Origin of the sequence: Pantoea sp. OXWO6B1 (assembly GCF_001641135.1) — a bacterium.
GTDB classification, from domain to species: domain Bacteria; phylum Pseudomonadota; class Gammaproteobacteria; order Enterobacterales; family Enterobacteriaceae; genus Pantoea; species Pantoea allii.
This window is the reverse complement of sequence record NZ_LWLR01000001.1, coordinates 3,819,049-3,934,391: the sequence shown is the minus strand read 5'-3', so window position 1 is coordinate 3,934,391 and position 115,343 is coordinate 3,819,049. Positions and strand designations below refer to the sequence as shown.

Here is a 115,343-nt window from a genome sequence, read left to right as displayed (position 1 = left end):
AGTCACCGGCGGTTATGAAGTGGCGGAGGTGTTTGCGCAGGGCGTGGTCATCACGGCGATGCACAGCCAGGCGCGGCGGGATGAAGACTTTCGCGTGCATTTTGAGGGCATCCCGGACAGCACGGATTTTTGCTTCCGCCCGGAGCCGGGCTCACGCCCGGTGATGGCCGGCACCGTACCGGCGCGCGTCACCAGCACCACCGAAAACGACACCTATGGCCACATCGATAAAGACGGCCGCTACCGGGTGAACATGCTGTTCGACCGCGATAACTGGGAAACCGGGTTCGAGAGCCTGTGGGTACGCCAGTCCCGCCCGTATGCCGGGGATACTTACGGCCTGCACCTGCCGCTGCTGGCGGGCACGGAGGTGGCGATTGGCTTTGAGGACGGCAACCCGGACCGGCCGTACATCGCGGGCGTGCTGCACGACTCGGCCCACGGTGACCACGTGACCATCCGCAACTACAAACGTAACGTGCTGCGCACCCCGGCGAACAACAAAATCCGCCTCGATGACGAGCGCGGTAAAGAGCACATCAAGATTTCCACCGAATACGGCGGCAAGAGCCAGCTGAATCTCGGACATTTAGTGGATGCTGAGAAGCAGAAGCGCGGTGAGGGTTTTGAGCTGCGGACGGATAAGTGGGGAGCCATCCGGGCACACAAAGGGATGTTCATCAGCGCTGATGGCCAGACGAAAGCACAGGGCCAGGTGCTGGAGATGGAGGCGGCGGTCAGCAATCTGGGTGATGCCCGGGAGCAGATGACGTCCATCTCCGGTGACGCGCAGAAGGCGACCGCGAACCCGGCCGATCTCCAGGCGCAAATCACACTGCTGGAACAGCAGGTTACGGACCTCAAAAAATCAGTGCTGCTGCTCAGCGCGCCGGATGGAATGGCACTGGCCAGCGGACAACATCTGCAGGTTTCTGCCGGGCAGAACCTGATAGCTACGGCCGGTAGAAGTGCCGACGTCAGCGTGGTGAAAAATCTGTTCATCGGGGTGGGTAATGCCCTGAGCGTGTTTGTTCGTAAGCTGGGGATCAAGCTCATCGCGAACCAGGGGCCGGTGCAGGTACAGGCGCAGAATGACCTGATGGCACTGCTTGCTCGTAAGGAAATTAGTATCGTCAGTACTGAAGATGAAATCAAAATCATCGCGAAGAAGAAGCTGACGGTAAACGGCGGCGGGAGCTATATCACTCTGGATGTTAATGCCATTGAGTCGGCGACGGCTGGTGAGTACAGAACAAGGGCCGGGTATTACGTCAGGCGGGAAAAAGCGCAGCATAAGCCTGATATTTCGCCTTTATCCAATGCTATCGACGACGGCAGCCACAATATTCGCTATTTGTGTGCTGATGATAATGGAGTTCCAATGTTGAATACGCCTTACAGGGCATTTTTGGCTGATGGCTCAGTGCTGGAGGGGGTCAGTGATGGTGAGGGGTATACGAAGCTGTTTACTTCTGCGCAGACTCAGGATGTTTTTTTGCATATGATGCCGGGAGTTATCAATGCCTAAGTATAAGATATATACAAAAATTGAATCAAATGTACCAGTATCCGATCTTTTTTATGACCTTGATGTCTATAAAACTGATGGCAATAATAAAAAACATGTTCTGCTGTCAGTAGCACAACAACCGATAGACCCTGGTTATTATACTCAGCCTCATGATACAAATGAGACTGATGATGATTTGTCAGTGATCTACATTATAGAAATTAATTTGTACCGCAAGCACGGTGGTAAGCTGATTTCGGTGCTTTCATCCCCGGCGAAGAAAATGTATACACTGGGTGAAATAGCTTCAGGGGCAGCATATTCAAAAAATAAGCGAGAAAATATCTGCTATTTTGAGACTAAAGCGCAGACAAAACCCTTAAATGATAACGGTGATGAAAATATTCATAGAGTCCAGATAACCTGCCTCGGAAGGGCATTTATAGCAAAAGAATATCCTGTCGGTAGTACTGATGATCCTTTCGATAGAAAGAAGATAGAAAATCAGATTGTATCGAGAATGAACCGCAGTAATTATCCTAATCAAGGTTGGACGAGTTTGTGTGGACCCGCAGCATTTTTTTATTGTTTGCAGATGGACAGGCCGGATGTTTATAAACAAGCAGCTATCGAACTTTGGTTGCATGGGAAAACTAAAATAGGCACTTTGGAGATCTCACCTGGAGACGGGTGTAGGCATCCTAAAGGAATTTTTTATGATGACTACGGTAGAGAAGCAGTATCAGGTCTGGATTGGATCACATTGGCTAGCCTGAGGGATTCTGAAAATTCAATTATGAGTTACGATGAAGTGGATGATCAGGTTGCTGGTATTACAATGTGGGGGAAGTTAACGGAATGGTTCGAAAAGGCCGGTTATGAGAAAGTATTCGATAATATAAGTCTCTCGCATGCAAATGTGAACGATATTATAAGTCTGAATAACTATATTAGTAGCGGGCACAAAGTTGTAAGCTTAATCTCTGCTGGAATGTTATCAGATTTTCCTGGGGACAGTTCATCGAAGAATCATTGGATAGTCTGGGATAGTCAAGTTAGGTGTAATGGTGGCAGAATAATATCTGCAAGCACATCCGTTTTAGACAAGGTGGATTTAACCTTGTTTTCGTGGGGAAAAGTTAAAAATCAGTTAAAGAATAATGCAAGTCTGAGTGTTTTCATGAAACATACATTTGGAGGGTTGGTTTTTAGGCCAATAAAGTAATTTATGTGCCGTAGATTAATACTTCTTTCATTTATTTTATTGATTGTATCATGTTCCTCACCTCAAATTGGCTTCACTCCATTTTGGGAAATATTACCTGATGCAAGGGTAGGTGTGCCTTATAATCAAGAGATTATTATAGGAACTAACTTGGAGGATAACCCAGAGTTCCTAACGGCAGAGAATACTAAAGTAGATATTTACCCTGCTGATATAGGACTGCAGGTGCTTTCTAATAAAAAAAGAAGGGATGGGTTACCTGTATACAATTTTCTTTCCATTTCAGGTGTGCCATCAGAATCAGGAACTGTTAAAGTTTCAATTTCTGGTTTTACATATGGTTCTATGTATACCAAAAGCGGTAAATTTAATAAAACCTATTCACTGAAGGTTAAATAGCCTTGGATAAATATATACAACATTATTTCAAAACTCGTTGATACGAATGGTGACTCATCGTCAAAGAATCACTGGATTGTTTGGGATGACCCGGAATACAAGAAGAAAAATGCAGCCGGCATGAAGAAAAAACCACCAAAAATTGAGAACCCTCAGAAAGTGACAGAGAGTGCATATAACTGTATTGATACGGGTGGTTTTTTTATAGCCTGTTTCAAATCTAAAGTTCTCAAAATTATGGATGAGGACAAGTTTGGGAAATCTGATGATGACAGCATTGTTTTGAAAGTAACTAAAGGTATAAATGGTGCAGATAAAGGGATTGCAGAAAGAAAAATAGCCACTAAAAAAGCAAAAGAGATTATTGATGATGAAGTTTAAAAAAATTTATTTTTGTTCATGATGTTTGGTGCTACTGCTTTTAGTTCTTGGGCGGGATATTACAACACAATTAATACTGATGGCGTAATTATTCATTTTGATAAGGATAAAGCTGGATATGTAAGTGTCCACGATGAGAAATTAAATACGGATTACTCATGCAAAATTGAAAATTGGAATGATTCATTACTCTCTGGTGCTGGAGGTATTTCTCTAACTAGTGATCATGTAGGCGTGCTTATAGCATCAGGAAATAAATATCTTGATCTTAAGGAGCTTATAGGTTGTAAAGGACAGTCAATCCGCATTCATTCTATTCCATATTTTAACAATGCAATTTCTTCTATTATAGATGTGAATTTTGAGAAAGAATTAGTTCTGGCATTGGTTGTGATTGATGCTCACTTTAGATCATGTCAGGCGATAGTCTCTAGGTTTAATGGAAATAGAAACCTTTTGTCTGGCAAGGGTTTTTGGAGTGATTACCCATCTAGGTCAGATGAAAATAGCTTGTTTTATCTTAGTGGTTCAATATATCTAGGGGGAATATCTTTCAATGGAGAATATGTTGCACCAAACGATTTGGATTGTGCTGCTGATTCATTTCCAGGTGTGTGGGATATAGCTAAGAAAATGAAGGTTGTATTCCCAGAAGATAAAGATGATACTGTGATTGACAGTAAATGCAAAAAGCTTTTTTCAGGTGATAAAACCTTGGATGAGTTAGGAGGGAAGCTTATCAAGCCGAATTGATGATTTTTTGATTATAGTTTATTTGTCCTTTCCCCTGCTGACAAAAAGTTCAAAGAGATAAAGCCTGCATGCGGCGATGACTTTGTTAACGTACGGATTGAAGGTCATGATTTGATTAATATGATTTATGACAATAAAACTTCAAAGTCATGTTTCATCCCCCTCTAAAGTCTTAAATAATTGCTTTCGATATGTAAGCGTGCGATATAGAGTTGAAAACATTTAATTGAAAAAGCATATCAATGGTCGAAGCCTGAAGGAAAATAAAATTTCATAGTCATTAAAACATCCCTGAAAGGATTTACGCACAGGACGTAATGTTAGTAAAAAGTTTACATGTCATTCATTATCGGTTTCAGTTCTTTCTCTATGGCTTCTGTTCTTGCTGTTAACGCAGGATTTGTATCTGCAACGTGAACCCTGTCATCTGGTTCAAGTGCCAACATTTTTTCTTCATCCAGTTTTGATGCATGCAATATGCATTTTAGTGATTTTAAATACCCGGCATTGTCTGATGATGAGTACTTAGAAAAAGAATAACCAATATCGGAGTGGACTTGTCTGTATTCTGATGAAGCATTTTAATCGATGTGTGATGTACAGCAAGTGAACAGTAAGAGGGACAGTGTTAGTGGCGTCGATAATAAGATTGTGTATGATTAAAAAGATAATATACGGAAATCCATTCCGGATGCTACATATGTGAAAAATGGGAAAGTAAATCATCTATCTTTATTACAGGTTAAAAGAAAAGATGTATCTGTTTTTATGGCTATTGATATTATGGCGAAACTTAAAGATGGAATGTTAGGTTAGGGTGTTTTTTTGATACATAAAAATAATGCCCTATGTGGTTCTGGTATTAATTCTTTGGATGGTAAATGTGAAGATCTACCTAAAGAAGAATTTTAATTATTTGAGAGCATTTCATTTGATGGTGACTAGCCTTAGTTGAAATTTGGAAATTTTAAAGCATGAGAGTGTGAATGTCGTATTCCCTGAAAGATCTTCCGAAATGTTATCCTCGGCAAGTACCACCTAAAATATCCCGTTGGCTTGCCGTATTGGTGGCGATGCTGGTCATCAGCGTGATCCCTATGAGGATATTCGAACGATACATCAATAACAGCCACTTCTGGATGTTGGCTATTGGCGCACCAATAGTTATGTGGATTGTGAGTTTCACTATTCGCATGTGGGCATGGTCATTACAGGACAGTAAAGCGAATGGTTTTGACCGGCGTCGGGAGCAATGGATCTTGTGTGAGACCCGTAGGGCTCGTCGTGCGCTTCAGGTGTTGAATACGACATTTATTACCGCCCATCAGGAAGATGAACAATCTTCTGTTGCAATTGAAATGCTCAATAATCACAGCATTATCATTTCGCAGTCAGACTGGAAAGGCGAAGAAAGCAGGAGGCTGAGTCGTATCCTGACAGAACCAGAGGATACCCCTGGATTGGTCATCTCACGTCTGTTTTCAGAGCTGATTGCTGATCTTCCAGTTCATCAGTTTCCGGAGAACGCTTCGATTGTTGCCATCCTTGATGTCTCGTCATCTCTGTCATTCCCAGCTGTCAGAGATATCTGGCAGGAAGCCTGGCAGGAGAGTGGCATAACCTGCGTTCTTGAGTACACAGACAGCAATGGTCCAAGGGTAGTCAACCACTGGCTGGATCACCGCATTAAAGATGATGCGATGTTATTGATTGTTGGTCTCCAGATTGATCCGGTTGTTTCAAACAATACTGCTGAAGCAGCCGTTGCTCTGCTTCTTGGCAACCGCCTGACCCAGGAGGCACTCGAACCTCTCGCGTTGCTTCACCGGCCAGATTCTGCTCCAACAGGTGAACTAAGGGAGGGGATGAACATGGCCGCCTATAACGTCCCGCTCAAAGAAAATATAGTGAAAAATTTATGGCTTGCTGGGCTGACAGGTGAGCAGCGCGCAGAAGTTATTGCGTGCCAGAATGCGCACCCTGCGCAGTCTGTCGAGGACGAAGCCGTCATTTCGCTCGATACATCCATGGGGCATGCCGGAGCCGTAGCTCCCTGGTTGGCTATCGCTGCCGCCACTGAAATTGCCCGACTAACTCAATCGCCACAGATGATTATCTGCGGTGATACCACACAGAATGTGCTGTGGAGCACGCTCATTACCCCGATTGCTTCCCGACAGGAGATGGATCCGTGAAGCTACCTTTAGCACCGAAGACTACGGAAGGCCGCTATCTTGCTGTCGCATTGATTTTCTTTTTGCTGTTAGCCGTTATGACGTTAATGGTCTGGAAGCATCCGGATATAGCCGGGATTGAAGACGGAAGTCAGCAGCAAATTTACTGGCTTATCGCCGGCGGATGTATTTCAGGCAGCGCCCTTATCGTATCCGTGGTGCTTTTGGCGGCAGTACGTGGTGTCGGTAAGCAGGAGTTTAATGCGCTTGTCGACAACACCAACGGTGATGATGAGAAAAAGAAACGGGAAAATGATAAAGCGCCAGTTCACCCTGCGGTGGCCATGTGTAACAAGATTCGGAGACATCTCCGCTCCCGTATTGGCCTTTACTGGCGTCGTAAAACCCGTCTGTTGTTAATTACTGGTGATGAAGTGGCAATCGAACAGCTGGTTCCCGGCCTGCAGCAGCAGCAGTGGCTGGAAGGCAACCGTACCGTGCTGATTTACGGCGGCAGCCTCACGGCTGAACCCGATAAGGAAAAATACACCGCGCTGCGCAGGCTGCGTCGCGGACGCCCGCTGGACGGGATTGTCCGCGTCATGCCTGCGTCGCTTAACCTGACGCCACACATCAGCGACAACGACCTTCGCGGGCTGGAGAAAATCAGCGAACGGCTGCGCTACTCCGCCCCGGTCTGGCTGTGGCAGTTGTGCAGCAGCGACTGGCCGCAGGCCACGCGCCCTGAGCAGGCGGTCGGGGCAACGTTCCCACTGCGCGCCAGCGAAGATGATATCGTCCGCCAGCTTGAGCGGATGCTGCCGGCCCTGCGGGCGCAGGGGATAAGCCAGGTCGCGGAGAACCACAGCCACGACTTCCTGCTGCGCCTGGGCCGGCACCTCAGAGAGGGCGGTATCGCCCGCCGGGCTCAGCAACTGGTGCCATGGCTGGCTGCCTCTCAGCAGCGCGTGCCGCTGCGCGGCCTGATGTTCAGCCTGCCGCGGGATACCCCCGTTGATGTGTCCGGGGCAGTTAAATCTCCTGACGCTGCCATGACAGAAAAATACCGCCCTGAATCACAACGCCATGCCCTGACCCTGCCGGTGACCTGGCAGGGCATTGTGGACGACTGTGCCCGCGTACGCGGCCGGCGTGTCGCTGTGCCGTGGGAACAGGCGACCGGCGGGACGCTGATGGCCATCATGGGTGCCTGGGGAGCGGGGCTGCTGCTGTCGTTTGCCGTCAACCGCCAGCAGATTATCTCCGTTGCGCAGCAGGCGCATGCCCTGGTGGAGCATCCTTCCGTATCGGATGACCAGCTGACGGCCCTGCACACGCTGCGTAACGCGGCCGGCCGCCTGCAGCACCGCATCCAGGAGGGCGCCCCCTGGTATCAGCGCTTCGGTCTGGACCACAACACGCAGCTGCTCAGCGCGATGCTGCCCTGGTACGGCGTGGCGAACAACCGCCTGATACGCGACCCGGCAAACGCCGCCCTGATGCAGAAGCTCAGCGCGCTGGTGAACGCCGCCCCCGACAGTGACCAGCGGGCAGCGCTGGCGAAGCCGGGCTATGACCAGCTGAAAGCCTGGCTGATGATGGCCCGTCCGGATAAAGCCGACGGCGCGTCCTACGCCCGGACCATGAAGGCCGTGCAGCCGGCGCGGCAGGGCATTTCAGCCGCCCTGTGGCAGAGCCTGTCGCCGGACCTGTGGGCCTTCCACATCAGCGGACTGCCTGAACAGCCACAGTGGAAAATCACGCCGGATGCGCAGCTGGTCAGCCAGAGCCGCCAGGTACTGTTACAGCAAATCGGACGGCGTAACGCCGAAAGCACCCTGTATGAAAACATGCTCAAATCCGTGCGTCGTCACTTCGCCGATGTCTCTCTGGAAGACATGACCGGCGGTACCGATGCGCGGCGACTGTTCACCACCGGGGAAGTGGTGCCGGGCATGTTCACCCGCCAGGCCTGGGAAGGCGGCATTCAGCAGGCTGTCGAAAATGCCGCACGTTCGCGCCGGGATGAAATCGACTGGGTGCTGAGCGACAGCCGCAGTGCCGTCTCCGCAGACCTGTCGCCGGAAGCCCTGAAGGCGCGTCTGACGCAGCGTTACTTCAGCGACTTTGCCGGCAGCTGGCTGAGCTTCCTCAACAGCCTGCACTGGAATCCGGCCAGCAACATTGCGGACGTTACCGACCAGCTGACGCTGATGAGTGATGTCCGTCAGTCGCCGCTGATTGCCCTGATGAATACCCTCGCCTGGCAGGGGCAGACCGGCCAGCAAAGCGAAGGCATCCCGGACGCCCTCATCAAATCGGCTAAAGACCTCGTAGGCGGGAAAGACAACCCCGCGACTGACCCGTCCGCTTCCGGCCCACAGGGGCCGCTCGGTGAAACCTTTGGCCCGCTGCTTCAGCTTCTGGGGAAAAACAAAGGCAGCCATGTGATGTCGGCTGACAATTCACTGAGCCTGCAGACGTATCTGACCCGCATCACCCGCGTGCGTCTGCGCCTGCAGCAGGTGGCCGGTGCTTCTGACCCGCAGGCGATGATGCAGACCCTGGCGCAGACCGTATTCCGGGGCAAAAGCGTCGACCTCACCGACACCCGGCAGTACGGCAGCCTGATGTCGGCAAGGCCTGGGCGAGGCGTGGAGCGGCTTCGGCAACACGATGTTTGTGCAGCCGCTGACCCGGGCCTGGGAAACCGTACTTCAGCCGTCGGCAGCCAGCCTGAATGACAAGTGGCGCCGCTCCGTGGTGGCGAACTGGCACACCGCCTTCGGACGGACGTTTCCCGTTTGTCGCCAGCAAAAGTGACGCCTCTCTGCCGATGCTGGCGGAGTTTGTGCGCAGGGACAGCGGGCGCATTGAGCGCTTCCTGAACACGGAACTCAGTGGCGTGCTGCACAAAGAGGGCAGTCAGTGGATAACTGACAGGGTCAACAGCCAGGGGCTGAGCGTTAACCCGGCCTTCCTGCGGGCGATTAATCAGCTGAGCCAGCTGTCGGACATTCTGTTCACCGATGGCAGCCAGGGCATCAGCTTTGAGCTGCAGGCGCGTCCTGTGCCGCAGGTGGTGGAAACTCAGCTGACCATTGACGGACAAAAGCTGCACTACTTTAACCAGATGGCCGACTGGCAGCGCTTTCGCTGGCCGGGCGACACCTACAGGCCGGGGACGATGCTGACCTGGAGCACGGTCAATGCCGGAGCGCGCCTGTTCGGGGACTACAGCGGAACCTGGGGGCTGATTCGCTGGCTGGAGAAGGGGAAACGCGAGCAGCTTGACCGAAGCCAGTGGATGATGAGCTTCAGCGCGCCGGATGGCCGAACCCTGCAGTGGGTGCTGCGCTCACAACTCGGAAAAGGTCCGCTGGCGCTGCTGGAACTGCGGGGGTTCACGCTGCCGGATCAGATATTCAGTGTCGACAGTGCGGTGATGGCTAACACGGGAAGCCGTGACAGGGAGGGTGAAGAATAATGAGCACACTGCAGAATCTGGTTGCCGCCTGTCAGGCTGACGAAACGCAACTGCGGCAACAGGCGCAGGCACGTACTGAAAACTGGCAGCCCTGGCTTACTCCGGTCAGCGATGCCAGCGCAACGGGAGAAGATCCCGGCTATGACGATGATTTTCAGCGCATCCGGGAGGAAGTCAACAAACTTTCCGGCATTGATACCGGGCTGATTTGCACGCTTGGCGAAAAACTACTGACCACTATCGCCAAAGATATCCGGATTGCCACCTATTACTGCTGGGCACGTCTGCACCAGGACGGAGAAACCGGCTTTGCCGAAGGGCTTGAACTGCTGGCGGGATTGCTGCAGCGCTATGGCACGCAGCTTCATCCACAGCGCGAGCGGAGCCGTAAACCGGCACTAGAGTGGCTCGCAGGCTCCCGTGTGCTTGACAGCCTGTCACTCTGGCCGGAAGTGATGAGGGAAGATGCTCAGCGTACTGCCGGTGCACTGCTGCTTATCAGTGACTGTCTGGAGACTGAGCCAGAAGTCTCACGCCCCGGTCTGAATGCCCTGTACAACGCGCTGGAATCCCGACTGATCAAAGCCGGTGGCGTGGATGCCGTGGTGCCGCAAAACGTCGGTCATAAGGCACAGGCATCATACACGACAGAGGCTGAAGCGCCGGTTCTGAGCCGCATTACCTCCGGTCAGGATTTGCTGGCCCAGGCCCGCACCCTGACCGGATATCTGCGTGAGCAACCCGATGGATGGCTTGCCGCACACCGGCTGATGAAAAGCCTGCGTCATGACACGCTGAGTGCTATTCCGGCCCCGGATGCCGAAGGAAAAACGCGCATCGAACCGCCGCGCGCTGACCAGCGGGCCATGCTCAAACGCCTGTACCTGCAGCAGAGCTGGCTGGAGATACTGGAGCAGGCGGACAGCACTTTCTCGCGTGGCGCTAATCACCTCTGGCTGGATTTGCAGTGGTATGTCCACCAGGCCCTGATGAAATCGGGACAGGATGTACTGGCTGATATCATCGCCGCCGACCTGAAAGGACTGCTGCGCCGCCTTACCGGGCTTGAAACCCTGGCCTTTAATGACGGTACGCCCTTTGCCGATGAGGTCACGCTGAACTGGATAAATCAGAACGTGCTGGACGATATGGCTGGCTGGCGGGATGAGCCGGTCAGTGCCGACAGTGGGGATAATAACGATATTCTGGCTCTTGAGCCGGAAGCGCTGGAGAAAGCGGATACTGATGGTCTGGATGCCACACTTCACTGGCTGCAGACCCGCCCGGGCACAGACGCCACAAAAGACAAATGGTTACTGCGTCTGCTGATGGCCCGCGTGGCCGAGCAGAAAGGCAAAAATGAACTGGCCCTGCATCTGCTGGGTGAGCTCGACAGTGCCGCACAGTCAATCACCCTCACGCAGTGGACACCGGCACTACTGTTTGAAGTGAAATCGCGTCGCCTCAGACTGCTGCGCATCAAAGCCACACGCAGTGAAACCGATAAATCACGGCTTCAGCCCGAGATGGACTTGCTTCTGTCCGGTCTGATTGCGCTCGACCCGGCAAGCAGTGCGGTGCTTTGCGGATAATCTGGACGGAATTTAGCGATAAGGGAAGAATATGGCAGCAGAAGGCTTTTACCTGGTGCAGGGGGACAAGACGACCTGCGGCGGGAAAATCACCACGGGCGCAGATGATCACACTCTGTTTGATAAACCTGTTGCCCGGGAGCAGGACAGGGTGACCTGCGGGAAGCATGCCGGGCTTTTCAGGATAGCCGGTGGCATTGACAACGATACCATTCATGACCGGCGAATGGCCGGAACCCTCGACAGCTATAGTACCTGCCCCTGTAAGGCGAAGTTCATTCCGTCGATGATGAATGATACGTACGAGAAGAACAGTGGAGCTTCCGCTGGAAAATTGGCAGCCGGCTTTACAGCGGCTCCTACGCAGGCATCTCCTGAGCTGCCAGGTTATCTGACCGGCGAGCAAAAGCCGACAGGATTTGTGCCTGATTATCCTGTTCTGATAAATACTCACTATCTGCCCGATGATAAACTTCGGGCTATGCTGGAAGTTAACAGACAGGATTGCATGATCCTTACTTTGCCAGAATGTCTCGAAATTATAACGTCATGGGATTTTGTAAAGCATACATGGACTTCTATTACGACGAGCACTCCCGGCAGTATCGTAAAGACCTACTGGACAAATATTAATGATGTGGTTAGTGCCTCAAAAATTGTAAGCCAGTTGGGTACAATGGGGATTAAAGGCACCGTATTTATTAACCATAGAGGAACTGAGCTCATAAAGCTTACTGGCTATCCGGGAATCAGAAAAGCACTCAATGCTCCAGTTTTCTCTTTGAAGCACCCAAAAATTATTGAAATGGCAATTGGTAAATATGGGCTTGCAAAGACTGTTATAGACGGAACTATTGTCGGGTTAATTTATGTATCCGCTGTTGATACAGTCGATTTCATTCTTAATGATGAAACCTCCCTCGCGGAGTTTATGGGGACACTTGCTACTGATGTCGTAAAAGTTGGTCTTTCGTCAGCCGTAGTTTGGGGCGTTGGCTATGCTGCGAATGCATTCTTACCTTTTGTTCTTGGACCTTTAGCGGTTGTCGTATTTGCTGGCGTTGGTACAGCAATAATACTAAATGCTATTGATAAAGAATACGGCATTACAGATAAACTGGTAGCTTATATAGAGTCAGCACAGCAGGAGTTTGTTGACAGAGCCAGAGGTATCGAGCGCGGAGTATGGGATTTGGGGGCTATGTATGTTGATGGGATGCTTGAAAAGGGACGAAGGGTTATCGAGGCAGAAGTTAAACGCTATATCCGAAATGCTATCCGTGATGTTGGTTTAAGGAGCTTGGAATAAATGTTTTCGTTGAAAGAACGAGTGGTTCTTTTCTTTTTAAATATGCTTATTGCATTTTTGATAATTGTATTTACTTATGTCGGTGTAATTTCTATTGTTAAGTACTTGTCTTTTCCAGATGCGTTTGAGTACTCTACTGGATGCGTTATTTTATCTTTTTCAGCTATTATTCTTGGGCCTGTGTTTATTAGTGGGTTTCCGGTGATTTTTCTTGGCAGACGCTTTGAGCATAAGATAGCGACTATTTTAAGTAAGATAATAATCTGGGGCTTTGTTTTAGCTGTTTTTTCTGGTGTTCTGTTTCGTACTTATTACATTTATGAAATTAAGAGTCGAGGGTATGTTGAATGTCATAATAAAAATCTCGGGGCCTTTTCTGCGCTATCGACAAAATATGCTTTAAATTTGGCTGATTGTAGGCGGTAAAAAAATAAAGTAATGCAGCGTAAGAGTTGTGATGTTACCTACTGATTTTTAGGGAGATATCTATAAGTCAGAAATGACATAATGAGTATCCAGCGGAGGTTGTATTGATGTTTGAAACAAAGGTTCGGCCTGTTTTAGCCATATTACTCATGCTGGGGTTGTGGAGTCTTTGTGTTTACCTTGGGAACGATACGTTTAATGAGTATTTTTCGTTTGGTGACAACATCGTTTTTTCGTGGTTGACGGTTTCTTTTATCGCTTTACCTGTGGTAATGATCTTTCCATTTATATATTTCATTTAGCTTTTATTAAAAGGTAAAGAATATGCATTCAAAACGATGGATGCGTATGTGGTATATTTAAAATGGGGCTGTATTGCTTTAGTAATTATTGGGGTTATGTATTCAGTTTTTTACCCAACAGTTCTGGTAAAAAAAGGATATCTTCGTTGTAGTGGCATCCCGTCAGGATGGATGCCTGGAACGGCAACTCGTTATGTCCGTGATTCGTCTTTGTGCAATGTAAGTAACAAGTAAATACAATGTATCCTTTTAAATAACGAGTCATCGCATTTTGTGAGGTGATATTTTTCCTGGTGGTTTCCATCGGGATTTCATATCTCGGTATTTTTAAGTTGCGTGAATACCTTTCTTACCCCGATGTCGTTAACTTCTCTTATTAGGTAACTTTTGCTGCCGCATTTTTCTTTTTTTTCTCACCGTTATTGGCGGTTTTTTTTCTGTTATTTTTGCGGGGGTATAATCGTTACATTAGGTAAAAGATTACTCAGTACCTCGTTTATTATCTTGGAGCTAACAGTCCTGTGAATATTCATCTTTTCAGAAAGACATACGACATTTTTAATGCATGAAGGATACACAGAATGCCAGGGGCTCCCTTCGGATTGGATGCCTGGTATGGCAAAAAAATATGTCATAGAACCGCCCCTTTGTACTCAGCATTGATGGTTCTCTTTTCTGTATGAATACCCGAGCCAGACTCCCGGAGTCTGCTTAAGTGTTTAACACGCAGCAATTTACTAAGCAGAATAAATATGGATGACTTAACCCTGCGTTACTATGACGCTGAAATGCGCTACCTGCTGGAAGCCGGTGAAGAGTTTGCCCGCGCTCACCCCGAGCAGGCGGCAATGCTCAATCTCGATAAAGCGGGGGCGCGCGACCCGTACGTGGAACGCCTGTTCGAAGGCTTTGCCTTCCTGATGGGCCGGCTGCGTGAGAAGCTTGATGACGACCTGCCTGAACTGACCGAAGGGCTGGTCAGCCTGTTGTGGCCGCATTATCTGCGCACCATTCCGTCGATGTCGGTGGTGGAGTTCACCCCTGACTGGCGTGAAATGAAAGAGCAGATGCGTATTGCCAAAGGTTTCGAAGTGAACTCACGACCAATTGGTGTGAAGGGCACGCGCTGCCGGTACACCACCACCAAACAAATAACCCTTCAGCCGTTGTCGCTGGAGCACGTCCACCTGTCGACTGATCCTGACGGGCGTTCGGTCATCAACCTGCGTTTCAACTGTAGCCATCTTGCCGACTGGAGCCGTGTCGATCTCAGTCAGATTCCGTTCTACTTCAACGCTGACGCACCGCTGGCCAGCGCCATGCATGAAGCCTTTACCATGAACACGGCGTGTCTGTGGCTGCGGATGCCGGGTGATAGGGACAGAAGACCGCTCGACGGTTATTTCACCGCACTGGGGTTTGGTGATGATGACGGGCTATGGCCGAAGGGTGACAGCAGTTTCAGTGGTTACCAGTTGCTACTCGAGTATTTCACCTTCCGTGAGAAATTCATGTTCACTGCCCTGTGCGGCCTGGATAGCGTGCTCTTTCCGGCTGAACTTCCCTGGTTTGAGATCGACGTGGTGCTGACAGAACGCTGGGAGCATGATTTCAGCTTTACCGAAAAGCATCTGCGCCTGAATTGCGTACCGGTGATTAACCTGTTCCCGCTGGAATCTGATCCGCTGACGCTCAACTCCCTGCAGACCGAATACATGTTGCGCCCGATGCGCGTGCAGGATGGACATACGGAGATTTACGCAGTGGATTCGGTAATCTCATCGAGCCAGCATACCTACGTACCGTTTTCGAGCTTCCGCCACAAAGGCGGGATGATGCGTCACGAAGCGCCGGAATATTATTACCACACCCGCGTGCGTCGCGGTCCGTCCGGGTTACATAACACCTGGCTTATCCTCGGTGGAGAAGCCTTTGATAACCATACGGTGCCGGAAGATGAAAGCCTGTCGTTGACGCTCACCGGCACCAACGGCCAACTGCCGCGACGTGCGCTGCAAAGCACCGTGCTTGATACGGTGATGAAAACCACTTCGGCCAGCATCGCCGTACGTAACCTGTGTGCGCCGACGCTACCCTGTTATCCCCCGGCAAGGGACCGTTTTCACTGGCGCGTACTGAGCCATCTCGGCAGCGGGTTCCTGTCGATGATGGATAATGCCGATGTGTTGCGCGGTACCCTGGCGCTGTATGAATGGACGGACAGCGAGATGAACCGTCGTCGCCTGGAAGCCATCCTCAACGTGAAACACAGTGAAACAGAGCGTTTCGAGCAGGGCTACCTGGTTCGTGGTGTGCAGATTGACGTGACGCTGGACAGCCACGGCTTTGCCGGGCGCGGCGATATCTGCCTGTTTGGCGAGATGCTGAGCCGCTTCTTTGCACTCTATACCGACATCTATCTCTTTAACCGCCTGATTATCATTTTGCAACCGACCGGAGAACGCCTGGAATGGGAAGAGAAGCACAACCGCCGCATTCCCGGCTGACCCCAAGGCTGGAGGCCGACCTTCACCGCATTAACTTTTACCGTTTATGTCAGCTTTTGGAGAAACGTAATCCGGACAGGCCATTAATGGGCGCGACCAGCCACCCCGGGGATGACCCGGTACGTTTTGCGCCGCATCCGGGCATGGGGTTTCCGGCCAGTGAGCTGAAAACCGTTGAATATGATGAGGACGATGACAGCAAGCCACCGGTTATCCGTGCCACGTTTATGGGGATGTATGGGGTTGACTCACCATTGCCGACGGCCTATCTCGATGACATCTCTCAGCGCAGTGAAGGGCACGAAGCGCTGCAGGGATTTCTGGATATCTTCAGCCATCGCATTCTGACGCAGTTTTACCGCATCTGGCGTAAGTACTCTTACCCGGCCACCTTTGAGCCCGGCGGTACCGACAGCATCTCGCAGTCACTGCTGGGCCTTGTGGGGTTGGGTATTCCCGGCACAGCAAACCACATTGCCACGCCGGTATCGCGCTTTCTGGCGCTGCTGGGTGTACTGCGACAGCCGGGCAAAACTCAAGAGGGGATGCAGGCGCTGGTCACTCTACTGGCCCCGGATACCACCGTGAAGGTCAGCCCGTACTGCCTTCGACCCGAGGAGGTCACTCGGCCACTGGGCTTCTATGGTGATGCCGATTTTCTGCTGGACGGCAATACGCCACTGGGTGACGAAGCGATGGATGCGGGCAGCCAACTGCTGGTTGCGCTCGCGACGAATAATGAACAGGAGGCGCAGGGCTGGAAACCGGATGGTCTGCTGTATCAGGATTTTCTGGTCATGCTGCGGGTGTACCTGGGATGGCGCTTCAAAGCACGCATTACCCTGACCACGTCTGTCCGGTTGCTGGCCGTGCCACTGCTGGGCGAAGACCCTTTCTGGCTCGGCATGAACGGTGTGCTGGGCGCAGAGGGCGATGAGCTTCCGGCGGATATCCCTGCGACCTTTACGACCGAACTGGGTTACTACACCGGGCTGGAGCCTGCGAAACCACAACAAGGAAACCGACGTGTTACGTACAAGTTTGACTAAAACGCTCTGGTTGATGCCTCTGATGGCATTCAGTCTGGCGGGCTGCGGAATAACCCAGGGGGTTGCCGATAGTACCCAATCGGCGTTTAACGCTGTTTTTTACAAAAAGATCAAGGTGCTGCACCTTGATTTCACAGCACGTGAGGCGCTGAATACCGACGCCCGCGAGAGCAACTCGTTGTCTGTACCTGTTGTGATACGGATTTACCAGTTGAAAGACCGCAAAACCTTCGACAAAACGCTCTACCAGCAATTGCTCCAGGAAGGTGACACCATTCTGAAAGCCGACCTGCTTGCCCGCCGGGATGTGGTGGTGAAGCCGGGCGGAGATGCGAGCCTTAACATGCCAATGGAAGCCGGTGCGCAGTTTGTGGCGGTGGCGGGACTGTTCCGTCATCCGGACAGGGTTAAGAATACCTGGAAGCTGGTGATTCAGCGCGAAGACCTCGATCCGGATAAGCCGCGTATTCTGGAAGCCGGTAATAACTATCTGATGCTGCAACCGCTCAAGGATGACTAATGCCACGGGAACATCACACGCCTTCGCTGTATGAAATGCTCACCGGCCATTTTACCGGTGGCCTTGCTCTCAATCAGGTCAGTGAAGAAAATCAGGTCATCCTCTCTGTACTGGATAACATGCAGCGTATCCTTAACTGCCGTGCGGGAACCCTGGCACACCTGCCGGATTATGGTCTGCCGGATATGACCAGAATCCTGCAAGGCATGCCGGGAACGGCCCATGAGCTGATGGGGGCATTGTCCGCCGTCCTGCTCAAATATGAGCCCCGACTGAAAAGGATAGCGGTAATCCTGCTGGAGCAGAACGTCCCCGGTGAGTTGCGCTATGCCATTGACGCAGAACTCAAAGGCGTTGGCCTGGTCCGCTATGGCACTGAGTTTATGCCTGAAGGTCGGGTTCTGTTACGCCATCTTAAGCAACAGCAGTATCTCGACACGAGAACCCTTCTCTAAGGCGAGATCACATCCTGCCAGTTTCATCTGGCGAGCTGGCGTTATTTCGCTGCGCTGACGCCGCCGTTAGTGTTGATTTTTAATTTTTTTTCAGTCGATTGCGTGTTGATGATGAGACTCTTTTTACTGACTCATTACTACTGCTTGCGTCTGTGGCGGGATGAACGATTTTTTCAGCTCATTGAGAGTGAAAACGACCTCATTGAGTTTGATAACAGGATTGCGCTTTGGTGGACAATAAAAGGGAGCACTCGCTCTCTGGTTGGACGCTGGTGCGGGTCTAAGGTTTTATGGTGACGCTATGATTTTTTTCATTGTGTATGGTCTTTTACAGGGCCCTTGGTTGATAAGGCAGGTCTTAAATGACGATGAATCCCGGTATGCATTGGACGTTAAATTTTAAGGTTTCACATCACGAAGAGAGCCTGTTAAGCATCGCTTTCGCCCCGGAACCGGGTAGAAACTTTTTCAGCTATATGTTGATTTAATACATCGCTGACCCGGTGGCACTTCAGTATCTACAGCGTCTCGAATATGCAGAAAGCAAAGCCGCATAAGCAATAACCCTCCACAGCTCCTTTTACGTCAAATGGACAACTGGTCATGCATGACATCCCCCCTCGTAAAATCAAAACCGGTGGCGACCCGCGCACGTTAGCGGATTACGCCGCTCTGCGCGATGAACTGAGTAAGCTCATACATCCCGCGCGCCCGGATGTGAACTGGCGATATGTTGAAAAACGCTGCCTCTCACTGTTTGAGCAGAACGGTGTGGAACTGCAGACGGCAGCCTGGTACACGCTGGCCCGAACGCAACTGGCCGGACTGGTCGGCCTTAATGAAGGACTTGCGATACTCGACGCCCTGATAAGCCATCAATGGGGGACGCTGTGGCCGCAGCCCGTCCATGCCCGCATGGAAATCCTCAGCAGTCTGAGTCAGCGTTTGCAGCAACGGATGCGTTCGCTCCCGATCAATTACAGCGACCTCAGCCAGTTGTACCGGGCTGAGCAACGGCTTACCGGTATCGGGGAAGTGCTCAAGCGCCTGGAGCTTAAACATCTCAGCCAGCTCGATACCTTGCGTACCTTAATGCACAATTGCGCTGTCCGGCTGGAAAACAGCGATGGGACAACCAGTACAACGGCGACGGTTCAGTCCGGTATAGTGTTGCCGGCCACCGTGATGCATGATGCCGAAGCCTCCATGAGGGACCTTGCGGGTAGCTCGCCTGAGAATACGCCAGAAAGCGCAGTGAAGTGGGTGTACGTGGCGCAGGCGGAACATCAGGCGAATGTGGACGTTTTGGCGGCAATACCTGCTCCGGTAAAAAAACGAACATCCTTCGCTGCCGGGATGTTCACCATGCTGGTGATAAGCACCGTCGCAGTGTGGAGCTGGCAGTATTTTCACCGGCCTGACCCGCTTCAGGCTCAGCTTGCAGCATCCCTGGCGCCTTTACCTGCAACGCTCACGCCTGAACAACTGGATATGTTGCGTCAGCAAACACTTTCATCACAAACAGTGATAACACAAACACAGCAGCAACTTGCCCGACTGGATAAATTGCCTCCTGACTGGAATATCGCCTTGAGTCGACAGCTTTTGGAACAGGCCAGGGCACTGTGGCCGGAGCAGACAAAACCCCTGATAAAGCAATGGCAGCAACAACTCAATGCTGCCGCATTGCCGACAGAACGCCTGAATGGCTGGCATCAGGGAATGATGACGCTACAGAAACTAAGTGACAGGTTGAACGGACTGGATGAGCAAAAGGGAAAATACATGACGATCAGTGAGCTGAAATCAGTGGTTTTTTCCACGATGCAATTTTTTAATCAATCCATACCGGCTGAAGAACAACTGCGGGCACTGTCACAACATCCTGCGGGAAAACCATTACCTGCTGCTGCCCGGTCTCAACTGGAAATGCATCTGAAACAACTGACAGCCCATTATGCTGAACTGAAACAGCAGACAGAAAAATAAACACAGCGCTAAAAGCCGGGGTTGATTCAGTCATCGTATCGTCCAGCAAAAATAAGGCGGTCGTTTCCGGTTAGTTCTTCCGGTTTCCAAAGGGCGATCAAGGATTGGATCGATCCTGGTACAGCATGAGGACACTTCATTTTTATTCTGGCAAGCCTTTTCCTTCATGGTTTTCTATACGAATGGAGGTTCGATTTGCTGCGGCGTGTTCTAACAAATCTGCAGGCAGTTTTTGCTCTACATATCGTTCTAGACTGTGAGACATAGTGTGCTCAAGTGAGTAAGATAACTGGGTAAACATTAAAGGTATATTTCCTGTCCGCATTTTAATCAATGAATTCCGTTTGATAATTATTTTTTGGTGCGGGATTGCTCAGAATTAGTGTTGCGTTTTCGTGTCAGTATGGTGACTAAAATGATTGATGAGAATAATTTTAAATCATTTTTTAAACTGACTTATTGGGCGTGATGGTCAGGTTATATTGGTGCTATTGGTGAAAGTTAATGGGGGGGTAACTATTGGCTTTGGTAATAGCGATACACTATCTTAATTACGATGGCAGTGGAGTGGTTTTTTAAGATTTAATGGCGAGAAAAATAATTAGGAGGCTGATGTAAGTTAAAATACTAATATTAAGTTGCCTAAATTAGGGAAAGGAGGATGGTTTACATTAGAATGATTCTGTTATTCCCAGGCAAAGAGTTGAATCTCAAAAGTGAAAATGACTAGATGGCAGGGTATAAGAAGGGTTATTCTAAAGTGATTTAGAACTGGCCGAGGATGAAGCATGGACGTTATCCCTAGCGATATACAGACAAGGCTACAATTAGTCATCTCGAAAGCGGCAGCTCTTTTACCGGCTGACGTAGGTCAATAGCTTCTTGCTATGGTCACCCCCTCAGCATTAGCCACTATGGCGGGGGTAATCGTGGTTTGGGCTGGTGCGCACTTTTTTGGGATTGGTGAAATCGCTGATTTAGTGCTTCTCATTGTAGGTTGGGTGGCTGTAGGAGGCGTAGCGCTTGAAGCGGCTAAGAAGTTGTTTGATTTTGCGACGAAGACTAACTCAGCTAGTAGCGAAGGAGATCTTGACGCTGCCGCTAAGGACTTAGCCGATGCTATCACTCTGATAGGGGTTAATACTGTCCTTGCGCTTCTTTTAAAGAAGAAGCCTGGTGACACATTTAAAACTCCTTTCAGGGGAGTAAAAATGCCTAGGTACAGCAGCGACATCGGTAGGAAAATGAACCTGCCTCGCACTGGAGGATGGCGTTATACCCCCAAGATAAAAATCACAAAGAATAGTGACGTCGTTCAGGGACGCACAAAACCTTGGGGGGACGTAGAAGTTGGACGTAACTACTATCCTGGTGCAATGTCGAAAGATGACGCTTATTTGCAGATGCTATCAACTCTTTACCACGAGCAGGTACATATGGCGATTGCCCCTAAGTTCTATTTATTAAGAGAACTTAGAGTTTTCATGAGACAAAGCGCATACAATAAATCATATATACTGCGATACCTGGAAGAGGCACTTGCTGAAACAATTGGCTTATTAAGAGCCAGGGGGATGAGTAGGGAATATATCATTGAAGGGTTTAAATTTCCTCTTGGAAATACGTATGAAATCACTTATACATTATTACGGCATGAGGCTGCAGGCATTCTTTTAGGTCCGGTGGTAGTTGGTGGGTTAATGTATAATGTATGGTATGGAGTTCAGAAATGATAACTGAAAGCAAAGCTATTGAAATTGCTAAAGAATATGCAAAGGAAACTGGTTATGGTTGGGACGAGCGTTTTCATGAGGCTGAGAGATCATCTTTAGATGGTAAATCTGTTTGGGTAGTTTCAACCTCAGACTTGAAATTCTCTGAAGAGCTTCCGTGGATGATGGAAAACATGCCTAATCCAATAAAATATTACATAGATTTATCCTGCGGTGAATGTATTGCAATTGGGGGGAGAGGTGATCGGATTTTGCGATTGGAAAAATAATCTGCTTTACAAAGCACTGGCCCGTCTTTTTAGTGAGATTTAAAAGTAGATAATTTATTACGTTAAGCTTTAATTGGAAGGTGGTTAAGTTAAGTAAGTAACAGTTTTTAAATTTATTTTAGAAAAAATATAAAAAATTTTCATTTTAAAATTGAATTTTTATCTTGCTTGTTAAATTCATATAATCTGCTTTAGCTATCTATAAGTAGAGCTTTTTACCATTTCAGAGATGTAAGAGTGCATATATGAGAAGGGAGCAGTCAAGGTGTAAGCATCACTTTAATTTCGACCTTATCGGCTTTACGTTTTTCGCCTGGAACGACACGGTTTACAACGAGTTGTCTGCCTTCTGGATTCCGATAACGTGACTTCAGGATACACACCCAGTGCAAGAATCTTTTGTTTGCTACCAAAGCGATACTGAAAACGCCAGTATTTGGAACCGTTTGGGGTAATCAAAAGTTGCATACCATTACCGTCTGTTATTTTGACGGGCTTCGCAGCAGCCTTCCCATTCCCATTCCCATTCCCATTCCCATTCCTTACCTTTAACTCAGTGAGCGGCATAGTAAAAATCCTCGGCTGAGGGTATTTGCATTATCGAACCAAACATACCAACAATTGTACCAACATGGCGCTGTGGATTTTGCGAGACTAATGAAGACGTAGGTAGCTTACGAAAATGAGTTAACTTATTGATTATAAGGGAGTGAGTAGGCGTTAAGGTACGTTATGAGGCTAACATCTGGTGTCCCCTGCAGACTTCGAATTTATTTTTTTAATTTATTGATAATAATGAAGTTTGTTTCATTCGATTCATTAATGAGCCCCCATTAAGGCCCCCTTTATGCATGACATCAAAATTTAACGGTTGAACGGGAATTTTTACGTCCATCTGGATGCTTTTTGATGAGACGATGCTCTGGCTTTTTTTACGGAATCGTAGTGAGCACCATCCGTGTTTGAAAATGATACCATAATTTGGCTCCTTACTGTTTAGTGGGCAACGCCCCTGGATAATGTCTGGCGATGATGTCATTCATCTTTTCAACCAAATCGGGACGCTTGAAAATGATGTGCCCGGTTCCCTTCTGGAAGTAGCGTATCTCAACATACGTGTCTTCGAAAACGGATGCGTGCTGTCTACTGATATGCGCATCCAGCCTGACGGCCAGATCGTTGCGATTCTCAGGGACGGGCTTACCGTCCAGCAAATTCAGCATGCGGTCTAAATCTGACAGTTGCTCCCGCCGTCGGCCATGTCGAAAATGAAATCCCCAGCGGTCATACTGAACCAGCCCGTCAACGATTACCTTCTCCCCAAACTTACACGGGCTGTTGCTCTTATAGTTCCAGCTCAGCCCTTTAAACACGTTAATGATCCCACGCTCAAAAACCTCTGCTTTGCGCTGATTCAGGTACAGAAAGCACAGTAAGGTATTGCTGGTCACGATATTGAACAGCAATACCCAATTGACTTTTTGTTAAAGTGTTTGTGGTGCCGATTCAAATGACTTCGACGAGTTTTGTTTTGAAACAGGCCATAAATCCTCGTAATGATATCCGGTTAAATCCTCAACCACTTCACGAGTTTCCTGCGTAACGGCAGTTCTGTCACCACCGCTTTTTAAACGCTCAACCTCAGCAACCAAGATACCGTGATTGCGTTTATCCAGTTTCAGGGTCTGAGCAATAGCCAGTGCCAGCAGCAGTAATCCCCCTGTCCCCACAAACAACATGACGGCAATAGTCAGTACTGCATGCGCGGACTGGGTGGTGGCACCTTTTTCAAATCCGCCCCATTGCAAACCTAAGCCGATAAATAAGGTCGCTATTGCCACCGTCGTTTTACGCGAAAACGTCATCACTGCGGCGAACAGCCCTTCGCGGCGTTTGCGACAAATCAGTTCGTCCACATCAGGAATAAACGGGAACACATTCCAGGGAGTAAATTCAAGCAGGCAACGGCCCACCTGATATAAGGCAGCAATGCCATATAGCCATGCTATTTTAGAAGCAGGATCGATAAGATAAATAACCAGCAGTGCTGCTAAGCATACCAGCATGGTGAGATATGACGTGCTGAAGAGTACGCGTGGCCCAAAGCGTACAAACGCAAACCCAGCAATGAGCGTGACGGGTAAACCGATAATACTGAGCGAAAGTAAGCCCGCTGCCAGCGAAGCCGGAACCATTAAACAATAGACGCAGAAGAAAACAAGAACGGTGTTGAAAACATCTTTGCCGGTAAATGACAGCAGATAAATAGCCAGATGTTTGCGGAAAGCTCTTACTTTCAGGGTCGAGATATAATCATGGCTGACGTTTACAAGAACACGCCAGATGGACTGCCGCTGCTGTGGTTTACGCTTATTTTCCAGCTCCTGGATCATTTCCGGTGTCAAAGGTCGTTCCCAACTGGCAGCCCAGGATGCCAGGACACATAACACGAACACGGCAGCAAAAAACAATCCGTTATAGAAATAGGCCTGTGGATTATCTTCACCGAAATGACGTATCAGAATGCCTGGAATAAACGTTGCCAGGAATGTCCCTAAGGCTGACAGGAACATACGGCAGGTCGAAAGGCGGGTACGCTCTTTATAATCCGTGCTCATCTCAGAGGGCAGTGTTTCCCAGGGGATCATCACGACGGCAACGACAATTTCGAATGCCAGATAAACCATTAAATAGAAGAAATAGTTCATGCCTGTTACCCACAACAGGCTGTAGCTGAGCATCAGTGGTGCGCCAATTAATAAGAAAAATCGCCGACGGCCAAAGCGTGCTCCCAGGCGATTCTTATAGAAGTTGTCGGTAATACTGCCCATAAACAGGCTGATCACTGCATCAATAATACGGGCAATCGCCATAATTGACGCCGCTTCCAGGGGCGAAAGCCCAACGAAAGTGGTATAAAAATAGAGCAGCCAGGCACCAATAATAGTAAATGCCCCGCCGCCAATAATATCAGTCAAACCAAAACCAAATGCTACCGGTAGGGTGACTTTTCTGTTTTTCACTGTCATACCTTCACCTTGCAGTCTGCTTTTTAGATAAAAGAGTTCCTTGCACCTTTGTTAACAAAGGTGCATCTCAGTTGCTGAATAAAATCCGGGGCGCAGGCACCGTCCATCAGGAAAAATAAAGTTTTAGTGTTTTGATCTCATAAGGTAAAAAAGACAATGAAACAGGCTCTGAACCTGCGTGAACGTGTTCAGGTTGTTCCATCAAATCACACTCAACCCATCGGCTGAGCGGGTAGTCACTGTGTAATGTCACTTGTTGACGTCCACCGGTGAACTCATGCAGCCTGACGAGCAATGCAGGTTCATCTTCAGCCTGTTTTATGGCGTCCAGCTGTATACATGGATGGCTGAACCTGACTGGATAAACCAGCGGCTGCGCTAATATGCCTGACATCACCGACGGTGTTTCATTCAGGAACCAGGCCTGATGGGCAACACAAGCCTGTCGCCAGTCACCTGCATGAGGGAGCAGCGCATAGGTAAAATGGTGTTTCCCCTGGTCCGCCTGTGGGTCCGGACTTATCGCCGATTTAATCAGCGTCAATTGCATGGCGTTATCTTTGATAGCCTGGCCGTATTTGCTGTCATTCAGGAAGCTGACACCATAATTTGACTCTGACAAATCCGCCCACTGGTGAACCACACTTTCAAAGCGGGCGTAGTCCCAGCTGGTGTTCCAGGTTGTGGAACGACGCACATTTCCGAACTGAATGTCATAGGTCGCTTCGGTAGCTCTTATCGCCACCGGGAAGCGGACTTTCAGCAGTTGATTTGTCGCAAACCAGTCAACATCGGTGACGAAATCAATGCGAGGAGAGTTCCGGTATACCCTCATGCACTGACGGATCTGACTCTCTCCATCCTGCCACTGGAATGACACTTCCGCTAAAAGTGGTCCGGAAGTCGTGAGCGATACGGCTGTCAACTCGGTGATCATGCGTGATTTTTGGACGTGGAATATTTCAATATCCCAGGCGTCGTACTTCAGAGGTTTATCTTCATAAACGGTAAAAATGTTACCCGGCTCAGCCAGTACGTCGCGCTGTTGTTGGCGATCCCATATTCGGGTCAGTTGTCCGCTTGTGTTCCAGCTAATGCGGTACAGAGGGGTATCCAGTTGTCCTTCCTGATAATGGAAAGGATTATCACTCTCTACCGCCGCATGGCCAGTTGCTTGAAAACTGACCGCCTCAAGAGGATGCAACACTGATGGGGCCAGCCAGCATCCTCCATCGGTAAGCTGACTGGGTACAGGTTGACCTTCAGTATCCAGCCATCCACTTTCAGTCTGCCCCGCCAAAAATACAGGTTCTGCATAGCGTGGCCATGCACTGCTGTTGAACAGGGTGACTCCGGCGGCCGCTGTATTCAACAAAGGTGCAGCAGCCCTGGCTGTTAACAGCGTAATGGTGTCGTCCAGCTGTTGATATTCTTCAGCGGCATCCTGATAAACTTCAGCAATCGACGATCCGGGAATAATGTCGTGGAATTGATTTCGCAGCAGCAATGTCCAGGCATCGCGCAATGGCTGCTCAGGATAATCCTGCCAGCCTTTTTGGTGCAGAGCAGAAACAACGCTGAGCCACTCCAGATGGCGGAGCGATAATTCCCCACGCCGATTGGCTCGTTTGACCTGGGCCTGACTGGTGTAAGTCCCTCGGTGACTTTCGAAATAAAGCTCACCATCCCAGACATGTTGCCATGCACCGCTCTCCTTCTGACATTGAGCTAAACCATCAAAGAAAGAAAGCGCACCGCCGTGTTTAACTTTAGGCAATCCAGGTAGCGCGCTGAAGCGCTCCAGAAGCTCCAGCATCTCTTCATTCGGCCCACCGCCGCCGTCACCATAACCGTAAGGCAGCATCAGTGTCTGATTAAGTGTTTTATCCCGATAATTGTTCCATAGCCCCTGCACAGATTTAGCATTCACAATGCCGTTATAAGTATATCGGGGGAAGCCTTCCTCTGGCGTCGTGACAAAGTGTGCCAGCACTTCGCTACCATCAATACCTCGCCAGGTGAACGTATCGTGAGGGAGCTGATTGAATTCATTCCAGCTGATTTTGGTTGTCATGAAGTAACTGATGCCAGATTTTTTGAGGATCTGCGGTAAGGCCCAGGAATAACCAAATACGTCCGGGAGCCACAGGCAGCGAGGCGTGACGCCAAACTCCTGTTGCATAAAACGCCGTCCGTAGAGAACCTGCCGCACCAGCGACTCCCCTGACGGGATGTTGCAGTCAGCCTCCAGCCACATTGCTCCGTCGATTTCCCAACGTCCTTCAGCAATACGTTCCCGGATTTGGTTGTAGAGCACGGGATAGTCAGATTTCAGCCAGGCGTAAAGCTGGGGCTGCGACTGGAAAAAGCAGTATTGCGGATAACGTTCCATCAGGCGTAATGCAGTGGAAAACGATCGGGCGCATTTTTCACGTGTGTGCTTTAACTGCCACAAGAATGCGACATCAATGTGGGTATGTCCCACGGCATGCACGGTTACAGGATGATGTTTCTCTGAAGACAGTATTGCCGTCCGTAGCTGGTCAGCAGCCCGGTGAACGCTTTCGTAGAAAGCCTCATCTCCGGGTTTACGCCAGTCAATAATATTAAATGCGAGGTCAGTTTGATGCAGCAAGTGGGCGCGGTCGGCCGAGTTTTCGTCCAGCGCCATCACGCTTTGCCACGCGGACAGAGCGGTGTAGTAAAGATCGTCACACGCCTCATCCCGCCAGCCGAATCGAACGTTCTGGATGGAATTGCCCACGTGAAATGCTTCAAAATGCTGACGGATTTTACCTTCGAGAATGCCGGACCAAATCCGACAGTACATGCGAACAGTGCTGCCTGCGCGTTCTTTGGGCAAAACTACCCAAGGGTGATTTTGATCCACGCCTGACCAGGGCTGCTCGTCAATGAACAGCAGCGCTTCAAATTCACGGCGATCGCGACCTAAACTAAAGTCAAAATGTCCGATGACCTGACGATCCTGCCAGCTATCAGGCATGTGCCAGTCAATACGCAGCCATGCATAAATATCTTTTTCACGCCACTGAGTCTCCGGACCACAGGCCTGCCAATCGGCATTGTCCCCCGGCGGTAACGCACCGTTGACTCCCTCACGATCGTAACAGAGCGACAGCGCGGCAGGGGACTGCCAGTCCCGGCCCCGGTACTGAGAGAGTTCATCAATACGTTGCTGAAGTTTCTTTTCAGTAAAAAACATCCTGACTCCCGATAATATACAAAACAATGTTTAGTAAACTACACATAAAAAAAGAGTCAGTCCGTGACCGCAATCACTAATAACCATGCCATGAATGATTTATTTTTGCGTAAAATCGGCTACGGAAAGAAAATACCGGTACTCAGGCAGCATGAATGATGCCATTTTGTTTACTAATCAATTTATACTGGTTAGAGTTACTCTTACGAGATTCTGCCGGAGAGAAGATGAAGATAATGTTTCATTTGGGAATGGATATTGGCGGTACCAAAATTGAAGTACAGGTATTAGACAAGAGCGGCACCAGCATTTATCGCCATCGAACCGCGACTCACACGCAGTCAACAGAGGCTCTGGTAGAACAAGTGGTTTTGCTGATAAGGGATGCAGAGGCGGAAGTCGGACAACCTTGTACGTTGGGCGTTGGTTTACCGGGGAGTCTGGACCCGCAAAGTGGCTTACTGAAGAATTCAAACATCCTCAGTCTTAATCAGCACCCCGTGCAACAACTGCTTGTTCAGCGTTTACAGCGGCCGATCACGCTCACCAATGATGCCAACTGCTTTGCGTTGTCCGAAGCCATGGACGGAGCCGGAGCCGGACACCATTGCGTCGCGGGCGTCATTCTTGGCACTGGATGCGGCGGCGGCATTGTGATTGGACAGCAGTTACAGCAAGGAAAAAATGGCAACAGTGGCGAATGGGGCCATGTGGCACTGCCGGGCTATCAGCAGGAACGAGATGGCGCGCCACACCGCTGCTATTGTGGACAATGGAATTGTCTGGAATCTTTCGTCTCCGGCACGGGGATAACCCGGCAGCTCCGCAGTGAATTTGGTGAATCTATGAACGGTGAGCAGTTTTTCCACGATTATTCCTTGCATCCAACACCTCATAGCATTCAATGGGTTGAACGCTTTCGCGATCAGCTTTCGCGCGTACTGGCAATGATTGTGAATATCCTTGACCCTGATATCATCGTGCTGGGCGGAGGTTTGTCCAATGTCAGCCCGCTGCATTCCAATTTAGCCGATTGTATGAGTCAGTATACGTTCGGACGCTATGCTAACACGCCCGTTGTCACTGCCCGACACGGCGACAGCAGTGGCGTCAGAGGGGCCGCGTGGCTGGGGGGAAATGCATTATGAAATTGAGTAACAATCATTAAGGAGCATGCCGCTATGAGTAAATCCGTCAGGATCCGGGACATTGCCAGTGCATCTGGATTTTCGGTCGGGGCTGTGTCGCGCGCGTTAAAAGGCCAGCCGGGTATCGGTGATAAACCGCGGCAACATGTCATTCAGACCGCCCGCGATCTGGGCTATGATTTTACTCGCCTGCAAGGCAATAAAATTCAGCGGATCCTGTTTATTCTTCACCAACAGCATAATGTCCCGCTCTCGTTGTTGTTCTATACCCCGCTGTTGATGGAAGTGGAAGCGGTATGCCGTGAGAATGATATTGCGCTGAGCTTTCTGGCACTGGGCCCAATGGATCCCGTAGAAAAACGGGTGCGTCAGCACAATCCCGACGGGCTGCTGGTCGTTGGCTATATGGAGCAGGAGCTTTTGGCCTCTCTACAAAAATTACAGTTGCCTGTGGCACTTGTGGATTTATTTTCGCCGGATTTGAACTCAGTCAATCCAGATAACCAGCGAGGCGGCTATCTGGCCACTCATCATCTCATCGACCTGGGTCGCCAGCGCATTGCTTTTTTGGCCAGCAGCCTGGCACATTACAGCATCCAGCAGAGGGAACGGGGTTACAGACATGCCCTTTATGAAGCGGGTTTACTGATGCCTCCTGATTATGAAGCTATTGCACCGGGCCACTTACCACCGGAACAAAGTCTGGAAGCGGCCATGCAAAGCCTGCTGACGTTACCAAAGCCGCCCGATGCGCTGTTTGCCTATAACGATGCCGCAGCGCTCATCGCTCTGCGGGTGAGCCAGCGAATGGGCTTGCGTGTGCCTGAGGATATCGCCATCATCGGCTTTGACGGTATTGATGGGGCCGGTCTGAATGAGCCGTCGCTAAGCACGATTCGGGTTGATCGTAAAGCGCTGGGTCGGGAAGGCGTGGCGCTACTTTCGGAACACAATGCACCACAGCAGCGGTTAGTTGATGTGCGTCTGTGTATTCGCGCCAGTACTGACTCTTCAGCTGAGAAACACAATGAAAACTGAAGCTTTGACGACCGAATTAAACAGCCCAGATGGCCTGCTCCACATGCTCCTGACTCTGCAGGGAGGAGCATGTCAGCAGCTCTTTATGACAAGAGGCAATGGCTCCCGACAACCGATCTTTTATCGTGCTCACTGGCTGGATAATCTGGACAGTTGTGCCGGACAGCCTCCGTTGATGCGGCAGCTGGGGGGAGAATGGGTAGGTGTTCCATTCGGGCACGGTGACGATGGAAAGTATTTTCAACCAGAATACCCACATGGAATGCCTGCCAACAGTTTATGGCACTGGCGATCGCTGAGGAAAAGCCAGGCAACTATGGGCTACAGCTACCCGGAGTCGTATCCGCTGCGCGAGCTGGAAAGAACTATTGTCCTGGGTGATGACGGACAGGTATCTTTTTCCTTGCGAATTGAAGCTCGTGAAGACTGTGCGTTACCCGTTGGATTACATCCCATTTTCCCGTTCGGGGGGGACTGGGGGCCGCTGCATCTGCTGGACCTGGATGGTATTCCTGCGCTTAGTTATCCCCACCCTCCCGAAGCGGGAGTGAGCCAACTGATGCCATTGCAGCCATTCTCCTCTATAAAGGCGGCACCGCTCAGTAACGGTGAGTCATGGGATTTAACGCGTTTACCCTTGCCTGCTAAGACCGAAGAAATTGTGCAGCTATTACCCCCTGTCCATCAGGTGGGAATGGAATGGCCCCGACTCGGTTTGCAGGTGACGTTAAAATGGGATACCGAGTGGTTACCCTATTGTCTGCTATGGTTCAGCAACGGCGGCCGTGAATACGCCCCCTGGGATGGTCGTAATTATTGCCTGGGCATCGAGCCTGTTCATTCAGCCTGGGATTCAGGGCCGGGAGCCATCCAGGATAATCCCCTTAGTGAGCAGGGGTTTTCAACCGCGCTTTCGCTGAAAGCAAACAAGGCCATCACAATCCAGTATCAATTAACATGCACATTACTTTAGGCTTCGGTCAGGGCCGTTTGCAGAACAGTTATTAGTATAACGAGCATGCCATACGCACAATGTTTAGTAACACTGCCGCCTCTTTTACTCATAAGCTGATAGCTCAATAAGATTTAAATCTGGGTCGCGGATATAAACAGACACAATGTTACCTGTCGCCCCCGTTCTGCTCACTGGTCCTTCTGTCACAACAACCTGTTGTTCCTGTAGTTGTAAAAGGACTTCGGCGATGGGTTTGTTAACAATAAAGCAAAGATCCAGCGAACGCGCTCTTGATGTCAGACTCCCTGAACAGTTTTCGTTAATCGGGAAACTCAGAGCGCAGTATCCTGTGGTCACTCTCTGCCATGTGTTCGGGGTTCATCGCAGCAGTTACAAATACTGGAAAAACCGTCCTGAAACGCCAGACGGGCTGTATTACGCAGTCAGGTACTTGAGCTGCATGGCATCAGCCACGGTTCGGCCGGGGCAAGAAGCATCGCCACAATGGCAACCCAGAGAGGCTACCAGATGGGGCGCTGGCTCGCTGGCAGGCTCATGAAAGAGCTGGGGCTGGTCAGTTGCCAGCAGCCGACTCACCGGTATAAACGTGGTGGTCATGAGCACATTGCTATCCCGAATCATCTTGAGCGGCAGTTCGCCGTAACAGAATCAAAGCAGGTGTGGTGCGGTGATGTGACCTGTATCTGGACAGGTAAGCGCTGTGCGTACCTCGCTGTTGTTCTCGACCTGTTCGCAAGGAAACCAGTAGGCTGGGCAATGTCGTTCTCACCGGACAGCAGACTCACCATGAAAGCGCTGGAAATGGCATGGGAAACGCGCGGCAAGCCCGTCGGAGTGATGTTCCACAGCGATCAGGGCAGCGATTATACAAGCAGGCAGTTCCAGCAGTTCCAGCAGTTCCAGCAGTTACTGTGGCGATACCGGATCAAACAGAGTATGAGTCGGCGTGGAAACTGCTGGGATAATAGCCCAATGGAGCGCTTCTTCCGGAGTCTGAAGAACGAATGGGTGCCAGTGACGGGTTATGTAAGCTTCAGCGACGCAGCTCACGCAATAACGGACTATATCGTTGGATATTACAGCGCACTCAGGCCGCATGAATATAATGGTGGGTTACCACCAAACGAATCGGAAAATCGATACTGGAAAAACTCTAACGCGGTGGCCAGTTTTTGTTGACCACTACACTTCGTAAAAGCTGCCTGTGGCCACCTGGTGCCACCTAGAAGAGTTGGTTAGCGCCACTACAAAGGTGTTTCGACAGACCTCGTTGCGAGGACATAAATTGTCTACTGGCGTAAGATCAGTCCATCATGATCGTTGATATGGTTGAGCAAATTATACGAAATTTTGATTAATTTATTAAAAAAAACAAACGCGCTGAGGCTCAGCCCTGTTACGGGCTGAGCTTTTATACTGCTGTATTTGTACCTTCTGGTTCATCAATAAAATCAGCGTACCACTGCATCATCTCGCGACGATTTTCCAAATACTGTGCATGGTTGTATGTGCCACGAATACTGTTCTTATCCACATGAGCGAGTTGCGTCTCGATCCATGCAGTATTAAAACCCTGTTCATGCAAAATGGTACTTATTGTGTGGCGAAAACCGTGGCCGGTTGCTCTCTTATCATAACCAATCCTTTTAAGAACCATATTAATGCTAGCCTCACTCATCGGTTTGTTCACATCATTTCGCCCCGCAAAAATGAGCTGATAGTTTCCTGTTAACTCTCCCAATTGACGAAGAGCGCTCAAGGATTGAGCCGATAATGGGACAATGTGAGGACGTTTCATTTTCATTCTAGTTTTGGGGATTTCCCAGATACGATTATCGAAGTCTATTTCATGCCATTCAGCCAGACGTAATTCTACAGTTCTCAATCCTGTCAGCAAGAGCAATCGGGTTGCGAGAAGGGTAATAAGACTTCCAGAGTAACTTTATAGCTTTTGCAAAAACTCAGGCAGCTCTGCGGCGGTAAGAAAGGGATAGTGCTGTTTCTCATGGCCTTGTAAAGCGCTACCAAGATCAGCTGCTGGGTTGTATTCGGCACGACCTGTCACAATCGCGTAGCGAAAAACCTCACTACAACGCTGGCGTACTTTGCTTGTGAGCTCAGACGCTCCCCGCTTTTCTATTCGTTGCAACACAGACAAAAGCTCTAGCGGCTTTATTTCATTTACCGGCTGGGAGCCAAGATAGGGAAAGACATTATTTTTAAAAGCTCGATTGACGTAATCAGCATAACTCTTCGACCAGCCAGATACTTTTGCGTTGTACCATTCGAGAGCAATTGCTTCAAATGTGTTGGTAACCGAGAGCTTTTTGGCTAACTGCGCGGCTTTTTTGACCTCTCCGGGATCCTTATCATTCGCCAATACCTTTCTTGCCTCATCTCGTTTAGCGCGAGCTTCCGCAAGTGAAATATCCGGGTAGGTTCCGAATGAGAGCTTTTTCTCTCTCCCGGCAAATCGATACTTCATGCGCCAGTACTTTGAACCGTTAGTATTGACCATGAGATATAGCCCTCCACCATCAGTGAGCTTATAGGCTTTGTCACTGGGTTTTGCAGTCTCGACCTGACGCGCATTTAAGGGCATTTTGGGGGCCTCGATTTTCATTGAACAGGATAAGCCCCCACTAAGGCCCCCAAGCGTTTATTGATTCGCGTTGAAATGGGTAGACATCTGTTGACGTCGCATAGCCAGAATAGAGGGTTTGTCGCTGATTATAAATGGGTTTTATTGAATTCGGTAGATGTCAGGAGAAGTGTATATGGTGTCCCCTGCAGGAATCGAACCTTCGGTTAAGTGACTTAATTTAAGAGAAAAATGAAATTTGAAATCATTTGTACCAACAAAGATACCAACAAAAAACTTTATTCTTCAAAATAGCTTTATGACGTTGATTGAACAGTGTTGATTATACTCTTTTCATGGAGAAATCGTGAAGGAATAAGCTTTGAAAAACTGGTCAACAGAAGATACTAAAGCAGTCAAATCCTGGCTGAACATTTCAAGCTATAGAAAGTTCGAAGAGACCACGCTTAACTGTCTCTATCATGAGCTGTGGGCAAGGGCATTGCTCTTTAAACCTTGGTCCACAGAAGAAGAAAAGATCGGCCTCGGTGGGTATATGAGACAGATCTTCAATGGGAAGCCTTTCCTCTTCGAGCCCGAACAGCTTAACTACATGCAAGATGATCAAACTCTTCAAAGCCCACCGCATATCTTCATCACAGACATAAGCCGCCTTGCTCAACTTAGTGTAACGGGTCTCCGGGTCAATCTGTTCTCCTGGGAGCAAGGTAGTGACGAGTACTGCGTAAACCTTCCCCATCATGAAGCCCATGTATCTACGGTTATGTCAGCGATATGTGAGAGCACCGTCCTTTTAGAAATCGACCTTGCCAGTGGTACAGACGATGAAATTGCAGAGTCTATCAAGTCAGCACTTCCGCAATGGAGACGCGTGAAGGGGATTGAAGCTGACGAGTCAGGGGCTGTGCGCTTCGGCTACGGCACAATCAAGAAGGTTATCTCTTATCGTCTCATAGCAATGCTCGATGTTCTTTTATGGGCAAAGATGTATGACCTGCGTGTTTCAGACGAGCGGCTTTCCAGACTGCTGTACACAGACGAAGACGATGAGACAGTAATCCGTCTTAACTACCAAATCAAAGACGCTGATAGACCACTGGCTATGAAAGCAGCAACTATTGATTTCATTCGGCAATTCAACTTCTTCATAAATCGAAACCCCCACCTTAAAAATATGAGAGTTTCAGACGTCATGAAACTCTCGGATTCCAACTGACCCCGCCTCCAGTGGCTCCGTTGTCACGAGCCACACTCACTCACCCGATCTTCCTCCTGTAATGTAGCTCTCATCGAAACAGAAGAGAGAGCGTCAGTATGAACATTTCAAATAAAAAGCTCATTCGCTTAAGTGCGGTAATAAATAAAACAGGTTATAGCAAGTCATGGATTTATAAACTTATTAGTAAAAAGCAATTTCCTCAACCTATCAAAATTGGCTCTCGTGCGGTGGCATTTATTGAGGGTGAGATTGATGAGTGGATAGAGGTATTAATTTCTAAATCACGAAACGAAACCATTTAAGAGGGCTTTAATGTGAAGTTGAACGATTTTATTAGTACTAATGAATATTTTAGGTCTATGGAAAAACAATCATTTAATGAAAGATTCGATCATGTTGCAGTTACAGCCATGTGTAATGATGAATTTTCCAAAAGTATTGCTTTCTGGTTAGGAGAATATCTCTCAGGAAATATAAAGGGTGCAATATCAACTGTTTTTGAATTTGAGTTTAAATTACAGTACGCAGTCTTTTCAATATGGATGTCTTTATTTAAGCAGAAAGCAGATGTTGAGAATCTGGCCAAAATAATCCTTTTGTTTAAATCTGAACATGAATTCAAGAATTTCAAGTTGTAAGGTTATTTTAAACAAATCGTATTTTTATAGCGTTAATATGGCAGTAATAGTAATGGGGTCATGTAACATATGCATGGCCCTTTATATATATGAATTACAATCTGCCTTGCTTTTTTATGGTTTCTGATAGTAGTTCAATCTTCGAATGCAACACTTCCTGTTCATTTTTAATTCTTTGAGTTAAATGTTCGTTTCTAAGATCGGCAACACGTGATTGAATAGACTGAAAGTTTTCGAATTGTGATTCTCCGTCGAGAGTAGATTTCTGACCAAAGCCATAGCTAATGAGTTGAGATATTGAATGTTGATCATCAAGGTCATTGTCGATTTTGAAGTCAGATAAATATTGGAAGAAATCAAGGAACTCACTTGCTGATAACTCTAATAGGTAGCGTTCGTAGAAATCGAAGGCGGAGGATTCATTTAATTCTTGCAAGATTTCATGTTCATTTTCAGGAAAATATATCCACATAATTTCCAGGTTGTTTTTAATGTCAATCATAGGCTCTCCCCAAGTTTTTATTCATGTATAACCAATTATGAAATAAAAGCAACTATTGACTAGTTAAAAAGTTATGTTATTTAAAGTTAATGCCGTGGAAGTTGTCGATAAAAATGGAAAGAATTAAAAGCCAAAATAGCTTAAATTTTGCAAAATTCTTTACAGAGATAATGCGAAGTCAGTTATATCAAGCTACGCAGAGTGTTTTTAAGGTATCAGGTAAATAGAAAATACCTTTATTAATGAAATATTTTGCATACTGATAACCACCTATAAATAAAAGATTATAGCCTTCATGATTAACCTGATTAATATTTAAGCCATGTTCAAAGAAGTAATCAATAATCTGAAAACATTCTTCATTTTCTTCAAGAATAGGAAGTAGTGTCATAAGTGCATTATTGCCGAATGAGTCAATATGATTAATGTTAATTCCTGCTTTGACAAGAATATCGATTGATTCCAAATCATTAACGAAAAACAAAGCATTCTGGTTATAAGAATTAGTATGGTTAACGTTTAACCCAGCATTAAGTAAAATTTTCAAAGCTTCTTTCTCGGAATGGAAAATTGCCGTTTCACCTTGCCTGTTTTTATGGGTAAAATTAATGCCTTGCTCAATTAAGTAAGATGTCGTTTCAGCATCTGAAAAAAATAATGCATTATCACCAAGACTGGTTTCGGTATTTATATCTGCACCTAATATATACCTTATTAACATTTGGAAAGAATATTTAGGACCATCCTTTATTGACAGTTATTAAGCGGTATATTAATAAAATATTCTTGCAAAATTATTGTAGGTCATTGTTTTTGAATATTTAACCTATACCTGTTTTGCAAAGAATTTAACTGAAAAAAAAGGAGAGTTTATGGAAAGATTTGGTGTTAAAACGTTTAAAATGAAAAATGGTGAGCGCTACTGCATTATAAAAAACAAGAAAACAGGTATCCCGGTATTTTATCCATGTTTATTTATTACTACACAACTGAGAAACAGTAGTGAATCGATAAAGACAATTGAGACTCAGGCAGGGTGTATCGCACTTTTTTATCGGTTTCTTTTTATACGCAATATAGACATTGAAGAGCGAATTCAAACAGCAAGATTCCTGGATAACAACGAAATTGATCTTCTGCGGGATTTTGTCGGAAAGAGGATGAGAACTGCGAAAGTGATTAATATCAAAGATCATCATCCTGGAGTATGCAGTGCGACAAAGTACATACGGCTTACGACAATAGCGAAATATCTCGAATGGTTGTGTCAGCTAACTATCAAGAATATAGATGATGGCTATAGGAAAATCTCCTGCTTTGTGAAAAAAATAAAAGCCAGAAGGCCGAAGATAAAATACAGGAATTCAGAAGGCAATGTCTATAAAACAATTGAAGAAGAAGACCTGGATATGCTTCATTCTGTTATTAATCCTCAATGTGAATTTAATCCATTCGACAAAAAAGTTCGCCAGAGAAATCAGCTTATAGTCACGATATTACATTCGCTAGGGATAAGGTGTGGAGAGTTATTGAACCTGAGAGTAGAAGATATTGATTTTGCAGCGCAAATGCTTTTCATAAGACGAAGGGCTGACAGTATTGAGGACACAAGAGTCAATCAGCCCCTCGTAAAAACGCTTGAAAGAAATTTACCCATGTCTGACGAACTTACCAGACTTCTCCATTCATATATTACAGGCGAAAGAAAAGCCAATATCAGAAAGAAAAAGCACGGATACCTTTTTATTACGCACAAAGAAGGTGAGACACGTGGCGATCCTCTGTCCGTTCCTTCTTACCATAAGATCATTTACAGACTGAGAAGCATTGACTCAGGTTTAAGCCAGTTAACCGGACATAAGTTCAGACACACCTGGAACTATCTGTTTTCGAAACTAATGGATGAAAGCACTGAGTATGTGAGTGAAGAGATGCAAGAGAAAATGCGTTCAGACCATATGGGGTGGGAGCCGGGTTCTGGAACAGCACAAATATACAACAGACGATTTATTGTTAATGAATCAGTAAAAGCAGCATTGCAACTTCAGGATAATATCTTTAAAAAGCGCAGCGAGGTCTCCTATGAATAAATTAAGTTTTAAGAATGCGCATCGAGATATCTTTCAGGCAAAAAATGAAAGTTACACGTTCGGATTGGATGATGAATTCTGGGAGCTGAGCAGAAATATTAAATTGAATGTGGGTGAGGTCACTGAAAGGATGCCAGATAACCTCAGGTACGGTTATCTGAATACACTGAAATATTTCGCAGAAGAAATTAGCCCCGGTTCAGTTAAGCAAATTAACAGAGTTTTCATGAAATTCATTTCGTTTATGAGTTTTGATTCAATTGACGAAGCTGTAATGTTAACAGCAAAATCAAGTAATAATTTCTCTAATCAGGATCTTATTTGTCTCAGGATCCTAATCAAAAAATGGTATGAGCTAGGTTTTGAAGGGATTACCCCAAACGGTGTAGATCTCGTGGATAACTGGACGATAAAAGACAATAAAAAGGGGGAGGTGGTTAAAAGACGAGACCCTTATCAGGGACCTCTGACAGATATGGAGTTTGATAACTTTTACGATGCTGTCTCACGCGCATACCAGAAGGGGACGATATCCTATTCTGATCTGGCAATGGCCTTAATCACCATTCATACGGGAAGAAGAAGTTTACAAATCACACAGATAAAAACTAAAGATATCATAAACGAACGAATCATAAACGAATGCTATATAAATGTTCCCAGAATAAAGCAAGGTGAAAAATACAGAGCCTCATTCAGGCGATTCAGAATTACAAATGAATTATTCAACATATTTAAAGAGCAGGCTCGTATTGTTTCTGAGGCTTTTAGCAAGCAGCTTGGCAGAAAGCTCTCTGAAAGAGAGATATTAGAATTACCATTGTTTGTCTGTCAGGAAAGGCTTGAAGCGATTGTTGATTGTGAGAATCTACATGAGATTCTTTCCTCAGACAGACTTCATGCCTATGCGATAAAGTGTACTCAAACGCTCAAAAGAATAGCTACAACAGAGAACGTAATCTCGGAAAGGACGGGTGAAGTAATAAATATGAATGCCCGGCGGTTTCGCTATACGTTAGGTACACGGCTCGCAAGAGAGGGCTACGGAGAAGTCGTCATAGGCGAATTACTTGATCATTCCACTTTAATGTATACAGGCGTTTATGTTCAGTCAGGTCCAGATAGTTTAAATAGAATCGAAGATGCCGTTTCCACTGAGCTTGGTTACTACGCAAAGATGTTTCAGGGAGTGCTGATTAACAAAAGTGAGGATAAATATCCCGGTGGCAACATCAGAATCAATACTGGTGAAAAGTCAGGGCAATGCGCCAGTTGCAAATCCTGCACAGCATGTGTGCCCATACCCTGTTACACCTGCATGCATTTCAGACCTTTTGTTGAAGGGCCGCATGAAAAATTACTCGAATATTTACTCGATGAGCGTAACAGGATTCAGTGCATAGTGGCTGATCCTATGACTATACAAATACTTGATAGAACAATTATTGCAGTATCAGAGGTGATAAATAAGTGCAAAGAAATCAAAACAAACCCGGAGGTGTTAAATGGATGATATTAAAAATGATAAGTTAAAAGTGCTCGAAACGCGCAGGGAAAAATATTGCGCGCAGAAAATAGATGATTTTGTGAGCTACTCTCGGTTCACTCTCAATAAAAACGACCTTGTGAGCTGGGAGGAGGTTAACTGGTCAAAAGTTTTCCTTTTCACTAAAACCCCTGTCAAAGGCGTCAAAAAAAGCTCTGTTATTGTAAATGAGCCATTAGACAAGAATTTTATTGAGTTCGCTAAAAGCTATGTCCTTTACCACTACATGAATGGAGGCAAGAAAATCAATCAGCGTCTGAATATTGTTTTCAGAACACTTGAGGCAGCCCTCTTGCAGGTCAATGGGCGGGGTCATATTCAGTACGTTAACCTCACTGTTCTGGAGCAGTGCGTTGTCACTTTAAGAAGCGCATACAACAAAGCAGTAGCGCATGCCTGCGGTAAAGTACTGGAAGGACTGCTTTCATTTCTCAGAGAAAAAGAATTCCTGATCATGCAGTCACTGCTCTGGAAGAGTCCACTCAGAGCGCAGGAAGCAAGCAACAGGCTCACTAAAACTGCACAAGAGGCCCGTGAGGCAAAGTTACCTGACGAAGAGTCGTTGAATGCTATCGCTGAAATCTTCGCACTTCCAGACGGTCAGCTTTCAGAAATGGACGTGTTCATAAGCTCCGTCTTTGCGTTGCTTATGTGTGCACCTTCCAGAGTAACAGAAATCCTGACGCTCCCTGCGTATTGTGAAATCCGTGAAGCGGACAGAGAAGGAAAGCTGAGGTATGGGCTGAGATTCTATTCCGAAAAAGGCTTTGGTGGAAATGTGAAATGGATACCTGAAGTCATGGTCCCGGTTGCTGAGATAGCTATCAGGAGGCTGAGGACTCTTTCAGAAAACGCCCGCACATATGCCAGAGAGATTGAGATTTCCGGTAAGGGCCGAGAGCTTTACCCAGACTTCCCCTGGTACGATAAAGAAAAGAACATTCGATACAGCAACGCACTATGTCTTCTGTTCCGATATCAGCTCAGTGCAAGTTTAACGACGCAAAGATCTCTTTTCAGACCAACTGCCACTATGGTTAGCACCAGTCTGGGAAGCACTGAATATCGTCGGAATCATTCAATTACAACGATATTTGACAGGCACGGATACAGAGGGGCAAATGGAAACAGCCTTTCACTCAGAAGTCATCAGGCAAGACACTTACTTAATACAATTGCACAACGTGGTGGCCTTGGCGATTTTGAACTGGCCAAGTGGTCAGGACGAGTGAGGGAAACACAAAACAGAACTTATAACCACGTCAGCCAGGAAGAGAAGGTTCGGGAGTCAGTTAAGCATAATGTGCAGAATATTGGCATTAAACCAGAAAACACCACCCCACGAGCTGTAGCAAAGCCTTCATGGCGTATTGATGTCAAGGATACAGGCCACGCAGCCATTCACGTGACAGAGTTCGGCTACTGCACTCATGACTACGTAATCTCACCGTGTACGAAGTTCAGGGACTGTATCAATTGCAGCGATCATACGTGCGTGAAAGGGGACAAAGACTCGCTAGGCAGGCTGGAAGCTACTGCAGCATACACAGAGCAGCTTATTGAAAAGGCAAAGGTTGACATGGAAGACGAGGAGTACGGGGCTGACAAGTGGGCGGCCTATCACGAAAAAACGCAAGCTAGACTTCTGGATTTGATAGCGTTACTCAAAAGCAAAAAACTTGAGGATGGGGCGTTGGTAAGACTGAATGGTGATGATTTTACACATATGAAAAATCTCACTGGCGTGAGCAGGAATGAACTGATTGGAAATGAAAGGATAAATCATAATTAAAAGGAGAGTCATATGGCTAAACATCTAGATAATAAAGACATCAACATAATTAAAAACACAATAGCAGGTTGGGACAGTGAGAAGTCAGGTAAGCTTTCATGGGAATATCTTTGTGACAGGCTTGAACCTCTGATTGGTAAGCGACCAACCCGTCAGTCACTGGGGCTTCACAAAGATATTGTCATGGCTTTCAATATTAAGAAGAAAAATATTAAGTCTGGTAATGATGAAGAAAAACGGCCAGCTAATTTGAAAGTTGCCTCACAGCGCATCAGGAATCTCGAATTCAAAAATAAAATGCTGGCAGAAGAGCTGAGGAGTCTGGAAGAGCGGTTCGTTGTATGGCAGTTTAATGCTATAAATCACGGAATCAGTTTTGAACAACTTAATAATGGATTACCCAAGATAGACAGGGAAACAAATGCTGATTAAATATTTAGTTGCGCAGGTATTGCGCAATTAAAATTATATGTTATCTTGTATATACAACCAGGGAGTGGTTGATCAATTTTGCAAGGACGCAATCTATGAAAAATACAGACGCTCTTTCAAGGGAAGAAAAGTTACTTTTGCTTTTACAAATGTTCATTGAGAGATTAAAAAAATCAGGTTTTGCTCAGGACAAGATAATTAGATATATGTGGCTATTCTGTGTCGGCTACTACATTAAGTACTACCTTCCACAATTTAAAACAGATGTTGCTGATCGTTTTACGATCATATCTATGCTTTCAAACGCTCTTAAATCGAGTTCTCTAAGAATCAGTCAGCACCTTGGCTATAAACATGAGATCACGTTTTTCTTTCGCTTTATGATTCATTATGCCATTGATAATGAAGAAGAGGCGGAAAATATTTATCGTGAGGAAAGGGTAAAATATGAGAAAGCTGTACTCTTGAATCAGGTCGTTGCGGCTAGGAGTAAGAGAAAGAAAAAAAGAATTTAAACGAAATTCAAAAAAAGAGCCATAGAATACGGCTCTTTTTTTTAATATTTTAAGAAGTTCTCGCTCGATTAGATAAAGCGCATCCCCAACTAAAAAGTAACTCACCAATATTATCCCACTCATCTTTCATATGTGGCGGTAGTAATGGGGGTAACCTTGCTAGATTGAAGCTTGATAAAACTTCTGAGCTTGCGTTTAATAATTTTTCACTAAATCCAGGTACTGCAATACAAGGTTCTTTACACGAACAATTCATATCTCTAACACATTTGTTACGTTTGAAGTTAGGAGCTTTTTCTAGGGGATCATGCCAAAATCTGTCATTGTATGTCTCATCTATCTCGTTGATTGTTTTAACGGACATGCCCAGTTTGTGATCGAAATATTTTTTTAATTCGGATGAGTAAGCAATAAGAGCTTTTAGTTGATCATGTGAATCAAGGTATTTACTGTCTAATTTTTTCAGTTTAATAGCCTCTTCAATTATTTCCATGGGTATTAAAGATTCAACTTCATGGGATTCGATAATGAAAAATTTGCAAAAAGGACTATTGTCAGACTCTTTAAATTTTCTTGCAGTTGAACCCAACTTAGAGCGAGGATGTTTTTTATCCGTATCAAGAAGGCAGAAGCATAGTTTTTGCATATTTTTTATATGGTCGTAATTTGCCTTAGTTCCCCCGCCGCCACCGCTTACTACATCAAAATTAATATTAATACCTAACATCTTTTGGCTGTGTTTGTAATGCTCCCCAATTATTTTGTATAATTTATAATCATTTATATCTTCGCAAAGTAGTTTGGTTTGCTGAGAAACTGAAGAATCATTAAAAAAATTATACCCAACTGTAAAGTAATTGTCTTTTTTATCACATCCAATAACACCATTTGCAGAAGATGACATGTCTACTCTACAAAAATATTTAACTTTATTTTTTATAAGATGCATTTCTTTTGTATGTTGAAGGATATTTTGTGCAGTATTGCAGTTAACTGCACCTAAGTTTTTGTGGAGAGACATCTCTTTCAAAAAACTTTCATCAGAAATTACAATATGTTTCCTTTCACGATGTGCACATAAGATATTTTGAATAGAAGTTTCAATTTTATTATCGTCTAAATCTATTTTTCTGGAGGTGAATAGTTCGATTAACATATTATTCTCCAGAGAAGAAGCCAACAGGCCAGTTGATAAAATATCCCTCATCATCAAAGTTTGCTGTGTAGGTAGAGCTGCCAGAATCTTTGTTTTTTTCAAAAATCATTATATTTACATCATCTTTGCTAATTATATTATTCTGAATACAATCACCAATAGCATCAATCATTGATTGACTATGGGTTTCAAAAATGAATTTAATATTTTTATTGGTGCCGCGTACTGAATTAATAACCTTTGCAAAAAGAGATGCTACTTTATTTTGATATGCAGGATGAAGGTGGAGTTCAGGCTGCTCTATGACAAATATTACCTCCTTTCGACTCTCAGAACGATCTTGAATTTCTAACCATACGGACATAATAATAGGTAAAACCTGAGAGAAACCATAACCCATATCATTAATGTTATGCTCATTTACATCGTTTTCAGTTTTGATTTTTATTGCATAGTGAGAGCCATCAGTAGTCACTAATGCAATAAAACCAAAGTTTTCTTTGGTCCATTCTTGGAACTTGTTTTTTTCAGTGTCTGAAATTGCATTAAGAATCATTGCGACGTTAGATCCCGTATGATCCATTTCATCAACTTGTAGATCCTGAAAACGATAAAATCTCTCACTATTGGCTCGGATCGGACCTAAATATTTTACTGATAAAAAAGATTCTCTCAGTGAGTGGTTTATGACATTAGTGGTTCTCTGATAGTTTTTTAACAAAACAAAGGGGAATAAAACATCTAGTAAATCTTCCATTGCTTCAGAGTCTTTGATTTTACCAAGGAAATATTTTTGTGTTTTAAATATTTCAAGAGTCTGTTTTTTTGTTTCTTCTCTACTGAAGCAATATATTTCTAAAACACCTTTTGCAATCGTAGATATACTTGTAGAGGAATGGAAGAATTTTTTTATTGCTTGTGCAGCTGCTTCTGCAGTTTTTTTATTATGATACCTAACATTGTTCAATTGAGTATTATGGCTGCTGTAATCTAAATAGCGATCATCAGAATTATTTTTTACCCAAAGACTTGTTTCTTTATTTTGTTTTTTTTGTGGCTCTGGTGTCCAGATTAAATCGGGAAAAAATTTAAAATCTCTTTGTAAAGAAGGTTGCGCTTCAATTGAATGTTCGTATGTATTTGATGATGCTATAACAGAAGTTTTTTCACCAGAAAAAGAAGGGGTGATTAATATTTTTGCACCATTTATCTCAAAGCTTATTGACTTGGTGAGAGTTTTTTTATCATGTTCAGTTATATTCAATTCTACCGAAACTTCGGTCAAGTAATCTCCTTTATAATATTGACCTGTGCTGTAAAAATAATCAAAACCAACACCTAAGGGAATACTCAAATCAAACTTTAAAGTGATAATATCTTTATTTTGACCGTTTTTACAAATAGCTTCACTAAAATTTCCATAATCTACAAATCTACCGTACCAAAGTATTGGGCCTGTTGTTGTTTCCTGCACAGATTGACGCAAAAGTGGAAATAAACGTATCAAGGAACTCTTGCCACTACTATTCCTTCCTAAATAAACTGTCAATGGTTTTAATTCGCTATAAGCATAGTTTTCGAAGCTTCTCAGGTTTTTAACGCCAAGACCTTTTAACATAAATTAATCCTATAAATCATGTTTTAACTATAAGTATTAAAGTTTTGATAGATGTAATTTTTTCGATAAGTGAAATTACATTTCTTTATTGCTTTTAATGTCCCATCCTGACTGGCTTTCTGCACCTTTACCGCCGCTTGCAGATTGCTCCCAGTACTGAGTTTTAACTTTTGAAGCCTGGAACTGATATGAGACACCGATCAAATCACGATTTGTAGTGCCATTGAAAATCACATTGGTGATAAGAACGTCTTCAAGCGTAATGCGGCAATACTCGATTTGACTCCCTCCGGCCTTACATACCGATAGCTCTACCTTACCAATATGCTTGCCGTTAGAGACATAGCGCATTATTGCTGGAGTTGCTTTGTCTATCTGGGCTTGAACCGAGAGATCGCGGTACTGAACTTTTCCAGCACCACCTCCGCCTCCAACTGACATGTTCCCTGGCTGGTTCGCGCCCCATGTGAAAGATTCAATAGAAATCCAGCCTTTATGGTTACTGTCCTGTGATTCACCTGTAATTCCATCAATTTTCAAGAAGAGATCTGTACTCATGACTGGTCCTTTTTCTTTCCCTGAGAAGGGTAATCTGATTAAATAAACTTAATGATGCGTATAATGACATAAAGGCACAGTCATGGACTACTGGAAACCAGAACGATTCAAGGATTACTTTCTGACTATGGCTCATGCTGAGGCAAATCAGCTGCTTAGCAATGCTAATCACCTTTCTCACATCTACCTTAAAGACGGATTTAATAGGTTACAGTTTCAGGATAACGTTAAAGCTTTCGTTAACGCTCAGCTTAACGTTATCCGTTCAGACTCCACTGATGATCAATGTCAGGAGTGCATCCAAAATCTCAAAAAGGAAAATGAATACCTTACGATTCAGGACAGAATGCTCAGAGCAGGAACAGCTGCGGTTCATGCTTCGGTACAATTGGTCAAGAATGGAGATTTTTGGGGCTATGTAATCAATGGTGTTGGGGTAGTGCTGAGCGGTATGCAGGTAATAGCCGGTGTATCAGTGATCGGTGCTTCCCTAGCGTCAGGGACAATCATAGGTTCAGCCTTTGGGGGAATGTTGGTTCTGCATGGACTCAACGGTTTTCAGGAGTCTGTTGAGAACCTGGTATATGGCAAAACTGATAGTGTGGGATTACTCAAACAGGGTTATGTAGCAACAGCTGAGTTTTTAGGGTTCGATCAGAGGGTTGGGCAGTTAGCATACAGTTCAATGGATCTGGCACTGTCTCTCTATGGCATCGTGCGTCTGGTACAAAAACCTGAGGCCTGGCGGCTCTACTATTTTCTTAATACCGACTACGTTCGCGGTATTAAGGAAATGAGCAGAAAAGAGCTATTCATAGAAGTCTATAATGACGCTTCAGCCATTAAATCAATCTCTGATACTTACAAAGATTGACCATGCTTTTTCATGAATCTGTAAGCTTTAAATGCAGGTTTCAAAGGTACGAATATATATAAAATAACGAAACCTGCTACAAGCGTGATTGAATACGAAACAAGGTTTTCTTGTGTACCACTGCGAATGGTATAGATGAACCCTGCGAGAAGGATTGCTATTAATATCATTGCAACTATGAATCTTTTCTTTAACTGTGAAAGGAGCCAAGGATAAGGATAACCGTCTTTCTCAGCATGCTGACGTATCACAGAGACTTCTTTTGGTGTAAATCCTTCTTTTACAAGCATTTCTTCGATTTGCATTTTGTTCATAATGAGCGTCATTCATTTGTCTTACGATAGTCTGATTGTAACTCATTACCTAAGCCCTATACAAACCGGACACACATTTGAAAGGCTTCTGGTTTTTTTATTTTTTTGAATGGTTCCCTGGTGCTAACACTTGCGCATAAAATATGTGCTTTGAAATTTCGTTGAAAAATGAGTTTGTTAATTGTTGGATTAAATTAAGGTGATACTTTCCAGTTACCCTCATTTTTAGTGAATTTGAATTCAGCCACAGTCTGTTTTTCTCCGAGGTATGGCAGAGTAATGTCTGTATCAACTTTGCAGAGATAAGTGCCTTTTGCCTCTGACTCTTTGCAGGAAACCTTTTCAGCTTTGTTCAGAGTCGTGAGCATGTCTTTGCTGTTTTCACCGAACCGCTGTCTGGCTTGCTGGTTTGTGTGGTCAATGTTGTCCTGCATAGCTTGCTGGATTTCGGTAGGGGAGGGTTCGCTGTCGCAGCCTGTAAGTAGAGCCGCCAAAGACAGGGCTGCAACTGTTGAAAGTTTATTCATTTCTTAATCCCTTATTTGATATTGATAATTATTGTGTTGCTGTGGTTTTGTTGAGTGTCTGGTCAAAAATCTCACACCACTGCTTTAACTGCATTTCTGTATCCCGGATCCCTCGTTCATGGTGAAACCGGCCTTTACGAGGGTGAAATTTGATCTGCCACTCCGGGCATTCAATGTCTCTAACCTGTATGAAGAACCCTGAGTTCTCGAAGTTTTTAAGGCGAGTAAGGTTGTTGTGACCTTTAGCCCCCGCCATACCGACTAAATCAAGAGCTACGATTTCCCCTCCATTAGCCAGGTGGTATCTCCAGCCTTTAACCTCATTGAACTTGTAAGCTTTTTTACGCTTACCTGCCTCAAGAGTTAGCAACTCACGATTCATATCAATGGTCATTTTGGTGTTCTGGAAGTCATGGCTCCAGATCCCGCTATTGTTGACGTTCAACTGATCAATCGTCGAGGCGTTGGCTCTTTTATGCGTGTATGACACGTATGCTGTGAGTAGTAAAAAGAAAGCGGGTAAAGTCCACATGAACAGGAACCCTGCAGTGTCTTTTGGATTTGAATCAGTCAGTATCCACACAATCACCAGTACAACAATCCAGAATCGAATTGACCGGAAGAATGAAGGTTTACGCACTTTTCTGCCATTCAAAGCCGCTGTATCCATTTTATATACCTTTAACGTCATGTGAGTCATAACTGGCTGATTGGTAACTGCTTTTACGACGCATTTTTGAACGAGTTCAAAACTTAAGCAAATCACTTGTACCGATCGATGATCTTATTTTGATAGCTATTGTCTATCATATGGTGTTTATCGATCTGTAAAAACGATCAATTATTTGCTCAAATAAGGACTTAGGCTTGAAATTTGTGTTGAGGCAGGAGGTTATCGAAAGGGCACTCCTGTGCGTTCAATCAGTATTTCGCCGCTGCCTAATGGCTCAGATAACTCAGGCTCAGCTGAGAGGACTGTATGAATTGTCGAAAATGAGGATTTTTGGTGGAGAAACGTCTTACCTGCCTTTTTAAGCAGGTCTGTGAAAGCAGCCAAGTAAGGAATGCTCAGTAGCCACTTCAATACTCTTGTCATGAAGCAGTCTGCGCTGCTGGTTTGCTCGCATGCCATATGTGTAATCCTGAGCTGAGTTTGCGCTTCGGTTGTCTCAAACGCTCCAGCTCTATGTTCATGCATGGGAGGAGGCGTAAGTTCGGATTCAAAAGCAGCTGGTAATGACGGTGTAATAGCTACCTTAGTAACTTCTATATCTGAATCACTCGTCTCATTACCTCCCATAGCTGAAGCTTTCAAAGCAAAGAGCAGAGGATTGTCACGTTCGGGTTCGTAGCTAAGCTTTTCTTGCAGTGTTGCCCACGAATACCCTTTACCGAGTTGCGAAGCTTTAAAAGCTATACCTGAGTATTCAAAGGAGAAACCATTCATACGACCCGTGGAGGAAATGTTTGGTAAGGGCGTTATGCCGTGCTCGCGAAGTGCTTCAACGAAGCTCTGAATGTCATTGTGAGTACTGAGGAGTGTATCTATTGTGTTCTGCAGGAAAGTCTTGGGGCTTTGCTGGCCTTCGCGCTTCTCTTTCTGTTCCTCACTTCGTGATAGCCTCTTACGCTTACTGGATGGGGAAGGGCTATGTGAAGGCGAGGGACCTTTTGTTTTAGTCAGTTCATGCGCTATCTCAAGCTCCTGAATTACTCGCGTGCTGATTAGGTTTTCATTCCTGCCTAGGTAAAGCTTCCCTCCAATAAGATCCACTCTGCTCGCAATGATATGAATGTGCTGGCCGGCCTCATCGTCATGTATGACATAGCAGCGTAGGTGCGTCTCACTGAACCCCATGCGATTCATGTAGTCGTCAGCAAACATAACCCATTGCTTTGTCGTGAGTGATTCACCGATGGATAGGCGGAGCGAGTTGTGCCACACCGGTTTTGCCACGTCTGTGCGTAATGAAGCCGAAGCAGTGAACTCAGCTATCAACTCAGCTGCTGAGTCTCCCAGCATGTTCCCCCCTATGACCACCGGGTCAGTTTTATGGTGCGTTCCATGCTTTAAAGCGTATAGAACAACTCCTGCGAAGCTCTTACCGCGTTTGATCTTCTGCATGCCCTTCATCAGAGGGGATACTCCATAGATCAGCGGTAAGGAGGCGAGAGCGAAGTTCAGTGATCTGTCGCTTAACGGCGAACAGTTCAGTCTTGGTAAGAGGGTTACATGACTGCTTTGTGTTCAGGTGGTTAACAATGTCATTGAGTCTGTGATTTATCTCGCCAAACATTTTCCATGCCGCTCTGTTGATCTCAGGAACGACAACAGGTTGGTTTTTCATGAAGCACATGCGAAGCCATTCGCCCTTAGCATGTTGCTTACGCTCTTGATCCAAAATATTTAGCTCTGAGTTATTGAGTCTGACGCTGACGCAATGAATACGTAGATTTTCTGCAAGGGGAGGGCGGTATATATCTTTCATAGAATCTCCATTTCTAAAAATAAGCATATTCCTTATGCCTGTTCTATTTATAACCGATAGATGAATTATGTAAACGATGTAGGTTTTGACTTCCCTTTTTCAACCGAAGGGCAGAAAAAGCAAGGCTACTCAGCTTCGCTGAGTTAGCCCTTGCTTATATAATTTTTATTAAGTGTGGGTGTTGACATTATAGTTATCTATGTTATTTGTGAATGTAAAAAAGGAGATGCTATGAATAAGGTTTTTAGAAATAAGTTATCAACGCATAAGCAAGAGATTATATTCTATATAGTGTTCGTAACTATAACAACTTTGATATTTGCTTTTTCCCCCAAAGATAGCCTGGTAAACAATGCATCAATGGGGGGGCTTGTGATATTAGGTATGCTATTTCCTTTTTTAATAGCTATTATTTTTGTTGACGGATAACGTTGAATTCCGCCGCCATTTCTATTATTGCTATAAACGCTTTAACGAAAGCGGCAGTGACTAATAAAAGTTTTATAAAAAGATAAAGTTGTGGGTGCATCAATAAAAAGTAAGTCGTAGAAGCTAAAGGATAAAGCGAAAACTCAGCTGAAAAAGTGGTGAGGCTTAATAGTGCGGCGGAAGAAAATAATAAAGCATCATTCGCTGGTTTCATAACACTAGTAAGATCATTACCTTTGTTTTTTCTTCGAAAAAAAGAAATATAGAGCATTGCAAGTAATATTGAATTAATCACAGGGGTTGCTACTAAGAAACCCTGAGGCGAAAAGAACTGAGCTATTTTATAAATGATAGCAAGTAAAAAAATTAAAATAAAGTATATTAGAAATGCAAGTCCTACTGTTTTCATTTATTACCTCCTTTTGCGGCTAATGGAGTTAGCCGCTTATTTATTAACTTATGCGATATAGAGCATTGCATCTTTGTAAAAAACTTTATTATCGCTTACCATGTCCTGAATAACAGAAGTGATAATCCCTTTTAAAGTACCACTTGTAGCCTTGAAGCCCATGGCCCTTGATAAAGAATTGACCAACTCGTCTTGAGTAGCACCGAAGCTTTTATTGATAATCTCAATAATTCCCGCCTCCATCTCCTTATTAGAGATATTTTCTGACTTTCTTAATCCTGCTGATTTAACATTCGTTCTGTCTCTCAATGTTATGGAAAGATTATCGTTGTATAAAAAGTCATCTTCTAGGGAAAATGAAGAGTTTGAGGTTGTGATTTTTATCGCATCTCTAACAATTGCTTCAATACGGGCCCCTGCACGTTGTAAACCCCATGCTGACCTGACACGAGTGATAACTTCATTCACATGTATTGGGGCTTCCACAAGCACAATTTGCTCAACTATCTTGGCGAGCACGCCAACTGGGGTATCATGAATCTGGAATCTTGTGTCAACGTCAGGAACCGCCTCAACATATGCCACAGCTTCATTGAAACTGCCATCAATTGTCTCAAGACCAATCTCTGTGACAGTCTCTCTTTCAACTGTCACTATCTCGACAGGTACAGCTCTTGACCGAGATAGAGAAGTTTCAGAACGATTTTCGAGCTCTTTCTTAGCCGCCTGAATAGCAAAGAGGGTTTTCTGTAGTTGCTCTTCGGGGCGCTGGAACCAATCTGTGCTCCAAATTCTGTGAATGATCCAACCATGATCCTCAAGCACTGCCTGACGTAAGCGATCTCTTTCTCTCGAAGAACGGGAAGAGTGGTAAGTCATACCATCGCATTCAATCCCGATAAGGTAGCGGCCTGGCATATCAGGGTCGGCAATGGCTAAATCAATAAAGAAACCTGCAATGCCAACTTGAGGGTGGACCTGGAAGCCTTCTTTTTGCAGAGCATTTGCAACCTGTTCTTCGAACACACTGTCCATTGAACGGCCACTTTGTTCTGCAACTGACAAGCGTCCTGTTCTTGCATATTGCAGGAAAAGTTTAAAAGCGAATACACCTCTACCCTTAGCCCTTTCAAGATCGATATCTTCATCAGTGACTGAGGCATAAACTTCGCAACGCCTTTTGGCTCGACTGATAAGAACGTTCAGGCGTCTTTCACCACCCTCTGATCCAAGAGGACCAAATCTCATTGCCATGTAGTTTTGTGAATTTCGGGCATATCCGACAGAAATGATAATGACGTCGCGTTCGTCACCCTGAATGTTTTCAAGGTTTTTTACAAAAAACGGTTCGCTTGGGTGTGCAGAGAAAAAGTCCTCGAACTCAGGGTTCAACCTGCGAAGCACTTCAAGCTCGTCCTGAATACGCTTTCTCTGGGTAACAGAAAAGGTAGCAACACCTAAAGATAAATGAAGATGGCTTCTTGCATGTTCGAGAATTGCTGTTGCTACGCGTTTTGCTTCGTTTGCATTGCTTCCAGATTCGAATACGCCATCTTCAACTTTATGGAAACTTAGGCCCATACCTGCTTCTTGTGTATAGGGGCTGGGAACTATAAAAAGTTTGTTTTCATAAAACTGGCTATTTGACACAGCAATCAATGACTGGTGGCGGCTTCTGTAATGCCAGCGAAGCATTTTTTGAGGCAACCCTCTGGCAACAAAAAGTCCAAGTATGCTCTCAATGTCCGCCACTTGTGCTGACTCGTCATCATCCTGCTCATCTGCGGAACCTGTCATTTTGGCGAAGAAAGAAGTTGGAGGTAACTGACGTTCGTCTCCGACAACGACCATCTGCTTACTTCGTGCAATAGCTCCTAATGCATCTACAGGTTGGATTTGACTGGCTTCATCCATTACCAGTAAATCAAACGACTGCTTACCTGGTACTAAAAACTGGGCAACTGACAGAGGGCTCATCATCATAACTGGCTTTAAGGCCTGAATAGCTGCACCAGCTTTTGTCATGAGCTGTCGAATCGCCATATGGCCACGTTTGCGTGCCATCTCACCCCGCAGTACACCCACAGGGCCTACGCCAACTTTAGAGGGAATTGCTCTGTGGTGAGCTCTTACAACTTCAAAACTCGAAGCTTTTATTCTTCGCAGATCCATTTCAGCGAAGCTTGCTACTCTTCTTGAATGCAAATCACCATCAAAACGAGCCAGTTCTGGCTCATCTTCGACCATTACAGACAGAATTGAGTCGAAATAAGTTCTGTCAAAAGTACCCGCTAAACGTTCAGGGGAAAGAACTCCACTACTCAAATCGGAGATTAATGGATAAATACCAAATGTTCTCGCCAGCTCTACACGGTTTTGCCAGGCAACCCATTTTGAAAGTTGTTCAGAATTATCTATCCAAAGAGTAATCTTGTCATAGACTAGATTAAATAGTATTTCATGAATATTTTCATTTTTGAAAATTGATCGATAGGAAGATCTAAGCGAAGTAATCACTGATGTGAGTTTGGCAAACTGCGCTTGAATAGACTCACTCAAGCTTCGGGATTTATCAACTAAACCCTGTCTGTCATCTATTTTAGACGCTAAGATTCTTAGGTCGTTATTTGATTCAATCCATGAGTGAGTTTGAAGTAACAGTTCCCAGTTACTGTTTTCTTTCAACCATAATGGATACATGGTTGACTGAGCTAAATTATCGAAAGTATGGATAATGTTGAGTTTTTGCTGAGCGCTTGATAACAAATTCAACAATTCAATACGATCAGAAACAGAATAATCATCTTTGATGAAAACATCTTTATACGCGGAGTCCATAGTGCTTAGCACATCAGACTTTACAAGGAATGATTCCAGTGGAATGCTTTTAACGGAATAATAGTTATCAAAATACTCTTCTGGCGTAGCTCCCAATGAATCCCAAAGAATACGGCTTTCATCTAAAACTTCATGGGTGAGTTTTTTAAGCTGACTCACTTGATATGCTAAGGCGTCTTTGTTGGAGAGGCGACTTGCAATTATTCGGGCTTCAGAGTTAATACCACGTAAGGTACGCATCCATTCGACAAGTGATTTCAGCAATTCACTATCGCTATTCTCACCTCGCCAGTCTGAACCAAATGCAGACTGTCCGAAATCATTCAAATCAATGATGGAATTTCTCAACTTTTGTGCTTTTATCAACAGATCGAGGTACTCAACCTGCTGAGGGATCGTCAAACCTTTATCATTTATCAATGAAAGGGTAAGCTTTTTCGACTTTCGCCATTCGCTATTAAGGAATTTAAAAGCGCCAGTGTTGTTTTCAAGGCTATTTCGTGTGCTTTCTGCATCTGTTTCCCACGCCTTTTCAACAAAGATGAGATTGATTTTTTCTTTATAAATACTAAGCTGTTTAATATCTGCAACCAGACTTGCCGCTTTATCAATACCACCTTCCCAGACAGTGGCAATGAATGCTTCTGGACTCACATTTGGAGCTTGAGTAATACTTTCACCCAACTCAATAAGACTTTCAATCTCACTTAAATTCGAGAATCCGATTTTAGAACCCAACTCCTGCTGCAATCTGGAAGACTCTTTTAAGATTCTAGGTGTAAGTGTCTTCAGTTTATAGGCAGTAGTAAAAGCATTAATATTAATATCTACAGGTAATTTACGATAATCTTCTGAAAGGCTGGCGACCTCGGTGTTGAATTTGTCTGCATGTAATTCTTTTTCAAGCTTGCTGTAGAGTTCTTTAAATGAGAATCCAGTTTCAATTAACGTCTTTGTCTCATCTTTAGAAGTGGCCCATAATGGCGAACTTAATGATTCAGGTGATAAATTAGGCGCTGAGTTAATTAATTCAGCTATTAGAATGAATTCCTGTAACTCTTTTAATGAGCCTATATGATAGGCTTCATTGGTAAGTTTAGAAAGATTGATAGACTCTTCAATAGAATCTGAAAGTTCAGACTTCAGGTTCGTTAATGAGGCAGTGAGTCTTTCAACTTCACTAGGAAGTATCTCAGTTCTATCGATACCATTCCATGGGTGCGAATCAGGAATGCCAATATCACTTATCCTCTTAATTAATTCATCAATAAGTGCATGTCTTTTGGCGAAATCGTCGTTACTCCATGATTCATAACCGCTAAGCTTATAATCATTAGGATCAAAACCTGATTGTCTGAGACATACCAGTTGCGCCATAACCTTGTATGGCGTTAAGCCAGATGGCATGTACTTTTTATGAATTCTTGCCGGGTGATTGTTGAGGATATCTCGGCTTTCTGTGAGATTATTGACTAATGTATCTGGAAATTCTCCCCGAGGTGAACCGAGTTCCCAGACTCGCTTCAGTTCTTCAAGGAATGCTCTTTTGTTGGTTTTATTGCTATGTAGCTCTAAACAAGCATCTCCAACACCCGCCTGATCAAGTCTGCGCTTAACTACTTCAAGGGCCGCCATCTTTTCAGCTACAAACAATACTTTTTTACCGTCTGCTACAGCTGAAGCTATGATGTTTGCGATTGTCTGAGATTTACCAGTTCCTGGAGGACCCTGAATAACCAAGCTTTTACCATTACGTACTTCGTGAATGGCAAGAGTCTGTGAGCTATCACTGTCCAAAATATGAAGCATTTCTCGTGGGGGGATGACTGAGTCAATTACAATGTCGTCAGAGATTAACTCTCCACCAGAGAAGCCTGTTTCTAAAAGACACTTTATTGATTCCTGATCTGTGATCTTTGAATCTGAAGGCCAGTTATCAGGATCTAAATCTGTATACATCATAAATTTAGCGTAGGAGAACAGACCTAGATTGACTTCATTTTCTAATACTTCCCAGCTTTCTTTCAATGATACAGCTTGTTTTATCTCTGCGAAGTAATTCGTTAAAGAAAAATCTTCATCGATACTCAGGGGAGGTAGGGTGATTTGGTGAACACGGCTGAGGAATGTCTCAAGCGACAGGTTGCTAATGATGTCCTCATCCCTGACTTTAATTTTAAAGCGTTCTCCTGCTTTAGCTCGCATTAATTCTACTGGCAATAGTAAAAGAGGAGCATAGCGTATGTTTGTTTTCTTATTAGGATCTACCCATTTAAGCGATCCTAACGAAAGAAACAGGATGTTTACGCCTTGCTCTTCTTCAAGGGTTTTTGAATCATAATATAAATCTAATAACTTTTTTTGTAATGTCTTTGGCGTGAGCTTTGTCTGGAGTTTTGTATCATTGTGGTTGGTTTCAAAGTCATCTAAGAAAATAATGTCTTCGGACTCTGTGTCTGTCTCACTGTTCTCATTGCTTTCATCTGTCTTTTTATCTTCTCGACCATGAAGAAAAGTGAACGGCTTGCCTTCTTCAAAAAGCATCTTGAACAAAATGTCAGATCTTTCATTAACTACTTCCAAAAATTTTGTAGTTTTTGATTTTGGTATGTTAAGTAAACGATTTCTAGCTGTCAGATCGAGTAACTCTGCTCGCGACTTTTCAAGTTTCTGGCTGAGTGACAGATTGGAGTTTTTGTAAAGTGAGACTTCAATTTCGTCCATTACGCATAACCTTGAATTGAAAATTTACCAGTAATCAGTGAGTTATGCTATTAGCTTTAAATCACTGCAATTTTTCTGTACATATTAGAATGTTTCAGCGTGAAAATTAAGAATTTTCTAATTAATCTTAATGTTATTTTATTTATCTATATAATTCAGTGTGTTGCAAGAAGGCGTATATTTTTCTTTCCAATTTTTAAGATTAACTATAAGTTAATATGATATTTCTGTATAAAAAATAGACTATTTTGGTTTGGTGCACCCTCAATTATTCTTTCCGTATGAAGTTGTCCGATAGTTTACGGTCGCGTGTAGTTGCGTTACTGAGATTTTGAAAAATTTGGCATGAGGAAACGAATTGAAGCTTTTTGATTATCTGATGATGACATTCCCAGATCTAACACCTGAATCTACGAAAGTCCATTTGGCACAAATGAATGACTATAATGAGGATCCACTGATTAAATTTCGAGAAGAGACATTCGATGATTGGCAGTGCTGGCAGAAGAGACTTGAGTTCAATCGTAAATATGTTGTTTCACTAATCAGGATTGTAGGGTCTGAAACTTGGTTGTTTGCGGGCGCATTTCAACAAGTGGGCAATGCGGGAAAAAATGCCTATGCTAACCGGGAGGATATGTACTATCAGTACTATCTTAAAAAAATATTTGAGACTGAAGAATATGCGGGACGTATGTATGTCACGTTTAAAAATCCTGCGAGAAGTTTTATCCGGGTTGGTGAAAGTATTCAAAACCAATTGTATGTAACTGCTATAACTCCAACGCGACTGAGTTTTGGAGAGTTTCCAGGTTACCGTAACATTATACTTGATTATAGCAGTATAGGTGCAATTCTTAGGCTTAATTTAAAATCTTGGCGAACCGCATTATCAATAGTTAAAGGAATTTATGTTTTAACTGATCAACTTGAAGGGAAGCTTTATGTTGGAAAGGCTGACGGCAGTGAAGGAATATGGGGACGATGGGAACATTATTTTGGTTCCGGGCATGGCGGCAATTTGGGGCTTAAGGAAGCTTTTGGTACAGGCGACGAAAGCCATTTGCAACATATAACTTTTGCGATACTTGAAGTGATTGACAATAATGCCGAGGTGAATGAAATTAACCGCCGTGAAAAGCACTGGAAAACTATACTTCTCTCTAGAAAGTTTGGGTATAACAGAAATTAATCAATTGTTGAAGTTTAAAGATATCGTTTAGGTTGTAATTAAGATGGCAGATTCTGGTTCTAAAATTATTTAACGATAATTTTTAAAACTTTTTAAAATTTAGGCTTCTTAAAATTGTGAATGTCATTTTTAATAAAAATCAGTATATTTTAAGGTTTTTGCATCTATCTGAAAATTGCAGTAAGACCGCTATAGAAAATGCTTTAAGCGGTCTTTATTGCTTGTTTAAGGGGGGGTGTTATTTCTCTAACCCCTTAATATTATGAATTAAATTAGCGACATCACCATGTTTAGTATTTGCTGGTAGATTATCTTTGAGTAGTTTCCTGTTCACGGCTGTTTCTCTGTAGCCATGTTTACTGAGTAGGTCGTTGAGTTCGTATTCTTGAGAGGTATTAACATAGTCCCAATCTGACTTAGGCATTACTCTATCTCCATTTTTTGTCTGCAAATGCACAGTACGCCTTGGCTAAAAAACAAACAAGAGGTATTTTTTTGTTTTGGTTGATTTTTTGATTCCGATCAAAAAGTTTAAGATAGGTATCGGTTCGATAAAAAATATTTTTAAGGTTTTTAGCAAGATAAGTGGCAAGTTACAGTTTAACGATGGAAATCTAAAATGATGTACTCATATACATAATGATCCTTTTTTTAGTATATTATGATTTTTATTAATAGATAGATATATGAATTGCCGGAGATAAAAACCTTGAATGATTTTATAAAATATACTAAATCTTTGGAATTGGCTAAGTATTATGTTTATGCCTTTTATGACATAGATGATGATTCAAAAAAGCCCTTTTACATTGGGAAAGGGAAGTCTGGTCGTTGTCTTGACCACATTAAACGTCCTGATAGCTCTCAAAAATCTGAACGCATTAAAGAGCTTCTTGTAAAAAATAAATTGGGTATTGATATTCTTCGTCATGGCATGGATGAGCCAACGGCGAAACTTGTAGAGGCAACTTGTATTGATCTCTTAGGTGTTGGAGAGTTAACAAACAAAGTACGTGGAAGCAGTTCAATGATGGGGCGTATTACTCTTAATGAGCTTCAACATTTGCTCCTAAATGAAGAGACTGAGGTTTTACCTGAGCATGCGGGACTCGCTTTTCTTCTCAACAGTAAATATAAATCTGGTATGACTTCACTGGAACTATATGAGGCTACACGTGGCATATGGGCTAACATTCCTAAAGATAAACAACTTAGATTTGCCTACGCAACATATGGCGGACTTATTATGGAAGTATACGAAATAGATTGTTGGGTCAAAGCTGGTTCGCAACAGTATTTTACTCGCGTTCTGAATATTGCTGATAATTCCAATCGTTTCGAATTCGTTGGACGTATTGCTTCTAAAGAAGTAAGGGATTTATATGTTGGGAAATTAATAAAAAAGCCGAGAAGCCATGGAAGCCCATTTGTTAGAGTTGGGTTAATATGATTTTTTCTGGGCTCTAACGATATTCGTGAATGATGCCACGAGTGTAAAATTAAAAAATATGAGTTAATAATTTATGATATGCGCTTTTTTATTTCATTTAAAAGTTTTTTTTATACACTTTCCATTTGAAGATGTTCTTGTTAATGCTATCGGTGGCTTTTTAGGTTGGGCTGCGCTTTTCTGGTTGGCAATAAGTAAACGTGGAGTCAGATTATTAAGACAAAAGTTCAATCGTCCAAGTTTAAGGATTGAACTGCGAAAAACTCCAGAAAATATTTTTTCGGGAATAGAATTGGGTGCACCAGCACGATGGATTGAACAACAACTAGGGGCACCTACTAAGATAGGAAAAAAATGGTGGGAATATAGATTTTCTGACTCCATGGTATCGTTATGTTTTGATTCTAATGATTCAGTAGTTACTATCAGCGTAGCATTAATAGATAATAAAACAAATTTCAAATTTCCTGCTGAGCATTTTGATTGTCCTAATCTTGGTAAGTTAAGACTAAGCAATCTCTTAACCGTTCATGAACTCTCCCTTGAGTATAAGAGTTCTTATCGACACAGTGAACTACTAATAACTGGAAGGGAAGGGCCAAAAGGAGCCTGGCACTACATTGCTTTTGGTGCCTTATCGCCTCAAATCCCTGGTCCTCTTTTAGAGGTGGAGTTTACATGGGATAGTGATAAAGATGTTCTCACCAGCCAACCTGTTAATACCAAAATTAATTGGGCTGCAATATCAAATACGTCTGAAATCGATACATTCCCTTGGGATTTCGGAATAATAACTAAGTCATAGATTATGAAATTTTGAGGACCTATTCGATCAATGCCCTGCATGCCATAGTGCAGTGCGAAAAAAGCCAGTTTAAGTGACTGGCTTCTATTGTAAAATAAAATTTACTGGCCTAAATCACGTAGCTTGTTGCCAGACATCAGATTCTTTTCAATACGCTCAAGAGTGACTCCTTTGGTTTCAGGGATTAGCAGAAAAGTTATCACGATAAAGACCAGGTTGAAGCCGGTATACAGCCAGAATGTTCCTGCTGGCCCAATACTACCCAAAAGTGAGAGGAAGGTTGCTCCGATAATCATGTTGGCAACCCAGTTAGTCGTCGTTGAGCATGTAATCCCGAAGTCCCGACATTTCAGAGGCTGTATCTCAGAACACAGTATCCAGACTACCGGAGCGGCGCTCATTGCATAGCCGCCTATGCACAACATTGTCATACCCACTGACACCCATGACAGGCCGGTACTGATATCTCCCTGATCCGCTTTCATGAGGCAGTAGCCCAGAACCATAGTAGCGAATGCCATTACACTGAATCCAATTTTAAGGATTGGCTTCCTTCCCGTTTTATCAACGGTGAAGACCGCAATGAAGTTAGCAAACATGAAGGTCAGGCCAACTACTATGGTTGCAACCATCTGCTCCTGTGTGCTCTGGAAACCAGCCATTTTGAAAATCTGAGGAGCGTAATACATGATGATGTTCATACCCGTGAACTGTTGCATGCCCTGCAGCAACATACCAAGGTAGACGGCGCGTCTCACATTCCTGTTTTGCCTGAACAGAGAAAACCCCCCTTGCTTCATACGAAGGCTTTCCCTTATTTCGTTCAGTTCCTGTCTGGCTTTCTCTGAGGTATCACGAAGCATTCGCAGAACTTCTTCCGCCTCAACATGCAGACCTTTTGAAGCCAGCCAGCGGGGGCTGTTGGGCAGGAAAATAACCATGACGAAAAGTACAACTGCTGGTATAGCGAGAACACCCAGCATTGCCCGCCAGTTGCCACTGTAACTGAATGCTGTATCCGAAAGGAAAGCTACGACAATACCAAAGGTGATCATGAGCTGGTAAAGACTAATCATTTTTCCACGTACATTCTCTGTTGCCATCTCTGACAGGTAGAGAGGGGCGGTATAGGAGGCGATACTGTAAGCACACCCGTTTTAGTTCCACGCACTTTTTGAGGTTTCCGGTTTTACGGCCATCAGCCGGTACTCCTCCGGTGTCAGGTTATTCAGGGATTCATGAGGCCGCTCGCTGTTGTATTCCATCAGCCAGCGACTTGTGATTTCCCGAGCTTCATTCAGCGTTCTGAACAGGTAAAAATCCAGGATTTCTGTTCGGTACGTCCGGTTAAACCGTTCGATAAAGGCGTTCTGCGTTGGTTTTCCCGGCTTGATAAATTCCAGCATCACTCTATGCTCTTCAGCCCACTGTGCCAGCGTCAGTGAGACCAGTTCTGGTCCGTTGTCCATCCGCAGTTTCAGTGGATAACCCCGGTTTGCCACGATTCTGTCCAGCACCCTGACCACCCGCTGTGCCGGGATATTCAGATCGATTTCTATGGCGAGGGCCTCGCGGTTAAAGTCATCAACCACATTAAAGGTCCGGAAGCGTCTGCCGCAGACCAGCGCATCATGCATAAAATCGATGGACCAGCTCTGGTTAAGCGCTTCCGGCGTAGCCAGTGGCGCCGGGTTACGCGCGGGTAAACGCTGTTTTCCCTTGCGACGAAAATTCAGTTTCAGCAGGCAGTAAATCCGGTGAACGCGTTTATGGTTCCAGGTGTTACCCTGCCTGCGCAGCAGCTGGAACAGTTTTTTGAAGCCGTATCGCGGGTAGCGCTCTGCCAGCTCAGTCAGCACCTGGATCACCGGTTCATCACGCCGGGTATCGGGCTGGTAAAAATAGACCGTCCTGCTCAGCGATAACGTCCTGCAGGCCTGGCGAATGCTCATGGTAAATTGCGCAGTCAGGTAACCGACGAGCTCACGCTTTATCGCTGGTTTTAAAGCTTTTTTTCGATGACTTCTTTAAGTGCCCGGCATTCAAGGCTGAGATCAGCAAACATCTGTTTGAGGCGACGGTTTTCATCCTCCAGGTCTTTCATCTTTTTTATATCAGAGGCTTCCATACCGCCAAACTTCGCTTTCCAGTTGTAATAGCTGGCTTCAGAGATACCGGCTTCACGGCAGACATCCTTAACGGTACGTCCGGCTTCGACGGACTTCAGAACGGCAATGATCTGGTGTTCGGTGAATCGGGCTTTACGCATGGTGATCTCCTCACAGGACATAATCAGTATGTCGGAAGATCTCTAAAAGCGAATGGTTCGGTTTACCGGGATGCTTACAATACCAACGGCCAGTCCGAGTAAAACCCTGAATGTAAGCAGAGCTTCAACACTTGTGGCGAAGGCTGATCCAAGGGAACCCATTATGAAGAGTATGGCTCCCGCCATAAGGCTGTACTTTTTTCCCAGTCTATGTGAAACCCAGCCGTTACAGATTGCTCCAATCGCGGCTACCAGAGTGGCAGGGCACTTGAGATAATACCTATATCAAGTCCAAGGAGAAGCCCAGCGAGAGCTGCTGTTATGGATACAAAAAGACATTCATTGTTTTGACTGGACAACACATCTCATATGAGACGGCATGATGTGAATTTTCACTCGCATGTGAGCAATAATCTGGAAACTTCATTCAAATACAGAAACGAAATTCTTGATTACTAAAACATGTATAATTAGCATGATAAATATATTTTTTTGAATTATTAGCAAAATATAGAGGAGTATTAAGATTTTAATAAATGTAACTTATTAATATGGAAAACCTATTTAGCTAATAAATAAAAATGAAATTTGTAGTTGAAAATTCTGTTTAATGGTGGAGTGTCTATACATAAATAGTGATTTTTTTTATAGTCCAGAGCTAATGCAAAGTTTTACACGCAACATAAAATTAACAAAATTACATACTAACTTCCTATTCTGAAACATTTATGATGAATATAACTTCACAAAAGTAGTGTTAGGTTGATTTTAACCTTTCACGTTACTGATGAGTTAGCTTCTTGGAATTCCATGGAGGTGAGTAGTGAGTGAACACATCATTAATAATGATCCAGCATATTGTAAGCAAGCTAAGTATGGGTGTTCTGTAGGGATTTTTTGCACGGTCAGTAGTAATGAGCTATTGCTGGCTTTTAAAACACTATCTTTTGCAGCACGCTCTGAATTTGTTTCTAACATTCTTATTTTGATCACTGATAACGGAAACATAAATCAAAATTTTGCCTCTTTGGAATTATTAGAGCGTTTTTCGCATAAGTTCGAAATTAAATGTGGGAACTATGGTTCTGGTTATGAAACTTCGATCCGAGATGGGGGTTATGATCAGATATCAGCTCGCAATGCTGCCTTAGACATTTTGTACAAAAAAGATGTTGATTGGGTTATGCAACATGATGCGGATGATGTTTATGATCTTTCTTTTTATGAGAGAATCTGCACAGATCATGCTGAACACCAAGCCATAATGACTGAATGCTATACATTGAATTCTAGATCGTCTTATATTGTAAATTCAAAAATGTACAAAGACATGTATGGCAAGAAGCTAATTAATCCACACATAAGAGTCTGGAAGAAAGAGTTAAACCTTAAATTCAGCAAATCCAAATTAGTTTCAGATAAGTATGCGAATGAAACAAGACATTGTGGTGTTGAATTTCCCGATGGAATGAAATTAATCTTAATCAAGAAACCATCTCACTACCACTTGCATCGACTTCTTAATAAAAGGCACTCAAATTTTCTTGATAAAGGAAATACGCAAGAAATAAAGTTAGAAGAAGAACTTAAAGAGAAATTAAAAACTATATTACTTTAGATAGAGTGAGGTGAGTTATGAGTTCATCAGAGCATAAAGTATTGAATACACCCATGTATCACTTTGAAGGAGATGATGGGCTTATATACTCTCATCTGCCTTTAAGAGGTATAGCTTTTAAAAGTAGTAAGGCTTCTTTACCATTAATTGAAAAGCTTGCAAATCATGTTAATCTGGATGCTGAAGAAATAAATCATCCGATAATAAAAAAACTGTCCAAGTGGAATGTTATTGGAGAACACATTAAGCAATTACCTGTAATAGAAGATCTTGAGGAATTTAAACCGTTTGAGGCCACTTTGCTACTCACTGAAACATGTAATCTGGCTTGTAGCTATTGTTATGCCAGGGCCACAGGTGAGAAGAGTGAAGCAATGAGCAAAGAAATAGCTAAAAAGGCTGTAGACATTGCTATTGAGAATGCAAAATCAATCCATAGTCACACCGCAGAGTTCAGGTACCTTGGAGGTGGAGAACCTACTACGGAATGGGAATTGATTGTATGGATAAATAATTACATAAAGTATAAAGCTGACGAGGCTGGTGTTAATACTTATATCAGGTTAATAACTAATGGAGTCTTAATCAATGACGAAAAGGCAAAGTGGCTCAAAAAAAATATCGACTTTGTAACTTTATCATTTGATGTATTACCCGATCTTCAACTGAACCGTCCTTTCCCTAATGGAAAAAGTTCACAAAAAGCGCTACTTAGAACAAGCGAATTATTAACTAAGCATGGTGTTCCTTATCATTTCAGGACGACTCTATCTAGCGAATCAACAGGACGGTTAGTCGAAATGGTCGAATATATTAGGGACTATACATCTGCCAAGGAAGTTCGCATGGAACCAATGGCTGAGATTGGCCGAGCGACTGATAGTGAACTTTCAAAGCCCAAACAACAAGAGTTCATAGATCAATTTAAAAAAGCATATTTTTTAGCTAAAGAAAATGGCATCAATGTCACAAACAAGCTAATGGGTAACGTTGATCGCAGGGGGGGCCGTTTTTGTAATGTAGAGTTCGCTGTTACTCCCAAAGGTGAAGTCGCAGGTTGTCATAGATATAGTCGAAGCGAAAATGAAGGTTATGACCTGTTCCATGTTGGGACATTCAAAGACAATGACTTTAAGTTTGATGTGAAAAAAGTTAATTCTTTAAGGCAAATTAATAATACTTCATTTAGTGATTGTTCTAAATGTTTTGCCAGATGGAGTTGTGCCTCAGGATGCTTGTCTGCACGTTACGATAAGAATGGCATAGCCGAGCATGGCCCGATATGTCATATCACCAGGGAATTGCTAAAATTTGGAGTACAGCAGTCTCTGGCGGAATGATGTGTGAGTAGTGTTTTTTCCAATCAAAGGAGAGTAAAATGAGTCTTGATTCGAAATTGCATCAAAGTGAGAAAAATATTAATCTAGAGGATGAAGATGTTGAAATTACTTTTATTTCAAAACATCCTGAAGATGAAGAAGGTAATTTTGAGTTCCTTTGCTGTGCCGTAGGCGCTGGTGGTGGCGGACCGGGTGTCGGTGGACACTTCTAAATGAAATCTTAATTATCAATAGGGATAAGCAACAGCGCTTTTGCGCTGTTGCTTAAATAAGGATAGAAAATGCTAACTTCTATTTTAAAAAAATTTGAGAGCTTTATTAAGCCATTTGAAGAGGATAATGCTTTTCTAAAAGAAAAAAATTCTTTAAGAGTGTTAGTTAAACTTGCATTAGATCATAAGCTTTTAGCTTCTTCACTTTTCATGCTTGGTTTATTATGTTCTGGTTGTGAGGTTTTTATTATTCACTCTTCAGGAAAGCTTGTTGATCTGATTAGTGAGGTTAGTCGGGATCGCGATACTATTATTAAAGCATTACGCGATAACCAAATTTTTATTATTCTTTTCTTGGCAATGCTTTTGTTTATTAGGCCTCTATTAAGGTGCTTGAATTTACTAACAATAAATCAAGCAGTTTATTCGAAATTAAGTGCATTAGTTCGAGTTCAGCTCTACAAAGAAACCTTGAAAAACAAGATGGTTTTTTTTGACAGTAATAATCCTGGTAAAATAACATCTTCTATTTGGCAGGCTGGTCAGGCTGTCAATGAAATGTCCTCTCTGTTCTTCCAGAATATTTGGGTTACAATCGCTTTTTTTATATTCTCCTTCTCTGTTATGGCGTCGATTAACCTGTATTTGCTTGCTCCAATTTTCACGTGGATGCTCGCGATTTTCTTTATTGCTAAATTTTATGTTCCTAAAACAAAACAACTAGCTCGTGAGTCGGCAAATCAATCCGTGAACGTCAATGGAGTAATTAGTGATAATTTCAATAACGTTTTAACACTGAAATTATTTACTAAATATAATGATGTAAATGAATCTAACAGGATAGTGGTTTCACTAAAGGATTTTATAAATAAATCTGCTTTGTATTTAAGGTCAATTACGAGATCAGAGACGATAATGATTATTACAAGTTCACTCATAATGGCTATCATAACACTGATGATCTTGTTTCTATGGATTTCAAAAGGTATTTCTTCAGGTGAAGTGGCTGTTGTGTACGCATTGGTATTTAAGCTGGAGGGACTTTTTTCGACATTAATGGACCAATTCACTGCTTTGTTTCGTGCATATGCTTTATTCAATACAAGCTTAAACACACTGATAAAGAATGAAAAAGAAAAAGAAGGTTATCACTGTTTAAATAATATCGAATTGATTGAGTTTAAAAACGTCTCAATGAAACACGGCGAAAAGCTGGTCTTGAAAGAAATTAACTTCAAAATCAAAAAAGGAGAAAAGGTAGGTTTAGTCGGTGCTACAGGGTGTGGCAAATCAACGATTTTAAAGTTGTTGTTAGGATTATATGATTATGAAAGTGATGGCTCTATATTGATTAATACATCTGAATTGGATGATTTCAATACCTCAAGTCTAAGAGAGAACATTTCATATGTATCTCAGGACGCAAATTTCTTTGATGATACGGTTTTATATAATATTTGCACTTCTAAGGAAAACTTATCTATCAATGAAATTGAGCATGTTATGAGTTCGGTTTGTTTGCAAGACCTTATGAATGAAAAAGAAAGTTTCACCTCTCTTTTAAATGCAAAAATTGGGAATAAAGGTTCTACTTTGTCGGGTGGGCAATTACAGAGGTTAAATATAGCTCGTGGCTTAATTAAAAAACATAATGTTCTCTTACTTGATGAAGTAACTTCAGCATTAGATCCAAATACCAAATCGAAAGTTTTGGAAAATCTCAAAAACTTTTTTTCGAATAAAACAGTAATATGTATATCTCATAGTGTTGATATCATTAATGATATGGATAAGGTTATTTTCATAAAAAATGGTAGTGTATTCGCGGAAGGAAAGCACCATGAACTTTTGATAAGTTGTAAAGAATATAAACAGCATTGGGAAAATGAAACTGTATCTCTGGAGGATGCTCAATGAAATCATTTGATGCCCTTAATTCTCTTTTAAAAGATAATTTTCTTTATGATCACCAATGGCACTTGCATGGTAAGCATCCCTCTTTTACTTCAGGCTCTTTATGTTCAGTTAATGCTGAAAATTATTGGAATTCAAATCAGTCTTTTGGTGATAGTGACATAGTTGTTGCAGTAGCTGATGATGGGTGTTTGATTGACAATTTTAGTAATGATTACTCAGATAATATTGAAGCATTTACTTACATTGAAAACGGTAAGCTTAATATTACTAAAGACAAATCGAAAGCTGATAGAGTTTTCTCTGATAAATTCAAGCACGGAACGGCAATTTGTGGTCTGATCGCTGGGCCATTGAGCAATAGCCTTCCTATAGGTATTGCCCCTATGGTAAAGATTTTACCGATCCGATGGCCTTACGATAACAGATTTATCATAAACCAATCTGGGTTTCAGCAGTTTGTTAAGGCTCTCTCGGATAAAGTTGATATATTCGTTAATACATGGTCAAAGCTTCCTGACTTTATTCTTAATAATGAAAGTATTGATTTGATTTCTTCTTTATCCTCTCAAGGAGGAAGAAGAGGTAAAGGTGTGCTTTTTTTGTGGTCAGCTGGTAATAGTAATTGCCCTATTAACTATGACGGGGATAAAACGATAGTATACTCACAAAATATTAATGGTGAACCGAAGTTTTCATCTCATTTTAGCAATAATCTAAGTACCCTCAGCAATGTATTAGTTGTATCAGCTATTAGCCCTTTTTATGAGAAAGCATCTTATTCTTGTTTTGGACCTGGTATCGATCTTTGTGCTCCATCACATGATGCCTATTCTTCAAATGGAGAAATTAAAAACTTAGGTCTTACCACGCTCTCCGCAGACCTGAAGAAATATACGCATAATTTTAAAGGCACAAGCGGAGCTTGCGCGGTAGCGGCTGGTGTTGCAGCACTAAATTTATCGCTCTCAATGAACCAAACAGCAATTGAACTAGCTAACAATTTAAAAAATAAGGCTTCTAGAGATTTAAATAAAAACTATTCAAGCTTTGAATCTATGGTTATAAATCTGCACGAGCAGGTAAGGCATGATTTTATTTTTGGAAAAGAAGAAAAATATCCTGACCTCTTTGATGCATTTTATGGTGCAGGAAGAATAACTGTCTGAATTAGAATTTAGTAACTCTAAGTGTTTTATGCTTATTAATTAAAAACTATCAAAAAAATTACGTCCCTGTAGATTGGGATTTTTTTGAGAAGTAAAAAGGTGTTTGTGCTTCTTCTTTACAAGCTTCCAGATAGTCAGCCCACCACTGCAGCATAAGTTTCCGATCTTCTAAATGCTCGGCTTTATGGATGTAAGCTGCCCTAACGCTGTTACGCTCTTGGTGGCTCATTTGCCTCTCTACGGCGTCTCTTGACCAAAGCCCGGATTCAATCAATGCACTGCAAGCCATAGTCCTGAAACCATGCCCACAAACTTCAGTTTGGGTATTGTATCCCATGGTTCTAAGGGCTTTGTTGACTGTGTTTTCACTGATCGGTTTGTCGTCATTACTAAATCCGATGAACATGAGATCTTTGCCACCACTGATTGCATGTAGCTGTAACAACAATTTTTTAGATTGTTTGCTTAAAGGCACCAGATGAGGGCTTTTCATTTTTGCCCCTCTTGCTGAATATCTAACCCCAATGAGTGCTTGTCGCTCTGCGGGTATAGTCCATAGTGAGTTTTTGAAATCTACCTCTGACCAACGTGCAAATCTTAATTCACTCGAACGTACAAATGTCAGGAGTGTAAGCTGGGTCGCAATCTGTGTTATGCCTTTGCCTCTGTAAGCTTCAATGCGTTGCATGAGCTCTGGTAACCGTTCTAAAGGAAGGGCAGGGCGGTGAATACTTTTTTTAGAAATTACAGCACCAGCGAGGTCATAGGCAGGATTTTGCTCAATCAATGCATTGTGGACAGCATATCTCATGATCGCAGTTATGCGTTGTTGAAGACGTGAAGCGAGTTCGAGGTGACCTGTTGCTTCAGCCCTTTTTAGTGGAATCAGTAAGTCACGGGTTTTGAGTTCTGTGATATTACGATTGCCAATAATAGGGAATAAATGACTTTCAAGACTGCTTAACACAGTAGTTCTGTGGTTTTCCGACCACGTCCTGTTACTGGAATGCCAATCTCGTGCAACCTTTTCAAATGTCAGCAGCCCTTTGATCTCGACCTTATCAGCTTTGCGTTTTTCACTTGGATCAACGCCATTTGCCACGAGTTGCCTAGCTTCGTCTCTTCTGCGTCGGGTTTCCGATAACGTGACCTCAGGATAAACACCGAGAGCAAGAATCTTTTGTTTGCTACCAAAGCGATACTGAAAACGCCAGTATTTGGAACCGTGTGGGGTAATCAAAAGATGCATACCATTACCGTCTGTCATTTTGACCGGCTTCACAGCAGCCTTAGCATTTCTTACCTTTAACTCAGTGAGCGGCATAGTAAAAATCCCCGGCTGATGGTATCTGCATTATCGAACCAAACATACCAACAATTGTACCAACATGACACTGTGGATTTTGTGAGCCCGATGGAGACGCAGGTGGACTATCGGGTTTAGTTAAGTGACTGAATGGAATGGGTAAAGTAGACTTTGAGATACGTTGAGAGACTAGCATTTGGTGTCCCCTGCAGGAATCGAACCTGCAACTAGCCCTTAGGAGGGGCTCGTTATATCCATTTAACTAAGGAGACGCCAGCGCAGTATAACGCAGTTATGCGGCAGGATTCACTACACTGCCGCGCGTTTGCTCATTCTGTCAGCAATTTAGCGTTCTTCTTGTTGCTGCTGACGTTTTTTCTCTGCTTTTCGCCGTTCGGCTTTCACTTTGGCCTGTGCAGCTTCTCCCATATCATTACGGATCTGTGCATGGCTAATCAGGGCGAAAATCAGCGTGCCACCGGTAAGGTTACCCAGCAATGTCGGGATAGCGAAGGGCCAGATAAAATCGGTCCAGGGCACGCTGCCGTCAAATACCAGGTAAAACACCTCAACAGAACCCACCACGATATGCGCCAGATCGCCCAGCGCGACCAGCCAGGTCATCATCACAATCACAAACAGTTTGGCGCCCCCTGCAAAGGGGAACATCCAGACCATCGTGGCGATAATCCAGCCTGAAATCACCGCATTGGCAAACATCTCACCCGGCGTGTGTTCCATCACTTTCATGCTGATATCGGTAAAGGCTTGTCGTGTTGCCTCATCAAAGATGGGCATCTCGTTAAACGCCAGCGCCGCGAATGCCGTGCCGATGAGATTCCCCAACAACACAATGCCCCACAGGCGCAGCAGTAATCCGACATTGCCCATCGTTGGTTTGTGCATTATCGGCAGCACGGCCGTTACGGTGTTTTCAGTAAAAAGCTGCTGACGGGCCATAATGACAATCACAAAGCCAAAGGTGTAGCCCAGGTTTTCCAGTAAAAAGGCACCGGGTACGCCGTCCAGATGAACCTGAAAAATACCTTTTGCCATGAGCGATGCGCCCATCGACAAACCGGCCGCAATGGCTGACCACAGCAGGGCCATGCCGTCACGCTCCAGCTCTTTCTCCCCATCCTGACGAATTTCTTCGTGGATAGCGGCAGCGCGTGAGGGAAGGGCATCTTCATTTACCTCGATATCCTCTTTGCCTTCGTCCTTTTCTTCGCTATCAACATCATTTTTGCCCTGATTCATGCTTGATGAAGGCTTCATGTTTTCTCCTGGTAACAGTGCAAATGCGTTATAAGCGTAGACGTTTTTTGGTGTGTGAAAGTGTTTCTGCAATTGCTAGCAAAAGTTACAACATTTTAATGGAGAGCGCTTTTTGACCGTTGCGCCACGCGTAAAGCACGAATGTCTACAACAGCCTGAAAAGCGGGAGGCGCGCGGTCTTCGGCAGATTGCAACATTGTGCTATCATTTCCGCCTTATTTGGCTGGCGCGATTTACCCTCCCATGTTGGAAATCATCAATCTGCTTTGTGTTCGTGATGAGCGTGCGCTCTTTGAGGCGCTTACGTTTAGCGTGGCAGCGGGCAACATTGTGCAAATTGAAGGGCCAAACGGGGCCGGTAAAACCTCACTGCTGCGCGTCCTGGCGGGATTAAGCGCGCCAGAACAGGGTGACGTGCTGTGGCAGTCGCAGCCCATTCAGCGGCAACGTGACGAATGGCACCGTTCCATGCTGTATCTGGGCCATCTTCCGGGTATCAAAGCGGCACTTTCTCCGCTGGAAAATTTGCGGTTTTATCATCATACGTGCAGCGATGAACAAATTTTTAACGCACTAGACAGCGTTGAGCTGGCGGGCTATGAAGACGTCGCGGCATCGCAACTCTCTGCGGGGCAGCAGCGTCGCATTGCCCTGGCACGGTTGTGGCTGACCCAGGCAAGGTTATGGATTCTGGATGAGCCTTTAACCGCCATCGATAAAACCGGCGTTGAAACGCTAATCGCCCGGTTTGCCGATCACCTGTGTGGCGGCGGGGCGCTGATTTTGACCAGCCATCAGGCTTTGCCCGGCTGGCGCGGAGAAATAACCAAAATCAGTCTGAAAAGCGTGGAGTGTCATTAATGCTGTTTCGCCTTATCCAGCGTGAGTTGCGTATCGCATTTCGTCGAGGGGCAGAGGTGGTCAATCCGTTGTGGTTTTTCCTGATTGTCATCACGCTCTTCCCGCTGGGCATTGGACCCGAGCCACAGCAACTGGCGCGCATTGCCCCTGGCATTGTCTGGGTTGCCGCCTTGCTTTCCTCGCTGCTCGCACTGGAAAGGCTGTTCCGTGACGACTATCTCGATGGAACGCTGGAACAGCTTTTATTATCGCCCACGCCGCTACCGGTCACGGTGATGGGCAAAGTGATCGCCCACTGGCTGGTAACCGGCCTGCCCCTGATTCTGCTCTCACCGCTGGTTGCCATGTTACTCTCACTGGATATGCACAGCTGGCGGGCCATGGCATTAACGCTACTGCTCGGTACGCCAACGCTGAGTTTTTTAGGTGCCATCGGGGTTGGGCTGACCGTTGGGTTGCGTCGCGGCGGCGTGCTGCTCAGCCTGCTGGTTTTACCCCTGGCGATTCCGGTCCTTATTTTTGCCAGCGCCGCCATTGATGCGGCGGGGCAGGGGTTAGCCATTGGCGGCTATCTGGCGCTGCTGGGTGCCATGCTGGTCGGCAGTGCCACGCTGGCCCCTTTTGCAACAGCGGCTGCCTTGCGCATCACGCTGCAATAAATCATCACGCAACAGACGTGCAGATAAGCACTAATTAAATGTGAGCAATTCATCATGTGGAAAGGATTACATCAGCTGGCAAAGCCTGAACGGCTCTATCAGTTATGCGGTCGGCTGGTGCCGTGGTGCGCCGTGGCCTGCATAGCGAGTTTGCTGCTGGCATGGGTGTGGGGATTTGGCTATGCACCGCCGGACTATCAGCAGGGCGACAGCTTTCGGATTATGTATATTCACGTTCCTGCGGCAATGTGGTCGATGGGCGTTTACAGCGCCATGGCGGTTGCCGCATTCACCGGCCTGGTATGGCAAATGAAAATGGCCGATCTGGTTTCGGCAGCGATGGCACCAGTGGGAGCCGTCTTCACCTTCATTGCCTTAGTCACCGGTTCTGCCTGGGGCAAACCGATGTGGGGCACCTGGTGGATTTGGGACGCCAGATTAACGTCTGAGCTGGTGCTGCTGTTTTTATATCTTGGCGTTATCGCGCTGTACCATGCGTTTGACGATCGCCGGACGGCTGGGCGCGCGGCCAGCGTGCTGATTCTGGTCGGCGTGATCAATCTGCCCATCATTCATTTTTCCGTGCAGTGGTGGAATACCCTGCACCAGGGATCGTCCGGGCTGATGCAGCAGGCGATAGCGCCACCGATGCGCACGCCGCTGCGCTGGGCGATTCTGGGTTACCTGTTGTTGTTTATTACCCTTACGCTACTGCGCCTGCGTAATCTCATCCTGCTAACGGAACGCCGACGTCCCTGGGCGATTGCACTTGCGAACTCAAGGAGCAAGTCATGACGCCTGCTTTTGCCTCATGGCATGACTTTTTTGCCATGGGAGGCTATGCCTTCTATGTCTGGCTGGCCGTCCTGTGTACGGTACTACCCATGTTGGGGCTGGCACTGCACGCGCTGCTGTCGCATCGTCGTCTGCTGGCTGACATTCGTCAGCGTGATGCCCGGGAGCGCCGCCTGCGTGCGGCCAGACGTCAACATGCCAGTGAACCGACAGGAGAGGAAAAGTGAATACCCGTCGTCGTCGTCGTCTGTATGTTGTGCTGGCGATACTAACCGGACTTGGGCTGGCTACGGCGCTGGTAATGTATGCGCTGCGGTCCAATATCGATCTGTTTTACACGCCGGGTGAAATTATCAATGGCAAAGGCGAGGCGCATATCAGGCCTGAGCCGGGACTGCGCCTGCGCGTGGGCGGCATGGTGATGCCCGGCAGCGTGACACGCGATCCCCAAACCCTGGCCGTCGCCTTTCAGCTTTATGACGGCAGCGCCGTGGTCAGCGTTAACTTTGTCGGCATCTTACCGGACTTGTTTCGTGAAGGTCAGGGCGTCGTAGCTCAGGGCGTTCTTGAACCCGGCAATCTGATTAACGCGAAAGAGGTGCTGGCGAAACATGATGAAAACTACACGCCACCCGAAATTACCATGGCAATGAAGCCCGCACCGCAAGGGCAGGAAGCCATGAAACAGCAGGCAGGGAACACACCATGATGCCAGAAGTGGGCAGTTTTTTACTCTGTCTCGGCTTAGCGCTGGCGCTCCTGCTCAGCGTTTATCCACTGTGGGGCGCATGGCGTCAGGACGCGCGTTTAATGGCAATGGCGCGCCCGCTTGCCGCCGGTTTGTTTGCCTGCATCGCGGGCGCATTTATGCTGCTGGTATGGGCCTTTATCGTTAATGATTTCACCGTCAGCTATGTCGTGAATAACGCCAATACGCTCCTGCCGGTGTATTACCGCATTGCCGCGACCTGGGGCGCGCACGAAGGCTCGTTGCTGTTGTGGGTGCTGCTGCTCAGCAGCTGGACGCTGGCCGTGGCAATATTGAGCCGTGGTATGCCGCAGGACGCGCTGGCCCGTGTGTTGTCAGTGATGGGGATGATTAATCTGGGCTTTTTGCTGTTTATTATCCTCACCTCAAATCCGTTTAGCCGGACGCTCCCCGATTATCCTGTAGACGGTCGCGATCTCAACCCAATGTTGCAGGATATCGGTCTGATTTTTCATCCGCCACTGCTGTATATGGGTTATGTCGGCTTCTCCGTGGCCTTTGCGTTTGCCATCGCCTCGTTAATGGCGGGACGGCTGGATACGGCCTGGGCCCGCTGGTCGCGCCCCTGGACCACCGCCGCCTGGCTCTTTCTCACCATCGGCATTGTGCTGGGTTCAGCCTGGGCTTATTACGAACTGGGCTGGGGCGGCTGGTGGTTTTGGGACCCGGTGGAAAACGCGTCCTTTATGCCGTGGCTGGCGGGCACCGCTTTGATGCATTCGCTGGCGGTCACGGAAAAACGCGGCACCTTCAAAGCCTGGACGGTGTTGTTGGCCATCACCGCGTTCTCACTGAGCCTGCTCGGCACCTTCCTGGTTCGCTCTGGCGTGCTGGTGTCGGTGCACGCTTTTGCCTCCGATCCTGCGCGCGGCATGTTTATTCTGGCATTCCTGGTGATTGTGATTGGCAGTTCACTGCTGCTGTATGCCATTAAAGGCGGACAGGTGCGCAGTCGGGTGCAAAATGAACTCTGGTCGCGCGAATCTTTCCTGCTGGGGAATAACGTACTGTTGATTGCGGCTATGCTGGTGGTGCTGCTCGGTACGCTATTGCCCTTAGTGCATAAGCAATTAGGCCTGGGCAGCATTTCGGTAGGCGAACCCTTCTTTAATACGATGTTTAGTTGGTTAATGGCCCCGCTGGCATTGATGCTCGGTATTGGGCCGTTAGTGCGCTGGCGACGTGATGAACCGCAAAAACTGGTGCGCCGTTTGGTGTTAGCGCTGATCGTCACGCTGATCGCGTCCGTGCTGCTGCCCTGGTGGTTGCAGGATCGTGTTGAAGCCATGACGGTGGTGGGATTACTGATGGCGGTATGGATCATCGTGTTGACCCTGATGGAGCTGCATGAACGCGCCACCCATCGTCACCGTTTTTTCACCGGATTACGTCATCTTTCGCGCAGTCACTGGGGCATGATGCTGGGACACCTTGGCGTGGGCGTCACCGTGATTGGCATTGCGTTCAGTACTCAATACAGCGTTGAGCGCGATGTAAGAATGAAAGCAGGCGACAGCGTCGATATCCATCACTACCATTTTGTTTTTCGTGATGTTCAGGAGTTACAAGGCCCTAACTACAGTGGCGGCGTCGCAGTCATTGATGTTTCTCGCAAGGGCAAGCCGGAAGCCATCCTGTATGCCGAAAAACGCTTTTACTCTGCTGCGCGTACCATGATGACCGAGGCGGCTATTGACGGGGGTTTTACCCGTGATCTTTACGCTGCGCTGGGTGAAGAGCTGAATGACGGCAGCTGGGCGGTGCGTCTTTACTACAAACCTTTTGTTCGCTGGATCTGGTTTGGTGGGCTGTTCATGGCTGTCGGCGGCCTGTTCTGTTTACTGGACCCCCGTTATCGCTCGCGCAAGAAAGCCGATCCTGAGGCGCAGGTATGAAAAAAATTCTGTTTGTTCCGCTGGGATTATTTTTACTGCTGGCAGCCGCCCTCCTGTGGCAACTGTCACGGAATGCTGAAGGGGACGATCCTTCCCGGCTGGAGTCAGCTCTGATTGGCCAGCCCCTGCCCGTTTTCAGGCTGGAGGCGCTGGATAAACCGGGTCAAACCTATAATCAGCAGACGCTGATTACCGGTAAGCCGCTGTTGCTGAACGTCTGGGCGACCTGGTGTCCAACCTGCCGCGCCGAGCATCGTTATCTTAATGCGCTGGCAGAGCAGGGCGTCCGTGTTGTAGGGCTGAACTACAAAGACGATCGCCAAAAGGCGGTGACCTGGCTGAATACGCTGGGCAATCCTTATGCGCTCAGCCTGTATGATGGTGACGGAATGCTGGGCCTCGATCTTGGCGTCTACGGTGCACCTGAAACTTTTCTGATTGATGGCAACGGGATTATTCGCTATCGCCATGCCGGTGACCTGAATCCGCGCGTCTGGCAACAGGAAGTGAAGCCGTTGTGGGATAAATATATGAAGGAGAGCGGCGCATGAAATCCCTTGTGATGATGATCTGTGGGCTGCTGTTTAGCGCCAGCCTGTGGGCCGCGATGGATACCTATGCATTTGACTCCGTCGCGCAGGAAGAGCAGTACCGGGACATCACGGCCTCGCTGCGCTGCCCTAAGTGCCAGAACAACAGCATTGCCGACTCCAACGCCATGATTGCGTCAGATATGCGGTTAAAAGTTTACCAACTGATGAAACAGGGACAGAGTCGTCAGCAGATCGTCGACTATATGGTGGCGCGCTATGGCCATTTCGTCAGCTACCAGCCGCCTGTCACCCCATCCACCCTGATCTTATGGGCCGGGCCGGCACTGTTTGTGGTACTGGGCGCTGCCGTGATCGTGCTGCGTAGTCGTCAGCGCAAAACCCGCAGCGAGCTTGATGATGAAGAACAGCAGCGCCTGGCGGCGATTTTGAAGTCGGACAGGAAAGTATAATGGCGGTTTTTTTAATCACGATGTTGCTGCTCCTGCTGGCGGCCTGCGTGCTGTTTTTGGCGGCAGGCTGGCGACAACGCGAGGCGCGCGGAGATGCGCGCGACAGCCTTAACACACATTTTTATCAGCAACGGTTGGCTGAACTCACTCAGGATGAAGAACAGGGCGTGATTGCCGATCGGGCCGTGATGGAGCGAGAGTTGCAGCAAACCCTGCTCAGTGACATCCCGCCTGCGTCGGAGACCCACGCGCACAGCAGCAGCCGTCGTTGGGTGCTGTTACCCGGCCTTATCGTGTTGATCGTCGTGTCTGTGGCGAGCTATCTCAAAACCGGCGGATTAACGCAGTTGAGTGGCTGGATGCAGATACAGGAAGACTATCCGGCGCTGCGCGCGCAGGTCATGGACCCTCATGCCCGGCCGCTTACCCTGGAGCAACTCTCACGTTTACAGCTCGGTTTGCGCAGCCAACTGCAAAGCGAACCTGATAATCCTGGCGGCTGGGCGATGCTGGGCCGTCTTGGTATGGTACTCAATGATGCCACAACCGCCCGTCAGGCGTTTGAGCGAGCACTCCAGTTAGCACCCAACAATATGGCCTTAAAGCAGGATTATGCCGAGGTACTGACGCGATCGGGCGATCCTCAGGATAACCGCCAGGCCGGGCTGTTGCTTAAGGATCTGCTTAAACAGCATCCGCAGAATATCCGCACGCTGAGTCTGCTGGCCTATAATGCGTTTGAACAGCAGCAGTATTCGCAGGCCATAGACAGTTGGGAAACGCTGTTGCACGTGTTGCCGACCGATGATCCTCGTCGCGACGGCATCGCGCGCAGCATTGAACAAGCCAAAACAGACGCCGGGCAGCAAAACACACAGCTGGCGGTCGACGTGACACTTTCTCCGCAGGCAGAAAAAATGTTACCGCCGGGCGGAGTCATGTATATTTCGGTTACTGACGGTATATCGCCTGTCCCGGTGGCGGTGAAGCGGCTATCGCCCGGCCATTTTCCCGTATCGCTGACGCTGGATGACAGTAATGCCATGTTGCAAGATCGCCGTCTTTCGGCGCAGAAACAGATCCAGGTGCGCGTCAGAATTTCACGCAATGGCCGCGCCAGTCCAGAGCCGGGCGACTGGTTCGGGCTTAGCGCAGTGGTTCCCTGGGATGGTCATCAGCATATTGCCGTGGCGATCGATCAGCAGCAGCCTTAACCGGCTGCTATCTGGCAATGTCTGAATCTGTGAACCGCACGGGAGATATCAGCTATGCTTGCTGCAATGCGCTGATCTACCCGGTGAAACTTGCAGGGTATAAATAACTTACATGCACAGGGAGAAAAAAATGGATCACCGCCTGACCAGCCTGGCCTTGGCCAGTGTGCTTCTGGTTGGTTGTGCCAGTTCAAAGCCTGACGACGACGCGCCTGCAGGGCGTAGCGATCCGCTTGAAGGCTTTAACCGCACAATGTTCAACTTCAACTATAACGTGCTGGACCCGTACGTGCTGCGCCCTGTGGCAGTCGCCTGGCGCGACTACGTGCCCGTGCCTGCACGTGCTGGCCTGAGCAACTTCCTGGGTAACCTTGGCGAGCCAGCCAGTATGGTGAATGCTATCCTGGTCGGCGATCCGCGTAACGCGGGTATCCACTTTACGCGCTTCTTCCTGAATACGGTGCTGGGGCTGGGCGGTTTCATCGATGTCGCTGGTAAAGCCAATCCGGAACTGGCACGTCAGGGATCGCAGCGTTTTGGTACTACGCTGGGTCATTATGGTGTGGGTTACGGTCCTTATGTGCAGTTACCTGGCTATGGGAGCTTCACGGTGCGTCAGGACGGCGGTGACTACGTCGATACGCTTTATCCTGTGCTTGGCTGGTTGACCTGGCCCATGTCGATTGGTAAATGGACACTGGAAGGCATTGAATCACGCGCGCAACTGCTGGACTCGGATGCCATCCTGAAACAGCAACGCGATCCTTACGCCTTTGTGCGTAGCGCCTATTTCCAGCGCTATGACTTCCTGGCGCGCGGCGGCAAGTTGAAGCCAGAAGATAATCCTAACGCTGCGGCGATTCAGGGCGATCTGAAAGATATTGATTCTCAGTAAGCCACGGCGAGTGAAAAGCCGCCTGTGCAAAGGGCGGCCTCAGGATTGGCGCAGGATGATGTAAGGCTGTTACGCTGTCGTCCTGATAACGTTGATGATCGTTGGACAATAAAAAAGCGACACGCAGTGTCGCTTTTTTTATGCGTTTAGCGCATCAGAACTTGTAGTTAAAGCTCGCGCCATACAGCCAGGCTTTACCGCTGGAGTTAAAGGTATAGTTGCCTTCCTGTACGGTGACTTTCTGACCGTGCATGTAAGACACGCCGACATCTACCGATGCAGCGTCGTTAAACGCATAAGAGGCACCGGCGCTCAGCCACAAACGGTCCTGATCCGGGATAGAGATAGAACGTTTATCTGCCGGAACCGGGCTGTCATCAAAGGCGATACCGCTGCGGAAGGTCCAGTTTTTGTCGTACTGATAGGTGGTACCCAGTGCGATGCGGTAGGCATCATGGAAACCCTCATCTTTGTAAAACAGCGTCTGGCCGTTTGAGCCCGTCGCTTTCAACTCCTGGAACTGGCTCCAGCTGGTATAGGCCAGGCTATAGTGCACGGCCCACTGCGGTGCCACTTTATGCCAGCCTGAAACTTCCCACATTTCTGGCAGGTTCAGGGTTAGTGACCCCGGAATGGTATTACCGCTTGTGCCAAAAGGCGCACCGGGAAGATTAAAGGCATTGATAGCGGCGGGCAGATTACTTTTGTAATCCCCATCGAAATCGACTTTCACTTCAGAGCGGTAGGTGAAACCGAAACGGTTATTTTCATCCACTTCATACAAAATTCCGGCGTTCCAGCCGTAGCCCCATTTGTCACCTTTCAGGCGGGCAATCTGCGTATCAGCCGGAATGCCGAGTGCAGAGAAGGATTCGCCAGCATAACGCTCAATTTTTGCTTTGGCATAAACAGCGTCAAAGCCCACACCGAAGCTGAAATGCTCATTCAGACGATAAGCGGTGCTGAGGTTCAGGTTAGCGGTCATCAGGTCGGTTTTACCGCCGAATCCCCCCGCGGTATAGCCATCATTAAATTCTGTCGCCAGGCCGTAGTTTGAGGTCGCTGATGCGCCAACCCACCATTGATCGTTAATCGGCTGGACGTAATGCAGGTTAGGGATCCACTGATTGGGGGCGATGTTTTTCGCATCCAGACTGCGTCCCGATGGACTTTGCCCACTGATATCGACCTGAGGATCAATATAAACCGCACCGATAGAAAACTCAGGACGATCCATGAGCGCCATGGTTGCCGGGTTACGACTGGCTGAGGCCGCCGTATCACCCATTGCGCCTTCGCCAGAATAAGCGCGACCTAAACCAATGGAAGAAAATTCATTTAACTGAAATCCGGCTGCGTATACGTTAGAGGAAATTAGCGCTACTGCAGCTGCCACGGCTGACTTTGCGAACAGGTTTTTATGGTTCATGACCACAACCTCATGTGAATTATTATTTAACGTTGTGACGTCGCGTAACAAGGAACGGCGGATTGTATGGACTGATGTCAAACGTACATATCAGACCAGTGCGGAGAGTATAGGTCCGACCTGTACACATGTTGCAATATTGTTTTTAAAATATTTCCAATTTGATCGATGAAAATTCGATCTGCTTAACACTTCTCAGGATAAAACGGCAAGAGAGGCAGGATTAAAACTGATCCATATCAAATTTTATTGTGATATTCGTCACTTAGCGCGGTGTGTCTGGCAGCCTGAAAAACGAAGGCGTAAAATTTTTAGCAGAAAATTACCCACCTTATGATGTGTTGTCAGGAGAGACCCATGACTGATGCTTTAAAAAAATGTAGCGCGACAGAAACGGCTGCGTGCTGTTGTGTCGATGTCGGTACGGTGATGGATAATTCGGACTGTACGGCCAGCTGGTCAGAATGGTTTGCCCGGCGTGCCGAGGCGGAAAGTAAACTGGCCCGGCTGACTGAAAAAGCGCGGCAGGTCGAGTCCGAACCCTGCGTTATTCAAGCCAGCATGGTGGAAGAGGCCGACGGCGTGCAGCTTAATATCGATTTCACCTTTAGCTGTCAGGCTGAAACCCTGATTTTTCAACTCGGTTTACGTTAAGGCTTTCGACGCCGCTTCTGTGCGGCGTTTTTCATTTTCGTGTTTCTCATCTCACTTTTCTCCTCCTGATGTTGGCGGCGCCCCGGCTTGTGGTTAACACTGTGGATCAGGTCAGACCTCTTTCGGCAATGATGCCTCGGTCACGATGTACAGGTGAAAACAATGAGCAAAGCGCAGTCACTGCTGACGCGTAATGGCGAGCGCATCGCCATAACCCACGGATTACGTACACCTTTCCTTCGCCAGGCTACGGGTTTTCACGGCATCCCAGCGGTCGAACTGGGCCGCATGGTGATAAGCGAAATCATGGCCCGCAGTGAGCTTCCGGTCGACATCATCGAACAACTGGTCTTCGGGCAGGTGGTGCAGATGCCGGAAGCACCGAATATTGCGCGTGAGATTGTGCTGAGCAGTGGCCTGAGTGTGAATACCGACGCCTACAGCGTCAGCCGGGCCTGCGCCACCAGCTTTCAGGCGGTGGCAAACGTCACTGAAAGCTTACTGGCCGGCACCATTTCTGCGGGCATTGCGGGCGGGGCTGACTCCTCCTCGGTGTTGCCTGTCGGAGTGAGTAAAACACTGGCGCGTGCGCTGGTGGACTTGAATAAAGCGCGTAGCTTTTCGCAGAAGTTACATATTCTGCGGCGGTTGCGGCCCCGAGATCTGTTACCGGTGCCGCCTGCGGTCGCGGAATATTCCACAGGATTACGCATGGGTGATACTGCAGAACAGATGGCGAAAACGCACGGCATTAGCCGGGAAGAGCAGGACGCGCTGGCCTTGCGATCGCATCAGCGTGCAGCCCAGGCCTGGCAGTCAGGGGTGCTGAATCAGGAAGTGATGGCCGCTTTTGTGCCGCCGTGGAAAACGCCCATTGAACAGGATAATAATGTGCGCATGGATGCGAAAGCCGCCGACTATGCCCGACTGCGTCCGGCGTTTGACCGCCAGCACGGTACTGTCACCGCGGCAAACAGCACGCCGCTTACCGACGGTGCGGCGGCAGTCATTTTGATGCGTGAAGGCCGGGCAAAAGAGCTTGGTTTACAGCCGCTGGGCTACTTACGCAGCTATGCGTTTACCGCTATCGACGTCTGGCAGGACATGCTGCTAGGGCCGGCCTATGCTTCACCTTTAGCGCTGGATCGCGCCGGAATCACGCTAAGTGATTTAACCCTGATAGATATGCACGAGGCGTTCGCGGCGCAGACGTTAAGCAATTTAAAAATGTTCCGTGATGAACGCTTTGCCCGGGACGTGCTAAACCGTCCGCATGCGCTGGGCGAGGTCGACGAGGCGCGCTTTAACGTCTCGGGCGGATCGATCGCCTTTGGGCATCCCTTTGCCGCCACCGGTGCGCGCATGATCACCCAGACGTTAAATGAATTACGCCGCCGGGGCGGGGGGCTGGGTTTAGTCACGGCCTGTGCCGCCGGGGGTTTAGGTGCAGCAATGGTTCTGGAGGCCGAATAATGGAACAGAGCGCTTTCACATTACAAATGCGGGACGATCACGTTGGCGTGATCACCATTGATGTGCCAGATGAAAAGATGAATACGCTAAAGGCGGAGTTTGCGGCACAGATTGCGGCGATCATCGCGCAGGCGCGCAAGAACCCGCAGTTGCTGGGGCTGGTGCTGATTTCCGGCAAGCCTGACAACTTTGTTGCAGGTGCCGATATCAGCATGATCGATCGTTGTCGAAACGCCCATGAGGCGGAAGCGCTGGCGAGACAAGGACAGGAGGTGATGGCCGCTATCGCAGCCTTACCTTTTCCGGTGGTGGCAGCGATCCACGGTGCCTGCCTGGGCGGTGGTCTTGAGCTGGCGCTGGCCTGTAACACGCGCATCTGCTCGCTGGATGATAAAACCCGCATCGGCCTGCCGGAGGTACAGTTGGGATTACTGCCGGGCTCGGGCGGTACCCAGCGTCTGCCTCGCTTAATCGGCGTGCAGAAAGCGCTACCGCTCATTCTTACCGGTAAAAATCTGCGAGCAAAACAGGCGAAAAAGCTGGGCATTGTGGACGATGCCGTGCCGCAGGCCATTCTGCTGGATACCGCCATTGCGCAGGTAAAAAAAGGAAAATTCCGCAGAGCGCCGCTGCCATTGCGCGATCGACTGCTGCAAGGCCCGGTGGCTCGCCAGGCGCTGTTCGCGCTGGTCAGGCGTGAAACCGACCGTAAAACGCAGGGTAACTATCCTGCGGCACAGCGCATCATCGAGGTGGTACGCATCGGCCTGGAGCAGAACAGCCAGGCCGGTTATGCCGCCGAGGCACGCGCGTTTGGCGAGCTGGCGATGACACCCGAGTCGGCCGCGCTGCGCAGTCTGTTTTTTGCCTCAACAGCGCTGAAGAAAGAGAACGGGACCCGTGCCGAACCACGACTCATCCAGCGGATTGGGGTTTTGGGAGGCGGACTGATGGGCGGCGGGATCGCCAGCGTCAGCGCCATCAATGCCGGGTTGCCGGTGCGCATCAAAGACATCAGCCTGCAAGGCATCAACCATGCGCTGCAAACCAGTTGGGCGCTGCTCGGTAAAAAAGTGAAACGTCGGCAGTTAAGTCCGGCGCAGCGTCAGCAGCAGATGGCACGCATCAGCGGCGGCACGGATTATCAGGGTTTTGCTCACCGCGATATGGTCATTGAGGCGGTGTTTGAGGATCTGGCGCTTAAAAGGCAGATGGTGGCCGACGTCGAGGCGCATTGTCAGCCTGATACGATCTTTGCGTCTAACACGTCATCGATCCCTATTGCGGAGATTGCCGCGACGGCCCAGCGTCCGCAGAACATCATCGGTCTGCATTACTTTAGTCCGGTAGAAAAAATGCCGCTGGTGGAGGTGATTCCGCATGCGACAACCTCACCTGAAACGCTGGCCAGCACGGTCACGCTGGCACGAAAACAGGGTAAAACGCCGATAGTGGTGGCGGACAAACCGGGCTTTTACGTCAACCGTATTCTGACGCCTTACATCAATGAAGCCATGCGCTGTGTGGTGGAAGGGGAGCCGATCGATCACATCGATCGGGCACTGGTGAAGTTTGGTTTCCCGGTCGGGCCGGTTCAGTTACTGGATGAAGTGGGGATTGATGTCGGCAGTAAAATCTCCCCGGGGTTACAACAGGCTTATGGCGAGCGGTTTGCTGCGCCTTCTGCGCTGGATGCGGTGATTCAGGACGGACGCAAAGGGCGTAAAAACGGTAAGGGGTTTTATCTGTATGGATCGTCGCGATTCGCGCGCAAAAAAGTCGATCCCGCGGTGTACAGCTTATTGAAGCGTAAACCGGTGAAGACGCAGAGTGGCGCGCAGATTGCCGAGCGTTGTGTGTTGATGATGTTAAACGAAGCGGTGCGCTGTCTGGATGAGCAGATTATTCGCTCGCCGCGGGACGGTGATATCGGTGCCGTGTTTGGCATTGGCTTTCCGCCGTTCCTGGGAGGGCCGTTTCATTACATTGACAGGCTGGGCGCAGCAGAGATGGTGAGCAGATTAACGCGGCTTGAGCAGCAATACGGTGACCGTTTTGCGCCCTGTGACGCATTGCTGCGCGCAGCGGAGCAGCAGACAAAGTTTTACACTTCTTCATAAATACGAATACCCATCCTGATTCAGGGGGTTAGAAACGCGCCGCACAAGCGTGAGGCGTTACACGAATCTGACAGGTGCTTATTTAATAAACAACCGGTTGACTATACTGAAGTCATTAGGGTACAACACGACGTTCATTCGCAGAATGAAGCGCCTGACGCGAATGCATCAGGCGATGTCGACAAACTACAGCGGTGCTTTATGCAAGTTTTTATCATGCGTCACGGCGATGCGGCTCTTGAGGCTGCCAGTGATTCGGTCAGGCCTTTAACGCTTTGTGGATGTGACGAATCACGTCAGATGGCAAACTGGTTAAAAGGTCAGTCTGTTGACATTGAACGTGTACTGGTCAGTCCTTATCTGCGTGCGCAGCAAACGCTCGCCACGTTTCGTGAGGCCTTTCCTTTGCCAGACGGTGAGGATATTTTGCCGGAACTCACGCCCGGCGGCGATCCCGGTCTGGTGGGATGCCATTTGCAGGCGCTGGCCAATGAAGGGGTGAAATCGGTGCTGGTGATCTCTCACTTACCGTTGGTGGGATACCTGGTGTCGGAACTGTGCCCCCAGGAAACACCGCCAATGTTTGCCACTTCTGCAATTGCCTGCGTTGACTTCGATCCCGCTGAAAGCCAGGGCACATTGCTGTGGCAGATTAGCCCGAAAAAACTGGCGAAAGCCATGTAATGATGTCGGGCCATAAAATGGCCCGAACATGCATGAATCCACAACGGAACAACCATCCCGTCAGGCTTTTCCCGAACAGATTACGCAATCACAAAACGTGATACCGAGCCTGCCAGCGTTTGTGCCTGGTCATGAAGCGCACTGGCCGCCGCAGAGGACTGTTCCACTAACGCCGCGTTTTGCTGCGTCACATTATCCATTTCAACGATAGCCACGCCCACCTGCGCAATGCCGCGGTTCTGCTCTTCAGACGCCTGAGAAATCTCGTTCAGTATCTCTGTCACATTGCTGACTGAGGTAACGATTTCACCCATGGTGTTGCCTGTCTGACTGACCAGTTGCGAACCCGCGCTGATACGGGCAACCGAATCCTGAATCAGCGTTTCGATTTCTTTCGCGGCTAATGCGCTGCGCTGCGCCAGGTTTCTCACTTCACTGGCGACGACGGCAAAACCCCGACCCTGCTCGCCAGCCCGTGCCGCTTCGACCGCAGCGTTCAGTGCCAGAATATTGGTCTGAAACGCGATGCTGTTAATCACGGAGGTGATCTCCGAGATTTTTCCTGAGCTGGCAGAAATTTCATTCATGGTGCTGACCACGCTGGTAACCAGTTGTCCGCCACGGCTGGCCGTGTCGAAAGTTTCCTGTGCCAGTCTGCTGGAATGATGAATATTATCGGCATTCTGTTTTACGGTGGATGTCAGCTGCTCCATGCTGGCTGCCGTTTGCGCAAGGGCGGCCGCCTGACTTTCCGTTCGTGCAGACAAGTCATTATTCCCGGAGGCGATTTCTGCCGACGCCTGACTCACGCTGGTGACGCCGCTGCGGATACCGCTGATAATCCGGCGCAGTTCATCACTCATTTCACCTACCGCATGCATGAGTTCGCCCAGTTCATCCCGGCGAGAGGTGTGCATCACGGTGCTGAGATCGCCACGTGCCATTTGTCGGGCAATATGCAGAAGCTCAGATAAGGGACGCGTCAGCTGGCGGGTAATAAACAGCGCAATAAGAATACCCGCAATGATGGCACCAATAACAATGGTCGCCATCAGCCAAACGGCTTGTCTGGCATCGTGATTGGTGGCGTCCAGCTGTTGGGTAAACAACGCATTGCTCATATCGGTCAGGGTTTTGCCTGCCGCCGCCAGTTCGGCTGTGGCCTCTTCGCCCGCTTTTACCGAAGCCATCATCGCGCTGATATCCGCTTGTTTTGTCACGAGCTGTTCACTGATTTTGTCGATTGCTGCAGCGTCTGCGGGGGTAAGCCGAGATTTGATCTGCGCAATAAGTCCGACGGTTTCAGTGAGGAAGCTGCTGAGCACATTGCGATCTTCATCTTTATGCTCAAGGCCAAAGAGTTTCACCCGCACCGCTACGCCGCTCAAATGCTTATTGATCTCCTGCAACGCGGCGGCGGTCTGCGCGTCACCGTTATTGCTTGCGGCGAGCTGACCAATAGCACGCATCTCATCAGCCACGGAGAGGTTCGTCAGCGCCTGCGTACCGTCACGGACGGCCTGCACGGTACCGGCCCGTTTCTGCCGGTAAGTGGCAATGGCCGACGGCATCGCGGTAATCATTGCCTGCTGACTGTCATCCCAACGAAAAACGCCCAGGTTTTTCAAGTTCTGATCTACCTCTTTCAGCATGTCTTCGTTCAGAACGATGAATTTTTCATCATGTGTTTTAACGAATTGCAGGCGGGCATCTTTGGCCTGTGAAAACCGGTCATTGACGCTTTTAAGCTCCCTGAGCTTTTCGGCCCGCACGCTAATGTCATTCAGATTTTTAATGCCGCATATCGCGACAGCCAGACTCAACAATAAAATAAGCCCAAAACCGAGCATGAGCTTTTTGCCCACTTTTAAATTCTCAAAAAAATTACTCAACCCGCTCATTCAAAAAGTTCCCTTGGTCAATGTGCCAATAATGTTTAAACGTAATATGCCTAAATGCTTGAACGTTATCGGCAGCGGGAAAATTGTATTCAGTATAAATAGTTTCTTAAGCAAATAGTCTGCGTCAGCCTGAACAGAAATCAGCAGAACGCCCGGACAATAAGGGGCGGAATGACGCGTGATAAGGGAAGAAGGTGTAACGCAGTGGCGCGGATTCCCCCGGCAAAGGGGGAACAAGCGGGACGGCAGGGCAAGGGGCTTAAGACGTTTTTCTGCCTGAATATCAAGGCAATTCTGGCGGTTGCCACTCTTCAATTTCAATAAGGACTAATAACGCGGCATCGCCGCCAAACATTTTGGGTGCCTGGTGAAAGGCCATCACCCAGGGATGCTGGGCCAGCCACAACGGCGTTTGTTGCTTTAAAATATGTTTACCATGTCCGGTCATCACGCTGGCACAAAAAAGGTGTTCGCGACGACAGGCGGCAATCAACGCGCCTAACTCCTGCTTGGCTTGCATCTGGGTCAGCCCGTGCAGATCAAGAAAAATCTCTGGCGTGTAATCACCCCGGCGCAGCTTCTTCAGCTCAAAGTGGCTCACGTCGGCACGAACATAGCGCGTTGCCCCTTCAGTGGACAGCAGCGGCTGGAATTCATCTGAAAAGTAGTGGCTGTTATCCGCTTGTTCAGACAACAGTCTTTTTATCGGGACTTCCCGGGTTTTCACTGCCGGTTTGTGCACGATAGTGTCTTGTTTTAATTGACGCGTGCCCGTCATCAACTGGCGAAACAGCGCTTGATCATCCTGGCTCAGGGGGGTTTTTTTACTCATTATTCGTAAATCATATCTGAGGTGGCTGATTAACAGCAGAAGCCGATACCTTACCGTTAACCGTCATTAATTGTCAGCTTTTTCACCTTGCCGCGCTGAATTCTCCTCGGCTTCGTGGCAAACTATCGGCCGATTTAGTAAAAGGCCTGCGGAGGGCTACGTGGACAAAATTTTCGTCGATGAGGCAGTGAATGAACTGCACACCATTCAGGATATGCTGCGCTGGTCGGTAAGCCGCTTTACCGCTGCCGGAATCTGGTACGGACACGGCACAGATAATCCCTGGGACGAAGCTGTCCAGCTGGTTCTGCCCACGCTGTGGTTACCCTTAGATATCCCGGAAGATATGCGAAACGCGCGCCTGACAGCCAGCGAACGCCATCGCATCGTTGAGCGCGTCATTCGCCGCGTGAACGAGCGTATCCCGGTCGCCTATCTCACCAACAAGGCCTGGTTCTGCGGCCATGAGTTTTACGTTGATGAACGCGTTCTGGTGCCTCGTTCACCGATTGGTGAACTGATTGAAAACCGCTTTGCCGGTTTAGTGACGGAAAAACCGCGTCATATTCTGGACATGTGCACCGGCAGCGGCTGTATTGCGATTGCCTGCGCCTATGCGTTCCCGGAGGCTGAAGTCGATGCGGTGGATATTTCTCATGATGCGCTGGCGGTGGCCGAGCAGAATATTGAAGAGCACGGTCTGATACATCACGTGACGCCAATTCGCGCCGATCTGTTCCGCGAACTGCCGCCGGTACAGTACGATCTGATCGTGACTAACCCGCCTTATGTTGATGCGGAAGATATGGACGACCTGCCGAGCGAATATCAGCATGAACCCGAACTGGGTCTGGCTGCGGGCAGCGACGGGCTTAAACTGGTGCGCCGCATCCTCGCCTGCGCGCCGGGCTATTTGAGCGAACAGGGCGTGCTGATTTGCGAAGTGGGTAACAGCATGGTGCATATGATGGAGCAATATCCTGACGTGCCTTTCACCTGGCTGGAGTTCGACAACGGCGGTGACGGCGTCTTTATGCTCACCCGTCAGCAGATCGTTGATGCACAGCACCATTTCTCATTTTATAAAGACTAAAAGGGTGGGCGAACTTTCGCCCGTCAAACCGTAACAAGGAATCTCAATGGCCGGAAACAGCATCGGACAGTTCTTTCGCGTCACCACGTTTGGTGAATCTCACGGTATTGCCCTGGGCTGTATCGTTGATGGCGTGCCGCCGGGCATTCCGTTAACCGAAGCCGATATCCAGCACGATCTTGATCGTCGCCGTCCGGGAACGTCGCGCTACACCACCCAGCGCCGTGAGCCGGATCAGGTGAAAATTTTGTCCGGTGTCTTTGACGGCATCACCACCGGTACCTCGATTGGCCTGCTGATCGAGAATACCGATCAACGTTCGCAGGATTACGGTGCCATCAAAGACCTGTTCCGTCCGGGCCATGCGGATTACACCTATGAGCAAAAATACGGCACGCGTGACTACCGTGGCGGTGGCCGTTCATCGGCACGCGAAACCGCGATGCGCGTGGCGGCCGGCGTGATTGCTAAAAAATACCTGCAGATGAAGCACGGTATCCTGGTTCGCGGCTATCTGGCGCAGATCGGCGACGTTGCCTGCGAACTGAAAGACTGGAGCATCGTTGAACAGAATCCCTTCTTTTGCCCGGATGCCGACAAGCTGGAGGCGCTGGATGAACTGATGCGCGCCCTGAAGAAAGAAGGGGATTCGATTGGGGCCAGGGTCACGGTTATGGCGGAAAATGTCCCACCAGGCCTGGGCGAACCGGTTTTTGATCGCCTGGATGCTGACCTCGCGCATGCACTCATGAGCATTAACGCGGTGAAAGGTGTGGAAATCGGCGACGGTTTTGCCGTAGTGAATCAGCGCGGCAGTCAACATCGTGATGAAATCCGCGCCACCGGTTTTCAGAGCAATCATGCAGGCGGTATCCTCGGCGGCATCAGCAGCGGTCAGACGATTAGCGCGAATCTGGCCATGAAACCGACCTCCAGTATTACCGTACCGGGTAAAACCATCACCCGCGATGGCGAGGAAGTGGAGATGATCACCAAAGGTCGTCACGATCCTTGTGTGGGCATCCGTGCCGTCCCCATTGCAGAAGCCATGATGGCGATCGTGCTGATGGATCATCTGCTGCGCCAGCGCGCGCAGTGCGGTGAGGTTAACTCGACGGTGCCACGTTGGTGAGCCTATGAAAATCTTGCTGATGGTGAGTGCGCTCCTGCTGAGTGCCTCCAGCCTGGCGGCAACGCCGTGGCAACGTATCCAGCACCCTGTTGCGGGTGAGCCCAATGCGATTGGGGGCTTTGCCAACGGCTGTATCGTGGGTGCCCAGGCGTTGCCGCTTAACTCGCCGGATTATCAGGTCATGCGCCAGGATCAGCGCCGCTATTTCGGTCATCCCGATCTGATCCTGTTTATTCAGCGCCTGGCAACCCAGGCGCATAACCTCCAACTGGGAAACGTGCTGATTGGCGATATGGGCATGGCGGCAGGCGGGCGCTTTAGCAGTGGACATGCCAGCCACCAAACCGGGCTGGACGTCGATATTTGGCTACAACTGCCTAAAACCCGCTGGAGCGCGCAGCAACTCCTTAAACCGCAGCCGTTGGATCTCGTCACCGCTGACGACAAGAACGTGGTGGCGCGTCACTGGCAGCCTGAAATCGATAGCCTGATCAAACTGGCGGCGAAAGATGACGATGTGACACGTATCTTCGTCAATCCGGCGATTAAAAAGCAGCTTTGTGCTGATGCAGGTAGCGATCGTGGCTGGCTACGAAAAGTGCGTCCCTGGTTTGCGCATCGCGCGCACATGCACGTCCGCTTGCGCTGTCCTCAGGGCAGCACCGAGTGTGAAGAGCAGGCCCCACCGCCTGCGGGTGATGGCTGTGGAGCCGAACTTCAGAGCTGGTTTTTGCCCAAACAGCCTGGTTCTGCGCCGGTAAAACGTGAGCCACCGCCGCTGCCTGCGGCCTGTCAGGCACTGCTGGATAAACATTTACTGTAAGGGTTCCCATGGAATGGTTCGTTGTCAGCCCGCTGTTGGTTGTGCTGCTGTTTTTTATTGCCCTGCTGGCTGGGTTCATTGACTCCATTGCGGGCGGCGGCGGACTGTTAACGGTTCCCTCTTTGCTGGCTGCCGGGCTGTCACCTGCGCAGGCGCTGGCGACCAACAAGCTGCAATCGGTCGGCGGATCTTTCTCATCCAGCCTCTATTTTGTTCGGCGCGGGGCCATCCGACTCAGCGAGCAGCGGCTGAATATCGCCATGACCTTTTTGGGGTCGATTGGCGGGGCCATTCTCATCCAGCACCTGCAGGCTGATATGCTGCGTCAGGTGTTGCCGCTGCTGTTAATCGCTATCGGCATGTGGTTTCTGCTGATGCCACGTATCGGTGAAGAAGACCGCGTTCACCGTCTGCAGGGGCTGCCTTTCGCCCTGATTGGCGGTGGCTGTGTCGGCTTTTATGACGGTTTTTTTGGGCCGGGTGCCGGCTCATTTTACGCACTGGCCTTCGTTACGCTGTGCGGCTATAACCTGGCAAAAGCCACCGCGCACGCCAAGCTGCTTAACTTCACCTCCAACTTTGGTAGCCTGCTGTTTTTTATATTTGGTGGCAAAGTGGTGTGGGGCACAGGGCTTATCATGATGCTGGGGGCATTTTGTGGTGCCCGGCTGGGTGCAAGGCTGGTGCTGGCACGTGGACAAAAGCTGATCCGCCCGATGGTGGTAATCGTTTCGGCGGTCATGAGCGCCAAACTGCTCTGGGACAGCCACGGCAGTGAATTGATGGCCTGGCTGACCACGCTGAATCTGTAATACTTTTACGTGATGACTTAATGACAACAACTCATAACTACGAACAGCTGATCGCGCTGTTTGATGATTGCTTTAGCCACGACTTTCAGACCCGTCTAATTAAAGGCGATGACGAACCGATCTATCTTCCTGCGGATGACGAATCGCCATGGAATCGGGTGGTGTTTGCTCATGGATATTACGCCAGCGCGTTACATGAAATTTCGCACTGGTGCATCGCGGGTGAAGCCCGGCGCAAGCTGGTGGATTTTGGTTATTGGTATTGTCCGGATGGTCGCGATGCGCAAACGCAAAGCCAGTTCGAAGCGGTAGAGGTTAAGCCGCAGGCGCTGGAATGGATGTTTTGTGTGGCTGCAGGCTTTCCCTTCAACGTCAGTTGTGACAATCTCGAAGGAGATTGTGAGCCAGATCGCATTGTGTTCCAGCGAAAGGTTCATGCCCAGGTCATGAACTACCTGGCGTCGGGTATTCCTGCCCGTCCCGCACGCTTTATTTCAGCCCTGGCTGACTATTATGGCAGGCCTTCTCTGACCGCATCGCAATTTCCCTGGCCGGACGATTTGTGATGCAGAAGGGACTTAATAACAGAGGAATGATGAGATGATCGCAGAATTTGAGGCACGTATTCTGGCCCTGATTGACGACATGGTTGAGCACGCCAGTGACGATGAGCTATTTGCCAGCGGTTATCTGCGTGGCCACCTCACGTTGGCAGTGGCGGAAGTGGAACGCCTGGACGAACACACGCCGCAAGCGTTACAGATCCAGGTGACACGAAGCCTGCAAAACGCTATCGCCGCCGGAGAATTATCGCCCCGGGATCAGGCGCTGGTGATTGGTATGTGGGATAACCTGTTTTTACAGGCTCGCCAGCAGTCTGCCTGAATGCACGGGGCGGTACGCCGCCCGTGCTAGTTCCCCGCTTTTTTGCCCTTCAGCAATTTTCTTACCCAATAACGATTTGGATTGAGCGCCGCCAGCGTGCTGGCATCCAGCGGCTGGGGTTCGCCGCTGAGCTGAGCCGCCAGCACTTCTGCCGCCAGGGGCGCACTGCACAATCCACGTGAGCCAAGCGCGCCAAACACATAAAGCCCTGAAAAATACGGTGCCGTTTCGCTTTCTGCTTCGCGGGTGCGTTGCTGTGCAAGATCCGCATAGGTGGCAAGCGTCGCCGCGTAATCCGGCACGCTGCCCACCATGGGCAAATGGTCCCGGGTGGCGCAGCGTACGCCATTGCGCGCCTCGCCCTGGCTGACGTCCACTTCATCCACCCACCCGCTGTGGGGCAGGCAGTGCTGCAGACGGCTGCGGTTTTGCTGCTGGTCGTCTTCACGGTAGGCCGTCGACGTATCGCCACGGTGATAGCTGGCGCCGATACAGTGCGTCCCAAACTGTGGGCTGGCTGGGGTGAGATAACCGTCATAACAGAGCACCGTTTTCAGCGCCGATAACGTGGGTGAAGCCGGAATATGACTGACCTGGCCGGCGACCGGATAAACCGGCAGCGAGTCGGTCTGGGTCAGATGGGTAATCGCATGACCGTTAGCCAGCACCACAGCCTGGTGGCAGGTGGCGGGTTGTTCACTGAAGGTCAACTGCCAGCCTTGCGAATGCGGCTCCAGCGCGGTGACGCGGTGCAGCCAGTGAACACGTAATCCGAGTCGTTCACCGTGGGATAACAACGCAGAGGTCAATTCGGCCGGGGCTAACCAGCCACCCAGCGGATAAAAGATACCATCACAATCCAGCGCCACGTTGGCCAGTGCCTCCGCCTCGTCGCGGTTGACGCTGTAAGCGACCTCAGCCGGTAAGGCCATTTTCAGCATCTGCGCAATCTTGCTGGCGCTTTTCTCGTCCCAGCCCAACTGTAATACACCGCTCCAGTCATGTTCGTAAGGGAGATCGAGTGCGTCATACAGGCGACGGGCGAAACTGAATGCAGCAGGAAAGAAGCTGGCCAGCGCGGGATCGTGCTGATTCAGCAGGGGATACAGCGCGCCCTGGCGATTACTGGACGCGCCCAGAGCGGGTGCCTCATCGGCACAGTAGAGCGTTACCTGAAAGCCCCGGCGCAGCAGCGCAAGGGCCAGCGTGGCGCTTGCCACGCCGCCGCCAACCAGGGCAATCTCCTTGCCGGACAGCGCAGGGCGCGCATACCAGGGCTGGCGATGCGCCAGCGCGGGTGCGGTCTCCAGCGAACCGCACAGCATTTCCCGTTTTGGCCCGAACCCTTTACGCCGGGTCACCGCAAAGCCCGCCTGTTGCAAACCGCGCCGCACAAAACCCGCCGCCGTAAAGGTCGCGAAGGTGCCACCCGGCCGCGCCAGCTTTGCCATCGACTGGAACAGGTCAGGCGTCCACATATCGGGGTTTTTCGACGGCGCAAAGCCATCTAAAAACCAGGCATCGACCTGACGATGCAGACTGTCATCAAAATTATCAATTAGCGCATTAATATCGCCTAACCACAGATCCAGCGTGATGCGGCCCGAATCAAATAACACACGTTGGCAGCCCGGCAGTGCCAGGGGCCACTGGCACTGAAGTTGTTCAGCCCAGGGGGCCAGTTCGGGCCAGTGCTGATGCGCCGCCGTCAAATCGGCCTGGGTCAGCGGAAATTTTTCAAAGCTGATGAAATGCAGTCGTTTTAAGGCCGCATCAGGATGGTGGCGCTGAAAGGAATCAAAGGCTTGCCACAGCGTCAGAAAATTAAGGCCTGTGCCGAAACCGCTTTCGGCAACAATCAGCAGATCGCGCGGATGCTGATGAAAGCGTTGCGGGAAATCATTGCCACCCAGAAAGACATACCGCGTCTCTTCCAGACCGTTGTCATTGGAAAAATAGACGTCGTTAAACGCTCGGGAAACAGGTGTACCCTGTTCGTTCCAGCTCAGTTGGGCGTGTTCAACCTGGGGCAGTTTCACAGTAAAGGCTCATTTTTCAGGGAGTGTCAGGATTTTATCGGTCGACGTGACATGACGCAAATTTACAAAAGGAAATGGCTGATCGGACTTGTTCGGCGTACAAGTGTAAGCTAGAGTGCTCGTCAAATAACAGAAGTGGTGAGGATGATTGAATGAAACGTGCTGTGATTACTGGCTTAGGGATCGTTTCCAGTATTGGTAATAACCAGCAAGAGGTGCTGGCATCTCTGCGTGAGGGCCGCTCAGGCATCACTTTTTCCCAAGAGATGAAAGATTCCGGCATGCGTAGTCACGTCTGGGGTAACGTTAAACTCGATACCACTGGCCTCATCGATCGCAAAGTTGTGCGTTTTATGAGTGATGCGTCCATCTATGCTTACCTCTCTATGGAAGAGGCTATCAAAGATTCTGGCCTGAGCAACGAGGCTTACCAGAACAATCCACGCGTTGGTCTGATTGCAGGATCTGGCGGAGGTTCCCCACGTTTTCAGGTTTTTGGTGCGGATGCCATGCGCAGCCCACGCGGTCTGAAAGCGGTAGGCCCTTATGTGGTGACCAAGGCGATGGCGTCAGGCGTTTCAGCCTGCCTGGCCACGCCGTTTAAGATCCACGGCGTAAACTATTCGATCAGTTCAGCCTGTGCGACTTCCGCGCACTGTATCGGTAACGCGGTTGAGCAGATTCAGCTGGGCAAACAGGATATTGTTTTTGCGGGCGGCGGCGAAGAGCTGTGCTGGGAAATGGCCTGTGAGTTCGATGCAATGGGCGCACTGTCTACGCGTTACAACGAGACGCCAGAAAAAGCCTCACGTACCTATGATAACGAACGCGATGGCTTCGTCATTGCGGGCGGCGGCGGTATGGTCGTGGTTGAGGAACTGGAGCATGCACTGGCACGTGGTGCGCACATTTACGCTGAAATCGTAGGTTACGGCGCAACCTCAGATGGTGCAGACATGGTCGCGCCATCGGGTGAAGGCGCAGTGCGCTGCATGAAGATGGCGATGCACGGCGTGGACACGCCAATCGACTACCTGAACAGCCACGGTACTTCTACCCCGGTCGGTGATGTCAAAGAACTGGGCGCGATTCGTGAAGTGTTTGGCGATAACACGCCGTACATTTCTGCTACCAAAGCGATGACCGGCCACTCCTTAGGGGCGGCGGGCGTGCAGGAAGCCATCTACTCGCTGCTAATGCTGGAGCACAGTTTTATTGCCCCAAGCATCAATATCAGCTCGCTGGATGCGGCGGCAGAAGGCATGAATATCGTGACGCAGCCGACAGAAAAAACGCTGACCACCGTGATGTCTAACAGCTTTGGTTTTGGTGGCACCAACGCCACGCTGACCATGCGCAAATACCAGGCATAACGCTGGACTAAAACGTCATGCTGCACGCAGCATGACGTGAACCCTACGAAAAGGTCGGCGCTTGCCGGCCTTTTTTACGTTGGGATTGCCACTCAGCCACTGTTGCGTGATGAGCCTGCTGAAAGCAGCCTGACCAGCTTGTCGCACCCGGCCACAATCTCATCGGGCGTTAGCGCCGCAAAGCCTAAAATCCAGCCTTGCTGAGGTGCGCTATCGCCGTACAGTGGGCTGAGTCGGGGCAGTAATAAACCCGCCTTTGTCGCCTGTAACGTTAAGGCGGCGTCGTCGCCCTGCACCAGCGCAACGGTTGTCTGCAATCCACCCGGGCAGGGAAACGGCCTGAGCCATGGCGTCAGACGCTGGGCTAGCTGCTCCAGCAGGCGATCGCGACGGCTGTGATAAAGCTGGCGCATTAGCCGCAAGTGGCTGGCAAAATGCCCCTGCTGCATAAATTCTGCCGTTACCGCCTGCGGCAGCAGCGCGCTATGCCCGTCCAGCAGGCTGCGCGCCCGGCCTAAAGGTGCCACCAACGGGCCAGGCACCACCATCCACGCCAGACGCAGCGAGGGAAACAGCGATTTCGAAAAGGTTCCGAGGGTAATGACCCGGCTATCGTTGTCGAGCGCGTGCAGCGCAGGCGCAGGGCGATCGTCATAGTGAAACTCGCTGTCGTAATCGTCTTCAATCAGCCAACTGCCGTGACGACGTGCCCAGTCCAGCCAGGCGAGACGGCGCGGCAGGCTTAAGGACACGCCGGTGGGATACTGATGCGAAGGGGTCAGATACATCAGTTTTGCGGAACCGGGTTGGGGAACCGCACCCTCGGCATCCACCTGAATACCGCGCACTCTGGCCCCCGCAGAAAGAAAGGCATTACGCGCCCCCGCATAGCCCGGCTCTTCCATCCAGATCTCATCACCTGCATCAACCAGCATTAGCGCCAGCAGCTGCAGCGCCTGTTGTGAACTGGTTAAAATAATCACCTGATCAGCCTCGCACTGCACGCCACGTGACAGGGCCAGATAATCAGCAAGCGCGCGGCGCAGTGGCAGATAACCCAGCGGATCGCCGTAGCCCATCACGTCAGGGCCAGCGGTGCGCTGAACGCGGGCGGTTAACCGCCGCCAGAGAGGATGAGGAAAGGCACGTAAATCCGGCGAACCTGCCGCAAACGCATAGGGAAAGGGCGCATCCTGACAGCCGCCCGTTGCCAGCATCTGCTGGCCGCGCTGTGAGAATGTCGCCATGCGATTGGCGCGCACGCGGGGCGAACTGCCCGGCAGCGTGATGGCGACGAAGCTGCCTCGACCGGATTCCCGCCGCAGGTAACCTTCACTTTCAAGCTGGGCGTAAGCGGCTTCAACCGTGACGCGCGACAGCGCTAAATCGGTTGCCAGCTGACGCGTTGAGGGCAGTTTCTGCCCGACCTGAAGGTGCGCGGTTTCAATCCACTGACGAAGTGTGGCGCACAGGCGGTCGCGCAGACCACCGGTTGCCTGATGATGAAACAATTGCAGCAGCGGCGACGTCATAATGGTCTTATCACCTTGTTGAAAGCGGTATTATTCAGTAGTCCACTTTGCCGTAAACTGCCTGTCTGTCACAACAGGAGAAAAAAGAATGTCATCTGTTTTAGGTTTTCCCCCGGCGTTACCGCAGCAGAGCGTTGCGTATCTGCAGGCCAAACTGGCTTATTACACCGATGCCTGGGATCTGGCTGACGATCTGGCCCACCAACGGCAGGGGATTGTCGTGATCGATGCCCGTCAGGTGGAAGCCTGGCGGGCAGGCCATATCAGCGGCGCGGTAAACTTCCCTCATCGGGAAATCAATGAAGCCAGCACGGCTTCTCTGGATCGCGACCTGCTCTATGTGACTTACTGCGATGGCATCGGCTGTAATGGCTCAACCAAAGCGGCGTATCAGCTGGCGTTACTGGGATTTAAAGTCAAAGAACTGATTGGCGGGCTGGATTTCTGGAAGCGAGACGGTCATCCGATGACATGGGGCGATGAGGCGGGCGAATGGCCGCAGACAGCTTCTGCGGCATCCTGTGGGTGTTAAATTACAACACCAGCCACAGTAAAAAGGCCAGAACAATCAACCCCACAACCGCGCTCAGCACCGGGCGCGCTGCCAGCGGTTGCAAAGCCGGCGGCAGCGAACCGGAAATGGGCGCCCATATCGGATGCGGATTCAGTTCGTTATCGGCCAGGGCTTGCTCATGGGCTCTTTCAGCCCGACGCGCAAACAGGAAGTTAAGCAGATCCTGAGTTTGCGTCGGGGTCAGCACCATTTGCGGCGTGGCCTGAAAACGTTGCAGGCTGTAATCCTGAAGCATCTGCTGTTCACGCTGATCCAAAGGATGTTTCAACGAGGCTTCAATCAGCTGTAACGTCGGCGCACTGTGCTGGCTCAACGTCTGACGCACCTGCAAATACTGTGTAAGCAGCGGGTAATGGCGCGACGGAATAGGATCGCCGCTGGTGAGATTGACCAGCTTCAGCGCAGCGGTCCATATTTTGCCACTGGATTCGCCTGTCGCGGCAGCCAGACGAACAATTTGCTGATTCAGCGCCTGATGCTCGGCAGGCAGCAGCGAACGATCGCTGGTACGGCTCTGTTGGGGTTGCGGAATTGCCATCTGACCATTTTGCAGCATGGTTAATACCTGGCGCAGCTGGTCCTGGGTTAAGGCGCTCAGCACCGTCTGACCAAACTGCTGGCGGATAAAATCACTGACCGCCTGACGATTATTACCTTTCGGCAGCAGGTCGGTCAGTTGCGTCATTAACTGACGTGTGCCGTGGCCTGTCTGCACCTGCGCCAGGCGGGCATTGAGAAACTGCTCCGCAGCCGGAAAATGGCGCGACTGAAGCTCTGCTTCGCTTTTAACACCCACTTCATGGCGTAAACCGGCCCAGAGTTCGGGCGCCTTAAGCGTGCTAAGCGACATAATGCGCACAATCAAACGCTCAAGCGTCGTGCGCTGGGCAGGAGAAAGGGGCTGTTCACCGGCAACGCTTCCTGCACGCGGGGCGTCAGTTTGCGGATTAACAGATGAACGATCGCCGACCGGCACACCGGGGCCGCTGACAGGTTGCATGGCGGATTCCTTGGGAAACAGAACAGCGTGGGGTGCGCCGGAAACAGAATACGCTATGATAACAAAAGCCCCTGGGAAATCCACGGGGCTTGTGTGTTTCGCACAAAGATTTACTTACTGATGCACGGTGGCGGGTTTACGGCGCAGTCGTTTCCATACCAGAGGCACAATCAATACGGCTACAGCCATGATAAGCAGCACCTTGGCAATCGGGCTTTCCCACAGGATAGCCATTTCACCATTGCTGATAGACAGCGCCCGACGCAGGTTTTGTTCCAGCATTTCACCCAGTACAAACCCCAAAATCAGCGGTGACATAGGGAAATCCATTTTTCGCAGGATATAGCCGAAAATGCCCAATCCCACCATCAGCAGCAGGTCAAAGGTGGTGCTGTGAACCGCATAAACGCCCACCGCGGAGATGGCGGCGATAGCCGGGACTAAGAACCACAGCGGAATCGTCAGCATACGCGCAAACACGTTAATCATCGGGATGTTCATGATCAACAGCATCAGGTTGCCAATCAGCAGCGCGGCAATCAACCCCCAGACAATATCCGGCTGCTCAGTAAACATCGCCGGGCCAGGGGTGATGTTATACAACGTTAGCGCACCGACCATCACTGCGGTGGTACCGGAACCGGGAATGCCGAGCGTCAGCATCGGAATAAACGAGCCACAGGCGGAGGCATTGTTCGCCGCTTCCGGCGCAGCCACACCGCGAATATCCCCTTTACCAAACTGATCGCTGCCGCTGATTTTTTTCTCGGCCATGTAGGCGATAGCACTGGCGATAGTCGCGCCCGCGCCGGGTAACACACCCACAAAGAAGCCAATAAACGAGGCACGCAGCGTAGCACCGGTAGACATGGCGGCCTCTTTCATATTGAACATCATGCGGCCACTGGCGCGGACCACTTTCTGCCCGCTGTGTGTGGATTCCAGCATCAGCAAAATTTCGCTGACCGAGAACAGGCCAATGACCACCACCACAAACTGGATGCCGTCAGAAAGGTGCACACTGTCAAAGGTGAAGCGATAGACGCCGGTATTGGCATCGACGCCCACGGTCGCCATGCTCAGCCCGATCAGGGCCGACAGGAACGACTTAAGTGGGTTCTGACTCATCATGCTGCCCAGACAGGCAATGGCAAAGACCATTAGCGCAAAATATTCGGCCGGGCCAAACGCCAGCGACCACCGGGCCAGCAACGGGGCGAATAAGATGATGCCGAGGATGGCGATGGTGGAACCGACGAAGGAACTGACGGCAGAGATCGAGAGCGCCACACCCGCTTTGCCTTGCTGCGCCATCGGGTAGCCATCCAGCGCGGTCATGATCGCGCCGGCATCGCCCGGGACGTTGAGCAAGATGGAGGAAATGCGCCCACCGTATTCACAACCCAGATAAACCGTCGCCAGAAGAATCAACGCTGATTCGGCAGGCAGGTGCAGGGCGAACGCCAGCGGCATCAAAATCGCCACGCCGTTGATCGGCCCGAGTCCGGGCAGTAAGCCGACGATCGTGCCGATAAAGCAGCCGATGAGGGCAATCAGCAGGTTTTCAGGCGTCATGGCAACGGCAAAACCGTGCATCAGGAAAGACCAGGTTTCCATTATTTCTCTCCTTAATTGAACAGGCTGCCAGCGGGCAAGGTCACGTCAAGTAAACGGTCAAAGGCGTAGAACAGTGACCATCCCATTACCGCACCGGAGAGCAGGGCGGCCCACCAACGTGCACCAAACAGCATGCCGAGACCGAAAGTCAGCAGCGAAGTGGATAGCGGAAAGCCCAGGGTTTCAAACATCCCGCCGTAAACCAGCATCATCACTGCCAGCGCCACCAGACGTTTCATCGTGGCTGCCGTAGGCCACTTGATGTCATCCGGTTTTCTCAGCAGCAGCATCAGGGCACAGAAGGCCATCAGGCTGAGAAGGATGAGCGGAAAAGGGCGCGGTCCAACGGGCTCATAGCTGTATTCGCTTTGAATTTGCCAGGCGATGACCAGGCCTGCCAGGCACATCAGTAGCCACAGGGTGGCGAAAATACGATCGCTCATGATGTCCCCCGGTTACTTAGCCAGACCAAAGGATTTCGCCTGCTCGCGGTAAGCGGCAACCTGATCTTTCACGTATTTATCCAGTTCTGCGCCGAACATATTGAATTCAAACAGGCCACGCAGTTCGCGCTGCTTTTTGAACTCTGGGGTTTGCACCATTTTCTCGAAGGCGCTCTGCCACCACTGATAATCGGCATCGCTGACTTTAGGGCCAAGATAGAAGCCACGAATAATGGGCCATTCCACGTTAAATCCCTGCTCTTTGGCGGTCGGAATTGACGCCAGCTGATCGGGCAGGCGTTTGTCTGCCATTACCGCCAGCACCCGCAGTTTGCCCCCTTGTAAATGCGGCACCATCTCGCTGAGATCGCCCGACATTACCTGAATATGATTCCCCAGCAGGGCGGTGACCACTTCACCTCCGCCTTCGAAGGCGACATAGCGCATTTTGCGTGGATCAATACCGGCTTCTTTAGCGATCAGCGCGGTCTTCATCCAGTCCTGACTGCCGATGGAAGCACCCGCGCCCACCACCACTTTGGTCGGATCTTTTTTCATCGCGGCCATGAGCTCGCCCAGGTTTTTCCACGGCGCGTCTTCACGGACGGCAATCATGCCGTAATCGGTGCCAATCGCCGCCAGCCACTTAACGTCATCAACCGAATAGCGACCAAACTTGCCCTGGGACAGATTCAGCAGCGAGCCGCCCGAAAAGGCCACAACCGTTCCGGCTTCGGCAGGACGCTGCGCAATGATCGCGTTATAGGCCACTGCACCCACGCCGCCTGGCATATAGGTGATGCGCATCGGTTTCTCAATCTGTTTGGTTTCCATCAGCGAAACCTGAATCAGCTTACAGGTCAGGTCGAAACCGCCACCGGGTTTAGCCGGTGCGATGCATTCCGTTCTGTCTGGTGCAGCGGCATAGCCGGATGACGGCAACATCAAGGCCAGCAGGGCAGAGGCGAGGGCGGTATGGATTATTTTTTTCATCGTGCGCTCCATCTTTCTTCCAGAGTGTGATTACCACCGACAATTCGGCGTTGCTGAATTGTTAAATCAGTAACCTTTCATTTACCTTTCATTGATAAGGTTTAGTGAAAGGATGTGATATGCGTCTCTTACTGGTTGAAGACACGGCGGAACTGGGGCGATGGTTACAGAAAGCGTTAACCCAGAAAGGCTTTGCCGTGGACTGGGTGGTCGATGGCGTGGCGGCCGACCACAGCCTGCAAAGCGAAGACTATGCGCTGGTGGTGCTGGATGTCTCTTTGCCGCGTCTGGACGGCATCGAGGTCTTAACGCGGCTGCGCCGTCGGGGACAAAATATGCCAGTGCTGCTGCTGACCGCGCGCACTACGCTGGACGACCGCGTGCGCGGCCTGAACACCGGTGCCGATGACTACCTGACCAAACCCTTCGAACTGGATGAACTGGATGCGCGTCTGCGTGCGCTGTTGCGGCGTTCACAGGGGCAATCACCACAAAATCAAACGCTGGGACAGCTTGAGCTTAACGGCGAGGGCTACTTTTTGCTGGACGAAAAACCCCTGGCGCTGACGCCGCGTGAGTCCAGTGTGCTCACCACGCTGATGCAGCGCCGTGGCCGTCCGGTCTCGCGGCAGCATCTCTATGAGCAGACCTTTACGCTGGTGGACGAGGCCAGCCCGGAAAGCATTGAGCTGTATGTCCATCGGGTGCGCAAAAAACTGGCCGGGAGTGATGTGGGCATTGTGACGCTGCGAGGGCTGGGCTATAGCCTGGAAACCCTGCCATGCGACTGATTCATTCTCTACGCGGTGAGCTGCTGGCGTGGCTCGGCCTGCCGCTGGTGCTGCTGTGGATTCTGTCGGTTTATACCCATTATCAGAGCGGCCTGGCGGCGGCGAATCAGGCCTACGATCGCTCCCTGTTGGCCTCTGCGCGCACCGTCGCCGAGCGGCTGGTGGTTCGCCATCAGCATCTGGAGGTGGATGTGCCCTGGGTGGTGCTCGACAGCTTTGAGCGCAATATGAATGACCGCCTGTATTACCAGGTGATTTCGCCCCAGGGCAAAACGTTATCGGGCTATGACGGGCTGCCCCCGATTCCTGCCACCAGCGAAATGTCTGCAGCCTATCCCGCGTTAGTGCATTTTTATGACGGGCTTTACCAGAAGCAGCGCATTCGGGTGGCTGCATTATGGCAGCCGGTCAGTGAGTCGGGCGTGGAAGGCATGGCGCTGGTGCTGGTGGCGGAAACCATTCACTCCCGTGAGGCATTTGCTCAGGGGCTGATGCGCACTGCGTTACTCAGCCAAAGCGCGCTGGTATTCATCACGCTGTTACTGGCGAGCATGATGCTGCGCCGGGTATTGCGGCCGCTGCGCCGTCTGTCACGCATCGTGCTGCGCCGTAACGGCGCGGCGCTGACACCGTTACCGTCCCTGCCGTGGTCGGAGTTACAGCCGCTCATCATCGCCTTTAATCGCTACCTTGAGCGACTGAGAGGGCTACTGGCGCGGCAGGACAGGTTCAGCGCCGATGCCGCTCACCAGCTTCGCACCCCGCTCACCATCCTTAAAACCCAGATCAGCACGGCGCTGGACAGCGACCGGCCTGAACAGTGGCGCGAAAGCCTGCAGGGCATGCAGCATACGCTGGATGACACCATCCTGCTGACCGATCGCCTGCTGCAACTGGCGCGAATTAAAGCCCGTCACGGGGAAGATAAGCCCATGACGCGGGTGGATTTAGCGGCCATCGTCCGCGAGGCCTGCTTTAGCCGTTATGCCGCGGCACGCGCAAAATACATTGATCTGGGTTATGAGGGTGATGAACACAGTGAGGTGAAAGGCGACGCGCTGTTGCTGGGCGAACTCTGTGCCAACCTGCTGGATAACGCGATTAAATATACCCCTTCTCAAGGGATGATCACTGCGCGCCTCCAGAGCGGAACACTTCAAATTGAAGACGCGGGGCCGGGGATTAGCCCGGACGAGCAGCAAAAAGCGCTGCAGCCTTTTATCCGGCTGGATAATGCCGCTATGCATGCCGGCGCCGGCATTGGGCTGGCGCTGGTCCAGGATATTTGTGCCTGGCACGGCGCTGCCGTGACGCTGGATCGCAGCCCGTTACTGGGCGGGCTACGGGTTACCGTCCAGTTCAATGTGGATCGGTGTTAACCGGTTTGCGCGCGGTTAACGGCCTGCGCAGCCGCTGGGCCAGCAGAACGCCTGTCAGCGTCAGACCGCCGCCAATCCAGTGATAGCTGTGCAGATGTTCATGCAGAAACAGCACCGCAATGATGGCGGTAAACACCGGTGTCAGATTCATAAAAATACTGGTGATGCTGGCCCCTAACTTTTGAACGCCATGTATCCACAGCCAGGGCGCAAGAATAGAGGCAAACAGCCCGGCAAAGGCCACCAGGGGAAGATTGCGCGGCGTGAGCGAGACATCTGACGTCATCAAAAAGCCGGGTAACAACAGCAGAACGCCAAAGGCAATTTGCACGTAAAGGCTCTGCCAGACCGGCAACGGAATCGACCAGCGTTTTGTCATCACGCCATAAAGCGCATAGCAGCTGGATGCCGCCAGCATCATCGCTTCTCCGGCACCGATACCGTGATTCAGCAACTGGTGAAGGTTGCCTGCGCTGACCAGCCAGATTAAGCCGCAGAACGAAATCAGGCTGCCCACCAGAATGCCCACCGTCGGCGCAATCCGCAGGATCAGCACGCTGAGCAACACCGTTAACAGCGGAATCAGCGCCGCAATAATGCCCATAAACAGGGCGCTCACGCTGTGGGCGGCATAGTAAGCCAGACTTTGATACAGCGCCATGCCCAGCAGGCCCAGAACCATCAAACGCCAGAGGTGCGGCCTGATTGCCTGCCAGCGCCGTATCACGCCGGGTAACACAAACGGCGTTAACACCAGCAACGCCAGTAGCCAGCGATAAAAGGAGATGGCTGCAGGCTCGATTGCCCCCGCCGATAATTTATTAACGATAGCGTTAACCGACCAAATCAATACCGCAAACAGCGGAAACAGAAAAAACATAGCATGACTCCAGCCTCAGACCCGCGGCAGTTTACGCCTGTCTGACATGCTTCTGCCAGCCTTATGGTCGACGGCATGGGGAGGTTAGGCTAAGGCGGGGCTTTTGTGCCAGAATAGCGCCCTTAAATGCAACACACAGGAAAGCCGTGGTGAAAATTCTCGTCGATGAAAATATGCCCTACGCCCGTGAACTCTTTAGCCGTACGGGCGATGTGGTTGCCGTACCTGGCAGGCCATTACCCGAAGCGCAATTAGCCGACGCTGATGGACTGATGGTGCGATCGGTCACTCAGGTTAACGCGGCGTTACTGCAGGATAAACCTGTCAGGTTTGTGGGCACGGCCACGGCCGGGACGGATCACGTCGATGAAGCCTGGCTGGCGCAGGCGGGCATCGCGTTCTCTGCCGCACCCGGTTGTAACGCCATCGCCGTCGTAGAGTATGTTTTTTCTGCCTTGCTGCTGCTGGCTGAACGCGACGGTTTCCTGTTGCGCGATCGTACCGTGGGCATTGTTGGCGTGGGTAACGTGGGCAGCCGTCTGCAGAAACGCCTGGAAGCCTGGGGCGTGAAAACGCTGCTGTGCGATCCACCCCGGGCTGACCGTGGGGACGAAGGGGATTTTCACTCGCTCGATACGCTGGTTGAGCAGGCCGATATTTTGACGTTTCATACGCCACTGTTTAAATCTGGCCCTTACAAGAGCTGGCATCTGGCGGATGCTGCGCGGCTGATGGCCCTGAAGCCTGACACCATTCTGATTAATGCCTGCCGCGGCCCGGTAGTCGATAATGCCGCGCTGCTGGAAGTGCTGAATATGCGCCACGATCTGAGCGTGGTGCTGGACGTCTGGGAGCCGGAGCCGGATCTCTCCCTGGCACTGCTGGATAAGGTCGATATCGCCACAGCCCACATTGCCGGTTATACCCTGGAAGGCAAAGCGCGCGGCACCACCCAGGTTTTCGAGGCCTGGTGCGACTTTATTGGGCAACCGCAGCAGGTGCCGCTCGACAGCCTGTTACCGACGCCGGAATTTAGCCAGATCCGTCTGAATGGGCCGCTCGATCAGCCAACGCTGAAACGGTTAGTGCATCTGGTGTATGATGTGCGCCGCGATGATGCGCCACTGCGAAAAGTGGCGGCAAAACCGGGCGAGTTTGACCGCCTGCGCAAACAGTATGAAGAGCGTCGTGAATGGTCATCATTACAGGTGAACTGTGATGATCAGGCCACCGCTGATCTGCTTATTCAACTGGGCTTTAACGCCATATTATCCTCAACCTGATTGGTTCCGCCTGCGTGAACGGCGGGTGAAGGTAGGGATAATTCTGAATCCCCGGGCGGTGACATCACCGCCTTCTGTTTTTATGTCATTGTCTGAGGTAAACCAACATGTCTGACGGCTGGAATATTGCGCTACTTGGCGCAACAGGCGCAGTAGGGAACGCTGTACTGGAACTGCTGGCTCAACGCCAGTTCCCGGTTGGTGAATTGTATTTGCTGGCGAGCGATAACGGTGCCGGTGAAATTAAACGTTTCGAAGGCCGTTCTGTTCGGGTCGAAAACGCGGCGGAGTTTGACTGGTCACAGGCGCAACTGGCCTTTTTTGTTGCCGGTCGCGAGGCATCAGAACGCTATGCAGAAGAAGCGGCGAGTGCAGGCTGCCTGGTTATCGACAGCAGTGAGCTGTTTGCCCTGTCACCGGACGTGCCGCTGGTGGTGCCGGACGTCAATCCCCAGGTGCTGGCGGATTACCGTAATCGCAATATCATCAGCGTGGCAGATAATCTGGTGAGCCAGCTGCTGACGGCCATTAAACCGCTGGTCGATGCGGCAGGTTTAGGCCGTTTACAGGTGACGAATCTGATCTCTGTCTCCACGCACGGCAAAGCGGCCGTGGATGCGCTGGCAGGGGAAAGTGCACGTTTGCTGAACGGCGTGCCCGCTGACGAGCACCATTTTGGTCGCCAGCTGGCTTTTAACCTTCTGCCGCAGCAGGCGGACAGCGAAGGCAGCGTAGAAAGCGAGCGTCGCCTGGTCGATCAGGTGCGTAAAGTGTTGCAGGACGACGGGTTGCCGGTTGCCGTCAGCAGCATTCAGGCACCAGTGTTTTATGGCAATGCGCAGATTGTCCACATTGAAAACCTGCGCCCGCTGTCGGCCGAAGAGGCGAGGGCAGAATGGGCACTGGCGGCCGATATTCGTCTGAGCGAAGAGGCCGAGGTGCCGACGCCGGTCACGGATGCCTCCGGCACCGATGAAATGAGCATCGGCTGTGTGCGTAATGATTACGGCATTCCGGAGCTGTTGCAGTTCTGGTCAGTGGCGGACAACGTTCGTTTCGGCGGCGCACTGATGGCCGTAAAAACCGCTGAGAAGCTGGTCCAGGAGTACATGTACTGATGTCAGAAGGTCAGACAAAAAAACTGGCACTGGGCATTGAGTACGACGGCAGCCGTTACTATGGCTGGCAACGTCAGCAGGAAGTGCGCAGCGTGCAGGAAAAGCTGGAGCGGGCGCTGTCGAAAGTGGCTGACCATACGGTCAGCGTATTCTGTGCCGGCCGCACCGATGCCGGGGTCCATGGCACCGGACAGGTGGTGCATTTTGAAACCGTGGCGCCGCGTGCCGATGCGGCCTGGACGTTAGGCGTCAACGCCAACCTGCCTGATGATATCGCTGTGCGTTGGGTAAAGGCGGTGCCGGATGACTTTCACGCCCGCTTTAGCGCGACGGCCCGGCGCTATCGTTATCTGATTTACAATCAGCGGCTACGTCCGGCGATTCTGGGCAACGGTGTAACGCACTTTTACTATCCTCTGGATGTGGAAAAGATGCAGCGTGCCGGTCAGTGCCTGCTGGGCGAGAATGATTTTACGTCTTTTCGCGCCGTGCAGTGCCAGTCGCGAACGCCGTGGCGCAATGTGATGCACCTTAATGTCACGCGTCAGGGGCCTTATGTGATTGTCGATATCAAAGCGAATGCCTTTGTGCACCATATGGTGCGCAATATTGTCGGAAGTCTGATGGAAATTGGCTGTGGAAATCAGTCAGAATCCTGGATGGCTGAACTGCTGGCCGCCAAAGACCGTACCCTGGCAGCGGCGACGGCGAAAGCCGAAGGGCTTTATCTGGTTGCGGTGGATTATCCCGCGCATTTTGCTTTACCACAGCCGGCGATGGGGCCATTGTTCCTCGCGGATTAATTAACCTTACGTACAAGGGATCGTTATGGAGTTCATCCATTTTGTGGTCGATTTTATTCTGCACATTGACGTGCATCTGGCCGAATTAGTAGCGCAGTATGGCATCTGGATTTACGCCATTTTATTCCTGATTTTGTTCTGCGAAACGGGATTAGTGGTGACGCCGTTTTTGCCAGGGGATTCGCTGCTGTTCGTGGCAGGGGCGCTGGCCGCGTTGCCGGGTAACGATCTCAACGTGCATCTCATGGTGGCGCTGTTGGTCATTGCCGCTATTCTCGGGGATGCCGTGAACTACACCATTGGCAAACTGTTTGGCGAACGGCTGTTCAGTAACCCAGACTCAAAGATTTTCCGCCGCAGCTATCTCGATAAAACCCATGCGTTTTATGCCCGTCACGGGGGGAAAACCATTATTCTGGCCCGCTTCGTGCCTATCGTGCGCACCTTTGCGCCTTTCGTCGCCGGAATGGGGCACATGTCCTATCGCCACTTCGCGCTGTTTAACGTCACCGGCGCGCTGGCCTGGGTGCTGCTGTTCTCCTATGCGGGTTATCTGTTTGGCGATTTGCCTGTGGTGCAGGAAAATCTTAAGCTGCTTATCCTCGGGATCATCGTGGTATCGATTCTGCCGGGTGTGATTGAAATCTGGCGTCATCGCCGCCAGGCTAAGCAGTAAAATCCACCCTGAGCAGCGGCATTGCTCAGGGGTAAGACCAGATTTTTATCCACAGTCTTAATTGGTTGTGGTTTAATGAGCGACATTTACCGTCTGCTGAAGCGGTTTTCAGCAGTATCGAGACGACTGGACCAGGTCAGTTTTTAACAGAAAGGTCATCAATGAGCTGGATTGAACGCATTCTTAATAAAAGCAACATTACGCCTGCACGTCGTGCCAATATTCCGGAAGGAGTGTGGACGAAATGCGACAGCTGTGGCCAGGTACTTTATCGTGCCGAGCTGGAGCGTAATCTTGAGGTCTGCCCTAAGTGCGACCACCACATGCGCATGCACGCCCGTGAGCGCCTGGCGAGCCTGCTCGATCAGGGCACGCTGGTCGAGTTGGGCAGCGAACTGGAACCCAAGGACCTGCTGAAGTTCCGGGATTCCAAAAAGTATAAAGATCGTCTGGTGGCTGCACAGAAAGCCACGGATGAAAAAGATGCGCTGATTGTGATGAAAGGTCAGCTGCACGGTATGCCGGTTGTGGCAGCCGCCTTTGAATTCGCCTTTATGGGCGGGTCAATGGGTTCTGTGGTTGGCGCACGTTTCGTGCGGGCGGTGGAGCAGGCGCTGGAAGATAACTGCCCAATGATCTGCTTCTCTGCCAGTGGCGGGGCGCGTATGCAGGAAGCGTTAATGTCGCTGATGCAAATGGCGAAAACCAGCGCCGCGCTGGCGAAAATGCAGGAGCGGGGTCTGCCGTATATTTCGGTCCTCACCGATCCAACCATGGGCGGCGTCTCTGCCAGCTTCGCGATGCTGGGCGATCTGAATATCGCCGAACCTAAAGCCCTGATCGGCTTTGCCGGTCCGCGCGTGATTGAGCAGACCGTGCGTGAAAAACTGCCGCCGGGCTTCCAGCGTAGTGAGTTTCTGATTGAGAAAGGGGCGATTGATATGATCATTCGTCGTCCTGAAATGCGCTATAAACTGGCGAGTCTGCTGGCAAAAATGATGAATCTGCCAGCACCGCTGCACGACGGTGAAGCGTTCGCACCTGCGACGACCGACCCGGAGAGCAACGAGGCCTGACAGGAGACCGAAGGCGCGCGGGTCGCGCCTTCCACCAATGCACCGTATACCTTGCGGCTTTCACCGGGTATAAATTTGCAAAACGGGACATATGGACAATCTTCACCTTCCTCAAGCCACGTCGCCTTTGGCCACGTGGCTTTATTATCTTGAACACCTCCACTCTCAGGCGATAGAACTGGGCCTGGATCGTATTCGCCTGGTGGCGCAACGTCTGGACCTGCTTAAGCCTGCGCCCTTCGTGTTTACCGTTGCGGGCACGAATGGCAAAGGCACCACCTGTCGCACTCTGGAAACCCTACTGATGGCCGCCGGTTATCGGGTCGGGGTTTACAGCTCACCGCACCTTGTGCGTTACACCGAGCGTGTCCGGGTTCAGGGGCAGGAACTCAGTGAAGCCCAACACAGCGCCAGTTTCGCCGACATTGAAGCGGGTCGCGGTACGATTTCTTTGACCTATTTTGAATTTGGCACGCTGTCGGCGCTTAACCTGTTTAGGCAGGCAAAGCTGGATGTGGTCATTCTGGAAGTCGGGCTGGGCGGTCGGCTGGATGCGACCAACATTGTCGATGCGGACGTCGCGGTCATTACCAGTATTGCGCTGGACCACACCGACTGGCTTGGCCCGGATCGTAACAGTATTGGTCGGGAAAAAGCCGGTGTCTTCCGCCAGGCTAAACCGGCGGTCGTCGGTGAACCGAATATGCCCGCCACCATTGCTGAAGTCGCCCGTGAAAAAGGCGCGGTGTTAATGCAGCACGGGCGCGACTGGCAGTACCGGCAGCAGGCAGAAAGCTGGTCACTGCGCGATGCGCAAGGCGAGCTGAGTGATTTGCCTCTGCCTCAGGTGCCGTTGCCTAACGCGGCTACCGCCCTGGTGGCGCTTCGCGCTTCAGGGCTGAAAGTCAGCGAGGCGCTAATCCGTGCGCATTTGCCGCTGGCGATTTTGCCCGGCCGTTTCCAGACGATCAGCGAATCACCTCGCGTAATTTTGGATGTTGCCCATAATCCCCACGCCGCAGCCTATCTGGCCTCGCGACTTGCGGCGCTGCCGCAGTCAGGTCGGGTACATGCGGTCGTTGGCATGCTGCACGATAAAGATATTGCTGGCACGCTGGCGGCGCTGTCACCTCAGGTGGACAACTGGTATTGCGCGCCGCTTGATGGCCCTCGCGGTGCCAGCGCGGAACAACTCATGGCGCACGTGACCTCCGCTCAGGCGTTCGCGGATGTTGAACAGGCCTGGCAACAGGCGCGCCAGCAGGCGGAACCGCAGGATATCATTCTGGTCTGTGGCTCTTTCCTGACGGTCGCGCAGGTCATGGAATCGATTGAAACGGAGAAAGGACGTGGCGAGTAAGTTTCAAAACCGTTTAGTCGGTACCGTTATTCTGGTAGCCGTCGGCGTAATCGTATTGCCGGGGCTGCTGGATGGTAAGAAAAAGCATTACAAAGAAGAGTTTGCCGCGATCCCTCTGGTGCCCAAACCCGATGATCAGCAGGACAGCGAAATGGTGCCGCCGGTGACGCAGTCGCTTCCTGCGCAGCCGCCTGCGGGCGCGGGCAGTGTGGTCAGCCATCCTGATGCGGATGATGCTGACGCCGCCGAGGGCAGCAGTCAGCCAGAGCACAGCAGCGAGCCGAGCGTGGTATCGCCGCCGCCGGTTCATTCGTCGACGGCCACGACCACCCCGAAAGCCAAACCGGTGGAGCCAACCCGACCCAAACAGGTTGAACAGGCTAAGCCTAAATCGGCAGAGCCGCCGCAGAGCAAACCGGTGGAAAAAACCCGGCCGGTTGAAAAAACCAAACCTGCCGAACAATCGCAGCCTGCGGAAAAGTCCGCCCCAGCAGAGCAGCCTAAAGAGACTCAGCCTGCCGGTCAGGCCTATGTCGTGCAGTTGGGGGCGCTGAAGAACGCCAGTAAGGTCAATGAAATCGTCGCGAAGTTGCGCTTGTCGGGCTACCGGGCTTATACGGTGCCGTCCACGCCGGTACAGGGACAAATCACCCGTATTTATGTCGGGCCGGACGCTTCAAAAGCCAAAATGCAGGCGGCGGTGGCTGAGCTGAAAAACGTGTCGGGCTTAAGCGGCGTCGTAAAATCTTACAGCGCACGTTAAACCGCTGATTGGTGCTGCCGATAAGATTAACAGGCAGCGCCTTTCGCCGCGGGAACGGGGACACCGGGTGCGGCTCAGGCGTGAATAGCGACCACTTTTCAACCTGTTAATGGGTTAATAATGACACAGGCGAAGACGGATTTTTTCATCGCCTTTTTTATGGATGCAGAACCTGAAAACCCCTACGCAAACGTTTTCTTTTTCTGTTAGAATGCGCCCCGAACTGGAAGCAGGGGTGCAATGGCACTGGCGCTGGAAGAGTTCATGATCTGGATTGATTACGTCATTATTGCGGTAGTTGGTTTTTCGGCTTTGGTCAGCCTGGTTCGAGGGTTTGTCCGCGAAGCCTTATCTCTTGTTACCTGGGGATGCGCGTTTTTTGTCGCCAGTCATTACTATGCCTACCTTGCAGTCTGGTTCACAGGTTTTGACGACGAACTGGTTCGTAACGGAATCGCGATTGCGGTGCTGTTCATCGCGACCCTGATTGTGGGGGCAATCGTGAACTACGTTATCGGCTCGCTGGTTGAGAAAACCGGCCTGTCGGGAACCGATCGGGTATTAGGCGTTTGTTTCGGGGCGTTGCGTGGTGTGCTCATCGTGGCCGCTTTGCTGTTCTTCCTTGATACATTCACGGGCTTTTCGAAGAGCCCGGACTGGCAGCAGTCTCAACTTATTCCCGAGTTCAGTTCTATAATCAGGTGGTTTTTTGACTACCTGAAAAGCACGTCGAGTTTTTTGCCCCGGTGAGGCCACCGGGCGTACGGCTTAATGAGGAAATGACAACATGTGCGGTATTGTCGGTATCACCGGTTTCATGCCGGTCAACCAGTCGATCTATGACGCGTTAACGGTGCTCCAGCACCGTGGGCAGGATGCCGCAGGCATTTGTACCATCGATGCGCTGAACTGCTTTCGCCTGCGTAAGGCGAATGGTCTGGTCAGCGACGTCTTCGAAGCGCGTCATATGCAACGTTTGCAAGGCAACATGGGGATTGGTCACGCACGCTATCCTACCGCGGGCAGCTCCAGCGCTTCTGAAGCACAGCCGTTCTACGTCAACTCGCCGTACGGTATTTCTCTTGCCCATAACGGCAACCTGACCAATGCACATGAGCTGCGTAAGCGCCTGTTCGAAAAGGGTCGCCGTCATGTGAATACCACCTCAGATTCTGAAATTCTGCTGAATATATTTGCTCAGGAACTGGATCGTTTTCAGCACTATCCGCTGGAAGCCGACAACGTTTTCGCCGCCATTGCGGCGGTGCACCAGCAGGTTCGTGGCGCGTATGCCGTGGTGGCGATGATTATCGGTCACGGTATGGTGGCCTTCCGCGATCCTAACGGCATTCGTCCGCTGGTGCTGGGCAAACGCGTCATTGCCGATGGCCGTACCGAGTACATGGTGGCGTCTGAAAGTGTGGCGCTGGACACCCTGGGTTTTGAATTCATCCGTGACGTTGCACCGGGTGAAGCGGTCTATATCACTGAGCAGGGGCAGCTTTCTACCCGTCAGTGCGCCGAAAACCCTAAAAACAATCCTTGCCTGTTCGAATACGTCTATTTTGCCCGTCCGGACTCATTCCTGGATAAGATTTCGGTCTACAGTGCCCGCGTCCGTATGGGCACCAAGCTGGGCCAGAAGATTGCCCGCGAGTGGGAAGATCTGGATATCGACGTGGTGATTCCGATTCCGGAAACCTCAATGGATACCGCACTGGAAATCGCGCGAATCCTTGATAAGCCTTACCGTCAGGGCTTTGTTAAAAACCGCTACGTCGGCCGTACCTTTATCATGCCGGGTCAGCAACTGCGCCGCAGCGCGGTTCGCCGCAAGCTCAACGCTAACCGTGCCGAGTTCCGCGATAAAAACGTCCTGCTGATTGATGACTCTATCGTGCGCGGCACCACCTCTGAGCAGATTATCGAGATGGCTCGTGAAGCGGGCGCGAAAAAGGTTTACCTTGCGTCTGCCGCACCGGAAGTGCGTTTTCCCAATGTCTATGGCATCGATATGCCAAGCGCGACCGAGCTGATTGCCCACGGTCGTGAAGTAGAAGAAATTCGCCAGATCATCAAAGCGGATGCGCTGATTTTTCAGGACCTTGATGACCTTATCGAAGCCGTACGGGAAGAAAACCCGGATATCGTTCAGTTCGAGTGTTCCGTCTTCAACGGTATTTATGTGACGAAAGACGTCGATCAGGGCTATCTTGAATATCTGGAATCCCTGCGTAATGACGACGCAAAAGCCATTGCCCGTCAAAATGAAGTGGAAAATCTTGAGCTGCATAACGAAGGCTAAGCTAACCTGAATGCAAATAAGAGGGCGGGACTTATCCCGCCCTCTGTGTTTTCTGCCGGTCTGCGCTATTATGGTGCGCTTTGCCACTGC

Annotated in this window: 98 protein-coding genes, 1 tRNA gene and 6 pseudogenes (1 of these 105 running past the window's edge); 72 read left to right on the top strand and 33 right to left on the bottom strand. The window is 48.8% G+C overall.

The genetic code is table 11. The features are described 5' to 3' along the window. The 17 genes and pseudogenes from A6A26_RS20320 to A6A26_RS20240 all read left to right on the top strand — a co-directional run. Window positions 1–1,528, top strand: the 3' portion of a protein-coding gene (locus A6A26_RS20320; protein ID WP_063880415.1) for a type VI secretion system Vgr family protein. 992 nt of this gene lie to the left of the window's left edge; only the last 1,528 of its 2,520 coding nucleotides appear in the window; its start codon lies beyond the left edge, outside the window; it ends in the stop codon at window positions 1,526–1,528. After that, window positions 1,521–2,735, top strand: a complete 1,215-nt coding sequence (locus tag A6A26_RS20315; RefSeq protein ID WP_063880414.1) for a hypothetical protein — start codon at window positions 1,521–1,523, stop codon at window positions 2,733–2,735. Before A6A26_RS20320 ends, A6A26_RS20315 begins: the two co-directional genes overlap by 8 nt. Before the next feature lie 3 nt (window positions 2,736–2,738). Then, window positions 2,739–3,134, top strand: coding sequence for a DNA cytosine methyltransferase (locus A6A26_RS25610; protein WP_128604274.1), 396 nt, complete (start codon window positions 2,739–2,741; stop codon window positions 3,132–3,134). Window positions 3,135–3,254: 120 nt separating this feature from the next. Further along, a complete protein-coding gene (locus A6A26_RS20310) occupies window positions 3,255–3,515 on the top strand; it encodes a hypothetical protein (protein WP_063880413.1) in 261 nt (86 codons plus the stop codon). 18 nt (window positions 3,516–3,533) lie between these two features. Continuing rightward, a complete protein-coding gene (locus tag A6A26_RS20305) occupies window positions 3,534–4,268 on the top strand; it encodes a hypothetical protein (RefSeq protein ID WP_063880412.1) in 735 nt (244 codons plus the stop codon). A gap of 986 nt (window positions 4,269–5,254) precedes the next feature. Next, a complete protein-coding gene (locus A6A26_RS20300; RefSeq protein WP_063880411.1) occupies window positions 5,255–6,463 on the top strand; it encodes a hypothetical protein in 1,209 nt (402 codons plus the stop codon). Next, window positions 6,460–9,929: pseudogene (locus A6A26_RS20295) on the top strand (ImcF-related family protein). Before A6A26_RS20300 ends, A6A26_RS20295 begins: the two are co-directional and overlap by 4 nt. Beyond that, window positions 9,929–11,521, top strand: coding sequence for a type VI secretion system protein TssA (tssA, locus tag A6A26_RS20290; RefSeq protein WP_063880410.1), 1,593 nt, complete (start codon window positions 9,929–9,931; stop codon window positions 11,519–11,521). Before A6A26_RS20295 ends, tssA begins: the two are co-directional and overlap by 1 nt. Window positions 11,522–11,552: 31 nt before the next feature. Beyond that, complete coding sequence (locus A6A26_RS20285; RefSeq protein ID WP_063880409.1) at window positions 11,553–12,830, top strand: PAAR domain-containing protein; 1,278 nt, start codon at window positions 11,553–11,555, stop codon at window positions 12,828–12,830. Continuing rightward, window positions 12,831–13,256 (top strand): hypothetical protein, encoded by a 426-nt coding sequence (locus A6A26_RS20280; protein WP_063880408.1) that lies wholly within the window; start codon window positions 12,831–12,833, stop codon window positions 13,254–13,256. A 1,054-nt stretch (window positions 13,257–14,310) separates the two neighbouring features. Further along, window positions 14,311–16,065, top strand: coding sequence for a type VI secretion system baseplate subunit TssF (gene tssF, locus A6A26_RS20270; RefSeq protein ID WP_063880406.1), 1,755 nt, complete (start codon window positions 14,311–14,313; stop codon window positions 16,063–16,065). Continuing rightward, window positions 16,029–17,114, top strand: coding sequence for a type VI secretion system baseplate subunit TssG (tssG, locus tag A6A26_RS20265; protein WP_063880405.1), 1,086 nt, complete (start codon window positions 16,029–16,031; stop codon window positions 17,112–17,114). Before tssF ends, tssG begins: the two co-directional genes overlap by 37 nt. Further along, window positions 17,092–17,634 (top strand): type VI secretion system lipoprotein TssJ, encoded by a 543-nt coding sequence (gene tssJ / locus A6A26_RS20260; protein ID WP_063880404.1) that lies wholly within the window; start codon window positions 17,092–17,094, stop codon window positions 17,632–17,634. The genes tssG and tssJ overlap by 23 nt, the downstream gene beginning before the upstream one ends. Next, window positions 17,634–18,089, top strand: a complete 456-nt coding sequence (tssE, locus tag A6A26_RS20255) for a type VI secretion system baseplate subunit TssE (RefSeq protein WP_063880403.1) — start codon at window positions 17,634–17,636, stop codon at window positions 18,087–18,089. Before tssJ ends, tssE begins: the two co-directional genes overlap by 1 nt. Before the next feature lie 603 nt (window positions 18,090–18,692). Next, window positions 18,693–20,078 (top strand): VasL domain-containing protein, encoded by a 1,386-nt coding sequence (locus A6A26_RS20250; protein WP_063880402.1) that lies wholly within the window; start codon window positions 18,693–18,695, stop codon window positions 20,076–20,078. 914 nt (window positions 20,079–20,992) lie between these two features. Further along, window positions 20,993–21,811, top strand: coding sequence for a hypothetical protein (locus tag A6A26_RS20245; RefSeq protein ID WP_253851911.1), 819 nt, complete (start codon window positions 20,993–20,995; stop codon window positions 21,809–21,811). Further along, the gene (locus A6A26_RS20240) at window positions 21,808–22,080 is read left to right on the top strand and encodes a hypothetical protein (protein ID WP_063880401.1); all 273 of its coding nucleotides are present in this window, start codon (window positions 21,808–21,810) and stop codon (window positions 22,078–22,080) included. Before A6A26_RS20245 ends, A6A26_RS20240 begins: the two co-directional genes overlap by 4 nt. A gap of 284 nt (window positions 22,081–22,364) precedes the next feature. Here A6A26_RS20240 and A6A26_RS20235 read toward each other — a convergent pair. The 4 genes and pseudogenes from A6A26_RS20235 to A6A26_RS20220 all read right to left on the bottom strand — a co-directional run. Beyond that, a pseudogene (locus A6A26_RS20235) lies at window positions 22,365–22,647 on the bottom strand (Arm DNA-binding domain-containing protein); the annotation flags it as partial. 422 nt (window positions 22,648–23,069) lie between these two features. Further along, on the bottom strand, window positions 23,070–23,531 hold the full coding sequence (locus A6A26_RS20230) for a DUF4942 domain-containing protein (RefSeq protein ID WP_371559887.1): 462 nt from the start codon (window positions 23,529–23,531) through the stop codon (window positions 23,070–23,072). Window positions 23,532–23,564: 33 nt separating this feature from the next. Further along, the gene (locus tag A6A26_RS20225; protein ID WP_063880399.1) at window positions 23,565–25,109 is read right to left on the bottom strand and encodes an MFS transporter; all 1,545 of its coding nucleotides are present in this window, start codon (window positions 25,107–25,109) and stop codon (window positions 23,565–23,567) included. 106 nt (window positions 25,110–25,215) lie between these two features. Next, a complete protein-coding gene (locus A6A26_RS20220; RefSeq protein WP_063880398.1) occupies window positions 25,216–28,332 on the bottom strand; it encodes an alpha-mannosidase in 3,117 nt (1,038 codons plus the stop codon). Window positions 28,333–28,568: 236 nt separating this feature from the next. Between A6A26_RS20220 and A6A26_RS20215 the strand changes: the two genes are divergently transcribed. The 4 genes and pseudogenes from A6A26_RS20215 to A6A26_RS20200 form a co-directional block, all read left to right on the top strand. Next, window positions 28,569–29,480 (top strand): ROK family protein, encoded by a 912-nt coding sequence (locus tag A6A26_RS20215; protein ID WP_063881222.1) that lies wholly within the window; start codon window positions 28,569–28,571, stop codon window positions 29,478–29,480. 33 nt (window positions 29,481–29,513) lie between these two features. Beyond that, window positions 29,514–30,518, top strand: a complete 1,005-nt coding sequence (locus A6A26_RS20210) for a LacI family DNA-binding transcriptional regulator (protein ID WP_063880397.1) — start codon at window positions 29,514–29,516, stop codon at window positions 30,516–30,518. An 85-nt stretch (window positions 30,519–30,603) separates the two neighbouring features. Beyond that, complete coding sequence (locus tag A6A26_RS20205) at window positions 30,604–31,491, top strand: aldose epimerase family protein (RefSeq protein ID WP_156506686.1); 888 nt, start codon at window positions 30,604–30,606, stop codon at window positions 31,489–31,491. A 265-nt stretch (window positions 31,492–31,756) separates the two neighbouring features. Beyond that, window positions 31,757–32,673 (top strand): annotated as a pseudogene (locus A6A26_RS20200) (IS3 family transposase); the annotation flags it as partial. Window positions 32,674–32,905: 232 nt separating this feature from the next. Here the strand turns inward: A6A26_RS20200 and A6A26_RS26080 are convergent. After that, window positions 32,906–34,096: pseudogene (locus A6A26_RS26080) on the bottom strand (tyrosine-type recombinase/integrase). Between the two features lie 361 nt (window positions 34,097–34,457). Here A6A26_RS26080 and A6A26_RS20190 point away from each other — a divergent pair. From A6A26_RS20190 to A6A26_RS20180, 3 genes are all read left to right on the top strand, one after another. Further along, entirely contained in the window at window positions 34,458–35,312 is an 855-nt protein-coding gene (locus A6A26_RS20190; protein ID WP_063880394.1) for a DUF6387 family protein, read from the top strand. Between the two features lie 98 nt (window positions 35,313–35,410). After that, entirely contained in the window at window positions 35,411–35,617 is a 207-nt protein-coding gene (locus A6A26_RS20185) for a helix-turn-helix transcriptional regulator (protein ID WP_063880393.1), read from the top strand. A 57-nt stretch (window positions 35,618–35,674) separates the two neighbouring features. Next, window positions 35,675–35,953, top strand: coding sequence for a hypothetical protein (locus A6A26_RS20180; RefSeq protein ID WP_156506685.1), 279 nt, complete (start codon window positions 35,675–35,677; stop codon window positions 35,951–35,953). A gap of 94 nt (window positions 35,954–36,047) precedes the next feature. Here A6A26_RS20180 and A6A26_RS20175 read toward each other — a convergent pair whose 3' ends face one another. Beyond that, entirely contained in the window at window positions 36,048–36,455 is a 408-nt protein-coding gene (locus tag A6A26_RS20175) for a hypothetical protein (RefSeq protein ID WP_063880391.1), read from the bottom strand. Window positions 36,456–36,642: 187 nt separating this feature from the next. After that, window positions 36,643–37,176: an ankyrin repeat domain-containing protein gene (locus tag A6A26_RS20170; protein ID WP_063880390.1), complete on the bottom strand. Its 534-nt coding sequence runs from the start codon at window positions 37,174–37,176 to the stop codon at window positions 36,643–36,645. Between the two features lie 151 nt (window positions 37,177–37,327). On the opposite strand from A6A26_RS20170, the gene A6A26_RS20165 reads away from it, so the two are divergent. The 5 genes from A6A26_RS20165 to A6A26_RS20145 all read left to right on the top strand — a co-directional run bounded on the left by A6A26_RS20165 (window position 37,328) and on the right by A6A26_RS20145 (window position 42,830). Then, entirely contained in the window at window positions 37,328–38,545 is a 1,218-nt protein-coding gene (locus A6A26_RS20165; protein WP_063880389.1) for a tyrosine-type recombinase/integrase, read from the top strand. Continuing rightward, the gene (locus A6A26_RS20160; protein ID WP_063880388.1) at window positions 38,538–40,058 is read left to right on the top strand and encodes a site-specific integrase; all 1,521 of its coding nucleotides are present in this window, start codon (window positions 38,538–38,540) and stop codon (window positions 40,056–40,058) included. The genes A6A26_RS20165 and A6A26_RS20160 overlap by 8 nt, the downstream gene beginning before the upstream one ends. After that, window positions 40,051–41,883 carry a hypothetical protein gene (locus A6A26_RS20155; RefSeq protein WP_063880387.1) on the top strand — a complete coding sequence of 611 codons (1,833 nt, stop codon included), beginning with the start codon at window positions 40,051–40,053 and terminating at the stop codon, window positions 41,881–41,883. Before A6A26_RS20160 ends, A6A26_RS20155 begins: the two co-directional genes overlap by 8 nt. A 12-nt stretch (window positions 41,884–41,895) precedes the next feature. Then, entirely contained in the window at window positions 41,896–42,315 is a 420-nt protein-coding gene (locus A6A26_RS20150; RefSeq protein WP_063880386.1) for a hypothetical protein, read from the top strand. 95 nt (window positions 42,316–42,410) lie between these two features. Then, window positions 42,411–42,830 (top strand): hypothetical protein, encoded by a 420-nt coding sequence (locus tag A6A26_RS20145; protein WP_063880385.1) that lies wholly within the window; start codon window positions 42,411–42,413, stop codon window positions 42,828–42,830. Window positions 42,831–42,879: 49 nt separating this feature from the next. Here A6A26_RS20145 and A6A26_RS20140 read toward each other — a convergent pair whose 3' ends face one another. The 3 genes from A6A26_RS20140 to A6A26_RS20130 form a co-directional block, all read right to left on the bottom strand. Further along, on the bottom strand, window positions 42,880–43,986 hold the full coding sequence (locus tag A6A26_RS20140; RefSeq protein WP_063880384.1) for a hypothetical protein: 1,107 nt from the start codon (window positions 43,984–43,986) through the stop codon (window positions 42,880–42,882). 1 nt (window position 43,987) lies between these two features. Further along, entirely contained in the window at window positions 43,988–45,604 is a 1,617-nt protein-coding gene (locus A6A26_RS20135) for an AAA family ATPase (RefSeq protein WP_063880383.1), read from the bottom strand. A 75-nt stretch (window positions 45,605–45,679) separates the two neighbouring features. Continuing rightward, entirely contained in the window at window positions 45,680–46,162 is a 483-nt protein-coding gene (locus A6A26_RS20130) for an Hcp family type VI secretion system effector (RefSeq protein WP_063880382.1), read from the bottom strand. Between the two features lie 82 nt (window positions 46,163–46,244). Here A6A26_RS20130 and A6A26_RS20125 point away from each other — a divergent pair, with 82 nt between their 5' ends. Further along, on the top strand, window positions 46,245–47,036 hold the full coding sequence (locus A6A26_RS20125; protein WP_063880381.1) for a DUF4225 domain-containing protein: 792 nt from the start codon (window positions 46,245–46,247) through the stop codon (window positions 47,034–47,036). On the opposite strand, the gene A6A26_RS20120 is transcribed toward A6A26_RS20125, so the two are convergent. The 5 genes from A6A26_RS20120 to A6A26_RS20100 form a co-directional block, all read right to left on the bottom strand. Further along, window positions 47,024–47,350, bottom strand: coding sequence for a hypothetical protein (locus A6A26_RS20120; RefSeq protein WP_156506684.1), 327 nt, complete (start codon window positions 47,348–47,350; stop codon window positions 47,024–47,026). The genes A6A26_RS20125 and A6A26_RS20120 overlap by 13 nt on opposite strands. Before the next feature lie 194 nt (window positions 47,351–47,544). Then, complete coding sequence (locus A6A26_RS20115) at window positions 47,545–47,877, bottom strand: hypothetical protein (RefSeq protein ID WP_063880379.1); 333 nt, start codon at window positions 47,875–47,877, stop codon at window positions 47,545–47,547. Between the two features lie 28 nt (window positions 47,878–47,905). Further along, window positions 47,906–48,547, bottom strand: a complete 642-nt coding sequence (locus A6A26_RS24980) for a DUF4755 domain-containing protein (protein WP_063880378.1) — start codon at window positions 48,545–48,547, stop codon at window positions 47,906–47,908. A 222-nt stretch (window positions 48,548–48,769) separates the two neighbouring features. Then, the gene (locus A6A26_RS20105) at window positions 48,770–50,002 is read right to left on the bottom strand and encodes a relaxase/mobilization nuclease domain-containing protein (RefSeq protein ID WP_371559877.1); all 1,233 of its coding nucleotides are present in this window, start codon (window positions 50,000–50,002) and stop codon (window positions 48,770–48,772) included. Beyond that, entirely contained in the window at window positions 49,980–50,366 is a 387-nt protein-coding gene (locus tag A6A26_RS20100) for a hypothetical protein (RefSeq protein WP_063881221.1), read from the bottom strand. The genes A6A26_RS20105 and A6A26_RS20100 overlap by 23 nt, the downstream gene beginning before the upstream one ends. Window positions 50,367–50,597: 231 nt before the next feature. On the opposite strand from A6A26_RS20100, the gene A6A26_RS20095 reads away from it, so the two are divergent. Beyond that, the gene (locus tag A6A26_RS20095) at window positions 50,598–50,795 is read left to right on the top strand and encodes a hypothetical protein (RefSeq protein ID WP_063880376.1); all 198 of its coding nucleotides are present in this window, start codon (window positions 50,598–50,600) and stop codon (window positions 50,793–50,795) included. On the opposite strand, the gene A6A26_RS20090 is transcribed toward A6A26_RS20095, so the two are convergent. Next, complete coding sequence (locus A6A26_RS20090; protein ID WP_063880375.1) at window positions 50,776–51,204, bottom strand: hypothetical protein; 429 nt, start codon at window positions 51,202–51,204, stop codon at window positions 50,776–50,778. The genes A6A26_RS20095 and A6A26_RS20090 overlap by 20 nt on opposite strands. Before the next feature lie 48 nt (window positions 51,205–51,252). Continuing rightward, complete coding sequence (locus tag A6A26_RS20085) at window positions 51,253–56,766, bottom strand: DUF3320 domain-containing protein (protein WP_063880374.1); 5,514 nt, start codon at window positions 56,764–56,766, stop codon at window positions 51,253–51,255. Window positions 56,767–57,124: 358 nt separating this feature from the next. On the opposite strand from A6A26_RS20085, the gene A6A26_RS20080 reads away from it, so the two are divergent. The 3 genes from A6A26_RS20080 to A6A26_RS24975 all read left to right on the top strand — a co-directional run bounded on the left by A6A26_RS20080 (window position 57,125) and on the right by A6A26_RS24975 (window position 60,213). Beyond that, window positions 57,125–57,958, top strand: a complete 834-nt coding sequence (locus A6A26_RS20080; protein ID WP_063880373.1) for a GIY-YIG nuclease family protein — start codon at window positions 57,125–57,127, stop codon at window positions 57,956–57,958. A gap of 709 nt (window positions 57,959–58,667) precedes the next feature. Beyond that, window positions 58,668–59,408: an LEM-3-like GIY-YIG domain-containing protein gene (locus A6A26_RS20070; protein WP_063880372.1), complete on the top strand. Its 741-nt coding sequence runs from the start codon at window positions 58,668–58,670 to the stop codon at window positions 59,406–59,408. A gap of 73 nt (window positions 59,409–59,481) precedes the next feature. Further along, window positions 59,482–60,213, top strand: coding sequence for a hypothetical protein (locus tag A6A26_RS24975; protein WP_074181026.1), 732 nt, complete (start codon window positions 59,482–59,484; stop codon window positions 60,211–60,213). 101 nt (window positions 60,214–60,314) lie between these two features. Here the strand turns inward: A6A26_RS24975 and A6A26_RS20065 are convergent. From A6A26_RS20065 to A6A26_RS25245, 3 genes and pseudogenes are all read right to left on the bottom strand, one after another. Continuing rightward, window positions 60,315–61,367: pseudogene (locus A6A26_RS20065) on the bottom strand (sugar porter family MFS transporter); the annotation flags it as partial. A 3-nt stretch (window positions 61,368–61,370) separates the two neighbouring features. Next, a protein-coding gene (locus A6A26_RS20060; RefSeq protein ID WP_156506674.1) for an IS3 family transposase occupies window positions 61,371–62,482 on the bottom strand; the annotation gives its coding sequence in 2 pieces (ribosomal slippage) (window positions 61,371–62,221 and window positions 62,221–62,482; 1,113 coding nt in all). Window positions 62,483–62,554: 72 nt separating this feature from the next. Next, window positions 62,555–62,817: pseudogene (locus A6A26_RS25245) on the bottom strand (MFS transporter); the annotation flags it as partial. Between the two features lie 488 nt (window positions 62,818–63,305). On the opposite strand from A6A26_RS25245, the gene A6A26_RS20050 reads away from it, so the two are divergent. The 5 genes from A6A26_RS20050 (at window position 63,306) to A6A26_RS20035 (ending at window position 68,735) form a co-directional block, all read left to right on the top strand. Further along, on the top strand, window positions 63,306–64,100 hold the full coding sequence (locus tag A6A26_RS20050) for a hypothetical protein (RefSeq protein ID WP_063880371.1): 795 nt from the start codon (window positions 63,306–63,308) through the stop codon (window positions 64,098–64,100). Between the two features lie 17 nt (window positions 64,101–64,117). Further along, a complete protein-coding gene (locus A6A26_RS20045; protein ID WP_063880370.1) occupies window positions 64,118–65,440 on the top strand; it encodes a radical SAM/SPASM domain-containing protein in 1,323 nt (440 codons plus the stop codon). Between the two features lie 38 nt (window positions 65,441–65,478). Further along, window positions 65,479–65,652 carry a hypothetical protein gene (locus A6A26_RS25605; RefSeq protein WP_155740523.1) on the top strand — a complete coding sequence of 58 codons (174 nt, stop codon included), beginning with the start codon at window positions 65,479–65,481 and terminating at the stop codon, window positions 65,650–65,652. A 69-nt stretch (window positions 65,653–65,721) separates the two neighbouring features. Beyond that, on the top strand, window positions 65,722–67,569 hold the full coding sequence (locus A6A26_RS20040; RefSeq protein WP_063880369.1) for an ABC transporter ATP-binding protein: 1,848 nt from the start codon (window positions 65,722–65,724) through the stop codon (window positions 67,567–67,569). Then, window positions 67,566–68,735, top strand: a complete 1,170-nt coding sequence (locus tag A6A26_RS20035) for a S8 family serine peptidase (RefSeq protein ID WP_063880368.1) — start codon at window positions 67,566–67,568, stop codon at window positions 68,733–68,735. The genes A6A26_RS20040 and A6A26_RS20035 overlap by 4 nt, the downstream gene beginning before the upstream one ends. A 58-nt stretch (window positions 68,736–68,793) precedes the next feature. Here A6A26_RS20035 and A6A26_RS20030 read toward each other — a convergent pair whose 3' ends face one another. The 3 genes from A6A26_RS20030 to A6A26_RS20020 all read right to left on the bottom strand — a co-directional run bounded on the left by A6A26_RS20030 (window position 68,794) and on the right by A6A26_RS20020 (window position 71,319). Further along, window positions 68,794–70,059, bottom strand: coding sequence for a tyrosine-type recombinase/integrase (locus A6A26_RS20030; protein ID WP_063880367.1), 1,266 nt, complete (start codon window positions 70,057–70,059; stop codon window positions 68,794–68,796). A gap of 179 nt (window positions 70,060–70,238) precedes the next feature. Beyond that, a tRNA-Arg gene (locus tag A6A26_RS20025) sits at window positions 70,239–70,313 on the bottom strand. Window positions 70,314–70,386: 73 nt separating this feature from the next. Next, on the bottom strand, window positions 70,387–71,319 hold the full coding sequence (locus tag A6A26_RS20020; RefSeq protein WP_063880366.1) for a formate/nitrite transporter family protein: 933 nt from the start codon (window positions 71,317–71,319) through the stop codon (window positions 70,387–70,389). Window positions 71,320–71,562: 243 nt separating this feature from the next. Here A6A26_RS20020 and ccmA point away from each other — a divergent pair, with 243 nt between their 5' ends. From ccmA to mlaA, 10 genes are all read left to right on the top strand, one after another. Further along, window positions 71,563–72,180: a cytochrome c biogenesis heme-transporting ATPase CcmA gene (ccmA, locus tag A6A26_RS20015; RefSeq protein WP_063880365.1), complete on the top strand. Its 618-nt coding sequence runs from the start codon at window positions 71,563–71,565 to the stop codon at window positions 72,178–72,180. Beyond that, a complete protein-coding gene (gene ccmB / locus A6A26_RS20010; RefSeq protein WP_063880364.1) occupies window positions 72,180–72,839 on the top strand; it encodes a heme exporter protein CcmB in 660 nt (219 codons plus the stop codon). The genes ccmA and ccmB overlap by 1 nt, the downstream gene beginning before the upstream one ends. A gap of 54 nt (window positions 72,840–72,893) precedes the next feature. After that, a complete protein-coding gene (locus tag A6A26_RS20005) occupies window positions 72,894–73,634 on the top strand; it encodes a heme ABC transporter permease (protein ID WP_063880363.1) in 741 nt (246 codons plus the stop codon). Beyond that, entirely contained in the window at window positions 73,631–73,861 is a 231-nt protein-coding gene (gene ccmD, locus A6A26_RS20000) for a heme exporter protein CcmD (RefSeq protein WP_063880362.1), read from the top strand. Before A6A26_RS20005 ends, ccmD begins: the two co-directional genes overlap by 4 nt. After that, window positions 73,858–74,343, top strand: a complete 486-nt coding sequence (gene ccmE, locus A6A26_RS19995; RefSeq protein WP_063880361.1) for a cytochrome c maturation protein CcmE — start codon at window positions 73,858–73,860, stop codon at window positions 74,341–74,343. The genes ccmD and ccmE overlap by 4 nt, the downstream gene beginning before the upstream one ends. After that, window positions 74,340–76,298 carry a heme lyase CcmF/NrfE family subunit gene (locus tag A6A26_RS19990; protein WP_063880360.1) on the top strand — a complete coding sequence of 653 codons (1,959 nt, stop codon included), beginning with the start codon at window positions 74,340–74,342 and terminating at the stop codon, window positions 76,296–76,298. Before ccmE ends, A6A26_RS19990 begins: the two co-directional genes overlap by 4 nt. Next, on the top strand, window positions 76,295–76,849 hold the full coding sequence (locus A6A26_RS19985) for a DsbE family thiol:disulfide interchange protein (protein WP_063880359.1): 555 nt from the start codon (window positions 76,295–76,297) through the stop codon (window positions 76,847–76,849). Before A6A26_RS19990 ends, A6A26_RS19985 begins: the two co-directional genes overlap by 4 nt. Continuing rightward, the gene (locus tag A6A26_RS19980) at window positions 76,846–77,301 is read left to right on the top strand and encodes a cytochrome c-type biogenesis protein (RefSeq protein WP_063880358.1); all 456 of its coding nucleotides are present in this window, start codon (window positions 76,846–76,848) and stop codon (window positions 77,299–77,301) included. The genes A6A26_RS19985 and A6A26_RS19980 overlap by 4 nt, the downstream gene beginning before the upstream one ends. Next, a complete protein-coding gene (gene ccmI / locus A6A26_RS19975) occupies window positions 77,301–78,515 on the top strand; it encodes a c-type cytochrome biogenesis protein CcmI (protein ID WP_063880357.1) in 1,215 nt (404 codons plus the stop codon). The genes A6A26_RS19980 and ccmI overlap by 1 nt, the downstream gene beginning before the upstream one ends. Before the next feature lie 130 nt (window positions 78,516–78,645). After that, window positions 78,646–79,410 carry a phospholipid-binding lipoprotein MlaA gene (mlaA, locus tag A6A26_RS19970; RefSeq protein ID WP_063880356.1) on the top strand — a complete coding sequence of 255 codons (765 nt, stop codon included), beginning with the start codon at window positions 78,646–78,648 and terminating at the stop codon, window positions 79,408–79,410. 154 nt (window positions 79,411–79,564) lie between these two features. Here the strand turns inward: mlaA and fadL are convergent, their stop codons facing one another. After that, a complete protein-coding gene (gene fadL / locus A6A26_RS19965) occupies window positions 79,565–80,839 on the bottom strand; it encodes a long-chain fatty acid transporter FadL (RefSeq protein WP_063880355.1) in 1,275 nt (424 codons plus the stop codon). A gap of 357 nt (window positions 80,840–81,196) precedes the next feature. Between fadL and A6A26_RS19960 the strand changes: the two genes are divergently transcribed. The 4 genes from A6A26_RS19960 (at window position 81,197) to sixA (ending at window position 85,770) form a co-directional block, all read left to right on the top strand. Further along, window positions 81,197–81,493 (top strand): YfcZ/YiiS family protein, encoded by a 297-nt coding sequence (locus tag A6A26_RS19960; protein WP_063880354.1) that lies wholly within the window; start codon window positions 81,197–81,199, stop codon window positions 81,491–81,493. 162 nt (window positions 81,494–81,655) lie between these two features. Further along, window positions 81,656–82,966, top strand: a complete 1,311-nt coding sequence (fadI, locus tag A6A26_RS19955) for an acetyl-CoA C-acyltransferase FadI (protein ID WP_063880353.1) — start codon at window positions 81,656–81,658, stop codon at window positions 82,964–82,966. Beyond that, window positions 82,966–85,086 carry a fatty acid oxidation complex subunit alpha FadJ gene (fadJ, locus tag A6A26_RS19950; RefSeq protein ID WP_063880352.1) on the top strand — a complete coding sequence of 707 codons (2,121 nt, stop codon included), beginning with the start codon at window positions 82,966–82,968 and terminating at the stop codon, window positions 85,084–85,086. The genes fadI and fadJ overlap by 1 nt, the downstream gene beginning before the upstream one ends. A 201-nt stretch (window positions 85,087–85,287) precedes the next feature. Continuing rightward, entirely contained in the window at window positions 85,288–85,770 is a 483-nt protein-coding gene (gene sixA, locus A6A26_RS19945; protein ID WP_063880351.1) for a phosphohistidine phosphatase SixA, read from the top strand. Window positions 85,771–85,850: 80 nt separating this feature from the next. Here sixA and A6A26_RS19940 read toward each other — a convergent pair whose 3' ends face one another. Next, a complete protein-coding gene (locus A6A26_RS19940; RefSeq protein ID WP_063880350.1) occupies window positions 85,851–87,671 on the bottom strand; it encodes a methyl-accepting chemotaxis protein in 1,821 nt (606 codons plus the stop codon). A 283-nt stretch (window positions 87,672–87,954) separates the two neighbouring features. After that, a complete protein-coding gene (smrB, locus tag A6A26_RS19935) occupies window positions 87,955–88,503 on the bottom strand; it encodes an endonuclease SmrB (protein ID WP_063880349.1) in 549 nt (182 codons plus the stop codon). 160 nt (window positions 88,504–88,663) lie between these two features. Between smrB and prmB the strand changes: the two genes are divergently transcribed. Genes prmB through A6A26_RS19905 form a run of 6 tightly spaced genes read left to right on the top strand, consistent with a single transcriptional unit; the run spans window position 88,664 to window position 93,248 of the window. After that, entirely contained in the window at window positions 88,664–89,596 is a 933-nt protein-coding gene (gene prmB, locus A6A26_RS19930) for a 50S ribosomal protein L3 N(5)-glutamine methyltransferase (protein ID WP_063880348.1), read from the top strand. A 46-nt stretch (window positions 89,597–89,642) separates the two neighbouring features. After that, complete coding sequence (gene aroC / locus A6A26_RS19925) at window positions 89,643–90,728, top strand: chorismate synthase (protein WP_063880347.1); 1,086 nt, start codon at window positions 89,643–89,645, stop codon at window positions 90,726–90,728. A gap of 4 nt (window positions 90,729–90,732) precedes the next feature. Next, a complete protein-coding gene (gene mepA, locus A6A26_RS19920) occupies window positions 90,733–91,551 on the top strand; it encodes a penicillin-insensitive murein endopeptidase (RefSeq protein WP_063880346.1) in 819 nt (272 codons plus the stop codon). An 8-nt stretch (window positions 91,552–91,559) separates the two neighbouring features. Further along, window positions 91,560–92,363 (top strand): sulfite exporter TauE/SafE family protein, encoded by an 804-nt coding sequence (locus A6A26_RS19915; RefSeq protein ID WP_063880345.1) that lies wholly within the window; start codon window positions 91,560–91,562, stop codon window positions 92,361–92,363. A 20-nt stretch (window positions 92,364–92,383) separates the two neighbouring features. After that, a complete protein-coding gene (locus A6A26_RS19910) occupies window positions 92,384–92,929 on the top strand; it encodes an elongation factor P hydroxylase (protein WP_063880344.1) in 546 nt (181 codons plus the stop codon). 34 nt (window positions 92,930–92,963) lie between these two features. After that, entirely contained in the window at window positions 92,964–93,248 is a 285-nt protein-coding gene (locus A6A26_RS19905; RefSeq protein WP_063880343.1) for a YfcL family protein, read from the top strand. 26 nt (window positions 93,249–93,274) lie between these two features. On the opposite strand, the gene mnmC is transcribed toward A6A26_RS19905, so the two are convergent. After that, the gene (gene mnmC / locus A6A26_RS19900) at window positions 93,275–95,287 is read right to left on the bottom strand and encodes a bifunctional tRNA (5-methylaminomethyl-2-thiouridine)(34)-methyltransferase MnmC2/FAD-dependent 5-carboxymethylaminomethyl-2-thiouridine(34) oxidoreductase MnmC1 (RefSeq protein WP_063880342.1); all 2,013 of its coding nucleotides are present in this window, start codon (window positions 95,285–95,287) and stop codon (window positions 93,275–93,277) included. Between the two features lie 152 nt (window positions 95,288–95,439). Between mnmC and fabB the strand changes: the two genes are divergently transcribed. After that, on the top strand, window positions 95,440–96,660 hold the full coding sequence (fabB, locus tag A6A26_RS19895) for a beta-ketoacyl-ACP synthase I (RefSeq protein ID WP_063880341.1): 1,221 nt from the start codon (window positions 95,440–95,442) through the stop codon (window positions 96,658–96,660). Window positions 96,661–96,752: 92 nt separating this feature from the next. On the opposite strand, the gene A6A26_RS19890 is transcribed toward fabB, so the two are convergent. Then, window positions 96,753–98,192, bottom strand: coding sequence for a MocR-like pyridoxine biosynthesis transcription factor PdxR (locus A6A26_RS19890; RefSeq protein ID WP_063880340.1), 1,440 nt, complete (start codon window positions 98,190–98,192; stop codon window positions 96,753–96,755). Between the two features lie 88 nt (window positions 98,193–98,280). On the opposite strand from A6A26_RS19890, the gene A6A26_RS19885 reads away from it, so the two are divergent. Further along, window positions 98,281–98,724, top strand: coding sequence for a rhodanese-like domain-containing protein (locus A6A26_RS19885; RefSeq protein WP_063880339.1), 444 nt, complete (start codon window positions 98,281–98,283; stop codon window positions 98,722–98,724). Between the two features lies 1 nt (window position 98,725). On the opposite strand, the gene flk is transcribed toward A6A26_RS19885, so the two are convergent. The 4 genes from flk to A6A26_RS19865 form a co-directional block, all read right to left on the bottom strand. Then, window positions 98,726–99,766, bottom strand: coding sequence for a flagella biosynthesis regulator Flk (flk, locus tag A6A26_RS19880; RefSeq protein WP_063880338.1), 1,041 nt, complete (start codon window positions 99,764–99,766; stop codon window positions 98,726–98,728). 114 nt (window positions 99,767–99,880) lie between these two features. After that, window positions 99,881–101,383, bottom strand: a complete 1,503-nt coding sequence (locus tag A6A26_RS19875) for a tripartite tricarboxylate transporter permease (RefSeq protein ID WP_063880337.1) — start codon at window positions 101,381–101,383, stop codon at window positions 99,881–99,883. A gap of 11 nt (window positions 101,384–101,394) precedes the next feature. Further along, window positions 101,395–101,826, bottom strand: a complete 432-nt coding sequence (locus tag A6A26_RS19870) for a tripartite tricarboxylate transporter TctB family protein (protein ID WP_063880336.1) — start codon at window positions 101,824–101,826, stop codon at window positions 101,395–101,397. Window positions 101,827–101,838: 12 nt separating this feature from the next. Then, a complete protein-coding gene (locus tag A6A26_RS19865) occupies window positions 101,839–102,819 on the bottom strand; it encodes a Bug family tripartite tricarboxylate transporter substrate binding protein (protein WP_082875239.1) in 981 nt (326 codons plus the stop codon). A 119-nt stretch (window positions 102,820–102,938) separates the two neighbouring features. Between A6A26_RS19865 and tctD the strand changes: the two genes are divergently transcribed. Both tctD and A6A26_RS19855 read left to right on the top strand, forming a co-directional pair. Next, window positions 102,939–103,610, top strand: a complete 672-nt coding sequence (gene tctD, locus A6A26_RS19860) for a transcriptional regulator TctD (RefSeq protein WP_063880334.1) — start codon at window positions 102,939–102,941, stop codon at window positions 103,608–103,610. Next, window positions 103,601–104,989: a sensor histidine kinase gene (locus A6A26_RS19855; protein WP_063880333.1), complete on the top strand. Its 1,389-nt coding sequence runs from the start codon at window positions 103,601–103,603 to the stop codon at window positions 104,987–104,989. The genes tctD and A6A26_RS19855 overlap by 10 nt, the downstream gene beginning before the upstream one ends. Here A6A26_RS19855 and A6A26_RS19850 read toward each other — a convergent pair. Beyond that, the gene (locus A6A26_RS19850; RefSeq protein ID WP_063880332.1) at window positions 104,970–105,869 is read right to left on the bottom strand and encodes a DMT family transporter; all 900 of its coding nucleotides are present in this window, start codon (window positions 105,867–105,869) and stop codon (window positions 104,970–104,972) included. The genes A6A26_RS19855 and A6A26_RS19850 overlap by 20 nt on opposite strands. A gap of 149 nt (window positions 105,870–106,018) precedes the next feature. Between A6A26_RS19850 and pdxB the strand changes: the two genes are divergently transcribed. From pdxB to purF, 9 genes are all read left to right on the top strand, one after another. Next, the gene (gene pdxB / locus A6A26_RS19845; protein WP_063880331.1) at window positions 106,019–107,152 is read left to right on the top strand and encodes a 4-phosphoerythronate dehydrogenase PdxB; all 1,134 of its coding nucleotides are present in this window, start codon (window positions 106,019–106,021) and stop codon (window positions 107,150–107,152) included. A gap of 107 nt (window positions 107,153–107,259) precedes the next feature. Then, entirely contained in the window at window positions 107,260–108,270 is a 1,011-nt protein-coding gene (locus A6A26_RS19840; RefSeq protein WP_063880330.1) for an aspartate-semialdehyde dehydrogenase, read from the top strand. Continuing rightward, window positions 108,270–109,073 (top strand): tRNA pseudouridine(38-40) synthase TruA, encoded by an 804-nt coding sequence (gene truA, locus A6A26_RS19835; RefSeq protein ID WP_063880329.1) that lies wholly within the window; start codon window positions 108,270–108,272, stop codon window positions 109,071–109,073. The genes A6A26_RS19840 and truA overlap by 1 nt, the downstream gene beginning before the upstream one ends. Window positions 109,074–109,098: 25 nt before the next feature. Further along, window positions 109,099–109,749 carry a DedA family protein gene (locus A6A26_RS19830; RefSeq protein ID WP_063880328.1) on the top strand — a complete coding sequence of 217 codons (651 nt, stop codon included), beginning with the start codon at window positions 109,099–109,101 and terminating at the stop codon, window positions 109,747–109,749. A gap of 161 nt (window positions 109,750–109,910) precedes the next feature. After that, window positions 109,911–110,825: an acetyl-CoA carboxylase, carboxyltransferase subunit beta gene (gene accD / locus A6A26_RS19825; RefSeq protein WP_063880327.1), complete on the top strand. Its 915-nt coding sequence runs from the start codon at window positions 109,911–109,913 to the stop codon at window positions 110,823–110,825. Window positions 110,826–110,916: 91 nt separating this feature from the next. Continuing rightward, on the top strand, window positions 110,917–112,185 hold the full coding sequence (gene folC, locus A6A26_RS19820) for a bifunctional tetrahydrofolate synthase/dihydrofolate synthase (RefSeq protein ID WP_063880326.1): 1,269 nt from the start codon (window positions 110,917–110,919) through the stop codon (window positions 112,183–112,185). Beyond that, the gene (gene dedD, locus A6A26_RS19815; protein ID WP_063880325.1) at window positions 112,175–112,948 is read left to right on the top strand and encodes a cell division protein DedD; all 774 of its coding nucleotides are present in this window, start codon (window positions 112,175–112,177) and stop codon (window positions 112,946–112,948) included. Before folC ends, dedD begins: the two co-directional genes overlap by 11 nt. A gap of 264 nt (window positions 112,949–113,212) precedes the next feature. Next, on the top strand, window positions 113,213–113,698 hold the full coding sequence (gene cvpA / locus A6A26_RS19810; protein ID WP_026021019.1) for a colicin V production protein: 486 nt from the start codon (window positions 113,213–113,215) through the stop codon (window positions 113,696–113,698). A gap of 37 nt (window positions 113,699–113,735) precedes the next feature. Beyond that, entirely contained in the window at window positions 113,736–115,253 is a 1,518-nt protein-coding gene (purF, locus tag A6A26_RS19805; protein WP_063880324.1) for an amidophosphoribosyltransferase, read from the top strand. Window positions 115,254–115,343: the final 90 nt, after the last annotated feature.

Excerpts from the sequence above, each read along its gene's own strand:
- A6A26_RS20315 (WP_063880414.1), top strand. The coding sequence starts at position 1,521 with ATGCCTAAGTATAAGATATATACAAAAATTGAATCAAATGTACCAGTA.
- A6A26_RS25610 (WP_128604274.1), top strand. The coding sequence starts at position 2,739 with ATGTGCCGTAGATTAATACTTCTTTCATTTATTTTATTGATTGTATCA.
- A6A26_RS20310 (WP_063880413.1), top strand. The coding sequence starts at position 3,255 with ATGAAGAAAAAACCACCAAAAATTGAGAACCCTCAGAAAGTGACAGAG.
- A6A26_RS20305 (WP_063880412.1), top strand. The coding sequence starts at position 3,534 with ATGATGTTTGGTGCTACTGCTTTTAGTTCTTGGGCGGGATATTACAAC.
- A6A26_RS20300 (WP_063880411.1), top strand. The coding sequence starts at position 5,255 with ATGTCGTATTCCCTGAAAGATCTTCCGAAATGTTATCCTCGGCAAGTA.
- tssA (WP_063880410.1), top strand. The coding sequence starts at position 9,929 with ATGAGCACACTGCAGAATCTGGTTGCCGCCTGTCAGGCTGACGAAACG.
- A6A26_RS20285 (WP_063880409.1), top strand. The coding sequence starts at position 11,553 with ATGGCAGCAGAAGGCTTTTACCTGGTGCAGGGGGACAAGACGACCTGC.
- A6A26_RS20280 (WP_063880408.1), top strand. The coding sequence starts at position 12,831 with ATGTTTTCGTTGAAAGAACGAGTGGTTCTTTTCTTTTTAAATATGCTT.
- tssF (WP_063880406.1), top strand. The coding sequence starts at position 14,311 with ATGGATGACTTAACCCTGCGTTACTATGACGCTGAAATGCGCTACCTG.
- tssG (WP_063880405.1), top strand. The coding sequence starts at position 16,029 with ATGGGAAGAGAAGCACAACCGCCGCATTCCCGGCTGACCCCAAGGCTG.
- tssE (WP_063880403.1), top strand. The coding sequence starts at position 17,634 with ATGCCACGGGAACATCACACGCCTTCGCTGTATGAAATGCTCACCGGC.
- A6A26_RS20250 (WP_063880402.1), top strand. The coding sequence starts at position 18,693 with ATGCATGACATCCCCCCTCGTAAAATCAAAACCGGTGGCGACCCGCGC.
- A6A26_RS20245 (WP_253851911.1), top strand. The coding sequence starts at position 20,993 with ATGGCGGGGGTAATCGTGGTTTGGGCTGGTGCGCACTTTTTTGGGATT.
- A6A26_RS20240 (WP_063880401.1), top strand. The coding sequence starts at position 21,808 with ATGATAACTGAAAGCAAAGCTATTGAAATTGCTAAAGAATATGCAAAG.
- A6A26_RS20225 (WP_063880399.1), bottom strand. The coding sequence starts at position 25,109 with ATGACAGTGAAAAACAGAAAAGTCACCCTACCGGTAGCATTTGGTTTT.
- A6A26_RS20220 (WP_063880398.1), bottom strand. The coding sequence starts at position 28,332 with ATGTTTTTTACTGAAAAGAAACTTCAGCAACGTATTGATGAACTCTCT.
- A6A26_RS20215 (WP_063881222.1), top strand. The coding sequence starts at position 28,569 with ATGTTTCATTTGGGAATGGATATTGGCGGTACCAAAATTGAAGTACAG.
- A6A26_RS20210 (WP_063880397.1), top strand. The coding sequence starts at position 29,514 with ATGAGTAAATCCGTCAGGATCCGGGACATTGCCAGTGCATCTGGATTT.
- A6A26_RS20205 (WP_156506686.1), top strand. The coding sequence starts at position 30,604 with ATGACAAGAGGCAATGGCTCCCGACAACCGATCTTTTATCGTGCTCAC.
- A6A26_RS20185 (WP_063880393.1), top strand. The coding sequence starts at position 35,411 with ATGAACATTTCAAATAAAAAGCTCATTCGCTTAAGTGCGGTAATAAAT.
- A6A26_RS20180 (WP_156506685.1), top strand. The coding sequence starts at position 35,675 with ATGGAAAAACAATCATTTAATGAAAGATTCGATCATGTTGCAGTTACA.
- A6A26_RS20175 (WP_063880391.1), bottom strand. The coding sequence starts at position 36,455 with ATGATTGACATTAAAAACAACCTGGAAATTATGTGGATATATTTTCCT.
- A6A26_RS20170 (WP_063880390.1), bottom strand. The coding sequence starts at position 37,176 with ATGTTAATAAGGTATATATTAGGTGCAGATATAAATACCGAAACCAGT.
- A6A26_RS20165 (WP_063880389.1), top strand. The coding sequence starts at position 37,328 with ATGGAAAGATTTGGTGTTAAAACGTTTAAAATGAAAAATGGTGAGCGC.
- A6A26_RS20160 (WP_063880388.1), top strand. The coding sequence starts at position 38,538 with ATGAATAAATTAAGTTTTAAGAATGCGCATCGAGATATCTTTCAGGCA.
- A6A26_RS20155 (WP_063880387.1), top strand. The coding sequence starts at position 40,051 with ATGGATGATATTAAAAATGATAAGTTAAAAGTGCTCGAAACGCGCAGG.
- A6A26_RS20150 (WP_063880386.1), top strand. The coding sequence starts at position 41,896 with ATGGCTAAACATCTAGATAATAAAGACATCAACATAATTAAAAACACA.
- A6A26_RS20145 (WP_063880385.1), top strand. The coding sequence starts at position 42,411 with ATGAAAAATACAGACGCTCTTTCAAGGGAAGAAAAGTTACTTTTGCTT.
- A6A26_RS20140 (WP_063880384.1), bottom strand. The coding sequence starts at position 43,986 with ATGTTAATCGAACTATTCACCTCCAGAAAAATAGATTTAGACGATAAT.
- A6A26_RS20135 (WP_063880383.1), bottom strand. The coding sequence starts at position 45,604 with ATGTTAAAAGGTCTTGGCGTTAAAAACCTGAGAAGCTTCGAAAACTAT.
- A6A26_RS20130 (WP_063880382.1), bottom strand. The coding sequence starts at position 46,162 with ATGAGTACAGATCTCTTCTTGAAAATTGATGGAATTACAGGTGAATCA.
- A6A26_RS20125 (WP_063880381.1), top strand. The coding sequence starts at position 46,245 with ATGGACTACTGGAAACCAGAACGATTCAAGGATTACTTTCTGACTATG.
- A6A26_RS20120 (WP_156506684.1), bottom strand. The coding sequence starts at position 47,350 with ATGAACAAAATGCAAATCGAAGAAATGCTTGTAAAAGAAGGATTTACA.
- A6A26_RS20115 (WP_063880379.1), bottom strand. The coding sequence starts at position 47,877 with ATGAATAAACTTTCAACAGTTGCAGCCCTGTCTTTGGCGGCTCTACTT.
- A6A26_RS24980 (WP_063880378.1), bottom strand. The coding sequence starts at position 48,547 with ATGGATACAGCGGCTTTGAATGGCAGAAAAGTGCGTAAACCTTCATTC.
- A6A26_RS20105 (WP_371559877.1), bottom strand. The coding sequence starts at position 50,002 with ATGCAGAAGATCAAACGCGGTAAGAGCTTCGCAGGAGTTGTTCTATAC.
- A6A26_RS20100 (WP_063881221.1), bottom strand. The coding sequence starts at position 50,366 with ATGAAAGATATATACCGCCCTCCCCTTGCAGAAAATCTACGTATTCAT.
- A6A26_RS20095 (WP_063880376.1), top strand. The coding sequence starts at position 50,598 with ATGAATAAGGTTTTTAGAAATAAGTTATCAACGCATAAGCAAGAGATT.
- A6A26_RS20090 (WP_063880375.1), bottom strand. The coding sequence starts at position 51,204 with ATGAAAACAGTAGGACTTGCATTTCTAATATACTTTATTTTAATTTTT.
- A6A26_RS20085 (WP_063880374.1), bottom strand. The coding sequence starts at position 56,766 with ATGGACGAAATTGAAGTCTCACTTTACAAAAACTCCAATCTGTCACTC.
- A6A26_RS24975 (WP_074181026.1), top strand. The coding sequence starts at position 59,482 with ATGATATGCGCTTTTTTATTTCATTTAAAAGTTTTTTTTATACACTTT.
- A6A26_RS20045 (WP_063880370.1), top strand. The coding sequence starts at position 64,118 with ATGAGTTCATCAGAGCATAAAGTATTGAATACACCCATGTATCACTTT.
- A6A26_RS25605 (WP_155740523.1), top strand. The coding sequence starts at position 65,479 with ATGAGTCTTGATTCGAAATTGCATCAAAGTGAGAAAAATATTAATCTA.
- A6A26_RS20040 (WP_063880369.1), top strand. The coding sequence starts at position 65,722 with ATGCTAACTTCTATTTTAAAAAAATTTGAGAGCTTTATTAAGCCATTT.
- A6A26_RS20035 (WP_063880368.1), top strand. The coding sequence starts at position 67,566 with ATGAAATCATTTGATGCCCTTAATTCTCTTTTAAAAGATAATTTTCTT.
- A6A26_RS20030 (WP_063880367.1), bottom strand. The coding sequence starts at position 70,059 with ATGCCGCTCACTGAGTTAAAGGTAAGAAATGCTAAGGCTGCTGTGAAG.
- A6A26_RS20020 (WP_063880366.1), bottom strand. The coding sequence starts at position 71,319 with ATGAAGCCTTCATCAAGCATGAATCAGGGCAAAAATGATGTTGATAGC.
- ccmA (WP_063880365.1), top strand. The coding sequence starts at position 71,563 with ATGTTGGAAATCATCAATCTGCTTTGTGTTCGTGATGAGCGTGCGCTC.
- ccmB (WP_063880364.1), top strand. The coding sequence starts at position 72,180 with ATGCTGTTTCGCCTTATCCAGCGTGAGTTGCGTATCGCATTTCGTCGA.
- A6A26_RS20005 (WP_063880363.1), top strand. The coding sequence starts at position 72,894 with ATGTGGAAAGGATTACATCAGCTGGCAAAGCCTGAACGGCTCTATCAG.
- ccmD (WP_063880362.1), top strand. The coding sequence starts at position 73,631 with ATGACGCCTGCTTTTGCCTCATGGCATGACTTTTTTGCCATGGGAGGC.
- A6A26_RS19990 (WP_063880360.1), top strand. The coding sequence starts at position 74,340 with ATGATGCCAGAAGTGGGCAGTTTTTTACTCTGTCTCGGCTTAGCGCTG.
- A6A26_RS19985 (WP_063880359.1), top strand. The coding sequence starts at position 76,295 with ATGAAAAAAATTCTGTTTGTTCCGCTGGGATTATTTTTACTGCTGGCA.
- A6A26_RS19980 (WP_063880358.1), top strand. The coding sequence starts at position 76,846 with ATGAAATCCCTTGTGATGATGATCTGTGGGCTGCTGTTTAGCGCCAGC.
- ccmI (WP_063880357.1), top strand. The coding sequence starts at position 77,301 with ATGGCGGTTTTTTTAATCACGATGTTGCTGCTCCTGCTGGCGGCCTGC.
- mlaA (WP_063880356.1), top strand. The coding sequence starts at position 78,646 with ATGGATCACCGCCTGACCAGCCTGGCCTTGGCCAGTGTGCTTCTGGTT.
- fadL (WP_063880355.1), bottom strand. The coding sequence starts at position 80,839 with ATGAACCATAAAAACCTGTTCGCAAAGTCAGCCGTGGCAGCTGCAGTA.
- A6A26_RS19960 (WP_063880354.1), top strand. The coding sequence starts at position 81,197 with ATGACTGATGCTTTAAAAAAATGTAGCGCGACAGAAACGGCTGCGTGC.
- fadI (WP_063880353.1), top strand. The coding sequence starts at position 81,656 with ATGAGCAAAGCGCAGTCACTGCTGACGCGTAATGGCGAGCGCATCGCC.
- fadJ (WP_063880352.1), top strand. The coding sequence starts at position 82,966 with ATGGAACAGAGCGCTTTCACATTACAAATGCGGGACGATCACGTTGGC.
- sixA (WP_063880351.1), top strand. The coding sequence starts at position 85,288 with ATGCAAGTTTTTATCATGCGTCACGGCGATGCGGCTCTTGAGGCTGCC.
- A6A26_RS19940 (WP_063880350.1), bottom strand. The coding sequence starts at position 87,671 with ATGAGCGGGTTGAGTAATTTTTTTGAGAATTTAAAAGTGGGCAAAAAG.
- smrB (WP_063880349.1), bottom strand. The coding sequence starts at position 88,503 with ATGAGTAAAAAAACCCCCCTGAGCCAGGATGATCAAGCGCTGTTTCGC.
- aroC (WP_063880347.1), top strand. The coding sequence starts at position 89,643 with ATGGCCGGAAACAGCATCGGACAGTTCTTTCGCGTCACCACGTTTGGT.
- mepA (WP_063880346.1), top strand. The coding sequence starts at position 90,733 with ATGAAAATCTTGCTGATGGTGAGTGCGCTCCTGCTGAGTGCCTCCAGC.
- A6A26_RS19915 (WP_063880345.1), top strand. The coding sequence starts at position 91,560 with ATGGAATGGTTCGTTGTCAGCCCGCTGTTGGTTGTGCTGCTGTTTTTT.
- A6A26_RS19910 (WP_063880344.1), top strand. The coding sequence starts at position 92,384 with ATGACAACAACTCATAACTACGAACAGCTGATCGCGCTGTTTGATGAT.
- A6A26_RS19905 (WP_063880343.1), top strand. The coding sequence starts at position 92,964 with ATGATCGCAGAATTTGAGGCACGTATTCTGGCCCTGATTGACGACATG.
- fabB (WP_063880341.1), top strand. The coding sequence starts at position 95,440 with ATGAAACGTGCTGTGATTACTGGCTTAGGGATCGTTTCCAGTATTGGT.
- A6A26_RS19890 (WP_063880340.1), bottom strand. The coding sequence starts at position 98,192 with ATGACGTCGCCGCTGCTGCAATTGTTTCATCATCAGGCAACCGGTGGT.
- A6A26_RS19885 (WP_063880339.1), top strand. The coding sequence starts at position 98,281 with ATGTCATCTGTTTTAGGTTTTCCCCCGGCGTTACCGCAGCAGAGCGTT.
- flk (WP_063880338.1), bottom strand. The coding sequence starts at position 99,766 with ATGCAACCTGTCAGCGGCCCCGGTGTGCCGGTCGGCGATCGTTCATCT.
- A6A26_RS19875 (WP_063880337.1), bottom strand. The coding sequence starts at position 101,383 with ATGGAAACCTGGTCTTTCCTGATGCACGGTTTTGCCGTTGCCATGACG.
- A6A26_RS19870 (WP_063880336.1), bottom strand. The coding sequence starts at position 101,826 with ATGAGCGATCGTATTTTCGCCACCCTGTGGCTACTGATGTGCCTGGCA.
- A6A26_RS19865 (WP_082875239.1), bottom strand. The coding sequence starts at position 102,819 with ATGAAAAAAATAATCCATACCGCCCTCGCCTCTGCCCTGCTGGCCTTG.
- tctD (WP_063880334.1), top strand. The coding sequence starts at position 102,939 with ATGCGTCTCTTACTGGTTGAAGACACGGCGGAACTGGGGCGATGGTTA.
- A6A26_RS19855 (WP_063880333.1), top strand. The coding sequence starts at position 103,601 with ATGCGACTGATTCATTCTCTACGCGGTGAGCTGCTGGCGTGGCTCGGC.
- A6A26_RS19850 (WP_063880332.1), bottom strand. The coding sequence starts at position 105,869 with ATGTTTTTTCTGTTTCCGCTGTTTGCGGTATTGATTTGGTCGGTTAAC.
- A6A26_RS19840 (WP_063880330.1), top strand. The coding sequence starts at position 107,260 with ATGTCTGACGGCTGGAATATTGCGCTACTTGGCGCAACAGGCGCAGTA.
- truA (WP_063880329.1), top strand. The coding sequence starts at position 108,270 with ATGTCAGAAGGTCAGACAAAAAAACTGGCACTGGGCATTGAGTACGAC.
- A6A26_RS19830 (WP_063880328.1), top strand. The coding sequence starts at position 109,099 with ATGGAGTTCATCCATTTTGTGGTCGATTTTATTCTGCACATTGACGTG.
- accD (WP_063880327.1), top strand. The coding sequence starts at position 109,911 with ATGAGCTGGATTGAACGCATTCTTAATAAAAGCAACATTACGCCTGCA.
- folC (WP_063880326.1), top strand. The coding sequence starts at position 110,917 with ATGGACAATCTTCACCTTCCTCAAGCCACGTCGCCTTTGGCCACGTGG.
- cvpA (WP_026021019.1), top strand. The coding sequence starts at position 113,213 with ATGATCTGGATTGATTACGTCATTATTGCGGTAGTTGGTTTTTCGGCT.
- purF (WP_063880324.1), top strand. The coding sequence starts at position 113,736 with ATGTGCGGTATTGTCGGTATCACCGGTTTCATGCCGGTCAACCAGTCG.